Here is a 115343-nt window from a genome sequence, read left to right as displayed (position 1 = left end):
CGCATTCGCCATCGTGTAAATGAAAGTATAGACCCGGCAGCCGACGTCTTGCAGATCAAAGACCAGAACATCCGTATTACGCAACATCTCTTCGGTCGGTTCCCGCGTTTCGCTGTAGAGCGAATAAACCGGAAGTCCGGTGTATTTGTCGACCCCGTGCGCCGTTTCGATCATATTGTCCTGAACGTCGCCGCGGATTCCGTGCTGCGGGCCGAAGAGCGTCGTCAGATCGATACTCTTATCTTCGAAAAAGAGATCGGCAGCGTGTCTGTAAAGGCGGTCGACGCTTGCCTGATTGCAGATCAAACCGACGCGTCCTTCGAGAAGATCGCGATGCTCCGCTAAACCTCTTTCCAATCCGATTTTAACTCTGTTTAGTTCACGTATTTTCACAGGTTATTTTTCACTCCGTCCGCAGGCGCCGATAAACTCCTCGAAGATTCGTCGAGAGAGTCTGTCGGACTTCCAGGAAAGTTCCGGATGCCACTGAACACCAAAGGCAAAACGTTCCGGGCGCGTATCTTCGATGCATTCGATGACGCCGTCCTTTGCCCAGGCCGTCGCCCGCAGATCGCGGCCCACGTTTCGCACCGCCTGATGATGGTGCGAGTTTACCGTCGCCGTCTCGGCGAGCCGTTTCAATCCCGAATCGGGGGCGATCATCAGGCTGTGGGAGTTGCGCTCGAGCGGAACACCCTGCTCGTGCCGCAAACAATCAGCGATCTCCGATTCGATATCCTGGATGAGCGTTCCGCCGCGCGACACGTTCAAGGCCTGCATTCCGTAGCAGATCGCGAGAAGCGGCATTCCGGTGCGTTCAATATGTTCGAGGACCAACAGATCCGTGTCATCCTTGAGCGAGACCGTTTTTTTGAGCCGCGGCTGCGGTTCGGCACCGTATATCAGAGGGTCAATGTCGGTGTCGCTGCCCGGAAGGAGAACCCCGTCGACCAGTTTCAGCACTTCGCCGATATAGGCCGGGTCCGGGATCAGACTCATATGAAAAGGAACCGCGCCCAAACCGGCGAGCGCTTCGCTGTAATCCCTCCCCAGATAAAAGCGGTTCGTATCGATCTCGAGCCGCATCGTGATGCCGATTATCGGTCGCTTTCCCATAAACTCTTCAATGTTCAAATAACTGGTTATCTTCTGTCAATTTGAGCATTTGGATTTTAGGATTTATCATCGAACAATGTCCCGGAACACTTCACAGAAACGAATCCGCTCGACGACCGTTCTGCTCGTCAGACGCGACGGCCGGATCGCGATGGCCGGCGACGGCCAGGTGACGCTTGGTGAGACCGTTATCAAAGGCAACGCGCGCAAGGTCCGCCGGATCTTCAACGAACGGGTGCTTGCGGGATTCGCCGGATCGACGGCCGACGCATTCACCCTCCTGAGCCGTTTCGAAACCAAACTCGAGCAGTTTCAGGGACAGCTGGAACGTGCCGCGGTCGAACTCAGCAAGGACTGGCGCACGGACAAGTATCTGCGGAGCCTCGAGTCATTGCTCATTGTCGCCGACAAGACCGGCGCTTTCCTGATTTCAGGAAAGGGCGACGTGATCTCTTCGGATGATGGCCTGCTGGCGGTCGGTTCCGGCAGCATGTATGCGATCGCCGCCGCCCGCGCGATGCTCAAGCATACGGAACTGCCGGCGCGAGCGATCGCGCTCGAAGCGCTTTCGATCGCCGCCGACATTTGCATCTACACCAACAACGAATTCGTGATCGAAGAGATTGAGCAGTAATATGGCGATTCTTCTCGGCGGAGAAACAAACCCGCAGCAAATCAAGCTTGACGATCTGACGCCGCGTGAGATCGTTGCCGAACTCGACCGCTACGTCGTCGGCCAAACGGCGGCCAAACGTGCCGTGGCCGTCGCCCTGCGCAACCGCATACGGCGCCAGAAACTGCCGGCGGACATCGCCCGCGACGTACTGCCGAAGAACATCCTGATGATCGGTTCGACCGGTGTCGGCAAGACCGAGATCGCCCGCCGGCTTTCGCGCCTCGCGAATTCGCCGTTCATCAAGATCGAGGCCTCAAAATTCACCGAGGTCGGATACATCGGCCGCGACGTCGAGAGCATGATCCGTGAACTGACGGAGGTTGCCGTCGATATGGCGCGTCAGGTCGCCATCGTCGAAGTCCGGGAACAGGCGGATCTCAACGTCGAGGAGAGAATTCTTGATATTCTCCTGCCGGCCTCGTCTTACGGCTATTCGGATTCTTTCGAATCCGAACTGTCGGAGCCGGCGCCGCCTTCGCAAGCGCGGACGCGGGAAAAACTGCGCGAACAGTACCGCCGCGGGGAACTCGACGACCGCCAGATCGAGATCGAGACCCAGGATCGTTCGAACACGATGATCGACTTCGTGGGCGGTCAGGGAATGGAAGAGATGGGAGTCAACATCAAGGATATGTTCGGCTCGATCTTTCCGGCGAAGACCGTTCGGCGCAAGATACGCATCGCCGAGGCCCGGAGCGTTCTGCTTCGCGACGAGACGGAGAACCTCGTCGATATGGAACAGATCACGCGCCAGGCGATCGAAAAGACGCAGTCTTCGGGGATCGTCTTTCTTGACGAGATCGACAAGATAGCCGGACGTGAATCGGGAAGCGGCCCTGACGTCTCGCGCGAAGGCGTTCAGCGCGATCTTCTGCCGATCATCGAGGGAACGAACGTCACGACGCGTTACGGCCTGGTGAACACCGAACACATCCTGTTTATCGCCGCGGGAGCTTTTCACGTTTCGAAACCATCGGATCTCATCCCTGAACTTCAGGGTCGCTTTCCGATCCGCGTCGAACTCGAGTCCTTAACCCTTGACGACCTTAAGCGCATACTCACGCAACCTAAGAATTCGCTTATTAAGCAATACCAAGCACTGCTTAACACCGAGGGCATAACGCTTGAGTTTAGGGAGGACGCGATCGCGCGAATCGCCGAGATGGCCGTCGAGATCAACGGCGCCACCGAAAACATCGGCGCCCGGAGACTTCACACTCTGCTCGAGAAACTGCTGGAAGAGATCAGTTTCGCCGGCGGCGAACTCGAGCTTAAGCATCAGGTCATCGGCGCCGCGTTCGTTTCGGAACGACTCGGTGAACTCGTTCGTGACCAGGATCTGAGCCGTTATATACTTTAATGCTGTTGCATAAACTAATGCTTAACCAATCTAAAGCGATTAAAAAGCAAACACTGCTAGCGTTTACACTTTGTGCTTTGCTTATTTCCTGCGGTAAGCGGACGCCGCCCGTGCCACCGGTTGAGCGTGTTTCGCAGAAGGCGGAGATCTCGGCGGTCCAGCGCGGGAATCGCATTATTCTCACCTGGACGACGCCGGCGCGGAACGCAGGCGAATCGAGCGTGCTCAACATCGACCGGATCGATATCTACAGGCTGGCAGAACCGCTCGACGCGCCGTTGATGCTGACCGAGGAGGATTTCGCCGCCAGAAGCACGCTGATCGCGACCGTCGACATAGGTATTTCGGACTTTGGCCGGAAGGAAATGACGTTTGAAGATAGTTTGAGTTTCGCAGGTCAAAAGGCGCGGCTTAGATATGCCGCGCGTTACGCCAACAAGTCGGGGCAAAAGGCAGCCTATTCGAACTTCTTCGTGATCGAACCTGCGGCCCGCGTCGCCGGTTCACCCGCAGCCGCCGAGCTTACGCTGTCTCAAGACCAGGTAAACGTTACGTGGCGCGCACCGGCGTCCAACATCGACGGTTCCGAGCCGGCCAACATTCTTGGCTACAACGTTTACCGGGTCGAGTCCGGCGCGTTGCGGAGGCTGAACAAGACTCCCGTCGGCGACGTTTCCTTTTCCGACCGATTCTTCGAGTTCGGGAAATCCTATGCTTATATTGTGAGAACCGTATCGCTCGGCGTGAACGCCCAACCGGTCGAGAGCCTGGACTCGGCGACGCTTTCGATAACGCCGAAGGACACGTTCGCGCCGGCGGCTCCGTCCGCGATCACGATTGCCGCGGCGCCGGGCCAGATCTCCATCTTTTTCGCCGCGAACGCCGAAACGGACGTCGTCGGATACAGCGTTTACCGCTCGACAGATCGCGAATTGGCGCTTAAGGACTGGACACTCCTGACGCAAACGCCGATCGCGACGAACACCTACCAGGACGCAGCGGTCGAGACGGGCAAGGCTTACTTCTACTATCTGACGGCGATCGACCGCTTCGGAAACGTCAGTTCCCCGTCGGAGATCGTCGGCGACAACGTCCCTTGAACTATGAAGATCTGTCACTTTTTGTACAACGAACGCGAATACTGGGGCGCCTTTGAAAATGGCCGGATATTCCCTTTTCCTGAGAACGACGACCTTTCAGAAACGGGCGACGGCCTCAAACTTACGCGCAGCGTCGACGCCGAGCTGGTTGACTTTCTGCCTCCGATGTCGCCTTCGAAGATCGTTTGCGTCGGCCGGAACTACGCCGAACACGCCGCCGAACTCGGAAATCCGATGCCGGCCGAACCGCTCCTGTTTTTGAAGGCGCCCTCGTCGCTGATCACGGAACGCGGGCAGATCGTCATTCCCGTTCAATCGCAGCAGGTTGAACACGAGGCCGAACTGGCGGTCGTGATCTCGAAGGAGTGCTCGAAATTGACGTCCGACGACGATCCGTTCGAATACGTCTTCGGCTACACGTGCCTGAACGACGTCACGGCGCGTGATGTTCAGAGGAGCGACGTACAGTTTACGCGCGGAAAGTCTTTTGACACGTTCTGCGCGGTCGGAGCAACGATCGAGACCGAAGCCGACCCGTCCGACCTGCGGGTCGTCTGCCGGGTCAACGGCGAAATCCGGCAGGACGGAAGGACATCCCAGATGGCATTTCCCGTCGGGTTTTTGGTACGATACATTTCGAACCAGATGACTTTGAGATCCGGCGACATCATCGCCACGGGAACACCTTCAGGGGTTTCGAAACTCAATCCCGGGGACGTCTGCGAGATCGAGATCGAAGGCGTCGGTACGCTTTCAAATTCAGTAACTTGATTCCGAGGAGATTATGAAATTTTTTATTGATACGGCGAATTTGGATGAGATCCGCGAGGCCAACGAACTTGGACTGATCGATGGCGTGACGACCAATCCGTCGCTCGTTGCGAGAGAAGGAAATGTTGACTTCAAAGAACATATCGCGAAGATCTGTGCGATCGTCGAGGGCGACGTTTCGGCCGAGGTCACGGCGCTCGACACCGATGGGATGTTGCGTGAAGGACGCGAGCTCGCCAAGATCGCGCCGAACGTCGTGATCAAATGCCCTTTGACGCTCGACGGCCTCAAGGCGACCCGCGTTTTCCGTTCGGAAGGGACGAAAGTCAACGTCACGCTCTGCTTCTCCGCGGCTCAGGCGCTTCTCGCGGCGAAGGCCGGGGCAACTTATATCTCTCCGTTCATCGGCCGGCTCGACGATATCGGACAGGACGGAATGCAGTTGATCCGCGATATCGTTCAGATCTATGACAATTACGGATTCGCGACGGAAGTCCTTGCGGCCTCGATACGGCATCCGATGCACATCGTCGATTCGGCGCTCGCCGGGGCCGACGTGGCGACGATTCCTTTCAACGTGATTCGTCAGCTCGTCAAACATCCGCTCACCGACAAAGGCCTCGAATCGTTCTTAAACGACTGGAAAAAGAGCGGCCGCGATTAATGTAAGTGCTTTAAGCGGTTGACTTAAGACGTCAACCGCTTTCTTTTGCCTCAACAATTAGCCGGCTAATTGTTATTTCGCGCTTTTTCGTTAGGGCGCTAACTAATTCAATGGATTCAACGGACCCGCAGATCGAACTTCCCGTGCTTTTCGCCCAGGCGGCGTCGGCATTTCGGGTCGGCATAGACAGGCTCTTCGCGCCGCTCGATCTGAACGCCGGGCAGGTCGCGTTGCTGATGATACTTTGGAAAACGGACGGCGGGACGCAGGCGGACCTCGCGCGCGAGTTGGGCGTTTCCGCGCCGACGGTCAACAAGATGGTCCAAACGATGGTCGAACGAGGCTTTGTAACCTCTTCCCGAAGCGCCTCGGATGGCCGTTCGGTATCGGTCCTCCTCACGGAAATGGGCCGGAATGTCGAGGCTGAGGTCGTCGACCGCTGGAAGGAAGCGGATCGGCTTTTCTTCGGCGGGTTCACCGAAACCGAACGACTGATCTTGAAGCAACTGCTCAGTAAATCCAGGCCCGCCTGACCGACTGCCGCGGCGCCGGGATCAGCAAATCGACATGCAATGCGCAATTGCCGAATCTGTCGGTTACGTAATAGACTTAAGACAGAAAGGCATTAAATTCTGGAGACGGCAATTATGAAAGTGATTCTTGCAACCGACGGAACCGGCCACAGTGACGCGGCCGTGAATATCGTCCGCTCCCTGAGTCTCGCCGACGGCGACGAAATCATGGTTATTTCGGTCGTCGATATGGCTGTTCCCCTGGCAATGGACATTTACGCCGGGTATCTGCCTTCGTCGACCGACATCGAGGCGGCGGTCAAGGAAAATACATTGAAGGTTCTGGAGGATACAAAAGACAAAATCGCCGGATACTTCGCCGGCAAAAACGTCACAGTGACGACCGAGGTCCTGCACGGTTCGCCCGAGAGCCGGATCGTTGAAACGGCCGAGGAATTCGGCGCTGACCTGATCATTGTCGGTTCGCACGGTTACAACAGTTGGGAACGGCTGTTGCTGGGTTCGGTTTCGGACTCGGTCGTGCATCACGCTCCGTGTTCGGTCCTCGTGGTCCGCAGCGGCGAATGAACGATGTCTTCGAAGGTCACGATCAACGCGCGAAAATTTGACAATTCAGTACACCGGAGTTGGTCCGCGGAGTTGATCGAGAAGGTAGGTTCGCTTTTGCTCTTCCGCGGTGTCTTCGATTCCGAAGTCGTTCACCCGGAATTGGGCGTTATCGGAGGCGGAACGGTTTCCTACGAGTATTACTGGCTCGACCAATGGTACAACGTGTTCCGCTTTCATCAGCCTGACGGCTCGCTTCGAAACTACTACTGCAACGTTAATCTCCCGCCCAGATATGATGACGGTGTGCTTGATTACGTGGATCTCGACCTTGATGTACTTGTCTGGAGGGATTTCCGCGTCGAACTGCTCGACCGCGAGGATTTTGAGAACAATGCCGGCCTTTACGGATATTCGAACGAGATAAGGGCCGGCGCCGAGAATGCGTTGGTACGGTTGACCGAACTCATCGAACGACGCGAATTCCCTTTTGATTTTAAGGATTCGATTTAATTTTTCAAACAAATATGGACGCGAAAACAAAGCCTATAAACAAACTCGACCGGCTGCACGAGCTATCACTGCAGGCGGAGCAAGGCGGCGGCGCCGCACGCCTTGAAAAACAGCGCAAGGGCGGAAAGATGACCGCGCGCGAACGTGTCGAGTTCTTTCTTGACGAAGGAACTTTCGAGGAATTCGACAAGTTCGTCGCTCACCGTTCGCACGATTTCGGACTCGACGAACAGAAGTATCCGGGCGACGGCGTGATCACCGGCCACGGACTTCTCGACGGCCGGCCAGTATTCGTTTTTGCCCAGGATTTTACCGTTTTCGGCGGAAGCTTGAGCGAAACCCATGCGGAAAAGATCTGCAAAGTGATGGATCTCGCGATGAAGATCGGCGCACCGGTCGTCGGACTCAACGACTCCGGCGGCGCGCGGATCCAGGAAGGCGTCGTCAGCCTCGGCGGTTATGCCGATATCTTCCTGCGCAACACGCTGGCGAGCGGCGTTGTGCCGCAGATCAGCTGCATTCTCGGGCCGTGCGCCGGCGGTGCCGTCTATTCGCCCGCAATTACCGACTTTAACGTGATGGTCAAGAATACTTCGTATATGTTCATCACCGGTCCCGACGTCATCAAGACCGTAACGCACGAGGAGGTTACAAAGGACGAACTCGGCGGCGCGATGACACACAATTCCAAATCCGGAGTCGCGCATTTCGCGGCCGACTCCGATGAGCACGCGCTGCGCCTGACGCGCGAACTTCTTTCGTTTGTCCCGTCGAACAACCGCGAAAATCCGCCGTTCGTTCCGACCAAAGATCCGGCGAACCGTACCGACGTAAAACTCAATTCGGTCGTCCCGGAATCCTCGAATCAACCCTACGACATCCGCGATATCATCAAAAACGTCGTCGATGACAACTACTTTTTCGAGATCCAGGAGCATTTCGCAGCCAATATCGTCATCGGATTCGCGCGTCTGGGAGGTTTCTCGGTGGGAATCGTCGCCAATCAACCGGCGTTTCTGGCTGGCGTCCTCGACATTGACGCGTCGGTCAAAGCCGCGCGGTTCGTGCGTTTTTGCGACTGCTTCAACATTCCGTTGATAACGTTCGAAGACGTTCCGGGGTTCCTTCCCGGCGTCAATCAGGAGCATTTCGGGATCATCCGCCACGGAGCGAAGCTGCTTTACGCTTTTGCCGAGGCGACGGTGCCCAAGATCACGGTCATCACGCGTAAAGCTTACGGCGGGGCGTACTGCGTTATGGCGTCGAAGCATATCCGAACCGACATCAATTTCGCCTATCCCTCGGCCGAGATCGCGGTGATGGGAGCGGAAGGAGCGGTCGGACTTCTATACCGCAAGGATTTGATGGAAACGACGAATCCCGAACAGACGCGCACGGAACTGGTCAATGAATTCAACGACAAATTCGCGAATCCGTATGTCGCCGCCGAGCGTGGTTTTGTCGACGAGGTCATCGAACCGAAAGACACCCGTCCGAAGCTGATCCGGGCGCTGACGCTGCTTCAAAACAAGAGCGAGTCGAACCCGCCGCGGAAACATGGCAATATCCCGCTCTAGAAATCACTTTAAGTGTCGCCACGCAGACACTTAAAGTGATTTCCGAGGCAATTCTCCGCGACCTTAAGTTTTACTTTAAGTCCCGAAATGTCCGACCTTGCTCTTCAACGACCGACCTGGGCCGAGATTTCCCTCGAGAACCTCGGCTTCAATTTCCGTTCGGTCAGGAACTTCATTGGTGATTCCGTAAAATATATGGCCGTCGTCAAGGCCGACGCGTACGGACACGGCGCGGTCGAATGCGCGCGCCGACTGGAGCGTGAAGGCATAGACTGGTTTGGCGTCGCCCTCCCGCAAGAAGGCGTGGAACTTCGACAGGCAGGGATCCGAAAGCTGATTCTGTGCCTGGGGAGTTTCTGGCCGGGGCAGGAAGACCTTCTTCTCGACAATCACATCACTCCGGTCATTTTTGATATCAGGAAGGCCTCGCTCTTCGATCGCGCCGCGTTCATCCGAGGCGTCGTCGCCGATGTCCACATTAAGATCGACACCGGTATGGGGCGCGTCGGCGTGAGGCCGGACGAACTCGACGAGTTCCTCGAAAAGCTTGCCGTGATGCGAAACATACGCGTGGTCGGAGTGATGACCCATTTTTCGGCCGCTGACAACCCGAGCGACGACGAGTTCACCGGGCAGCAGATCGAGCGATTCGAATCCTCCGTTGCGAAATTCCGGGCTCGCGGATTCAATCCCGTCTATCTGGATCTCGCAAACTCTCCTGGAGCGATCGTTCATCCCGCGTCGCGCGGGAATCTGGTTCGGCTCGGCGGGATTCTCTACGGGCTCGGCGACGACGTTTTGCCGCCCGAGGCCGAAAAGCCGCCGCTCAAGCCGGTTATGAGCCTTCATACACGGATTGCCCATCTGAAAACAGTTCCGGCCGGCGAGAGTCTGGGTTACGGGCGAACCTTCGTAACACGGCGCGAGTCGTTGATCGCAACGCTTCCGATCGGCTATCAGGACGGGCTTCCCCGCTCGCTCTCGAACATCGGCGAAGTCATCGTCAAAGGCCGGAACGCCGCCATCGTCGGACGTGTGTCGATGGACTGGACGATCGTAGATGTCACTGACGTCCCGGATGTGGCGGTCGACGACGAAGTCATTATTTTCGGCGGAACGGAACCGGGCTCGATTAAGGCCGAAACGGTCGCCCGTCAGGCCGGCACGATCTCCTACGAGATCACCTGCGGCATCAGCAAACGTGTCCCGCGCATCTATGTTGACGGCAAAGAAAAGCGCCTGGTTTGAAACGGTGTTCCGGCTCTATAACCGCAACCTGCTCCGGCGGCGGTTCTCTTCGCTTCGTGTTCGAAACCTGCAAAGCCTTGCGGACAATGAACTTCCGACCATCGTTTACGCGAATCATTCGAGTTGGTGGGACGGACTCGTCTGCTATGAGCTATTCAAACGTGCCGACTCGGATATGTTCGTCATGATGGAGCAGGAAAACCTGCGAAGGTATCCGCTCTTCCGCAAACTCGGCGCGTTTTCGGTCGACCGGAACAACGCGCGTTCAGCGCTTGCCAGCATCGAATATGCCGCGAAGGTCGCGAAACAGAAGCCGCGTCGCGCCATTCTTATCTTTCCGCAGGGCAAAATTCTGCACTCGCGCTCGCGTCCCTTCGAATTCGAATCCGGCATTGTGAGGCTTGTCGAACGCCTGGTTCCCTGCCGCGTCGTCCCGTTGGCACTATCATACGAATTCGGGCGCGAATTCAAACCCGAGATTTTCGCGACCGTCGGAGAAGGCCTAGTCGCGGGTCCCGGCGAAATCCCCATTTCCCTTGCCGGACTCGCGACGCAACTCACAAACGAGTTGGATGGTATTGAAATGGCACTGAACAACGATCAGTTTGACAATTTCACCGATTTGCTCCGCTAGACCTGTTATCGGACGCGTATGCGGACTGGTTCTGATTTACGATCACGCCCCGCGCCTGCGCGGCTCCGGCAGCCGGGACAATCAGGCGTTCGGCGAAGCCATCGGAATCTCCGCATCCGTCACCGTTCTCCCGTAAGGTTTTTGAATCAAGAATCCGAAGTCGCGGCAGCGACAGTAGATTCGAGCCGTGGGCGTGAGCCCGTCCACGGGAAATCCCCGAATCCTGCATTTTCTTGGTTTGTTCGAAACTGCGAGTTTCGATTCGGACCGGCGCTGGACCGTCCATCATCACAAATCCAAAACAAATCCAAAATCGAAAGCCGAAAATCCAAGATCCCCGGCCGCCGCGTCCTCCGATGGTCCAAGGCGGCATCGGACCTAAACAGGTTGATCGGCACTTTCGCCATCCTCAAAGACCACTATCGACACGATCCGAAATTGCGTTACAATAAAGCCGCTTTTCAATTTTCACTATACGGAGCAATCAAGATGAATTACCCCATATCGCTTAGCTTTAAGATCCTGGCCATCGCCAACCAGATCTATGTCCGGGACGCATCCGGAACCCTGATCGGCTATGTCAAACAAAAGCTGTTCAAACTGAAGGAAGACATCAATATCTTCGCCGACGAGGGACAGACGCAGCATCTTTTCAATATCAAGGCCGACCGAGTGATCGACTGGTCAGCCAATTACGGCTTTACGGATTCGCGTGGAAATAGGCTCGGATCCATCAAACGCAAGGGAATGCGTTCGATCTGGAAGGCCAGCTACGAGATCTTCGACGCCTCGGGAAACCAGGTAATGAAGATCAATGAAGAGAATGGCTGGATCAAGGTGGGGGATGCGCTTTTCGGCCAAATTCCGCTGGTCGGCATTCTCTCTGGTTACCTTTTTAATCCGACGTATCTTGTTTCGCGTATGGACGGAGCGCCGGTTGCGCGGCTCAAAAAGACGCCGGCTTTCCTTGAAGGCAAGTTCGAGCTTGAACCGGTCGGACAGATGTCCCCGGAAGAAGAGACACGCGTTCTGCTGAGCGTGCTGATGATGACCCTTCTCGAACGTATCCGCGGCTAGGAGAGCGCCGACGACGCATGATCGACGCCATCTTTTATTTTGTCGACTTCGTGAAACTCCTTTACAAGAAGGCGTTTCACGACGACATTTTCAGTCGGGCGGCGCAAGTCGCCTTTTACTTTTCATTCTCACTTTTCCCACTGCTGTTCTTTCTTGTTTCTTTGTTCGGCCTTGTGCTCGATTCAACCGTCGACCTCAAGTCCGAACTCTACGCCTATATGAGGCAGTTGATGCCCTTGACGGCGTTTGACCTCGTTCAGAAGACCGTCGAAGAGATCATTGCGAACAGTTCCGGCGGCAAACTCACGCTCGGGATCTTGATCGCCGTCTGGTCGGCGTCGGCGGGTATGGACAGTCTGCGGGTCGCACTCAACTCCGTTTACGAAGTCCGTGAAAAACGCTCCTGGCTCAAGACCAAAGGACTTTCGATCGGGATGACGCTTGCGCTCACGATCCTCGCAGCCGTCGTGCTCGGCTTGGTCTTCTACGGCTGGCAATTGGTGCAGATCGCTCTTGGCTGGATTGGGTTCCAGATCACTTCCCCACTCGTCCTCGTGTCCGTCGAATGGCTCGCGATGCTTGCGATAATGCTCTTCGCGTGCGAACTGATCTACAACCTGATGCCGTCGTTCCCGGAACTTGACTGGAAATGGATCACGCCTGGTTCGTTCGTCGCGATCGCGCTTTGGTTGTTGCTGACAACGGCCTTTCGCCTTTATCTCGAGTACTTTAATACATACAATAAAACCTACGGTTCGCTCGGCGCGGTGATTATTCTGATGCTTTGGCTCTATCTGACGGCGCTCGTCATTCTCATAGGCGGGGCCATAAACTCAGTGTTAATAGAGCTTAAGCGAAATGAACCGACCGCAGAACCGACAACTTGATTATGTCGATAATGCTGCAGGAAATCGCCGAACAACCGGTCGCGCTCGAACGGATGATTCAGGCGGAACACAACAAATACATCAAACTCGCGAGCCATCTTGCGTCGAGGGAGATCGATCTGATCGTCCTTGTGGCGCGCGGAAGTTCCGACAACGCATCGCTTTTCGGCAGATACCTGCTCGAGATCACGACCGGCATTCCGGTCTCGCTTTCGGCGCCGTCGGTGTTCACGCTTTACAACGCGAAACTGAATTTGAAGCGCGCCTTGGTGATCGGCGTGTCGCAGTCGGGCGAGGGAACCGACATCAACGAGGTTCTCGAAAGCGCGAAGCGTTCGGGAGCGTTCACGCTCGGGATCACCAACGAATCCGAATCGTCGATGGCGAAAATCGCCGACGAGACTCTTCTGACGCATGCCGGGAGAGAAATGTCGGTTGCGGCCACCAAGACCTACACCGGCCAAATGCTTCATTTCTATATGCTTGCCGCGGCGCTTTCGGATGCGAAGATCGCCTACGACAAGATTCCGCATTTTTCCGCGCTCGCCCTGCAACTGACCTCTGATGTCGAAGAGATCGTCAAGCGTTACGCTTTTATGGAAAACTGCGTCGTCGTCGGCCGCGGCTTGAACTACGGCAACTCATACGAACTCGCTTTGAAACTGATGGAAACCTGCTACGTCATCGCCGAACGATTTTCGTCCGCGGACTTTTTTCACGGCCCTCTGGCGATCGTCGAACGCCGTTTTCCGGTGATCATGTTCGGCCCGGCCGGCGTCACCAGGGCGAGCAGCGTCGATCTGCTCAGACGGTTGCGGGACCTTCACGCCGACAGTCTCTCGATCACGAATGATCCGGACATCGCCAATCTTAGTTCGCGCTCCTTGTTGATGCCGGCCGAGATCGACGAATTCCTGTCGCCGATCCCGTTTATCATTCCGGCGCAGCTTTTTGCCGCGATGCTTGCCAAAGAAAAAGGGCTCGACGCCGACGCGCCGAGATCACTCTCGAAGGTGACCAAAACGCTCTGATTTGCGATTTGCGATTTGCGATTTGCGATTTGCGATTTGCGATTTGCGATTTGCGATTTGCGATTTGCGATTTGCGATTTGCGATTTGCGATTTGCGATTTGCGATTTGGGATTTGGGATTTGCGATTTGCGATTTGCGATTTGGGATTTGCGATTTGGGTACGAGTCAGTACCGCCTGCGTGAGCGGGCGGGCAACCGTTGATTTCGGATTTGGGATTTTCGATTTGGAATTTGGAATTTGGAATTTTGAGTCCAGGATTTGGAATCTGGAATCATTGGAATTTTGAATCTTGATTTTCGCGCATGATGAATCTCAACCAACTTATGCATTTCCGCGCAACCGCCTATCTGCGATTCAATTCTTGTTTTCTGATCACAGCCTTAGTCTATTTGGTTGCAACAACTGCGATGGCCCAAAACACTTCGTGCCGGTTCGATCCGCGAACATTGCAATTCAACGGTGACCCGCTCGCGCAGGCGAAGTGCCTCCTACGCCCGAACGGCAAGGGCGGAACGCTCGGCGTCGAACCGGCGAAACTCCCGGACCCGCTCCAGAAACTCATCGGCGGGACCGTAAAAATAAAGGCCGCCAAGCTTCGTGCGTACTTGAACGACAAGAAGATAACCGAAGATACGATCGGCGGCAGTATCGATCTTCCGCTCGCAAAGGCAATTCTGCCGGACGGTTCGGCGATCGAGGCTCTTTATTTCATCATCCACGACACCTCAACGCCAAATCTCGTCGACGCCGAGTTCCCTGCCGACCTCGATTCGAATCCAAAGGCGCGCGGCAACAACCTGAACGTCTGGATCAATCAGCCGGTGGCGCATGTTTTCGTCAATCGCCTTGGCGAATCTCTGACCGCGACGCCGTTCGGCGAGACGGTCCGCAAGGGTTGGGGCACGAAATTCGCGCGCGATATGCTGAAAGCCGAAGGAAAAGGACTGCAGATCCATATCGAACTCGTCCAACCACGCAGGCGTGATCCGGCGAGTTCGAACCCGAACAACGACCTGATCGCTCCGTTTCCCGGATTTTCAGACGCCCAATACGAACGGCTCGCGCTGCTCTATGTGGCCGCCAGCGTGCGGCGCGGAACGTGGCTGATCCCGGCGTACCATTCGGCGATCGACGCCGGCATCAAGGACGCCCACGACGATCCCCAGAATTTCGATCTGGCGAAATTCGCTTCGGCCCTGAAATCTCTTCTTAAAGATGTTCGCTAAGATCACATCCGCGGTTCTATTGCTGTTCCTCTTTTCGCTCGGGTTCATGCAGCCCTTTATGTATCTTGGCTCGGCTAAGATCCAGGTCTCGGACGGCATTTTTCCGGTCTTGTTTCTTTTGACCGCATTCGGCGTCGCTTTCAGCGCCTACGAGTTCCCGAAATCGCGTTTTGTCTACGTATTGCTTTTCTTTCTCGCCGCGATGGCGTTTTCGGCGCTGGCCGCCGACGATTGGCAATCCGCGTCCCTGAAACTCGCCGGAAAAACATACCTTGCGCTGATCCCTCTGGTGACCGTGACGATCGTCCGGTCCGCCGACGATCTTCGGCGCGCGGTTCAGATATCGATCGGAGCGGCCGCGGTTTGCATCGGCGTCGGCCTGGTTTCGGCGTTTCTCTTTTACGCCGACCGCGATAACTGGCTGCTTGGTTACACTTTGTTCCACTATGGAACCTTGCCGCCCGGAAACTACCCGCGCATCTCGTCCACCTTCCTCAACGCAAATATGCTCGCGAATTATCTCAGCGTCGCGGCGTTGATCATCATCGCGGGCCGGCGTGAAGGTATTATCGGACGCGTTTGTGCCGCGGTTCTTCTCGGTGGATGCGCAATTTGCGCGATGCTGACTTTTTCGCCAGGGATCGGCGGATTTTTCTTCGCGGCCGGAATCTGGCTCTTCACGGAAAAGAAACGACGCTCCGCGGTCCTGCTGATCTCGTTCGCGACCCTTTTCCTGCTCGTCGCCGCAGTTTCGCCGAAGCCGCAATCGACGCCATTGTTCTCGGTCGCCGTCCCGTTCACCGAACTTAAACTCGAACCGAGCGCACGCGCGCTGACCTGGATCGACGCCGCGAAGACCTTCGCCCGGAATCCGGTTTTCGGTCGCGGACTAGGTGAAAACACGTGTCTCGTGCGTTACGACGATCTCTCGGGCGTCGACCAGACGCTGACCGATGCGCATAACACGTTCCTGAACGTCTCCGCTGAATCGGGTATCGTCGGACTCGCCGCCGTTTTGCTTATCTGCGGTTTTTTGGTCAGGTTCGTGCGCACCGAAGACGAGCCGCTGAAGCTGCTCGTAATCGCGTTCCTTTCGGCATTCGTCTATCAGGGGCTGACCGGTTCGTTCGAAGACGCAAGGCATCTTTGGGCGCTGATGGGATTGATCCTGGCGCGAGAGCGGATTTTGAGTTCGTGAATTCTTGTGTTTCGGCTCCGTGAGATCAACCGTTGCCGACCTTTCGGTCGAATCTGATGCCACAGCAAAAAAGAAGCATTTTTCGTTCAATTGATCGCGCGCAAGAGGGCGTCGCGCATCTCGCCGGCTGATCGCCAGCGGAGTTCGACCTGTTTGGCGATCGCGGTTTCGATCACGCTCGCAACCCGCAAAGGCACGTCGAGAGTTCTCTGGCTGATCGGGATGATGGGCTTTTCGAAGATCGCCTTGACCGTTTCGGCGATTCCGGCGCGCGGGCCGATGTCGAGAGCGTGCGCTCCGGTAAGCAACGAATATGCCGTCATTCCAGTCGCGTAGATGTCCGACGGCGGCCGCACTTCCTTGAAATCGCGGACCTGCTCGGGCGGCATATAGGCGATCGTCCCGGCCACGTCGCCGACCATCGTGACGCCGCTCATTCCGGTCTGTTTGTAACTCTTTGCAAGTCCGAAATCGGTCAGTTTCGCGATATAGCCCGGGAAATTGCCGTTCACGAGGATGTTCTGTTCCTTGATGTCACGATGCACGAAACCCTGCGCGTGCGCAAAGTCGAGCGCCGAAAGGGTTTGCTCGATGATCTTCACCACTTCCGGATAAGGCAAACGCCCGCCGCGTTCCTTCGCAAGTTTCGACGCATCCATTCCGGCGACGAATTCGGTGACGAGATAGATGATTCCGTTGTGCGTGCCGTGCTCGATGTAACTGACGATATGCGGATGCTGAAGGCTCGCCGCGACCTCGATCTCGCGAATGAAACGCTTCATTGACTGCTCCGAGACGGCGACTTCGGGCAGAAGGGTCTTGATCGCCACCGGCCGGCCGTCGGTTATGTGCCGCGCGAGCATCACGCTTCCCATTCCGCCCTGTCCGAGCATCCGGATCATCTGATAATTCGGGATCGGCTGCGGGTTCTGTTTGAGTTTCTCGCGGCAGTCGTCACAAAGGAACGTCATACGCGCGTCGGGTCTCGACACTTCAGCCTCGGACGGCAGGCCGCAGTTGAGGCAAGCGACCGTGATCATCGACGGAATCGTTCTGTTTCCGATGTCGTCAGCCGTCGGCCGGGACAGATCCGGATCGCCCGTGACCTCGACCTCAAGCACCGTTTCCCCGCCCTGAATCCGGTCGCCGCTCTTCAAATACACCGATTCGACGCGGATACCGTTGACGAAGGTTCCGTTCGTCGAGCCGAGATCGCGAAGAAAACACTGCGGCGGCGCCATCTCCAAAATGCAATGGTGGCGCGAAAAATAACGGTCCTGGGGGAGGCAAAAATGCGAGTCCTCGCCGCGCCCGATCATAAACGTCTCGTGTTGGTCAAACGTAAAGACGCGTCCTGTTTGCGGACCCGCGATTACGCGAAGTGTTACTCGCATTTGGTCAGTTAAAGCTAGATTCTATATCATCAGCCCGCCATAAATAAAATGAGGAAAATGAAACCGATCGCGAGCCCGACCGCGCCGGTCACTATTCCGCCGATCGCCAATCCGCGGCCGCCGAATCGATTCGGTTCGTTGATCTCGTTCTTGATTCCGAGGCCGCCGGTGACGATCGCTCCGAGTCCGAGCGGAATTCCGATCAGAAAACAACCGAGGAACATCGCGAAAACGCCCAAAAGGAGCGAGATGATCGGCAAGGATCGGTCGGTATTGCCGTTTTGTCGCGTGACCGCGCCGTACTGCGCGGGCTGGATGTTCTGCTGGTTCTGCCAAACCGCCGGCGGCTGAAACTGCGGCTCGGGACGGTATTCGTTGGTTACCCTCGGCGTTTCGAAAAAGACCGTCTTTGCCTCCGGAGCAGGTGCGGCATCCAAAATGCTTCCGTCGCTCAAACAGAAATTCAATCCGTCATCCGTATAAGTTTGCCGGCATTGTGGACAGATCTTCATAACGCTAAAAGAGTAGCACGATTTTCACTTTTCGATTTTCGATTTTGAATCCTTCGGATTTCCGATGCGGAACAATCAGTTTCCCGCGATCTCCGGCCTCGGCTCAAATCAAGCCGCCGCCGCACTTGCCGCAAAAACGAGCGCCGGGTGCGATCACGGCGCCGCATTTGCCGCAGATCCGCTGCACGCTCTGAGGCTGGATCCCGGGAACCGAAAAGCCAGGTGTCTGGGGCAAAGACTGGCCGAACTGCATCCCGCACCTTCCGCAGAATTTCGCGTTCTGCGGCAGGACCGACTGGCACCGCGGGCAATTCGTGTAACCGCGGGATGTGGCGCCGAGACTGACGACATTGAACGTCCGGTTTCCGCATCGCCCGCAGAACTTCACGCCTTCGGCAAACCGCGCGCTGCAGTTCGAACAAGCGACGATCCCGGGCATTATGCTCGACTCGGTCGCCCCGCCGTGGCTGGACGGCGACGGCTGGCTCGCGGTTCCCTTCATCGGCCGCAGCTGCGCCTGAATCACCTGTTCTTCGCCGCCCTCTCGAAGTTCAATGACGCGTTCGTCGTCCTTCTCGCCGGTGTTGGAAACACGCAGAATATGCTGGCCTGCGGGAACGCCGGACAAAACCAGTCGGCCCGATCGCCCGACACTGCCGCGCCGTTCGTCATCGACGTAGACCTCGGCGCCGATCGGCGCCATGATCACGAGCCGCGCGGCGCCGCTGCCCTGCGGCACGTCGGCATCGCCGGCAGCCGCCTCAAGTTCGGTGATCCAATCACGAACCGACGCCGGACGCCTGTCCTTTTCGGTGTCGAGCGCCCGCATAATCACCCGTTCGACGTCGGCCGGAACGTCCGAACGCAATGTCGACAATGCCGGCGCCGCGTGCATCACCTTCTGCATCACGAGCTGCATCAGATCGCCCGTAAACGGCGTTCGTCCGCCGAGCATCAGATAAGCGATCGTCCCGAGAGCATAAATGTCGGCGCGGACGTCGACTCCGAGTTCCGGCTGCATCTGTTCCGGAGCCATAAACTCGGGAGTTCCGATGATGCCGCGCGATGACGGAGACGCTTTCGAATTGATATCGGTAACGGTCTGATGGACGATCTTCGCAAGCCCGAAATCGCCGACCTTGATGAATCCGTCATCGCCGGCGCGGCCCTTCGACATCAGGAAGATGTTCGCCGGCTTGAGGTCGCGATGCAGAATTCCGCGATCGTGCGCGGCTTCGACGCCGTCGGCTATCTGCCTCAGGAGCTTTACGGCCCGCTTGATCGACAGAGTTCCCTCGCGGCGCAGCAGACGATGGAGCGTTTCGCCTTCGACATATTCCATCACGAGATAGAAGACGCCTTCGGGCGTTTCGCCGAAGTCGGTGACGCTGACCGTATTCGGATGCTGGATCGATGCCGCCGACTGCGCTTCGCGTTCGAATCGCGCGATCGCCTCGCCTTCCTGCAGATCGTCGCTCGAAAGAAGATCCTGGCGAACGGTCTTGACCGCGACCCAGCGCGCGTCAAACTTTTTGTCGCGCGCCAGGTAGACCTGTCCCATCGCGCCTTTTCCGAGTTGTCGTTCGAGAAAGTACCGCCCGGCAAGCAACTGGTCGCCCGGCAGCGCGAACCGCGTCTCCTTGCGGTCGGCCGGACACATCGCGACGTTGTCGTTATAACAGATCTTGCATTCGGGACATTCTTTCATTCAGTTTCTATTTTCGCCGTAACTCTTGTTTTTGCCAAATTAAGAACGAAAGAGATGCCTTTTTTTGCAGGCCAGTTTTTGCGGAGGTTCGAAACCTTCGACGGCGCCGGACTCGGGAGCCGTCCGAACCAGGTCGGTTCGCGGGCGCGAATGTCTTTGAACATTCCCTCAACGACGACCCGCTCAAGCACTCTCGTCCTTCGAGAGGGCGCCGCGAATCCCCCGTCTCTTTTTCCAGTCCGCGTTTGTCCCACGGCTACAATCAGCCGCCGCTAGGCGACGCAGGATTCAGCCTATGCCGCCGTTTGCGTTGCCTCACGGGTTTAGTTAGCGCGGCACCGTTCTTTCGCAGCGGCAAAGCAGGGAGAATGTCGTCCACAATCGTCGGGACTCTGGGATAAAAAACCTCACCATTGATCTTCTTCAAACACAAAATCCGGGGTGTCGTATCGGCTTGAAAATGGGAGGTGGTATACGGGCGAGGTTTCGACGTTTAGGTTGTACCTGCAGCGGGCGGGGTATTTGTTAATAGTGGTGGGACAAGCGGCGATGATCTGGCCCGGGATCGTCAGCCATAGCGACGATGTTCCGCAGATGGAGGCTTCCAACGCCCTTTACTACCTCAGAGCAAGATTCAACCTCTCCCAAGGTTCGATCGTGCGGGTCTTTGTTTCGTCGATCGGATCTTTATTCTCTTTCGTGCTCAGGATCTAGAGGATCTCTAGTATTTGTTCGGTGAGGAGCCGGGGCCATCGCGGTCGGGCCAGAACTGTTTTCCCCTCTCGTTTCCAAAGATGCCCATTACCGAACCTTTGTTAAGCTTCGTTTTGTCAAAGCGGATGCCGAGGGTCCAGCCCAGCCACGGGTTGTGTGGATATTGGCTCGGGCGGTAGTTCTTCTCGAGCGAGTATAGATAAGCTCCCTCGATCACCCATTCGCGCCAAGCGGAGGACCTTGCTTCCATAATGATCATTCGCGGATACTTGTATATGCCCTCCTCGCTTTTCATCTTGGACATCAGACGCTGGCCAAGGTTATCGTCATTATCAATCTGCATGTGGATCACAAAGTATTGCCGATCATTCCAATGATCCCAATCGAGCTCGATCGCCCATATGTTCAGCGGCGCTCCAAATTCGAATATGCCCTCAAGTACTCTCTGAGCTTCCCAACCCATACCGTCGCCTCCTGACCGCGTATTCTACCACGAAAAAGGCCAGCCGAAACAAATTGCCACTAACTTGAAAATCGGAGGCCTGACACTGCACTTTCCAAAATCGGCACGCTTCTTGTGCCAAAATCGCACTTTCGCAAGACTGATACCGTTCTCTCACCGTTCTTCTGACACCGTTCGTCATATGCTGGTAAGCTCCGGGATCATCAACTGTCCCATTTTTTCGCCGAAATGGGACAGGCTAAATGTTTGAATCCAGATCACTTAACCCCGATTTTGTCCCATTTGCGCGCGCGAGAACGGCGAAAAAAGTCGCCCCCGGCGTAAATTCTGCAAATACGGCGGTTACATACATATTTTGTCCCGTTAAGGATTTCAGTTTGCGGAATACCGCATAGACTGCACACGAAAATCAACAATCAAATTGCGATGCCGATGCGTCCCGGGACTGACAGGGCACTTGAAGTGTGATCCCGCGTGGCGGGTGACGAGCATAAAGCCACGGGTGCAAACCCGTGGAATAGAAACAAGACAGCCGCGTCAGACACCGCGATTGTTTCACCGTTCGTTCCCCCCCGAGGCCTTGAGAATCTCATATCGCAAGCCTGACACCGTCTTCTGCGGCGGAAAGAAGGTTGATCAAGTCGCTCTTGGTGTCAAGAACATTCGCGGGGTTGGTGTAGGATTGGGAAATGATGAATTCTCTCAAAAGCAATAAGGTCGCCGGGATACTAACGGGACTCTTTGGAATCGCTGTCGCAGGGTTTGGAGCATTTGGGTTAGCGATGGTCGCGTTTCAGCGGATGATGATGGCATCTGCGCCGCCGGCTCCTCCGCATTTCGCAGCGATGATGCGAGCTATCCAAGATACCTGGATCACCTATCTCCCATTTATGATCGCGGGGGGCGTGATCTTCGGCATTGCCGGGCTTTTCATTTATCGCGGTTCGTCGGTTGCTCGCCGGATCGCTCAAATAACCGCAGTCTTAGGCATTATCTGGATCTTCGCGTATTCGATCGCGGCACATCGGGTTATTCAAACGATTACGGAGCTGCCTTTCGCTCAAAGGCCCCGGCGTGTGCCGAGGCCTTTTGTACTGTGAGAATGCCCTTACTGCGTGCGGGGTTCTGCAACTACATTCCCATACCCATGCCGCCCTTGTCGTCGGGAGCGTCGGCGATCATTGCTTCGGTCGTCAGCAAGAGGCCGGCGATCATTTATTTATCACTACCTCAACGGTTTCGACTCTAGCTTGACGAGTGACAGGTTCGAGGCGATCGGCGTATTTTTTTTCCAGTTCGCGTAGATGGTCGCCGAACCTTTTAGTATCGTGACCGCATTCGGCGGAAATTTGGTGCCGAATTTTTCTTATCCATGCGATGCCGGGGTCTACTTCACGCTTCATATAAATCTCCTAACAGTTCCATAGGAGTCACCAAAGAGGGATTGTACAATCCAAGAATATCATTAACCTTTCGGATATGCCCGAATTTATTCGCATTTGCGAGGTGTTTGCAATTCCATGTCAGAAGAAAATCGCATTTATGAAAAGAAGCAAGTGCTAGGTGTCGGGCATCTCCGCCCGGATCAGCGGGCATTATCATGCGTTGGATATACACATCGACGATAAGATCAATCTCCTCGATATTCGGAAGGAGCGTCAGTCCGCTAACAAGGTCGAGTGCTGCTTCCTTGTTCGGAAATTCGCCTCTCTCAAGTTCTTCCAACACCGCGACGCTCGTAAGCAGCGTATATTCTTCGCCAGCGACATCCCAAAATTTACGAGTCCATTCGCGACGAGCGATCATATCGGGCTCGGTACGAGTTTCGTGATAAAAACTTACTACGGACGTCTCGATATAAACTCGCGATTTCATGATGCTGATTATACATCAAAAAAAAGCCCCGGCGGATTGCCGAGGCCTTTGTGTTTTGAGAATGCCCTTACTTACGTGCGGGCTACTGACACTACATTCCCATGCCCATGCCCATGCCGCCCACGATAGCAATGGAAAATGGAAAACCGAGAATGAAAACTGAGAATACTAAGCATCGATAAGTACTTTTGGATTTTTTCGAGCTATTGACAAGAGTTTGAGGCTGGCGCCGTTGGGTTTGCCGTGGCCTTGTTCCCAGGACTGTACGGTTTTCGGGGAGATATTCAGATATCGGGCGAAAACTGCCTGGGAAACGTTGAGCTGAGCTCTAAAATTGGCGATCTCTGTTGCCGAAAACTGATCTGGCGGACGCGGCAGCGTCGTGGTGCGAAGATCTTGGCGCTTGCCCTCGGCGTGTTCGATCGCGGCATTCAACCCTGCCTTGATACTCTCGAAAAATTCATTGTTCAATTCAGCTTTTTTCGCCATATAACCTCTTTAGTTCTTTGACCAGCTTCGCGAGTTCGTTACGCTCGGCCTTTGATAGGTCGGCCTTTTCGTTCTTGCCGTAAAAAAATGAACCAGATACATCGTTCCGGCGATAACGATGTAGACGTAGATGTACCGAAAACCACCGCTTTTGCCCTTGCCTGCTGCCTTGTCTCCGATTCGACCCTTTCTTGCCCCGGCACATCAGGTCATCAGGTCGCCGCGTTAAGGGTTTTTGGCCAGATCGTTTTGCAATGAAAACAAAACGTCAAGCGAGGCCAGCTTGTCTATTCGATCCGTAAATCCCGGTGATTCGACAAAAATGAGTAAGCTCGGCTCTCATCATCTGTGACTATACTATTCAATGGTATAGCGGTCAGTCAAAAAGAAAATTTTACTGGAGATGACCTTGCCGCCCGTCAGGACCGCGATGTCTTCGAGCATTGCCTTGCGGCGACCGCCAATGCCCGGTGCCTTAACAGCAGCGACATTCAACGTGCCGCGGTGTCGGGGTCGGCGAGGAACGAAAGGATTGACGCGGCTTATCAAGGATTGTTGGTAAATCCGGTCGAGGCGGGCCGGCGCCTCGTCTTCAGCGCTCTGTTCGAGAATTTTATTTTGGTGCCGAACAATCCGAGGGCGACGGCGGGGTTGATGAGAATGACGCGCCAATTTCCATTTCAATTTCGGATTTTGGACATTTTGGACCAGGGATTTGAATTTCCTTGACATGTTTCTTCCTTTCGGGACCGGTCGGTTGAACCGCTGAGCCGTGGGCAAATCACGGTGATCTGATAGCTGCCGTCGCTTCCCCGCTTCCTGGCTACGGAATCAAAACAGCGAAACCAACCATTGAACGCTTCCCGGCAGAAATCTCGTCTTTCCCACACGGGCAAAATCCTTCAAATGGTTTTTGAGTTTTCACGGCCGCTCTTGCTATAATCTTCCTCGTTCCGACATATGGGTCGTTAGCTCAGTTGGTAGAGCAGAAGACTCTTAATCTTCGGGTCGCAGGTTCGAGTCCTGCACGACTCACCATTTTCGAAGAACAAAGAAGGCCGTCCGGCGAGGACGGCCTTCTTGTTCACACGGGGTTCCGGGATTGCGCAGATCCCAGCTGGTCTCAACTGGCGAACCCACGGCAACTCCAAGGTGCGAGCGTCCGTTTCAACCCAACGTCAAGTTGTTGCCTCCATCCCGCAAAGGTTGTCTGTTTTGCGATTCTTCATCGGATCGTTAGAGTTACGACGATAGGTCGTAACTCGCGACGCGGCTGACGAACGATTGCGCTTCCATCTGAGCCGAGACCGATCGATACGAAAATCCGCAATCACAAATCAGAAATCCCAAATTGTCAGACCCTCAGATGGTCGCCACGCCATTTTTTGATTGCCATTTTGATCTCTTTCGGCGTCGCGAACTCCCGGTTGACGGCGCGTTGAGCAAGGTCCTGCAGTTCATCATCCGACGCAAATCGAAGCGCGATGATCTCGCCAGTCTTCAATGATGATGCCTTTGCCGCGAGATCCGCCGAAAGAAGGCTCGAATAGCGGAGCCGTTCTTCGAGCCGTATGACGCGGTCCTGCGCCCGGAGCGCCATCAGGCGCGCGGCGAGCGTCATCAGGATAAAGACGAACGCCATCAACAACCATTCCGCACGGTCCCAACTCCGGTCGTAGTACAACTGGTAGGCTTGCCATCCGAGATTAAAAAGCAAGAGCGGCATGATGACGAAATGAAAAAGCGGGAACCAACGCGTGTGGTTCTTGAAGTTTTGTTGATCTGCCATATGTTTATAGTTTGCTGACTGCCTGTTTCTCCTCGTTTAAGATCTCCTCGCCGGGATTGACGAAGAGGTTTTGTTCGAACTTGTACTGCTTGTCGTAAAGCTGTTTGTAGCGGCCGTTCATCGCGATCAGCTCATCGTGGGTTCCCCGTTCGAGGATCTCGCCCGATTCGACTACGAGAATCTGGTCGGCCGAGCGTATGGTTGACAGACGATGCGCGATGACGAACGTCGTCCGACCCTCGCGAAGACGCCGCAGTCCCTCCTGGATCAGCGCCTCGCTTTCCGAATCGAGCGAACTCGTAGCTTCATCGAGGATCAAGACCCTGGGATTCGCCAACAACGCGCGTGCGATCGCGATCCGCTGGCGTTGACCTCCCGAAAGCTTGACGCCGCGCTCGCCGACGACGGTGTCGTATTTGTCGGGAAACTTCTCGATGAACTCGTCGGCGTTTGCGATGCGGCAAACCTCTTTGATCTCGTCGAAGTTGGCGTGCGGGTTCGCGAACCGGATATTCGACAGAATCGTGCCGTCGAACAGGAAATTGTCCTGCAGCACGACGCCCAGATGCCGCCGATAGTCGCGGAGTTTGATCGAATTGAGGTCACGCCCGTCGATCTTTACAAATCCGCGGTTGGGTTGTATGAAGTTGAGCACGAGACTCAGGATCGTAGATTTGCCCGATCCCGATGATCCGACAAGCGCCGTCGTCGTACCGGCCGCCGCGGCGAACGAGACCCCTTTCAGCACCGGAACGTTTACTTCATATTCGAAATGAACGTCCTCGAATTCCACCGCGCCCTCGAGCTTCGGCATCGCGTTCTTGCTTTCGTCCTCGTCCGTTTCGGTGCGCATCGCGAAAACTTCCGATATGCGGTCGAGCCCGGCAAAGGCTTCGGTGATCTGCGTCCCGATGTTCGCAAGATCGACGATCGGGATGACCATAAAGATCGTAAACGCGATGTACATCGTGAAATCGCCCGAGGTCATACCTTTCGTCGCGTCCTGCATATTCGCGATCACGGCGTTGCCGCCGAACCAGATCATAATGACGGCGATCGCGCCGATGATGACGGAAGCGAACGCGCCCGTCGCTGAAACTCCGGTCATCGATTTCGCTATATTCCGGAAAAGCTTGTGCGCGCCGCGGGCGAAGGACAGTTCCTCCCGCTTCTCGGCGGTGTATGCCTTGACGATTCGAATGCCGCCGAGGCCTTCGTTCAGGCGGCCGGTGACTTCCGCTTCGATCTCGCCCCGATCGCGGAACAGCGGACGCAATTGCTTGAATGCGTAGCTGAGTACATAACCGAAGACCGCGAGCACGGCAAGGGTGATGAGCGTGATCTGCCAGTTCAGATAGAACAGGACGGCCATCGATACGAGCGCCGAGAGTATCCCGCCGGTCATCTGGCCGAGTCCCGTGCCGACGAGATTTCGAATCCCCTCGGCGTCGCGCATAATGCGGGAGATCAGCTGACCTGTTTGCGTCGAGTCGAAATAAGACGTCGGCAAACGCTCTATGTGCGCCTGGACGCGTTTCCTCATCTCGGTGATCGCCCGTTGCGCCGCGACGCCCAGAACCTGCGAAAGCGCAAACGATGTGATCGCCTGGAAAACGGTCGAAAGCCCGACGGCGAGCGCGATCAGCCAGAGCATATCGTACTGTTTCTGGCCGAAAACGTTATCGACGAGGAATTTGGTCGAGTATGGCAGCACCAATCCCGCGGCGCGGCTGGCGAGCATCAGCCCGAGCCCGATCAGAAGCCGCCAGCGATAGCTCCAGATGAGTTTGCGGGCTTCGTGCCAGGCGCGGGAATAATCAATTTTCTGTTTCTTCTTGGCGCTTTTTTCCATTTTGTTTTTGGATACAGTCTTTATTCAGCGACGACCGCTTGACGGCAGCTATCCGTCATTTTCAGGCGGACGAGTTCGATCACCTCGGCGAGCGTGCGTTCACTCAAGCTGTGTCGCAGATCGAACTCCGCCTCCCCGAGAATATCCGAGAGGACCGGACGAACCACCTTTCCGAGTTCGCATTCGTGCGATGCATCAAACTGTGGAACGTCGAACAGCGCGCCTTCGTCGAGCGCATCATATATGTCGCCGAGCGTGATCCGTTCCGGCTCCCGTGTCAGACGCGCGCCGCCGCCGGTTCCCTTCTTGACCGCGACCAATCCGTGTTTCGTCAGCAGTCCGATGACCCGGCGGATGACGACCGCGTTCGTGCCGCAACTCTGCGCGATCGCCTCGGACGTGATCGGCATCCGGTCGGCGAATGACAACATCCCGGCGACGTGTATTGCGGTAGCAAGTCTGGAGTTCCCGGCCATATATGTAACAAGATTAGTTACATACTTCTGGATTTGCAAACTCTGATCTGCGATTTCCGGAAAGCAACGGTGCAGCGGAGCATGTGCCCGCAGGTGCGCTCCGACCGCTGCGCGGCCGTACCCCCTTTGCCTGCTTTGCGCTTGGTCCTCTGTTTCCCAGTGCCGTGTTTTGTGCGATAATCTTTCAAAAAAATGAACCAAACATACATCAACGAACTTAAAGAACATATCGGCGAAGAAGTTACGCTGAAGGGCTGGCTTTATAACTCGCGTTCGAGCGGCAAGCTCGTTTTTCTGCAACTGCGCGACGGCACCGGAATCGTCCAGTGCGTCTGTTTCAGGCCGAATGACGAGGAACTTTTCGAAGTCGCAAAAGGTCTCGGGCAGGAATCTTCGATCATCGTTCGCGGCACCGTCAAGGAAGACACGCGGTCGGCGATCGGCGTCGAACTCGATGTGACGGGGCTTGAAGTTATCCAGAACGCACACGATTATCCGATCACGCCGAAGGAACACGGCACCGAGTTTCTGATGGATCATCGCCATCTTTGGATTCGATCGAAACGGCAGCATGCCGCGCTGCGCGTCCGTCACACGGTGATCAAGGCGGTGCGCGATTTTTTTGATTCCAACGGATTCATCCTCGCCGACACGCCGATCTTCACGCCGGCCGCGTGCGAGGGCACGACGACGCTCTTCGAAGTCGATTATTTCGGCGACGACAAAGCCTATCTGACGCAGAGCGGACAGCTTTACAACGAAGCGACGGCCGCCGCGTTCGGCCGCAGTTACGCATTCGGCCCGACATTTCGGGCCGAGAAATCGAAAACGCGGCGGCATTTGACCGAATTCTGGATGGTCGAACCTGAAATGGCCTACGCCCAGCTTGACGACGTGATGAATCTCGGCGAGCAGATGATCGGATTCATCGTCGAGCGAGTTCTGAGCGACCGCCAGGAAGACCTAAAAGTTCTCGAACGGGATGTCTCGAAGCTCGAGTCGATCGCCGCGCCTTTTCCGCGCATCCACTACGACGATGCGGTCAAGATGCTGCAGGAAGGGTTCACGAAGGGCGAACTCGAGCACAACTTCGAATGGGGCGGAGATTTCGGCGCGCCCGACGAGACTTATTTGTCCAACCAGTTCGGCACGCCGGTCTTCGTCCATCACTTCCCCGCCGCGATCAAGGCGTTCTATTTCGAACGCGACAAGGAACGACCGGAGCTCGCGCTCGGCGTCGACCTGCTCGCTCCGGAAGGTTACGGCGAGATCATCGGCGGCGGCGAACGCGCGTTCGATCTGGATTTTGTTGAAAAGCAGATCGAGGCGCACGGTTTGCCGAAGGAATCGTTTGAGTGGTATCTCGACCTTAGACGTTTCGGCGCCGTGCCGCACGCCGGATTCGGAATGGGAATCGAACGCTGCACCGCCTGGATGTGCGGTATCGAGCACGTTCGCGAAACGATCCCGTTTCCACGGATGCTGTACCGGCTCAGACCTTAGCCATTTTCGATTTGCGATTTGCGATTTGCGATTGGGGATTTGGGATTTGGGATTTGGGATTTGGGATTTGGGATTTGGGATTTGGGATTTGGGATTTGCGATTGGGGATTTGGGATTTGGGATTTGGGATTTGCGATTTGGGTACGAGTCAGTACCGCCTGCGTGAGCGGGCGGGCAACCGCGGCCGCTCGACGCCTAAATCCCAATTCGGGAGCTTTGAAAAACCGATATCAAGGAAACAGATCGCGATTTCTCCGGAACACAGATTGGCTGGATGGAGCGGATTGGTTTCAATCGATAGAGAAACGCTGGTTTCTGTCCTCTTGAATCCGATCTATCTGTGTCCTGTCGGAAACGGCGCCGGGATCGCCGTTAAGTCGGTTTTTCAAAGCTCGCATGTCTTAATCTTGAATCTGGAATGAAATCGCCCCGGAAATCGACGATATAAAGATGTATAGACGATCCAAATTCGCGACGCTCGTGATGATCTCGGCATCGATCGTACTACTCGCCGGCTGCGCGATCAAACCGGTCGAGGTTTCTAATAATCCAAACGCCAATCGTGCAACAAACGTCGCCAAGGAAGAACCGCAAAAAGGATGGAGAGACTCGAAACTTCAGAAAGAGTCGGATGCATTGTTGCCGTTGTTCGGGAAATTCCCGGTTGTGAACGTTCGTGTCGTCGACGAACCGTTGCAGAAATCGGGGTCTGAAACGGAACGCGGAGTCGCCTACACAAATTGCTCGACCGATAAGATTCCGACGATCTACGTCAAAAACGCGTTCTATTTGAGAGCGCCGCGGCCTCAGTTGGTCAACATCCTGAAACACGAACTGACGCACGCCTGGTTTTGCACGCAAGGAATCCAGACCGGGCACGACCCGAGATTTCAAAAAAAATTCAAGGAGATCGGCGGATTTGGAAACTGATCAGGCCGCGGTCATAAACTGCGGATCGGCATCGGTCATTCCATCGACGGCCTTTTTGATCTGTGCCCAAGTCAGCCAAATCGCGCTGCCTTGTTTCATCGGTTCCGGATCGTGGATGAAAACTCCCGTATCCGCGACCCCGCAGATCACAACGACGTGTCCGTGATCGTGACCGCCCCAATTCTTTTTGAGTCCAACCCAAATCGGACCGTGGGATTGAAGAAATGAAAGTACCGATCCGTAATCGAGCGACAGACTCGAATGAAGCTTCATATTGAGCGCACGCCCAAGATGGTTGTTTTGAAACGCCGCGACGTCGCCGTTGTTTTGAAAACGCGTGTGATAACCGGAATCATCTGCCGGATTTGTCATCACGCCACGGCCGGTCGCCTTCGACCAACGATAGAGCATTCGCGCACAGGCATACCAGCAAACGCCGTCGGTCGGTTGGGGAATCAAGGGCACGTTCGCAAGTTTGGTGATCGCCATAGTAATTCTCCTGAAAATAATGTGCTCTCGATGAAGCAACGACAGGCACGATTTTACTGGCTTGTCTTCCGTGTTGCAATCAAACCGTCACGGAATGCACCGAGCGAACACCCGAACGCGCTCCGCCCATTGCAACGCGTAACGACTTCAAGTAAGTTTTTCCTATGAATGTGCGATTCCGAATTCTAATTGCTTTGTTCGTCGTGGCGGCGGCGGCCACCTTCGGCCAAAAGCCGATCAATGACCTTCAACCGACCGTCATCCTGATCTCGCTCGACGGATTCCGATACGATTATCTCGACAAGTTCAAGCCTCCGACGCTGAACCGCATCGCCAACGACGGGGTTCGCGCCAAATGGATGATCCCGTCTTTTCCAACCAAGACCTTCCCGAACCATTACACCGTCGCGACCGGGCTTTATCCCGCCAATCACGGAATCGTCGAGAACAACGTCTTCGATTTCGGGGAGGTCTTCACGATGTCAAAACGGAAAGAGGTCGAGAATCCGCGTTGGTGGGGCGGCGAGCCGATCTGGGTAACCGCCGAAAAACAGGGCCAGATCGCTGCCTCTTACTTCTTCGTCGGTTCGGAAACGAAGATAAAAGACGAACAGCCGACCTTTTGGCGTAAATATGATGGCGGAGTCCCGGCGCAGATGCGCGTCGACAAGGTCCTCGGATGGCTCGACCTGCCGCGCGAAAAGCGTCCGACGATGATCACGCTTTATTTCTCTGACGTCGACGATGCCGGACACGCCTATTCTCCCGAAGCCGAGGAGACCAAATACGCTGTCTGGAACGTCGACAGTTACGTCGAACGGCTGGTCAATGGTCTGAAACTGCGCAAGATCGACAAGAAAGTCAATTTGATAATCGTCTCGGACCACGGAATGGCTCCGGTCTATTTGAAGCAGACTACATTTCTTGACGACCACTTTGATTTCAGTCTCACGGAACGCATCTTATGGACGAACGAGATCGTTCAGATCTTTCCAAAACCCGGAAAGACCGACGATATTTATTCAAAGATCGGCGATCTCAAGCACGTGACCTGCTGGAAGAAGGCCGATATCCCCGAACGACTCAACTACAAACAGGGCAAACGCGTTGCACCGATAGTCTGCTCGAGCGAAGAAGGCTGGGTGACGACATCCCGCAAGCGTTTCGAGGATTGGACAAAAGACCTCGACGATCTCGACCGTCCGCGCGGCGCGCACGGCTACGACAACAAGTACCAGTCTATGCAAGCGCTTTTCATCGCGCGGGGCTCCGCGTTCAAACAACGCTTTTCCGCCGAACCGTTTGAAAATGTTCAGGTTTACAACCTGATGTGCAAGATTCTCGGGCTCAATCCGGCGCCGAACGACGGCAGGATCGAGAATGTCCGCTCGATGTTGAAGTAATGCAACCGTTTCCGGTTTGAGATTTCCTGGAAACGGCGAACCTTTCACACATTGCATTTGGGAATTCGGATTGGCCGTTTTGGGTTTTGGAATATCGGAATTTCAACTCAAGGCTGGCGATCCCGCTCCATACGGAAACAAGTCCGTTTCATTAAATCTTTCGCGAATAGCAGTCGTTCTGTTATTAGTTTTACTTAAGATACTGTATGGTATTGATTAGACTTTATCTTGTGTAGTGAGGACCTGCGCAGCCGGAATCGTAGCTGTGAGGCGTTTCCGGTTGCGATGCGTTCGATCGAACAGGATGGTGCAGAAACAGCGCACTACTTCGGTTAGGAAGCAAAATAGAGGTTTTTCCACCATCTTCAAGAGGAACGCGGAGGGAAAACGTCATGTGTGGAAACAAAAAACTTGCGCGCCGCCGCTTAGGCAGCGTTCTTCTATTCGTAACTTTCTTTACGACGATCCTATCAACAACCGCCGCGGGCTCCGATGCCGCGGCCTTTTCATTTTGGGACTCCGTAAAAGAGTTTCTCGGTATCGGAACGGCGCAGGTCAAATCGCTGCAAAAAGAGCCGAGCGATCCGCTCGGCGGCTGGTTCGATCCAGCTTGGGCATCTCGCCGTCCGATTACGGTTTCAAACACGGGTTCCGCCCTGACGGATTATCAGGTCCTGATCACCCTCGATGGCGCGTTCGACTTCAGCCGCGCAAACATCGATGGGTCCGACGTTCGAGCCGTGTCCGATAGCGGCGCTGCTCTGCCTTTTTGGATCGAAAGCTGGAACGCGGCCGGAAACCTCGCCCGGATCTGGGTGAAGATTCCATCCATTCCGAACGGCAGCAGCACCATCTATCTGTACTACGGAAATCCGGCCGCGAGTTCCGCGAGCAATGGCGGAAACACCTTCGATTTCTTTGACGATGACTGGGCCAGTCTTTCGGCTCGCTGGACGATCAACGGCGGAGCGCCCGTGGTGAACAGCGGCGTTGTCGCCTTTGCCTCGGGCGCGACGATGCAGTCGAGAACGTTCTTCTCGCCGGGGCGTGCACTTGGATTCCGCGGCTGGTTCAAGCACGGCGGCGGAAGTTACAAGTGGGGAGGATTCCTTAATGGAGTCAATACTCCCTACACCTACATCGGCACGGTGGGCGATTCCGGCTACCCCAACGTTATCCTGACAAACAACACGACCGGCACCCGTCGGGCCAGTGATCTTGGCGTTTTGACCGGCGCGTTTCATATCTACGAAGTGACCTGGACCTCAACGGCCACCAGGGCGTTTCTCGATCGCGCCTCTTCGTCGGCGGGCTCGTTGACTCAGGATATTCCAACGTCGTCGCTTCCGATCCAACTTGGCAATTACAACGACAACCGCTCAACCTTCGACGTGGATTGGGTTTACCTGAGGAATTTCCGGGAGTCCGAACCGACCTTGGCAGTCGGCGTTGAAGAAGGAAATCAATCGGCCGATCTCGAACTGGCGGTCAGCGATTCGCCCGATCCGGTAATGGTCGGCGATCCGCTTACCTATTCGTTCACAGTAACCAATCACGGTCCACTCGTCGCTACGGCGGTTGTCCTTTCGGATAACTTGCCGGCCAGCGTGATCTTCGGCTCGGCCACGGCCAGCCAAGGAAGCTGTAGCGGGACGGCCTCGGTTACCTGCGACTTGGGCGATATCGCCAACAACGGCATGGCGACTGTCTCCGTCGTCGTCAATCCGAATGCGGCGGGAACCATTGTCAATTCGGCCGGCGTGTCGAGCGCGACGACCGATCACAACACCGCGAACAACAACGCTTCAGCGAGCACCGTCGCCAACGCTCCGAACACCGCCGACCTCGGCATCACTCAAACGGATTCGCCGGATCCCGTTAGGGTTGGCAATACGCTCACCTATACGCTGGTGGTCACCAACGATGGCCCGGCAACCGCGACGGGGGTGAACGTCAACGACATTTTGCCTTCCGGTGTGACCTATGTGTCGGCAACATCCGACCACGGCACGTGCAGCCGCCCCGGCGCGGTTTCCTGTGACTTGGGAACATTGAACAACGGAGCTTCTGCCAATATCACGATCACGGTCACTCCGAACTCGGCAGGGTTGTTCACCAATCAGGCTTCTGTTTCGGGAATCGAGCCGGACCCGTTCACAACCAACAATTCGACGAACGAGACGACGCGGGTCAGTGCACCCTCGCTGGGAGCGATCGTTCTCGTCAACTCGAACAGTCCAGCGTATCCTGATTTTCAGCATTTCATCCAACCCTATTTGGATAACTTCGGCGTTCCGTACACGGTTCTTGACGTTGCCACGACAGCGGTTGAAACGGATGTTAACGATTACGCCCTGATCATCATCGGTCACCGCCAGATAGATGCAGGCAACACCTGCTCCGGCGCTCCCTGCCTCAATTCGACGGAACAGACCAACATCACCAACGCGGTCAATGCCGGTGCGGGCTTGATCAACTTCGACAATGATCTGTCAGCCGACGGCTCGACGGCCCGCTACCAGTTCATACAGGATATCTTCAATTTCGGTTATGCCGCTCCGGCGAGCGGATCGGGTGTGCTGTTCACGACCGCAGCCGGGTCCCATTACATCACCGAACGCCACCAGACGGGCGAATCGATCGGCACCGGCAGCATGACTCTCGCAGATGTCACATTGCCGGGTGATGCGACGACGCTGGCCACCACCGGCGGCGCTCCGTTCCTGGCCGTGCGCAACAGCGGTCCGGGCCGGGCCGTTCAGTGGGGAACCTATGACTGGATGTCCGTCTCCGTCAAGGGGCCGGTCTACGGGCTCGACGACCTGGTATGGCGAAGCATGGCATGGGCGGCCCGGAAACCTTTCATTATGCAAGGCATGCCGCCGTTTCTTACGATGCGGGTGGATGACGAATCGGGCCCGTTCGATTGGATCCACGTTGCCAACGAAGTCGGGATCAAACCGTGGGCCGGAGTCTTCCTGAGCAACATCGACGAATCGGAAGCTGCCGACCTATCGAGTCTTGTCAACGCGGGACACGCGACGACATCGATCCACGCCTTCAACGGCAGTTGGTTCTATTGGAACCAGACGGATGCCCAGATCGCGGCCAATTTTGTTACCGGAACGCAATGGCATCAGACACATAATATCCCGATATCAAAATATGTCTTGCCTCACTACTACCAATTCGGCAGCAACTCGTTCGCCGGAATGGCCGATTGGGGAGTGCAATGCGTCGGCACCCAGATGGACCCCGACCAGGGATACGGTGCACCGTGGATCATGAGCGGTCCCTACCGCAAGTATGAAACGGGCAGCAGCAGCGGCGGAACTCCACAATACTCTGCCGACTATATGACGATACCCGGTCATCCGGAATTCAACGGCCGGTTTTTCAACCTCGTCACTGAGATCCGTGACGACCTGGGCTACGAATGGTATCCCAACAACGACGTTCCGGGAACGATCGGCCACGGAACCTTACAGACCAAGCGCGCTCTGGACAGCATGGTATTGGCGACACTTTTTACTCATGATCAATCCGTATCAGGGATCACGATGGAAAATTGGCGCAGCATCCTGCAAGGGATAACTGCGAATATCGCGCCGTATCATCCCATCAACGTGACGATGGATGAAGCCTGCCAGTACATCAAGTCGAAGCACGATTCGACGATCGTCGGGAGTTCGTACGATGCGGCAACGCGGCGTGTGACAGTCAACTACAGCGGTGTGACACAGGTGCCGACCAAGTACTATCTCTTTATGGACGATCACGGGGCGATCCGGGATATGTGGGTCGATGTGCCGCAATTCTCGGGAAGTACGCAGGTACTCTTTACCTTGCCCGGTGAGCTTGACCATATTGTTGTAACGCCTGCCACTCCTTCGGTTGTCACTGGAGCGACTCAGCAATTCGCGGCACAGGGATTCGATGCCAGCAACAATCCGATTCCAAACCTAACGGTTTCGTGGAGCATCGGAAACGGCGGCGGAACGATTAACAGCAGCGGGCTCTTCACCGCCGGACCGACGCCGGGCACCTATAACAATACGATCGTCGCCTCCGTCGGTTCGATCACCGGCACGGCATCTGTGACCGTCGTCGCCCCGACGCTGGATCATTTCAACTTCCAGACCATTGCCAGCCCGCAATACATCGGGGCTCCGTTCCAGATCAACATCACCGCGCGGGACGCCTCCAACAATCTTTTCACCGGGTACACCGGTCAAGCGAACCTCAGTTCGAGTGTCGGCGCTGTAACGCCGGCCGTTACCGGAAACTTCAGCAACGGCAGCTGGACCGGTACGGTGTCTCTCGATCAAGCGGCCGGCAACGTCATCCTTACGGCGAGTGCCGCCGGCAGCAACGGCATCAGTAACAGCTTTGCCGTCCTGGCTGCCCCAACGTTGGACCACTTTGCCATCCAGACAATTGCAAGTCCTCAGATCGTCAATGTGCCGTTTCAGGTCACAATTACGGCATTGGATGCTTCGAACAATCCGCTTCCGGTTTATGCAGACCATCCGAATTTGAGTGCCAGCGCAGGAGCGATCACGCCTGTCGCGACCGGCGATTTTATCGGCGGCAGTTGGACCGGTACGGTGTCTTTGAGCCAGATCGCGGCCAACGTCACGATCACGGTCAGTGACGGCACGGCAACTGCCACCAGCAATGCCTTTGCGGTCGAGGCGCCGCCACCTTACTATCAATTGACTTCGCCGTCCTACGTTCAGACGACCGGCGTGCCTTTCAATGTGAATGTTGAGGCTTACCAAGCAACCATTAACGCCTGGGAGGACAATCATCAGGATCCGGTTCTTACGACCACAACGGACGTGAACACATTGACTTACAACGCCGCGAACGGCCAGTGGACGGAGTTCCTTTATGAACCTAGCCGTCCATACCCGACGATTCTGGCCAGCGTACTTCACACCACAAATCTGCCGACGATGCGCTTCTATCTTAACGGCATTCCAAACGGGCGTTACCAAGTCGTCGCCAACCTGTACGACAACGCGCGAATGCGCTACTTCTTCGGCTATACAAGTGCGAATCCTTCGGCTTTCTATGTCGACACGCTTGGAAACGCGACGGGAACACAGCATCGCGAGTACATTCTTGGAACGATCGAGGTTACCGCCAATTCGTTCAACCTTTATGTCAACAATGCCCAATTGCTCAGCGGCGATTATGAGATGTTCGGTTGGGCTTGGATTCGACTCGCGCCCGCGGAGCCTGCTCCGCCCTCGGATATCACGCTCAACCTCTGGGAGGACACCCATCAGGACCCGGTTCTGGTGACGACGACCGATGTGCCGACGCTGATATCCAACAGCAACAATCATCTCTGGACCGAATTTCTATATACAACCAGTCGGCCTTTCCCATCGGTAATGGGTAGCGCGCTCCATACTCCCGTGACGCCAACGATGCATTTTTACGGCGGCGGGATCCCGAACGGGCAGTATCAGGCATACGCCAACTTATACGACACCAACCCGTTGCGCTACTTCTACGGGTACACGAGCACAGATCCGAACGCTCTGTACGTGGATACAACCGGCGCGGCCACGGGCGGCACACAGCACCGTGAATACAGCCTCGGAACGGTCAACATCTCGAACGGATCGTTCGATCTCTACGTCAACCGGGCGGACCAACTCCCGGGCGCGACATATGACATTTTCGGCTGGGCCTGGATCCGGCTTTCACCGCAGTTCGTCCCTCCTAGCAATCTGACGCTCAGTTCAAGCTCGGCCACGATGCAGTTCGACGCCAACGGGAACGGTGTCTTTGGTGAAGCGGGTGACAATGTCAAAGCGTTGACAAACGGCAGCCTGAGCATCCCGGCCCGCGACACCGCGCCCGGCACGGGTATCATCATCACGGGAACGGATTTTCTGGGCCAGACCGGCAGCAACACCTATATGGTCCGATCCCCTACTGCGACCCTGACGGTCACCAAGGATGGCAGCGGCTCGGGAACTGTAACCAGCAATCCGGCCGGCATCGATTGCGGAGCTACTTGCGCGGCCGACTTCGCGACCTCAACCGTCGTCACTCTGGCCGCGGCTGCGGATATCTCCTCAGTGTTTACAGGCTGGAGCGGTTCGGACTGCTCGGGCACCGGGACATGCGTCGTCACAGTCGACGGTGCAAAGAGCGTTACTGCAACCTTTGCAATCAACACCTACACGATCACCGCCTCGGTGGGTTCGGGCGGCTCGATCAGCCCCAATGGGGCGGTTCAGGTTGACCACGGTTCGAACCGGACGTTTACGATCGTTCCGGACCCGAATTATCACGTCCTTGATGTATTGGTCGACGGTCTGTCGGTCGGACCGGTGACGAGCTACACATTCAACAATGTGACGGGCAACGGCCACACTATTGCGGCAACGTTTGCTGTTGATCTTCGAACGATTTCGGGAAGTATCCACAATTCGTCGAATGCTCCGGTCTCGAATGTGAGCGTTTCCATTACCGGCGGTTCGCCGTCCACAACGACGGATGCAAGCGGCAACTACAGCTTTGCCGATCTCCCGGCCGGAGCCGGCTATACGATCACGCCGACTCTCGCGGGCTACGTATTCGATCCGATAAGCAGGAGCTATTCGAACCTGTCGGGCAACGTTACGACGGGCAATTTTATCGGCTATACCGGCACTGCGCCGAGAGTTATCAAGGCGATCAGCCAGAACGTCGCACCGGCTGCTCAGGTTATCGTTCCGGTGACGATGGTCAGCCAGGGCACCGAGCACGGAGTCGCGTTCAGCGTCGCATACGATCAGAACGTTCTGTCATACCTGAGCGTCGTCGCCGGTGACGATTGTGCCGGGTGCGCCGTGAACGCAGCAAGCGGCACGCCGGGACAGCTGGGGATAACCGCCGTGATGCCCGCCGACCAGGTGATAACGGCCGGGACAAGACAGGTAATCAGAATCACCTTCAACACCACTCCGACGACGCCGATGTTCACGGGTTCGGCGATCGCATTCGGCGATGCCCCGACGGCCCGGCAGGTGACAAGCGCGGATAACGATCCACTGGCGGCGACCTACGCGAACGGCTTCGTGACGTTTACCGTCGGATACGAGGCGAGCGTCAGCAACCGCCCGCATGGCAACGATGACGGCACCATCACGGTTTCGGACTACGCCGAGACCGGACTGTTCGTCGTCGGGCTTGACCAACCGCATCCACTGTACAACGAACTGCAGCGGGCAGATTCAGCGCCGAGAGGGACCAGGGGCGACGGACGGCTCACGACCGCTGACTACGTCCAGTCCGGGCGGTATTCTGCCGGACTCGATCCGGTGCAACCGGCGGGCGGCGCGGCCTTCGCGGGTCTGTTCTCACCTGAGGAGATGACAAAGAGACAGGATGATCTGCTTTCCCTGCTGCCGCGGGTCCTCTATGCCGATGATGCGCAAACGAGTCCCGGTCAGCAGGTGACCGTGTCGGTCAGAATCGACGCCAACGGCGACGAGAACGGGTTCGGCTTCACCGTCAGCTACGACGGGACGAAGCTCGGCAACCCGTTGGTCCTGACGGGGGCGGATCTGCCGGTCGCGTCGCCGATGTCGAACACACTGACGCCGGGCAAGGTCGGAGTCGTCACGGCGGCCGGAATCGGCGAAACGATACCGGCGGGCACACGCGAGATCGCGAGGATTCGCTTCGACGTCTTGCCGACGGCAGATCTGGGCACGACCCCGATTGCGTTCACCGGACAACCAGTGGTGAACGAGGTCAGCGATGCGAGTGCGGGATCCATTCCGACGACCTTCACTGCCGGGACCGTCACGATCCTCGGACCGACGGCGGCAAATGCCTCTGTCGGCGGCATCGTGATGGGTTCGGACGGTATGGCCGTCAGCGGAGCCCGGGTGATAATGACCGACTCGGCGGGCATCAGCCGGACGGTGATCTCGAACTCGTTCGGGTTCTTCAGGTTCGACGACATCGCGGTCGGCGAGACCTACATTGTAACGGTTCGGGCGAAAGACCTCGGCTTCGCCCCGCAGGCGATAACGATCGCCGACGAGGTGACGAACCTGAATCTGGTCGCCGAGCGGTGAAAGCGGCCGGCGATCTGACAGATGCCGAAACGTGGAACAATTCGCTGAAAGCGAATCAGATAAAAGCCTGGGGTGAGCGAAGCGTAACCCGAGGTTTTTTGGGTCAGACGGGATGCCGGCCCTGAAGGAGTCGAAAGAAGGCCGTATATTGTTCAACCCTCGCAGGTGTCAATCAGCGTTAATTTTTGACCCCTTTACAGGCGTCAACTTTTGACCCCCTTTAGTCATTGTTGTCCTTTAGCCGGTAGCTTTCGCCCCGGATATTGATTGCCGTCGAGCGGTGCAGCAGGATTGCGGTTGAAGACCTTGCAACAGCCCGACAGTCCTTGGTGCTCGTGTTGGGCGATCGCGCTTGGCGACTTTCCGAAACTGCCTGGATCAGCAGGCTCGCCTCGGGAGACTCGAGCGCGAGGTGGCCGACCTGGGCGAAGATCTGCAGTTTCGGACGCGTGAGATTTCGGATTACGGGTGCCAGTGGGTTCTCGTTGATCACCTTGGCTGCGGCAACAAATACCAACCGATGCCGACCTTCAAACAGGGTTTTTCTGCCGAACCGTTTGAGAATGTTCAGGTCTACAACCTGATGTGCGAGAGTCCCGGGCTCAAGCCCGCCGAAACGATGGCAATCTGAACATCGTTCGTGGTATGTTGAAATGAATTTTCCAGTCAGGCGGTTTCTTTATGAGGATTTTGTTGTTATTTGCACTTTTTTGCGCGATTGCGCCGGCGACGATCGCGCAGGTTAAGGTCAGCGCGACCGGAAAGGTTGCGGCTAGTCCGACTCCGACTCCAATCGCGTTGATCGAAGACGCCGAAACGCTGTCGGTCGATTTTCAGAACTTCAAGTATCAGGACTTGGGTGCAAAGACCGTTTCGACATTCGATCTCGTCAACGGATTGTTTACATCGTTTGACAAGAAAACCAAGATAACGCGCTCATATCAGTTTCGGAAGAAGTTCTATTTCGACGTCACGGGTGACGGCAAGAGCGAGGCGGTCATTCATCTTCTCGCCGACGCCTGCGAGTTTTGCCAGGATCGAAGTGTGTTCTACGCATTTTCGGCGGTTGAAAAGCAGCCGAACGCCGTCTTTGGCATTGCGACAGGATCCGGAGCGCGGTGCGGCCTGAAGGAAATCCAGTTTCTGTCAAAACAGGTCGTGATCGATGTCTTCGGCGATTGCAAACTCGTTAACGGAAGGCTTGTTTCCGAGGCCGCTTCAAAGAAAGTCGACATTTTTTCCCGTTTCACGCTCGGCTGGAACGAATCCGATCCCAAGATGAAAGGCTTTGCCGAAGCGACAAAGGAGACGCTCCCGTTCCCGGCAAAAGACATTCCTGCCCACCGCCCGCAGATAAAGTTCGGAAAGCAAGAATGATGAAGGATTTGGGATTTCGGATTTGGGATTTGGGAATTCGGATTTCGGATTTGAGATTTCGGATATCGCAAGTTCGCCTGTTCCGCACCACGTGAAGAGAAGTGAAACGCGGTGACTGATTACGCCAGCTCCCGAAGCGTGTAAAACACCCGTACCTCTTGTGTTTGCATTAGTTCCGCGTATTGTACACGCTCGCTGGAATTGTTCGCGGCTGTCTTTCGCTCCACATTGTTCTGTCGAACGCGCGAATCCTCCGTACGCTGAATCGATTTCTACGATAGGCTCCTTTTGAAATCCGGAATCTGAAATCTGAAATCTGGAATCTGGAATCTGGAATCTGGAATCCGGAATATGGAATCTGGAATCTGAAATCCGGAATCTGAAATCTGGAATCTGGAATATCTGGAATCTGAAATCTGAAATATCGGAAATCTGAAATCTGAAATATCTGAAATATCTGAAATCTGAAATCTGGAATCTGGAATCTGGAATATCTGGAATATCGAATACCTGGAATCTGGAATTCCAAATACTCCAAGATCTAAAATCGACTGATATTGAGGACCGCGATCTCCGGCGGCATCATAAACCGGATCGGAAGGATGCTTGTGCCGATGCCCGTCGTGACGAACATATCCACATCGTTTTCCCTGACACTCCCGTACGAGTATTTCTGCCCATAGCTCGACGGAACGATCGGCGTGCCGAGTATCGGAAACCAAACCTGACCGCCGTGCGTGTGGCCCGCGAGGATCAGCCGCAGGTCTTTTGAGATCAGCAAGTCACCGGTGATCATCGGTAGGACGTCGGGACTGTGTTCAAGGACGATCAGATCACTGTCGGCGGGACTGGCGGCGATCAGTTCCTTCAGCTCATTCGAGAGTTTCTGCCAGTTTGGCGTCAGCTTCATATGATCCTTCAGTCCGAGCAGGCGAAGCTTGCTGCCGTTTTTATCGACCACCGCGATCTCGTTCTCGAGCACACGGATTCCCGCCATTCGAAGCGCGGCGGCAACTTCGGCGTCGTTGTAGAATCCGTCGTGGTTGCCAAGTACGGCATAGGTGCCGAGCGGAGCCTGAAAACCCTTGAGATTTTCGGCGATGCGTTCCATTGGCATTTTGAGTTTAGTCCGATCGCCGCGCTCTTCGGAAACAAAATCCCCGAGGAGCACGATCAGATCCGGATTCTGTGCGTTCGCAACGGCCACGACCTCGCGGATTCTCTCCTCGGTCGCCCCACGCGAACCGCCGTGGATGTCGCTGATCGCGACGATCTTCAGACCCTCAAAGGCAGGATTCCAATTCGTGAGCGGAAGCCTCCGTTCGTTGATCACAAGTCGAAACGGCTCAACGAAATAAGCGTATCCGAGACACACTGCACCGGCGAACGCGAACGCGAACGCCAAAACCGTCGCAAAAAACCATTTCTTCATTGTTTAGGAAAATACTCCCGCCAACGGTCGTCGACAAGTTTCTTGATGTCGTCGCGCACCTCGACCTCTTTCGGATACCAGGGTTTCATCCGGGAGTCGATGACGATCGGCGCTTCGTACGTCAGATGATTGTTCTTGACCTCGACTCCGCGCGCGTAAACGTCCGTCGAAGGATTGAAACGCGTCCACGTCGCCCACAAAAACTTCTCGGTCGTTTTCGCAAGTTCGATATCGTCGAGAAGAACGATCATTTGAAATTCCCGAAACGCGTCATCGACCGCGATTCGTTTGGCCAAATCGTTTTCCGACGCGTACTCGCCGGTCTCGAGCGCGAGGCATCCGCCGCAAAAAACGTGTGCGGCGCTCACGCCCCGCGGCAACGAACCGCGAAACTCACGGATGAGTTCGCGCCGCGGCTCGCCAACCCCGACGAGTATTGCCTTCGAACCCTGATTGATCTTGCCCGAAGCGTAATCGAGGGTGTCGAATGATGTGCGGTCAAAGATGAAAAAGTCACTCGCCCAATCGACGCGCTCGAGGATCGATTCCAACACCTTCGGAAAATCACGCAGATCCTGCGGTTTATCGGTGAGCAAAAGGAATTTGGTCAACGCCAGCTGGCCTTCGCCGAGGATCCTGAAGCCGGCGGACAAAGCCTCACGCGCGTAACGCTCGCGGACGACCGCCGCGGCGAGCGAATGGAATCCGGTCTCGCCGTAGCTCCAGAGGTCCCTGACCGCCGGCATTACCAGCGGGAACAGGGGCGAAAGCAGTTCCTGCAAATAATCGCCGATGAAGAAATCTTCCTGCCGCGGCTTTCCGACGACGGTCGCCGGATAGATCGCGTCTTTGCGATGATAAACGGCTTCGGCTCTGAATACCGGATAATCGTGAACGAGCGAATAATAACCGTAATGGTCCCCGAACGGCCCTTCAGGGCGACGTTCGAACGGCGCGACCTGTCCGCAGATCGCGAATTCCGCTTCGGCGATCAAGCGATGATGTCCGCTCAACGGGTTTTTGACAGTTTCGATCTTGCCGTCCGCAAGGACCGAAGCAAGCACGAGTTCCGGCACGTCTTCCGGCAAAGGCGCGATCGCCGCGAGGATCATTGCCGGCGAACCGCCAAGGAAGATCGAGACCGGCAAAGCCTTACCGAGCGTTTCCGCCTCGTGATAGTGAAATCCGCCGCCTTTCCCGATCTGCCAATGGATCCCCGTCGAAGTCTTGTCATAGCGCTGGATCCGGTACATTCCAAGATTGTGTTTTCCGGAAACCGGGCTCTCTGTGTAAACGAGCGGCAGCGTCACGAAATGTCCGCCGTCTTCGTGCCAGAGTTGGAGCAGAGGGATGGCTTCAAGGTCGACCGGCGACTGGACCGCCTCGAGTACCGGGGCGCGACCAACCTTTTTTGTTCCAAGCTTTAGCGCCGAAAACGCGAGTTCGCGATACTTCCACAGTTCTTTCGGTTTCGGAGGGAGCAACACATCTATCGCTTCGACCGCTTTCCTGACCAATTCCTGAGGTTTTTTGCCGAAGGCGAGATCGATCCGCTTTGCCGTTCCAAACATATTCGTCAGAACCGGAAACGTCGATCCCTTGACGTTTTTGAAAAGAAGCGCCTTGCCGCCTTCGTCGATCACGCGCCGGTGGACCTCGGCGAGTTCGAGATACGGGTCGATCTTCGCCGTGACCTCGACGAGTTCGTTTTCGTCCCGCAGCTGTTTGATGAACGAACGCAGATTCTTGTGCATAAAGCGTTGACACTATTCAAACAAACGGAGCGTCGAGACTCAAGCGGCTTCCACGTATTTCGGAATAACTTGTGGTTTCGGGCTTCAAAAGAATTAGCGCTGAAGGCTTTCTTTCGAAAGATCAAGTCTGGCGGCCTCGATCACCTGCACGGTTGCGCCGGGAAACCGCTTTGCCAGATCGTCCCTGAATTTGCGGTAATCGCCGGCGATGACGATGTCGCCGTTTTGAAGGTAAACGCGCGCAAACTCCCGGACCTGAGTTCCCGTAACCGCATTGACGCCAATATTGAACGTCGTCATTTCAAAGGGTGAGAGTTGGTAGCCATAGACTGCACCGACCGTTTCGGCAAGTTCGGCCGTGGTTTCGAACTCACGGCTGTAATCGCCGGTAATGACGAGTTTGCGCGGGTTGATCTCGATCTTCGCTGCCTCTGTCTCGGCGAGCCGCTTTATCTCGTTGACGACGATCTCCGCAACCTCAGCGGCGGATTCATCTTTGGTTTGCGTCCGGGTCGCAAAATTCGCCGTGCCGTTGCGCCACGAGAATCCGCTGCCCGCACCGTAACTGAGTCCGCGCTTGATCCGGATCTCCTGGTTCAAGCGGGAAGAATAGCCGCCTCCAAGGATCGAATTCGTCACCGTCGCCGGAAAGAAAACAGAGTTCGATATGCACTCGCCGACGGTACAATTGACCCGTCCCCGTCTCAACAGGCGCTGCGTGTAGGTCACCGCGGACTGCCCGGAATCAGGTAGGTCGATGACGAGAATCCTGCCGGTTCCGTTCGTTTCGCCTGTCGCCGGAGTCATTAAGTCAAACACGGTCGGTCCCGAAGCCTTTCGCCAGGCGCCCAAGGTCCTCGTCGCCAGCGCATTTGCACGAGCCGGCTTGATGTCGCCGGTAAATATCAGGACCGAGTTCTCGGGCCGATGGTTCCGGTTTCTGTACTCGGCAATGTCCTTCCGCGAAATCGCCTTCAAGCTCTCCGGCGTACCGCCGACGGGATGCTCGCCGTAGCTGTAGACGCTCGCAACATACGAGGCGAGAAACGCCGGCTCTTTCAGATCCGCGGCAAGATTGTCGAGCGCCTGTGCGCGCAAGAGTTCAAGTTCGTTGGCATCAAGCGTCGTATTCAAGATCACATCGCCAAAAATGCGCATCGCCGCATCGAGCTTGTCGACCGCGACCGTAAAACTGAATACCGACTTTTCCCAGTCTGCGCCCGACACTAATCCGGACCCCAAGAATTCCATTTCTTCGGCGATCTTGTCGGCGCCGCGCGTTTTCGTATGCTTCGTCGCTAGCGCGGCTGTCAGATCAGCAAGCCCGGCTCGGCTGAGGCCTTCACTCCGGGCACCGCCGCGAATAACCAGACGAACCGTCACGAGCGGAACGTTGCTGCGCTCGACGACCGCGACCGTCAATCCGTTCGGCAATTTCGCTTCGGCCAGTTTCGGGACAACAAAGGGACGCGTCGCGCCAGGCTCTGGTATTGTTTCCTGAGCGACGGCGACAGTCGCCGTCGCGAGCGCCGCAAGGACGAAAAAGAGCGTTTTGAACTTACTGACCATCGGTGATTCCTCCCTGGTTCCGGTAATTGATGACGTAACGTTGGTCTGCTTGAAAGTACTTGTTCATCACGCGCTGCACATCGGCGACCGTCACCGCCTGCAGTTTCGCAATATCGAAATTGACGGCCGTCGGATCCCCAAGATATGCGACCGCACGCTCGATGGCGATCGCCTTTCCGTCGTGTGTTTCACGACTCTGGAGCGCTTGCGCGACGAGTTGGTTCTTCGCCTTCTGAAGCTCCTTGGCGCTCACTCTAGTCTTCTGGATTCGCGCGATCTCGGCGAGCAACGCCTCTTCCATTTCCTCGGTCGTCCTGCCTTGTGCCGCCGTCGCGCTAACGACCAGCAAACTGCGGTCAAGACGAAGGTCGATGTAGAAGTAGGCGTCCTGCGCAATTCCCGGGCGGACAAGCCCAAGATACAAACGTGTGCTTTCTCCGCCGGACATTATCGCCTCCGCGACTCTGATGGCCGGGAGATCGACGCTTTTCGCCGGCGGGCCGAGATAGGTCATCGCGACTGCCGGGAACTCCACATTCGGACCAAATCGGTCGAAACGTTTTTCGCCCGACCGTTCGGGCTCGACCGCGGTCACCCGCGAGATCTCGCCGGCGGGCTTCTGCAAACGACCGAAATACTTGTCGACCCACCCATCGAACTGGGCCTGCTCAAAATCGCCGACGACGATCAAATAGGCGTTGTCCGGTCGGTAGAAAGTGCGGTAAAACCGGTCGGCATCGTCGCGGGACGCAGCGCTGAGTTCGTCGAGATTCCCGATAACGCCGCGTTTGTACGGATGGACTTCGTATGACAGACTCGTGATGTACTCATAGAATCGCCCGTACGTTTGTGCAAGCACCGACTGTCGGTATTCTTCTTTCACGACTTCCCTTTCCGACGAGAAATTTGCGTCATCGACGTTTAGATTCACCATCCGGTCGCTTTCGGCCCAAAGAAGGCGTTCGAGGTGGTTCGAAGGAACGACCTCATAGTAATTGGTGAAATCGTCCCAGGTCGAAGCGTTGTTGAATCCGCCGACGTCCTCGGTCAAACGGTCGAGCATTTCGCTTTTCATATTCTTCGTCGACTTGAACATCATATGCTCGAACATATGCGCAAATCCGGAGCGGCCGTCTGGATCGTTCTTGCCGCCGACATCGTACCAGACGTGAATCGAAACGGTCGGACTCGACGTGTCGCGCACGGATACGACCCGCAAACCGTTGGAGATCGTCCGTTGCTTGATGTCGAGCGGCGCCACCCGGACCTGCGCGGGAACGTAAGTGCCGAAGGCAGCCAGAAGAAACAAGCCTAAAGGGAACAGAAATCGTTTTGTCATAAGATTCTCGAGGGTAAACTACTCTCAGGAACACATTTAACCACGAAACCCGCGAATTTTCACAAATCGTTTTCGGCAGCCCAAAAAGATCAGTGAAATTCGCGTGATTCGTGGCCAAATCAAAACACAGGGAGCCTGTCGCAAAGAAACCGATCGATTCTTCGGACAAATCCAAGACTACTGGTAATCGTAGAAGCCCTTTCCGGTCTTTCGCCCGAGCCAGCCCGCGTCGACCATCTTGATGAGCAGCGGGCAGGGGCGATACTTCGGATCGCCGAGCCCTTCGTGCATCACGCGCAGGATCGCGAGACAAACATCGAGGCCGATAAAGTCGGCGAGCGTGAGCGGCCCCATCGGATGGTTCATTCCGAGTTTCATTATGCCGTCGATGCTCTCGCGCGTTGCGACCCCTTCGTGAAGCGCGAAGATCGCTTCGTTGATCATCGGCAGCAAAATTCGGTTCGCGACAAAACCCGGGAAATCCTGACAATCGAGCGGCGTTTTGCCCATTTCCTCGGACAATTCGCGGACTTTTTCATAGGTTTCATCCGAAGTCGCGATGCCGCGGATGACTTCGACGAGTTTCATCAGCGGGACCGGATTCATAAAATGCATCCCTATGACCTTGTCGGGCCGCTTGGTAACGGCCGCGATCTTGGTGATCGAGATTGAAGAAGTATTCGACGCGAGAATACACTCTTCACCGGTGATCGAATCGAGCTTTTCGAAGATTTGCTTCTTGACATCGAAATTCTCGGTCGCGGCTTCGACGACCAGGAAGCAATCCTTGAGATCGTCGAGGCTGGTCGTTGTCCTGATGCGGCCGAGAATTTCGCTTTTTGTTTCTTCGCTGATCGTTTCCTTTTTCACAAAACGGTCAAGACTCTTGACTACGTTCTCGTATCCGCGCTTTACAAATTCGTCCTTTATGTCGCACATCACGACCTCGAAACCGGTCGCAGCGGCGGTCTGAGCAATGCCGTTCCCCATCGTTCCGGCACCGATAATTCCGATAAGCTTACTCATATGAAAAGTACCTCTTGAGTTCTAAGAAATTAGGCCATACGTAGAAGATAAACCACTTGTGCGGTCGGTTACAAACGCGCCGATCGCACCCGCCGCTCAAACGTTGCCAGATGGGAACTAAACGCATTTACGACGGATCCGGTGGAAGACCCGGGCCGTGTCGATAAGGTAACCATAATCGCGAAGTCCCGTGCGGTGAATAAGATACGCGATCTTAAGTTTCCGGCGGCTGAGAACTTCGGACGGAAAATCGGATGAGCGCAGAAGTTCCCGCGCCTCTCGTTTGAGTTCCGCATCGAGCGCCTTTTGCTGTTCGCTCTGGTGTGCCGCGTCCCATTGGTACGCAAGTTCACTTTCGATCGGCAGCGGGCAGGGCACGTGGCCCGGATATGATTGCCACGCCACTTCGGTCACGGCCGCTGAGAACATATTCAACCAGTTCACATAGAGTCTGTGTTCAAGACAAAGATCGACCGGAACTTCGAGGATCGTCCGGAAAAACCCGGCGTCAAAGAACGGTAGCTGAAACTCGATCCCGTGTTGGTCAAGATTCTCGAAATGGTTATGGAGTTTGCGACGCTGATCGTTCAGCATCAGGAAAAGATAGAAACTCCGCGCCGGATCAGCACATCTGAAATGCCCGATCTCCTCACGAATTCCCTTTTTGACCAGCGCGAGCGGATGCTCGAAAAGTCCCGAACGGAACATTTTCGGCGACAGGTGAATGTCCTCGCGCTGAAGAAACACGTCGATCGCGTCATCTATTCGTCCGGCGCGCATCAGTTCGGCAATCGGACGGCCCAGATGTACGTGGCCGAGCGCAACGCTTCCTCCCTCGCCGCTCCAGACGACGTTCCCGCGCTCGACCGGTTGCCGCGAACGGTGCGGCGACCGCTTCCAGGCATCGGCGATCTTTGCAGAATAGTCGGGAATTTGATCTCCCGCGTCTTTCGGGACCTCGGTATGTATGACATCGACCTTTTCCGCAAACCGCGCTCCGAGGATCAGATCCTGGGTATTCGGGAGCGCGAAATTGAAGGTATGCGTCCGTGCGCCGTTTTCGCAGAGCGCGGCCACGACGCAGCGCGAATCGAGTCCGCCGCTGAGAAAGGCGACCGTCGCGCGGTCGTTCTGAAGCCGAAAACCGACGGCGTCGCTGAAACTGCGATAGAGCGCGGCGAGCATTTCATCTTCCGATTCGACGGAGATGTTCACGTCATCCCATCTCCAGTATTTGAATCGGATCGTGCCCTCTTCGCGAAATTGCAGAACTTCTCCGGCGCGCATCGCGAAAACGTTCTCATATGGAGTTCGATCCGCCAGCGGATATCCGAGAGCCGCTTGTTCGGTCGCCCCGCGGATATTCATCTTCCGTCGAATGAACGGCAGTTCCTCAATGATCCGGAGCGCCGTCGAGAAGACGATGAAATCGCTGCCGATGCAGTAGAACAGTTGTCTGATTCCGAGTTTGTCGGCAACGAGACTGAGCGACCCGTTCTGCGCGCTGACGGCGCAGAACGTTCCGCGGCAGTTTTTCAGGGCGTCGGTCTTCCCGGCGGCGAGATCGTCGTGGATTTGGCGGAGATCACGATCGCGGTCGGCATCCGCTCCGAAAACACCGCACAGAGTCTCGCCGGAAAGCAGCGAGAACCCGCCGTTCCCGTCGGTGAAGACACCGGCGCCGTTGAACGCGTTCAGGCTGACCTTGAAAACGTGCGTTCGGCCGTCGCTGAATTCGTCGATCGCGTGATCCGGGTTTCGGGTCATATTGGCGCGTATGCAGTCGGCAAAACGCGCCAGGGCCCCGGAATCGCCCTTCAAACTGTAAATCCCCGCAATTATCGACATACCAAATTCAAATCTCTTGGGAGTATAGTCCTAATCGAAGCGTTGTCGCAGATTTGCGAGCAAACAAACGCCCGCGACCGTGTCGGCCGATTTTCAAAGGCCGGCGCGGTCGAGGGCAGATCGTGACGCAAACAGCAAAAACAACTAACGCGTGACCGCCATCGCAACCGAATTCCCGCCGCCGAGGCAAAGTCCCGCAACGCCGCGCGACGCGCCGCGACGCTTCATTTCATACAGCAGCGTCGTCAGGATCCGGCTGCCCGAATTTCCGATGGCGTGTCCCATCGCAACCGCGCCGCCGTTCACGTTGACGCGTTCGGGATCGATCCCGAGTTCCTTCATCACGCCGAGCGCCTGCACCGAGAACGCTTCGTTGAGTTCGAAAAGCTCAACTTCGGAAAGTTGCCAACCGGCCTTCGAGACGGCGCGCCGGACGCCTTCGACCGGAGCCAGCATGATCAGTTTCGGCTCGATTCCCGATGTCGCATACGAGACGATCCGTCCAAGCGGCTCGATCCCGAGTTCGGCCGCTTTTTCCGCCGAGGTGATGACCAGCGCCGATGCCCCGTCGTTGACTCCCGGCGCGTTGCCGGCCGTGACCGTTCCGCCGTCGCGTTTAAACGCCGGTTTGAGCCGCGCGAGCCCTTCGGCCGTCGTATCGGCCCGAACCGGTTCGTCGTAATTCAAAACAATCGGGTCGCCTTTCTTCTGCGGAATCTCGATCGGGACGATCTCGTCCGAGAAACGGCCATCCGACTGCGCCGCCGCCGCTTTTTGATGCGAACCCGCCGCAAACTCGTCCTGTGATTCGCGCGAGATCTGATGTTTCTCAGCGACGACTTCGCCGGTGTTGCCCATATGCCAGTTCTCGAACGGGCACCACAATCCGTCGCCGATCATCAAGTCGGTGACAGTCTGATTTCCCATTCGGTAACCGTCGCGCGCGCCCGGCATCGCGTAGGGTATGTTCGACATCGACTCCATTCCGCCGGCGACGACGAAATCGGCGTCGCCGAGCTTTATCGCCTGCGCGGCGAGGCTCACGGCGCGAAGACCTGAACCGCAGACCATATTGATCGTCAACGCCGAAACTTCCGGCGGAAGTCCGGCCTTTAGCGCCGCCTGACGCGCCGGCGCCTGTCCGAGACCGGCCTGAACGACGCAGCCCATAATCACTTCATCGACATCGGCGACATCGATCCCGGCCCGCCTGACCGCTTCTTTTACCGCGATCGCGCCGAGATCGGTGGCGCTGAATCCTTTCAGCAATCCCTGAAACTTCCCCGTCGGCGTCCGTACCGCGCTGATGATAACTGCTTCTCTCATAGTCATATTATTTATGTTCCTTATGTTAAAACCGTCGATCGAATAGATGGATATAGTTTATGACGTTTGAAGGGGACGTTCAAACCCGGATCAGGTTCGATTCGCGGGATCGGTCTCCGGTCGCCGATGCAGTTCGGCGCGAAGCCGCGTCCGGCTGAGACGGATCGAACGCCAGATCGCACGGCGATAAATCAATCGTTCAGTTTGCGATGGCCGCGTTCCGGGACGCAATCGCGATCGAAGTGCGTCCGCGAGATTTCCGACGAGATCGGCGGACTGGATCAAACGTGTCCGAAGATATCCGAAGTTCTTGAAGCAAAAGGCATATTTGCTCATCACCGTTCGACCGATCCGCCATTCGGAAGGCATTTGGCCCGCGCTCCGATTTCCTTTGTGGACTATCGACGCGCCGGCCAGATAACGCACCCTGTAGCCCGCTTTCGAAACCGCGAAACAGAGATCGGTATCTTCCGCGAACAAGAAATAGTCTTCGGGGACGCCGCCGGATTTCTCGAGCGCTTCTCGGCGGACGAGCATAAACGCACCGTAAACCCAATCGACGTCACGCGATTCCCGATGATCGAAGAAGTCTCCCAAAAGCCGGTCGGCCCGTGATTCAGGATTCAGAAAACGGTACAAGCCGAGCGCATCCAACAACGTGTAGCCGAGAGTCGGGAAACGGTAACAGATCTTTTGCCGTTCGCCCTGATCGTCGACGACCGATACGGAGAGCAAACCTATATCCCGGTTCGATCGCATTTCGCCGAGCGCCGCTTCCAGCGCATTTGAGTTGACCAGCGTGTCGGGATTCAGAAACAGGATGAACTCGCCGGCCGTGTTCGCGGCGATGCGATTGCACGCGGTCGCGAAACCCAGGTTCGACTCATTCTCGATGACCGACACCTCCGGAAACTCACGCCGGACTACGTCCACGGTTCCATCGATCGAGCAATTGTCCGCAATCCACGTTCGGCGTTCGAGCCCGCAATCTCGCAAAGATCCAAGGCATTCACGGATCTCACCGGCGCTGTTCCAGGTGACGATCGCAACGACCAACGCTGAGGTGTTCTCGATGGGTTTCATACTCGTAAGCAAGGGACGTTGCTATTCTCACTTGTTTTCGCACGACGTTCAATCGGCCGATAACGGGAAATCTCCTTTATACAATGCCTTATGCCTTGAATTTTTGTCGAAAATAGGTCAGAATTCAGCGTTCTGCAATCAACAGAATCACCTTCCGTATTGGAGCAAAAATGAAAAAGTTTTCGATCTTGAAATTTCTAATTGTCGGCATCGTTGTGTCGGGCGCGTTTTCGTTCGACGCCGAGGCGCAGAAAGTCAGACTTCGTTCGCAGATCACGCCGAACTGTACGGCCGTTACCGGCACGACGCGCTGGAAGTTCTCCGACATCTACGCCGACGGCAATATTGCGGTTCAGGGCAGCTACAATTGTCGCGGCGCATTCATTTACAATATCTCAAATCCGGACGCGCCGACCTTGGCCGCGTGGTACAATCCCGGCGCCAATCAGCAGTTTCTCGAAGCGATCGTCGTCGGCAACCGTGGGTATTTCGGCAGCGGCAACGGCGGCGGCGTTCATATCGTCGATCTGACCAATCCCGCGAGTCCCGTTCTCCTTGGACAAGTGACTTCGACCAATGGGAACGGCCACAACTCGATCCACGAGATGATGGTTCTCAGTCAGGGCGGCCAAACCTATTTGATCGAAAACTCCAACAGCATTTCGAACAAGATCATCAAGTTCATCAACGTCACGAATCCGGCCGCTCCTGTCTTCGTCCGCGATCTCAATCCGACGGAACCGCAATGGGTTCACGCGATGCATATCCGCGGCAATCGTATGATCACCTCCGGTTGGGGGAATTCGACCAATCGCGGCCGAACCGAGATCTACGACATTTCGAACATCGCGACGCAAGCTCCGGTACTTCAGGGATTCATCGAAGACACGACGACGACGACCGCCGGCAACAGCATGCACAGCAGTTGGACGAGCGAGGACGGCGGCACACTTTACAGTGCGCGCGAAACGACCAACGGAACGGGCGATATCCGTGTTTACGATATCACACAACCTTCGTCGCCGGTCTTGATGGATCGCCAGACGATGGACGGACTCGCGTTGAACGCGGTGACCCCGCACAATCCGGTCGTGATGGGCGGCAAACTCTACGTTTCGTGGTATCAGGCCGGCCTTCAGGTCTTTGACGTGACGGTCGCGCAACAACCGAGGCGTGTTGCTCAGTACGATTCGTATCAGCAGACATTCGCTCCGACAGATCTCATCGGATTAAGTGAGGAGCCGTGGGACATCGTTTGCGGCAGCGAGAATTTGCAGAATGTTCTTCCGACGAGTTACGACGGCGCCTGGGCGGTCTTCCCGTTTCTCGGCGAAGACAAGGTCCTGATCGGCGACCTGACCTACGGGCTTCTGGTCGTCGATGTTACCCGGGCGACCGCGGCGCCGAGGAACGTCGTTTCGGATTTCGATGGCGACGGCAAGACTGATTATTCGACCTTCAGTCCTTCAAGCGGAGTTTGGAGCGTTGAGCGTAGTTCGAATTCGGCGTTCAGCCAGTCGACTTTCGGGATCGCGGAAGACCGTTTGACGACCGGCGATTTTGACGGCGACGGCAAGTCCGACATCTCTTTGTGGCGGCCGTCGAACGGAACCTGGTATCGTATCAACAGTTCCAGCAACACTTTCGTTCAGGCGCAATTCGGGTTGAGCGGCGATGCTCCGGTCGAAGCTGATTACGATTCGGACGGAAAAACTGACATCGCGGTTTGGCGCCCGTCCACCGGCACCTGGTTCATTTCGCAGAGCACTCTCGGCATTAGAATCCAGAATTGGGGAATCAGCACCGACATTGCCTTCGCCGGCGACTACGAAGGCGACGGAAAGGCGGATATGGCCGTCTTTCGTCCGAGTACCGGTGTTTGGTACGTGATGCAGAGTTCATCAAGTCTTCCGATCATCGTCAATTGGGGAATCTCGACCGACAAACCGCTTGCGGCCGATTTCGATGGTGACGGACGTTCGGATTTCGCGGTTTACCGCCCGTCCGAAGGCAACTGGTATGTGCTGAAATCAGCGACGAACCAGGTTGCCATCAATCGGTTTGGCCTCGCGGGCGATGTTCCGATCCCGGCTGACTACGATGGTGACGGACAGGCGGACATCGCGGTATTCAGGCCCGATAACAGTGTCTGGTATCGGCTCAACAGCTCCAACGGCGCCTTCTCGTCAAGGCAATTCGGCCAAAGCGGCGACGTCGTTTCGCCCTCATCGGTACAACCGTAGAAGCTGTTCGGATAGATCGACCTTTGAAAGTCCAAAGTTTAGGCGTTGACGTTTAGCTTTGGACTTTCGTCTTTTCGGGATCATATGAAACTTTCACTGACAATCGAGACCGGAACCTTCGCCGGGCGTACATTCGAACTCTCCGAGGGCACGATCACGCTCGGACGCGGCGAAAAATGTTCGATCCGCTTCGACCCTTTGATCGAGCGTGTGATGTCGAAAGAGCATTGTGCGATCGAGGCGCGCGCCGACGGATTCTACATTACCGATCGCAACAGCACGAACGGCACCTATCTGAACGGCGAACGGATCGGGACGAGCCGCCTTTCGGGCGGCGACGTCCTGCAGTTCGGCAAGAACGGCGTGAAAGGAACGATTGCCATCGAAGCCGATGAAAACGCCAGCGCCGCGACCGTTTTTGCAGCCGCGCCGTACATTCCGCGGCCGGCCGAACAGGCGACGGTCGCGTATCCGGCGTCATCTCCCGCGTTTGAAACGGTTCCGGCCTCTCCCGGACCGTCACAAGCAACCGTGGTCGCAGGAGGCGTGCGAAATTCGATCTCGAATTTCAGCCTCGGCAGCATGCCGCAGGAGTATCAGCCCGAGCCCGAAAAAAGCAACCCGCTGATGATAATCGGGATCGTCGCGGCGATCATCGGAAGTCTCATCTGCCTGCTTCTGGTCGTGTTGATCACAGTGCTCTCGGTCGGGCCGCTGACGGCGATCGTCGCGACATTCGTCGCCTTTGCGCCGGTCATCTTCTACCTGATTCCCTATTTACTGATCGACAGATACGATCCGGAACCGCTCTGGCTGCTCGCGCTCGCGTTCGCCTGGGGCGGGCTCGTCTCGATCGCGTTCTCGTTTTTTGCGAACACGATCGCCGGAATTGGCGCGGCGGTTGCCGTTAATCCGGAATTCGGCGACGGTTTTATGGCGGTCGCGGCGGCTCCGATCTTTGAAGAGGGTTCGAAGGGGCTCGGTGTCTTGCTCCTGCTTGTGGTTTTTCGGAAGTATTTCGACGACATCCTCGACGGGATCGTTTTTGCAGGTGTCGTCGGGCTCGGATTCGCGACGGTTGAGAATATCCTCTACTACGGTCGCGCTCTCAATGGCGGCGGATTGATCGCGTTGGCGATCCTTTTCGGCCTCCGCGGGTTGCTCTCGCCGTTCGCGCACGCGACGTTCACAGCGATGACGGGCATCGGTTGCGGGATCTCGCGGGAGTCGCACAGCAAACCGGTCAAGATCCTTTTTCCGCTGGTTGGCTACGTGCTCGCGGTTTGCCTGCACTCGCTTTGGAACGGACTTGCGGTCTTTGCGAGCCGAATTCTTGAAACGTTAAGTATCGGCTGGCTGTGTGACTGGCTGCAGCAAAGCGGCCTCGAATCGTTGTGCGCCTTCCTGATCGCCTATGCGGCGCTCCAGATCCCTCTGTTCGTTATCTTTATCGCCTTCACGGTCTATGTTCTTGTGCGCCAGAACCGGATTCTGAAAGAGATGCTCGCGATCGACGTCGCGCGAGGGCTCTTTCCCGAGGAACACGCGAAGACGGCGACTTCGATTTTCGGTTCGATCTTTTGGCGGCTGGGCGGGATCGGTTCCGGCAAATTCGGAGCCCGGACGAAGTATCTTCGAACGCTTGGAAAACTCGGACTTTCTTACTGGCACATACAGCGCGCGACCGAAGCTCACGGTCAGACGGCGAGTTTTCAGCAGAACCCGATCCTCCGCAACGAGGTTCTGCGCTGGCGCGAGAAGGTTTGAGTCCGCAATTCGCCTCGGGGACCGCCTCGCGCGCGAACACCGAGTCGATGATGAACGACGATCTTGAGTCGCTCGAAGGCGATCTCGTCCGGATCATCGAAGCCGAGAACGCGGCGTTTCTCGATCGCTATTCGTATCTCGGCGACGTCAATATGGAATTTTCCTACCCTATCATGCAAAGGACGAAAAGCAGCAGGCGCTGATCGGCAAGCAGCAGACCGGAAACCAACCCTGGGCGTCGATCAATGAAGCCCGTACCCGCACGGGAAAGAAACCGCTCGATACAAACAAATTCCCGTTCGCCGACGCGCCCGTCATCAACACGAAGGACGGTCCGCTTCCGATGAGCATCTGGCAATCCCGCGTTTCAGCCGAAGACAATCAGCCGGACCAAACATCCGTCACATCCGACTGAGTATGGCGGCGAAATTACAATGACGCAAGAAAGTTGTTGACACGCGGAATCGGCTTATCTACGACGGTCTCGGACGAACGATCGAAACCCGCGATTACGAGAACTCGACCGATTACGTCAAGGCGCTTCAGGAGTACGACTCTTTGGGCCGCGCTTACCGTTCGTCGAATCCGTTCCGCGCCGATCTCGGTGAGACCGCGCTTTGGACGACAACGCAGTTTGACGATCTCGGCCGCGTCACTGAGGTCACGACGCCCGACAACGCAAAGGTCACGCGTCGGTACTACGGCAGCAGCGTCCGCGTCTTCGATCAGGCGGACCATAGCCGCGCCGGAGTTTCGGACGCGCTCGGGCGTCTCGTCAAAGTCGTCGAATATGACAACGGTACCGATCTTGAAACGCTCTTCACTTACGATGTTGTCGGACGCCTCCGCAAAACAATTCAGGGATCACAGACACGGTTTTTCCTGTATGATGATCTCGGGCGGCTTATCCGCGCCAAGCAGACGGAGCAGCAGGTGAACACGAGCCTTAACATCACCGACCCCGTAACCGGCAACAACGGCTGGGCCGTCCGGTTTGACTACGACAACAACGGGAACATCGTCTCGACGACCGACTCCCGCGGCGTGACGACGGCCGGAACGTACGACAACATAAATCGCCTGACGTTCCGCGATTATTCGGATTCGACGCCCGACGTGACATTCACCTACGACGATCCGAACATTCCCAATTCAAAAAGCAAACTAACCAAGGTGTCTTCTTCCGTTTCCGAAACACGCTTCACGGCGTTCGACGATCTCGGCCGCATCAAGAGCTCGAACCAGATCATCGACGGGGCAACGTATTCGTTTCCCGACTATTCCTATGATTTGTCCGGCGCGCTCGTCTCGCAGACATATCCGTCGGGCCGGGTCGTGCGGGCCGAAACCGACAACATCGGAAGGCTTTCAAAAGTGACGAGCCAGATGCCGAATCAGATGGAACGAACGATGCTCAGCCATGTCTCTTACACGTCATTCGGCGCGGTCAGCAGCAGCAAACTCGGCAACGGACGTTGGGAAACGATGGAGTATGACGCCAAACGCCTGCAGATGAAGCGGATCTCGCTCGGCGGTTCGATCGCGGATTCAAGTCTGTTAAGGCTCGATTTCAACTACGGGACGACGACAAGCAATTCAAGCGACAACAACGGATCGCTGCGCAAACAGACGATCACGCTCCCGGGCATCGCTCCGATCGAACAGGATTACAGCTACGACGCGCTTAACCGGATCGACGTTGCGACCGAAACCGTCGATTCGACCGTCAAGTGGCGGCAGGATTTCGACTACGACCGCTTCGGAAACCGGACGTTCAACGCCGCGAATACGACCACCTTGCCGGCAAACAACGCGATCCATAATCCGCAGGTCAATCCGGCGGACAACAAGTTTTACATCGCGGACGGCTACCTATATGATTCCGAAGGGAACCTTACTTCGAATCCGGAGGGCAAGACTTTCACCTACAATGCCGAAAACAAGCAGACGCAAGTTTACGATTCGGTCACCCAGACGACAGCCAATTATGTTTACGACGGTGGCGGAAAACGCGTGAAGAAGACCGTCGGAAATCAGGACACTTACTTTGTTTACGACGCGTTCGGAAAACTCGCAGCGGAATACACGACAAACCAGACGATCACGACCGAAGGCGCGAAGTTTCTGACCGCCGACCTTGTCGGAAGCCCGCGCGCGACGACGAACAATCTAGGGCAGATCGCGTCACGCCACGACTACATGCCATTCGGCGAGGAGATCGCCGCAACCGTCGCGAACCGCAATCAGGTCACTGGATTCACCGTCAACGACCGCATCCGCCAGCAGTTCACGGGCTACGAACGCGATGGCGAATCGGGATTGGACTTCGCCCAGAACCGCTATTTCGCCGCCAAACACGGAAGATTCACATCGGTCGACCCGCTCGCGGCATCGGCGAGCGCGAAGAACCCACAGACATTTAACCGGTACACCTACGCGCTTAATTCACCGTACAAGTTCACTGATCCTTTAGGATTGTTTACGTGGTCTGCAGCTCTCGGTGGGCTCAAAACCGACGCCGAATTGGAAGACGAGTTAGAAAGGCTGAAGCGTGATGCCGACACTAATTGTGACGAGATTGCGAGATTGGATCGCATTGTTCAGGAACGTAGGAGAGTTGTTGCTTCAATGGATCTAGCCTTGGAACGTGCGAAGATATTCGAAGACAATGGGCTAACTGACGAAGCGAATCGGATCCGGTCGGCAGTTAATGCGTTCGGCAAACCTGGGCAAGATAACGGTGTTGTCGTGGCGCGTGACCTGGATACCGCAGACGAGGGCGGTTACACTCATGTAAAAGACGGTACCATAATAGTAGCTTTCAACATGGAACAGCTGAATGAACAAAACGTAGCTCATGAGGGCGTTCACGTGCAGCAGGCGAGTCGATATTTGAACGGAACGAACATAAGTCTTCATGATGCTGAGATGGAAGCTTACACTGTGTCCGCACTTGTCTCAGAAACAAACGTTGGCATTTCGAAGCACATTGTTGAGAGCGGAGGATCTGACTTCGTGATTTACGATCGTAATTGGCTCGTAACGGGCGGGCACGGTGTTGTTCGCAGGGAAATAACGACACATGTCGAGTCTCTGTTGGAAGCTCAGGGAAAGAGTCCGTCGAGTTTTGTTGGCCAAAGGAATGCTTTTCCCGGTGGTCGGGGGCGTTGGGAGTAATGAGGAATCAGAAATTAACAGTTGCGGAGCTGATCGAGGATCAAAAATGAGACGATTTAATTCGATTTTTGTTTTGTTATGTCTTGTTCTTTCAGCGATTCTCATAAGCGAATCGCAAGAATCACGACGGCCATCGTTTGAGAGAATCGACAACCGCCGACCGAGTGTGTTCTTATCGTTCGAGCGGCTAGATAGTAGCGAAGGAACCGTTATTTGCGAGCGTTCGGAAAAGGACTTTGCGATTTTGAAATTTCACAACAATATGCGTCAACTGATCAATTTAGATGCAAATTTTGACATTCGGGAAGTCAGTGAAATTCCGCTGAAGCTCTCCGATGGAGCATCTGGCATTGGCGTCAAAGATGGATCCAAGGTTAGCCTTTGCTATGACGTCGAGCCAGTCGTGATGACGCAGACCGTCACCAGACGAGACGAGGATAACCGGATGGTGATAACCCAAGGTGTCCGTATTCCAGTGGAAGTTCCTGATCAGAATATCGCGTGCAGTTGCAAATCGAGTGAGGGAAGGCGTCGATCCTATCCCGGAATATGGGTCGGGCCAGGAGAATCTGTTAGCTTTCGTGTTCCCAAACGTTTTTTGTCCGACAAACTTCAAATTTCAACCGCATTCAATTTTGAGTTTGAGAGCACCGAAGGATGGATACGAAACGATGAGCCACGTCACTATGTGTATTTCAAGACTGACAGTGCAATACGCCTTGATGGCCGGTAATTTGCTAGCGGGAAGGTGATGAATGCGGGATCAAAGTGTCAGATGCCGTTAACCGCCTCGCGCCACGACTATATGCCCTTCGGCGAGGAGATCGCCGCAACCGTCGCGAACCGCAATCAGGTCTCGGGATTCACCGCCAACGACCGCATCCGGCAACAATTCACGGGCTACGAACGGGACGGCGAATCAGGATTGGACTTTGCCCAGAACCGCTACTTCGCCGCCAAACACGGAAGATTCACATCGGTCGACCCTCTCGCCGCATCCGCGAGCGTGAAAAATCCGCAGACGCTTAATCGGTACAGCTATGCGCTCAATTCGCCGTACAAATTCACGGATCCTTTGGGACTTAGGCCTTGTGGACGGGCTGGCGATGAAAAGCCAAACGGCGACGCCTGTACACAGGCCGATGACGGTGAACCTCACGGACCCCAGGAAAAGGTTATGGAGGATCGAGCAATTGCCGCGCAAGAGCGTCGCGAAGCTCCTCTTCTCCAAATCAAGATCTCGTTTGAAGAAATGGATGTTTATTTCAACGCGCCTCTTCGTGATCGATTTTTCACAGGCACTTCCACAATTGCAACGATACAAATCTTGGACAAAAAGGGGAATCCGTTAGCCGGTGCCACGGTTACCGAAACAAACAAGCGGGTTGAGGGGACCGGAACCATAGACGAACGTGTCGACTCGCTAGAGCTTGATTCGAATGGTGTAATGAACGATGTCGTTGGGGTTGGGGAGGTTAGTCGGTCTCGAAAGAGCATCGCGGGAATTAATCCCTCGAATGATGAGGACAAGAGGGCAATTCGGATTGGGTTAACCGACGAAAGCAATGAGGCCTCTATCAATGAAACTACAAGACAGACGCTTAGTATTAGTACGAACAACGGCGAGAAGTATGAAGTAACTTGGGAGCGTCAAATAACGAATCGGGAAGACGGAAAACCGCGAACTCAAATGAACAGCAATGGATTGAATATGGTCGTGAGGTACACCGAACCAAGAATCAAACGGGTGGACTGATCCGGCATGGGTAGGTGAACTTTTGCCTGTGGAGATTGCATATGTGTAAATTTATCGTTTTGGGATTTATATTATTGGGCTCGTTACAAGCGTTGTCCCAGGGCACATCGAAGGACGTCTTAGAGAAGAGAATCAGTCTCACGGTCTCAAACATGTCGCTGATCTATGTCTTGGATGAGCTTTCTGAAGACCATGAGATTCCAATTGGTTTGGAACTCACGGAAAATGAGAAGTTTCCAAGAGTTGTTAGTTTCGAGATATCCGATGGCACATTGAAAGATGTTTTGGGGATTCTGAAAACTCAGGTTCCGGAATATTCGTGGGAAGTTCAAGATGGCGTGATCAACTTCTTCCCGGCAAAAGGTCGAAACCCAATCTTGGCGGACTTGTTGGCTACGCAAGTTGCTGTTCTCGACTTTCGTCGCGGTAGTTCGATTTATGAGATTCGCGACGCGTTGCTCGAAACAAAAGAGTTAAAGGGGCTGATGATTTCGAAAGAAATTCGACGCTCACCCTTCGTTGATTCGCCGTCCTCATTTGAACCCGCTTCAGTTGAAAGAGACTATTGTTTTCGCGATAAAACTATGAGGCTGATTCTCAATGGGATTGTTAAAGAAACCAAATTTAAGATTTGGACTCTTTCGTTGGAAAAGCGGGATTTGAAGTTCACTTTGCGATAGCAATATGATTGGGCTGATTAACGCCGGGCTTCGCCAATTTGAGTCGCGATCGAGATCGCTTTTTTCCGAACCCGACTTGGCACATGGGCTTCGACCATTTCGGGCAGCTCGTCACGAGCGAGCAGCGGACGCGGTTCGAGAACGAGTCGGCGGAGAGTGCCGACCCCAAGGTCTCGACCTACGAGTATTGTCGGCAACGGCAAAAGGGTGAAAAAGACGGTCGGAAATCAGGAGACTTACTTTGTTTACGACGCTTTCGGCAAACTCGCCGCCGAATATACGACGAACCAGACGATCACGACCGAAGGCACGAAATATCTGACATCGGATGTCGTCGTCGCCCGCGGGCGACGACGAACAATCTCGGTCAGGTCGCTTCGCGCCACGATTATATGCCGTTCGGCGAGGAGATCGCGCCAACGGTCGCGAACCGGAATCAGGTCGTTGGCTACACCGCCAACGACCGAATCCGCCAGCAGTTCACCGGCTACGAACGCGACGGAGAATCAGGATTGGACTTCGCCCAGAACCGCTACTTCGCCGCCAAACACGGTCGATTTACATCGGTTGAGCCCCTCGCCGCATCGGCCAGCGCGAAGAACCCGCAGACGTTCAATCGATACAGCTATGCATTGAACTCGCCGGGGTGGTTTACGGACCAAATAGCTATTTCGACCGAGCGTCGAAGATAATTATTCTCAGTCTCTCGGCCGAAAAACGGCCTCGAGATTGATTATTTGATGAAGAGGTGGACGCGATGTTATTGAGAATTGTATTCGTTTTTTCTGCCCTTGCTTTGTTGTCAGCTTTCTCGTGCAATAATGGCCGAGACAACCGCGCGATGACCGATCCGCGCGAATTCGATGAACCTGTAGCGATGAATCCTAACCAGACGCCTTGTGATTTTGATTGTGTTGAAGGTTTGAAGTACGGTTCATACGCCACGTTGCTCAAGTACTACCTTTCGATCGATTCACTCGTTTTTGTCGGACAGAACACCATCCAGTTCGCAGATGTTGACCAACTTCGGCAGTTAACCGGTGTGTCCCAAGAAACGCTGGACGACTTCGTCGAGAAAAACAAGAATTCGGAGAAACTGCGGAAGCGCTTCGACGTCTACGCGAAGATCAGGATGATCGAAGTTGACGAGTCCATAGAGAAAACCGTTGATCTGATTGAGAAAGACAATCCCGACTCGGAAGGATTGATCCTGATGTCGCGGATTGGAAGTAGCCCTGATAATTCCGAGACGCTGATCTATATGGAGCACTATGATTTGTCGAACAATGTTACCAAGCAGTTCTGTCTCATTCGGAAGATGAACGGGAGGGTCGTGACGGACGTCAAGTGGATTTCGGCGAGATTTGACAGCTTTTAATAATTGACCGAGGCGATCCGAGGGCTTACCGTTTGACTAGGATAAGTGTTGACCCGTCAATCGGAATTGCCGAGGACCTCTTTGTTTCTCGTGCGAAGAAAGCGGGTTTGACAAGCGAAAGCCAGTTCTTGCCATTCAAAAGGGTTGAGCGAATCATTAAGAAAACGTACGCAGAGATCAAAACTGGTGACAAAATGAACGGCAAGTCACCTCTTTCTATCACCGCGCGGTTACTTGATGACGCCGTTTCAGTCGAAATCCGAATTTCAAGATTCCTCGATGATGAATAGCCGCTATTTGTTTCAAACGGCCAAGGACCGGGCGATATCCGAAACTGGATGCGGGCTCTGTAAGTGTTGAACGCTGGTATGTGTCAGTGGAGTTGATAGATTCGCGATGGAATGGATTCGGTTCAGGAAGGTAATTGAATCCGGCGTACCCATCCGGACGCGACAAGCACCCTGCAGTGTAGGCAGGTTGACCTGAATCAACATCGGCTCGTAGACCAAAAAGAGGTAGAACCGCACGATCCGGGCCTTTCAGAGATGAGTGATCAGCGTTTTTTTCGGGCTGGATTCGAAGCCCTTATGATCGCCGACCTTGAGGTTCGATGAGGCAATCGCCAGACGCAAACCCCGCAGCACAATAATCGGAATCCAACATATAAGATGCTCATCGGAGTCGAAACCCGATAAGCATTTTGCATAAAGAGCACAAAATCGACGAAGCCGAGATCAGGTTCAAGTTCCTTTCGGACTCTGTATTGAAGGCCTTCGAAAAGGACGGGCGTAAGTTCTGCCGGCTGACCGCGTCTTCGAATGCCGAGGATCTCGTCGGCGACGTGATGTCGCAGAAGGCTCTTGAACAGATGAAGTCATCGGCGGCCACCCGATTTTGGATTTGGGATTTTGGATTTTGGATTGGTCGAACGCGGAATGATCGTTCTTTAAATCGAGAAATCCGAAATCGAAAATCGGCAATCCCAAATGCGTGGGCCGTCCTTGTCCGTGACAAGTCCCCGAATCCGAAACGAAGCAAAGGCATCATCATCGAAGAGGTCGAGTATATCGAGACTTCGATCGTCGGCGTTCCCTGCATGACGGACCCGACATACATTTTGTTGTGTCTTCCTTTGTCTTGGTTGATTGGCTGGATCATTCGAAGCCGCGTTCTTAATAAGCAGCTCACTTCGCCATGAAACGAGGAATATCAGGTTCTGTTTGAAGCGGTCATACTCTGTCCTTCGCGCACCCGGCTTCGGTTCGGCAGTGTGCACCCAATTCGGGAGCTGTTCTGGACAAATCGCAAATGAGGTGGCCGAGGAAGAAACCGGATGTCGAGGTCGAATATGAGTGAGTTTCGTCTGAGCGATCTGTTGCTGTTGCCATTTGTTTTCGGGGTGGCGGTCTTTCTTTCCTCGATGTTTGCGGATGAGAGGTGCCGTGAACCGGGAGTCGTTTGGTTGGCTGTTGCAATGTTTCTGGCATATCCGCTGTTTGGAAAAGGCAAACGAAACAACATTGTCGGGGATGTGACATTTGGCAAATGGTTCTGCGCGGTCGCGATTTGTGGAATACTTTTGTGGATTCTCGGTTGGCCCAAAATGCGTTGAAGACACTCCGGATCAATACGCCCGAGCGAAGATCACGCGTTTTGCCGACGGTTTGCCGGAAAAGACGCAGGTTCCCGACTCCTCAACCGAATTGAACGGAATGCAGCGGATCGTCGCTTTTGTTTCGGCCTTGATCGCATCTTCGGTTTCGCTCGTTCCGTCCCAGTGCGCGCAGAGAAACCCACCCTTTTCTATTTGGATCTTGAAATCGTCCCAGGTATCGATGACGAAGGTGTTCGATTCGCGGAATTCGAGGGCCTTGCGATAAATGTTTGACTGAATTTCGTCAAGAAGACCGGCAATGTATATGCCGACGCCGTCGATCGGCCTCGACTCTTTCGACAGATTATCGCGGCGCGCGACCTCGATCGTGCCGTTCTCAAGATCGCGAAGGCCGATCGCGAGGCGAACCGGGACGCCCTTCAACTCATATTCGGCGAATTTCCAGCCGGAACGCTGTTGATCATCGGTATCGAACTTCACCGTGATTCCCTTCGATTTCAATTCCGCGACGATCGGATCGACCTTTTCGGAGATCTTTGCAAGATCTTCCTCGGTCTTGAAGATCGGTATGATCACAACTTGGATCGGCGCCAGTTTCGGAGGCAGAACGAGTCCGTTGTCGTCGGAATGCGCCATCACGAGCGCGCCCATCATCCGCGTTGAAAGCCCCCAACTCGTCGCCCACGCATATTCGAGTTTCCCTTCCTTGCTCGTGAACTGGACGTCAAAGCTCTTTGCAAAATTCTGGCCGAGAAAATGCGACGTTCCGGCCTGCAAAGCCTTTCCGTCCTGCATCAACGCCTCGATGCACAAAGTGTCTTCGGCGCCGGCGAAGCGTTCGTTGGGTGTTTTCGAACCTTGCACAACGGGCATCGCCATCCATTCTTCAGCAAATGTCGCATAAACGCCGAGCATCTGCTCGGTCTCGGCGATCGCCTCTTCGCGCGTCGCGTGCGCCGTGTGGCCTTCCTGCCAAAGAAACTCGGCGGTCCGTAAGAAAAGCCGCGTGCGCATCTCCCAGCGGACGACGTTGCACCATTGATTGATCAGGATCGGAAGATCACGGTAAGACTGGATCCAGTTGCGGTAAGTATTCCAGATGACAGTTTCGCTTGTCGGCCGGACGATGAGTTCCTCCTCAAGCCGCGCCGTCTCGTCGACGACGAGACCTTTGCCGTTCGGATTGGCCTTCAGACGGTAATGCGTGACAACGGCGCATTCCTTCGCGAATCCTTCGGCGTGCTCTTCTTCCTTTTCAAGAAACGATTTCGGCACGAACAGCGGAAAGTATGCGTTCTGATGACCGGTCGCCTTAAACATATCGTCGAGCGCCCGCTGCATCTTTTCCCAAATCGCGTAGCCGTAAGGTTTGATGACCATACATCCGCGAACCGCGGAGTTTTCGGCGAGATCCGCGCGTTTGACGAGTTCGTTGTACCACTCGGAGTAGTTTTCTGTGCGTTTCGGTAGTCCTTTGCTCATAGGTCGTTTTTCGGTTTGCCCGGTAAAATAAAGAATCATACGTGAAAAGCCGAAAAGAAACAATTTTGAGCAGGCCCGATTTCGGCGCTCAGCGAACGCGATTTCGCGCCGATTTTGTGATAATTTAGAATATATGAGCGCACTTGAGATCGACTTCCAAGACACTGCAACCGCGTTTTCCGACAAATCAAACTCAGCTTTGAAAGAACGTTACCGTCTCTTCAAAATGATGAATTCCCCGTTCCTCGTCAGTCTCGGCACACGGGCGACGAGTTTTGCGCTTTCGATCGGGTTGCCGATCGGGGGTTTGATCAAGGGGACCGTCTTTGAAGTCTTCTGCGGCGGCGAAACAATCGAGGAATGCGACCGGACGATCAAGAAACTCGCCGAATCGAACATCGGTACGATTCTCGATTACTCGGTCGAGGGAAAATGCGAGGAAGAAGATTTTGAGCGCACCAAGGATGAGATTCTCTCAACGATCCGCCGTGCGAAGGACGACCCGAGCATTCCGTTTTCCGTTTTCAAGGTTACAGGCATCGCCCCGCTCGGGACTCTGGAGAAGGTCAGCGCCGGCGTCGATCTGCCCGAAAAGAGTCAGCTGAAATGGAATCGGATCCAGGGGCGGGTTCAGGAGATCTGCGATTATGCGGCCTCGCTCGATCAGCCGATCTTTATCGACGCCGAGGAAACGTGGATCCAAAATGCGATCGACCGGCTCACGGTCGCGATGATGGAAAAACATAACAAGGAAAAGCCGCTCGTCTACACGACGATTCAATTCTATCGCACCGACGCGCTCGAACTTCTCAGGTCGCAACATCAGGAGGCGCGCGACAAAGGCTATTTTTACGGCATCAAGCTCGTCCGCGGCGCATATATGGAGAAAGAGCGCGACCGCGCCGAAGAAAAGGGGTATCCGTCGCCGATTCAGCCGGACAAGGCTTCGACCGATCGCGACTACGACCTTGGATTGAAATACTGCCTTGAGAATGTCGACACGCTCGCTTTCGTCGCCGCGACGCACAACGAAGAAAGCACTCGCTTTCTCGCGAATTCTATGGAGACTTCCAAAGTCCCCAAGAACCACCCGAACGTTTACTTCTCGCAACTGCTCGGGATGAGCGACAATCTTTCCTACGTTCTTTCAAACGAGGGTTACAACGTTTCGAAATATGTCCCGTACGGGCCGGTGCGCGATTCGGTTCCATATCTCATCAGACGCGCGCAGGAGAATACCGCCGTGATGGGTCAGGTGAGCCGCGAACTCGTCCTTATAAAACGGGAACTTGAACGCCGAAAGATTTCGTAAGGTTAAATATGTTTTGTCCCAACTGCGGAGGCGCGGAACAAAATCCCGACACCTTCTGCCGGAAATGCGGGAATTTTCTGCCTGATTTCGAAAGTCTTCAGAAAAAGAAAGTGACGCCCGGACAGCATCTCGTCGCGAATGGCGTTTTGACGGGAATGACCGCCGTGGTGAGCGCCGCATTGGCGATAATGCTTTATGCGACGTTTCTCGGACGAGACGACACGCCGATGCTGATCTATGTCACGGCGGGCTTTCTGACGGCGATGTTCTTCTGGCAGGTTCAGGTGATCTGGCGAACCATTTTGCTAAAGAAATCGCTTCCGGCGCGAGGCAATGATACGGCTCGTCCGGACGTCGCCAAACAACCGCAGTTTCGACCTGCCGAAGCAAGCAACTTCCTGCCCGAGGCTGATCCCGAAGCATTCATACCGGCAAGCGTTACCGAAGGGACTACGCGCAGCCTGGCCGAAAAACTGCCGCGCCGATCAGCGAAGTCCGAGCATTAGACGGATCGACCGGTCACTGGCGACGCTTCCGCGGCTCTTCCAATCCTTCAGTGCTTCAAGTTCGGAATCTGCGAGTGCCTCGTTTTTCAGACGCGCCGTTTGAGTCGCTTCGAACGCGCGGTTCGTCAGCGCGGCGTGCGCCAGCGAGATCGTGAAGCGTTCCGGGTTTTCGAGCGCCGCCTCGGCCGATTCGATGTCCGGGAACAGCTCGGCATATCCGCGCAAATGCCATATTCGTTCGGCACCGGATGAATCGATCGCCAGCAGGCGAAGCAGACCGTATCCGCTTTCGATCTGAAAAATCAAGAAATCACCACCCTTAAAATCTTGTGACATATCTCAAAGCTTAACAAAGAACTGCGGGAGTTGGAAAAGTCGCGGCGATTCAAATCGCAACCGGCCGACCGTTCCCGCGATCCAGTTCCCGCGCTCGTCGGGCCGGCTCCGCCTCGTGAAGCGTGAAGCTCCGGTTACGGATACTCTGCTATAATCGTCGACTATGGACTATTCTCAACTCTTGCGGATCGCGATCGAAGAAGCCAGGACCGGGCTCGCCGAAGGCGGAATACCGGTCGGCGCGGCCTTATTTGACAGCGCGGGCCGACTCCTCGGCCGCGGACGTAACCGCCGGATACAGGAGAGCGATCCGTCGGTTCACGGCGAGACGGACGCGTTTCGCAAAGCAGGGCGGCAAAGGACATATGCGGACAAGATAATGGTCACGACACTCGCCCCTTGCTGGTATTGCTCGGGACTTATCAGGCAGTTCCGAATCGGAACGGTGGTTGTCGGGGAATCGGTCAATTTTCAGGGCGGGATCGACTGGCTTCGCGAAAACGGCATCAATGTCATCGACCTTGAATCGGATGAGTGCATCCGGATGCTCGCGGATTTTACCGCCGCAAATCCGGAAGTCTGGAACGAAGATATCGGCGTCTCGGAAGATCCTCAATAGCGTTCGACGCTTGCCTTGTAGGATTCATAGTTTCGCCTCATTTCATCGATCGAATCGCCGCCGAACTTTTCGCGCATCGCGTTCGCGATGACCATTGCGAGCATCGCTTCACCGATCACTCCGGCGGCCGGAACGGCCGTAATGTCGGAGCGTTCAAACGCCGCAACGTCCGAACTCTTGGTGTCGATGTCCACCGATCTCAGCGATTTTCGAAGTGTCGCGATCGGCTTCAGATACCCGCGTACGCGCAGTTCCTCGCCGTTCGTTATACCGCCTTCAAGCCCGCCGGCGCGGTTCGTCTCGCGTAAAAACCCTTTCTCTTCGTAGAAGATCTCGTCGTGCACCTCTGATCCGAATCGGCCGGCATTGGCAACGCCCTCCCCGATTTCAACCGCCTTTACCGCTTGGATCGACATCAGCGCCTGTGCGATCCGGCCATCGAGTTTCTCGGACCACGAAGTATGCGAGCCGAGTCCGACGGGTACGTTGTGCGCCACCACTTCGAAGATTCCGCCGAGCGTGTCGCCTTCCTCTTTCGCCCGATCGATCTCCGCGATCATTTCGCCCTCGACTTGCGGATCAACGCAATTCAGCTGCGAATCTGCAGAGATCGCCAGAATCTCGTCCCACTTTTTCGAAAGCGGCAGATCGGGCACGGAACCGAGTTTGATGACGTGGCTTCGTATCCCGACCCCGAAAACTTCCAGCAACTGTTTCGCGAACGCCCCGCAAGCGACGCGTGACGCGGTTTCGCGGGCCGATGCTCGCTCGAGAACGTCGCGCAGATCGCGGGTTCCGAACTTCTGCCCGCCTGCAAGGTCCGCGTGGCCGGGACGCGGGCGCTTGACGATCCGCGGGTTCTTCGGCTCGGATTCGGGTGTTTCGGCGGACATCACATCGGTCCAGTGAACGAAATCGCGGTTTTCGATCAAAAGTGCTATCGGTGATCCGAGCGTTTTCCCGTGGCGTACGCCCGAGAGTATTTCGACACGGTCGGTTTCGATCTTCATTCGTCCACCGCGGCCGTACCCTTGCTGGCGCCGCCGGAGTTCGTGATCGATCTTCTCGAGGTCGATCACGAGTCCGGCCGGCAGTCCTTCGACGATCGATACCAGAGCCTTGCCGTGGGATTCGCCGGAAGTTGTGAATTTGAAGTTCATATCAGCCTTTCGCCCTTCTGATCAGCGGCCTGATGACGATCAGGAAAACGCTGACCAAAATCATCGCGCCTCCAAGCAGCGTCTGCAATTCAAGCTTCTCGCCGAAAAAACTTCCGACGATCACCGCGATCAGCGGCGTCACGAAAGCGATCATCATCGCGCGCGTGACATCGATTTTAGACAACAGCCAATAATAAAGCCAGAACGCGACGATCGATCCGACTATCGCCAGGTAAACGACACACAGGATCGCCAACGGCGACCAGCGGAACGACGCGGGGTTTCCCTCGCGATACAATCCGACGATCCACAAAGGGATGTGGCCGATCAGCATCTGCAGAAACACAAGCCCGGCCGGGTGAAACGAAAGCCCGCGTGCCTTCGTAAGCACGCTCGCGTAGGAAGCGCCGAACGCGCCGAGCACGACCGCCAGGCTTCCGAAAAACGCCATTTCGCCGTTGAGCGACAGTTGTTCGCGGAAGATCACGCCGACGCCGGCGATCCCGAGCAGGATCGACGCGATCTTGAGCCCCGTGATCTCTTCGCCGACATAGATCCGGGCGAGGATCAGCCCGAAGGCCGGGATCGTCGCCTGCAGAACCGCGGCGAGCCCTGAACTGATGAACTGTTCTCCCCAAAAGAGCAGTCCGTAGTTCAGAAAGAACTGCAGCGTCCCTGTCAGAACAATGAATCTCCAGTGTTCACGGATCGACGGAATACTGATCCTCTGGAATCTCAAAATCGGATAGAGCAATGCGCAGGCGACCGTGAAACGCAGTGCCGCGAACGTCACCGGGGGGAGAAAGTCGAGACCGAGTTTGATAAAGATCCAGGTGGAGCCCCAGACTATGCAGAGAAACAGCCAAACAATCAACGGTTTCATCGTCGTTCACCAAGATCCAATTCCATTTCTATGTTCGTCCGTATGTATGGAGTCGCCGGGTCAAGCGGGACCTCTTTGAATCCGAATTTCCGGTAAAGCCGTATCGCCGGGATCAATTTCGTGTTCGAGAGCAAATAGATGCGCTTCTTTCCGGCTGACTTCGAATGGTCGATGCAGGCGGTCATCAGTCTATCGCCGATCTGAAGTCCGCGATAATCGCTCGCGACCGCCATTTTCGCCAACTCGAACGAGTCCGCGTCCGTTGCGATCAATGCGACCGTGCCGACGATACGTCCGCCGACGGATGCGAAAAAGATCGCTCCACCCGAGTCAATGATCGCCGTTTGCGGATCGTCGAGGATCTGCCGGTCCTTTTCTTCGATCTCAAAGTACTCGGAAATCCATTCGTAGTTGAGCCGCGCGAAATCCGACGCGAACTCGGGGCGAAAGCAACTGATCTCAACCTCGGCGTCAAGGCGCATTTCATCGACGGCCCGTTCACGAAAATCCCGCTCCGCGACCCGCGTTTCCAGCAAATTCAGGAATTCGAGCGCGTCGATATCAGCGAGCATTCGCTTTATGCCGGCCGAACCCGCTTTCCAGACCTTCTCGAATGCAGGCATACCATCAACGGCTTTCGGCGTCAGTTTCAAATGCCGCTTTCGACTGTCTGTTGTAACTCGCGTTTCCTCGAGGTAGCCCGCAACGATCATCTTGTTGACGATCGAAATAACGGAAGGATGCGCGAATCCGAGCCGGTCGGCGATCTCGGTTACCGTAAAGGGGCCCTGGTGTTCCAGCAGCTTGAAGATCACGTACCAGTTTGGCTCGATGTCCATTCCCAGTTGCTTATAAAGGCGCCGGCCATCGTGCAGCATCCGGTCGCTCACGCGTTTCAAACGCGTAACGAACGCAAGCAGTCCCAAATCAGTCAGAAAATCAACTTCCTTTTTCATATCTGTAGCGAACTACCAATATAAAAAGGAAATGAGCCGCGGTCAACGGCGACTTGACGATTCAAGTCATCCCAGATTCCGGATTGGGATTTCGATCGCGGATTTTTGACGGAGCCTCGAACGCACAATGCGCTCTCTGTTGTCTCCGCGCGGGAAGATGAAGTCTAATAACGGCCCCCTCACCCCGGGGCCGGCACCGGGTGAAACGGGGCGCAAGCCGAGCTAATCGCGCTCGTAAAAACTGAGACAAGATTCGCCCTGTTTAACGATTCGCCATCTTCTGATGTCACCGGAGATGTCGGGCAAAGCGTTCTTTACGTGATGTTCAACGATCAGGATGCCATCGTCCGCAAGTAGTTCGTCGGCACCGTGACCGACGGCGTGAAGCACGGCCGCGTAATCGTGAGAGTACGGCGGATCAAAGTAGATCATTCGCCAAGGTGGCCCGGGTTTTCTGCCAAGATAACTCTCGGCTCCCGAACAGATGACCTCAGTTTGTTCTTCCGGAATCTGAAGCAGATCCAGGTTCACTTCGATAAGTCCGCAGGCGCGCCTGGACTTGTCGACAAATGCGGCGAAATTGGCGCCTCGCGACAACGCCTCGATTCCGATGGCGCCCGTTCCGGCGCATAGATCGAGGAATCGTGTTTCAGAATCCAAACGCGGAGCAATGATATTGAATAGGGTTTCTCTTAAGCGGTCTGAGGTCGGACGCGTTCTTTCTCCGGACGGGCTTTTGAGCACCCTTCCGCGATACTCGCCGGAAATTATTCTCATTGGTTAAATCCGGATTCCGACGCCCTCGCCGGAATCCGATCGGGCAACGTTACTTTCTCTCAAAGAAACTGATCGCCTTCTCTCCCTGGACTACCACGCGCCAGCGTTTTAGAACACCCGCCCGCTCCGGAAGAAAGACCTCGGCAGGATGTTCGACTACGAGTGTTCCGCCCGGTGAAATCGCCGTTCCGCGGCTCAAATACTTCATTGCTTCGTCGAACTCCTTCTCGACCGGCGCGTCGAGATAAACGACGTCCCAAAATCGTCGGCGCTTGCCCATCTGCTTGAGGAACGGCATAACTTCGAGTTCCACAACCTCGCCGTGTCCGGCCTTGATCTCGCAGGTTTCCATATTCTTGCGTATGAAACTGCACATCTTCGGCGAACGCTCAACGAACGTCGCAACGATGGCGCCACGCGAGATCGCTTCGATCCCGATCATTCCGGATCCGGCGCAAAGATCGAGAAAGCGCTTTGCACGAATCCGCCGGAACAGGATCTTGAACATCGCTTCCCTGAGTTTCTGCGGCGTCATCGCCGCTTTCGGCGAAGCCGAACCCTTTAGGAACTTCCCCCTGAGTTTCCCGTCGGTCACCTGAAATTCCGAAACGATCTTCACTTTCGGCTCTTCTTTCCACGGTTGAGCGCCCTTTCCTTTGGGTGCAAAACGGTCTCGGCCCGGCGGGCGGTCATTTCGCGGCCCGAAACCACCTCCAGGCCGCTTTCCGAACCGGTCTTCCCGTGGCTGGAATCCTCCCGGTTTTTGAAATCGGTCTCCGCGCGGCTGAAAACCGCGATTGTCTCGGTTGTCCCGATTATCGCGGGCGTCTCGACTTTGGTATCTGGTCGGCCCAACTGGCCGGTCACCGCTTCTCCGAAAATCCTTGTTTCTATCGAATGTTGATGGGGTATTTGGTGTGCGTCGTTGGTTTTCCATTTCTAAAATATCCTTAGCTCGTGCTGCATTGATGAGAGGGAGTGACCCTTATCGACAGTTACACGACCACTATCACGGAAGAGTCGCCTTCGTGACAAGCGCTCTACCAGCGATCGGGACCATCGAACTACTTTTTACGCCCTTTGGAAAATTGTAAATCTACTAAAATTACAGTCGGAAGTTTTACTTTAGCTACCCTAGATTGTACCGAAAAAAAATTGTTTTTCAACCAATTTTTTGCAAACGCAGGATTTATCCGATTCCGCCAAGGAGAAAACGGGGATCATCGGCGACAATACGCATCAGAACTTGCGCCTCGATGGCGTGGGCCGACTCAACCGAATACTTCTCCGCCTCATTCCGGGCCTCGCTCAGTATCTCGAGATCCCTCACAATGCTGGCGATCCGAAACATCGGCAGTCCCGCCTGCCGCGTGCCGAGAATTTCACCTTCGCCCCTGATTACGAGGTCCTTTTCGGCAATCAGGAAACCGTCCGTCGTCTCTTCCATTATGCCGAGCCGCTGCTTCGCGTCCGTGGTCTGTTTATCGCCGGTCAGCAAGACGCAAAACGACTCTTTCGCGCCGCGCCCGACGCGGCCGCGGAGTTGGTGAAGTTGCGAAAGGCCGAAGCGTTCGGCGTGCTCGATGATCATCAGGCTCGCGTTCGGAACGTCGACCCCGACCTCGATCACCGTCGTCGATACAAGAATCTTGATCCGGCCCGACACGAACTCGGCCATAGTTTCCTCTTTTTCCGCGGATTTCATCTTTCCGTGGAGCAATCCGACCGGAGTGGTCGGAAAGTCGTTGTCGCGCAACTCCTCGAACATCTTCGTCGCCGCCTTGAGGTCAGATCTTTCGGATTCTTCGATCAACGGATAGACGATATAGACCTGATGCCCCGCCGAGAGTTCCCTTTCGATCCCTCGATAGACACCCTTTCGCCGATCCTCACCGACGACGACCGTCTTCACAGGCGTCCTTCCCGGCGGAAGTTCGTCGATCACGGACACATCCAGGTCGCCGTAAGCCGTCATCGCCAGCGAGCGCGGGATCGGCGTCGCGGTCATTACGAGGACGTCGGGATTGAGTCCGCGCGCCCGGATCTCGGCACGCTGCATCACACCGAAACGATGCTGTTCATCGATCACCGCCAGTCCAAGTCGTTCGAACGCGACCCCGTCCTGAATCACGGCGTGCGTTCCGACGACGGCGTTGACGTCCCCGCGCGCGATAGCTTCGCGAACATCCCGTTTCTGCGCGGCTTTCATTCGGCCGGTCAGCAACGCGACGCGATACGGGGTGTTTGCGAACAGACGGGTGGCGTTTCGGGCGTGCTGCTCTGCGAGTATCTCGGTCGGTGCCATCAGCACGGTTTGGTAACCGTTCTCCATCGCCGCATACATCGCCATCAACGCGACGATCGTCTTTCCGCTCCCGACATCGCCCTGAACGAGCCGATTCATCGGTTTATCCGACCGCAGATCGTCAAGTATTTCACCGATGACGCGTTTCTGGGCAGTCGTCAGTTCGAACGGCGCGAGCGCGTTCATTCGTTCCCGCAGCCGATCGGAAATCGAGATCTTCGTTCCCTTTTCTTCCTTGAGTCGCTGACCGCGTCGAACTTGAAGAGCAAATGTCAGCCAGAAGAACTCCTCAAAGATCAATCGCCGCTGGGATTCACTGCGAAACCTCAAGTAATCGGAAATCCGCGCGCCGTCCGGCGGAAAATGGATGCCTCTCAAAGCGTCCTCTCGGGAAACGAGGCCGCGGCGTTCGCGCATCTCTCCCGGAAGATTATCGGCGACCGATCCGAAGTCGAGGTTTGCTATCGCGCAAAAGACGATCTCGCGCAAACGTTTCGTTTGGAACTGGCCGAGTTTCCGGTAGACCGGAACGCAACGCGCCGTATGGACCATCGCGAGACGCGGGTTTTCAAGATCTTCCTCGAGTTCCCGGTCGGTTCCGCCGAAGGCTCCCTCATCGGCGAGCGGTTCGGCGTTTTCTCGATCTTCCGATAGTGATGGCAGGAGTTCGAGTTCGTCCGGTTTGTTTAATCGAAGCGCAAAGGTCCCGCGGCGATTGTCCCATTCCCATTTCCCGAATGCCGCGAAACGGACGCCGCGGGCAAACCGCTCCTGATAATACTGGATTATCCGCGGCGCGGACTTTCCGGAAACGAACCACCAAACGACGACCGGTTTCTGGCGCCGTTCGGCGTCCGCCGCGTTGACCTCGAAAATGAATAGGGGCGGCGCCTTCGGCGAACGGTTTCTCCCGACACGATAGCCGCCGGACACGCGCACATAAAGTTCGACCGAGGCTTCCAGATTCGGGGAAAGCTGATCGATCGAAATGAAGTTCGACCGGTCTTCATAGCGCGTCGGAAAATAGTTCAGAAGATCTTCGATGGTTGCGGTTTCGATATCCGTTTTATAGGCCTGACCTGCGACCGCAATCGCCAATTTCCTTGAATGCGCCGGCGAGATCTGCATAAAGTCGAATTTGTGAAGTGATGTGATCGGAGTGGTAATTTGAAGTTGCATAACGAAATTGAGACGCACGGCGGCTGCCTTGCGCGATTCTGGGTTAGATCCGGATCGTCGTTACGTTTCGAGACTGAACGGATTGAAATCCGTGTCCTTATCGTAAAAGTCTTCGTGCTCGGCACGTTTGAGGAATCCGACGATCAAATAGGTAAACGGGGTAGCCAGGACTTCCCACAACACCTTGATGAAGTAGTTTCCGATCATCACGCTTATGAGCTGTTCGTTAGACCAGATTCCATAAAACGCGATCGGATAGAAAATCAGAGAATCCGCGACCTCGCCGGCGATGGTCGACGAGATAGTCCGGATAAAAAGGAGTTTCCCCGACATCAGAAGCTTGATTTTGGCGAGGACGAATGAATTGACGAATTCACCGAGCCAAAACGCTGTCAGCGACGCAAGGACGATGCGCGGCGTCTGACCGAATATCAACTCGATCGCCTTCGCCTTCTCGGCGTCCATCGTCGGCGCGGACGGGAGCGCCGTCACCACCAACGACATCAGCGAGGCAAAGATCAGCGCGCCGAAACCGGCCCAGATAACTTTTCGCGAACGCGCGTATCCGTAAACCTCTGTCAGAATATCGCCGAACAGATAGCTGATCGGAAAGAACAAGACGCCGGCACCATATACATAATCACCGTAAAACGGGAGGTTCACCGTCGAAACCTGATGGACGCCTATCAGATTCGAACACAAGAGCACCGCGACGAAGGCTGCCATTATGAGGTCATAGTATTTGTATTGCCTTGCTTGATTCATCTCCCGATGTCGTGCCGGAACTGCATACCGTTCCACGAAATATCGTTTACCGCAAGGTAAGCCCGATCGAGCGCTTCGGAAAGACCGGCACCGGTTGACGTGACCCCGAGAACCCGACCGCCGCTGGTCACGAAATGACCGGTGTCGTCGCTTGCGGTGCCCGCGTGAAAGACCTTCGTCCCGGAATGACGGGCCGCCAGGTCCAGCCCGTAGATAATATCGCCGCGTTGCGGTTCGCCCGGATAGCCGCGCGCGGCGAGCACGATGCAGGCCGCGCAGCCATCGGACCAATCAATATCGACCTTGGACAATCCGCCGCGGGTCATTGCGTCGCAGATTGTTGCCAGATCGGTTCGCAGGAGGGGCAGGATGACCTGCGTCTCGGGGTCGCCGAAGCGGACGTTGTATTCGAGAACCTTTGCCCCGTCGGACGTCATCATCAATCCGATGAACAGGATTCCCTTGAACGGAAACCCCTCCTTGCGGCAGCCTTCCAGCGTCGGGATAACGATGTCCCGCTCGATAACCGAAAGGTCTTCGGGGGAAATCAGGGAACGATCCGCAACCGTTCCCATTCCGCCTGTGTTCGGACCGCGGTCGCCGTCGCCGATGCGCTTGTGATCGCGGACCGGCGGCATAAGTTTATAGCTCGACCCGTCACAAAAAGCGAGCAGCGAAACCTCCCGGCCGAAGAGGCATTCCTCAAGCACGATCGTTTCCGAAGCGGCTTGGCCAACGGTCGTTACCAACTCGTCGAGAGCGTCGATCGCCGATTGCCGGTCGGGCGCCACGATGACACCCTTTCCGGCGGCCAGCCCGTCTGCCTTTATGACGACCGGAGTTTCAGCCGACCCGAAGAACCCGGCCTGCAATATCTCGCGCGCTTCGGACACCGACTTGACGACCTCGTAGCTGGCCGTCGGAATCCGCCACCGTGCCATAAAATCCTTGGCGAACGACTTTGACGCCTCGAGTCTGGCCGCGGCCTTCGATGCTCCCACGATCTTAAGCCCAAGCCGTTCGAATTCGTCGACGATCCCGAGAGCCAAGGCCGTCTCGCCACCAACAAAGGTCAGATCGATCGATTTCTCAAGCGCAAACGCGGCCAAACGCTCGGTTTCGACCGGCTTGATCGGAACACAATCTGCGACCTCGGCAATTCCCGCATTTCCGTCCGCGCAAAACACGGCGTCAACATTCGCCCCTTCGGCGAAACTCGCGCAGATCGCGTGCTCGCGTCCGCCGGAACCGACCACAAGAATTTTCATACCGACTTATTTTTGAAGACACTTGACACTGATTTGTATTAGTTATAATTTCAACAAAGAATCGTTAGGTCTTTCAATTTGAATCAGTTTGACTCATTCACTTTGTTTTTTCAAACGATGTCCGTTTTTTCGCGGCGGGCGATTCCTCAGCTTAAATCGCTCAATTAAATGCGGAATTCGGACGCTGTTTCTACAAGGGAGGGAAAATGTCACCGCAAATCAATCCGGATACGCTTGCGCACGAGCAGTCGTCTGATGAATCGTCCGAGTTTCAGGATACCGAGATTCGCTGTATCGACTGCGGGGAAAACTTCGTATGGTCGGCGGGTGAGCAACTTTTCTTCCGGGACAAGAATCTCAGAAACCCGCCGAAACGCTGCAAGGATTGCAAAAAGGCAAAGAATGAACGACTGGCCGCGATCACTGCGGCGCAGAACGCCGGCGTGAAACAACGAATCGAAGTGGCGGTCCATTGCGCGCGCTGCAACGCGTTTACAACCGTACCGTTTTATCCGTCGCAAGGAAGACCGGTGTTGTGCCGAAGTTGTTTTCTTGAACAGAATCCGGGACTGCTTGGATCCGAATCCAATTAGTCCCGATTGGCGTCATCCGCCGACATGCACGCTCGGGCGAAGTTCCGGATCCGTTTCGGCCTGTCTCAGTATCTCGCGTGTGACCGGCGCCGTGTCCCCCTCGCCGAAAATGATGTAGCGGATCAGATACAAGATCGGATTTCCCTCGCTCCAGCCAAAATATACGTGGGGTATCTTGCCGGTTTCGTCTCTCAGAAAGAGTAGAAATCCCGCGATCGCGTTGGGCACCGCCGGCGCCTCGGTTCTCAGAACTTTGTAGCCGTCGATATCGACGCCTCGGATATTGAGCGTCCCCGAGAACTCCGACGCGTCGCCGAGATCGATCTCGTAGAAAATGATCGGATCCGTCGACGGAATATGGTTGTCGATACGTTTCTCGTGTTCCTTGAAACGATACTCACTGACATCTCCCTTTTCGCGCCGATTGGTCACGATGCGAAGTTCGCCCAGCATCATCTCATCGACGATCGCCTTGGCCGTATCGTCGAGAACGATCTTGTCGATGCGAATCTCCGTCGAACGAAGTGCCCTCGAAACAAACGAAGCGATGACGATTCCCAAGATGAACAGCGTCGCGATCTTGATCCCTTCCGGCTGTTCGATCATATTGACGGCGGTCGTAAATACGAAAACGATCGTAATGATGAGAAACGCGATCCATTTCCGCTCGTTTTTTCTCCACGCCGAGATGGTCACGGCGACCGCTGCGGATGTCATCAACATCAAAACACCGGTCGCGTAGGCGCCGCCTTGTGCATCGACCTCGGCCTGAAAAAAGATCGTCACGAGAAAGCAGATCAGCGTGAAGACTATTACCAGCGGGCGCGTCGCCCGCGCCCAGTCCGGAGCCATCCCGTATCGGGGCAGGTAGCGCGGGACAATGTTGAGAAGTCCGGCCATCGCGGACGCGCCGGCGAACCACAGTATCAAAATCGTGCTGATGTCGTACGCGGTTCCGAAAACCTCGCCCAGACTGGTGTGCGCGAGATAGGAAATCGCGCGGCCGTTCGCTTCGCCGCCGACCTGGAATTTCTCCGCCGGAATCAGCATGCTTGTTACAATACTGCTGCCGACCAACATAAAGCTCATTATCACGGCCGCGCCGGTGAGCAGTTTCTTTCCGTTGCGGATGCGTCCGGCCATCAATCGCTGATCGTCGTCGGACGCGTTCTCGGTCGAATGCTGCATCAATCGCAGATCCTCTGCCTTTGAATCATCGCCCCCCTTGATAAGCGGCATCACGACGACGCCGGTTTCAAATCCCGACAGTCCCAGCGCCAGTTTCGGGAAGACGACCAAGGCCGCGAGAACCATCGCAACCGTGCTGCCCCGAACGTCCGGATGCCGAAACAGCGCATCGCGCCAGTTTCCAAGCACCTCCGGATGTGTCGCCACTTCGTAGAGTCCCGTGCCGATCACAACAACGTTGAGCGCAAGATACGCCGCAACAATGAAAACGGCGATGCCGATCGCCTCGTTGAACCCTTTTAGAAAAACGGCTCCGAGGAATCCGATCAGGATCAGCGTGACAATGACCTTATGATTCAGGAACTGTAGATTGTGCTCGACGAATGGGTTCTCGATGATATGTGCCGTCGCGTCCGCCGCCGAAAGCGTGATCGTGATAATGAAACTCGTCGCGACGAATCCAAGCAATGCCAGAACGAACATCTTGCCCTTCCAGCGCGATAGAAGACGTTCGAGCATCGAGATCGAACCGTCCCCGTGAGGACTCTCTTCAGCCACGCGCTTGTACATCGGAAGCGCTCCGAACAAGGTCAGAAGGACCAATACGAGCGTCGCGATCGGAGAAAGCGCCCCGGCTGCGAGGAATGCTATTCCCGGTTGATAGCCGAGCGTCGAAAAATAGTCGACGCCCGTCAGACACATGACTTTCCACCACGAATGCTGCGGATGTCGGCCTTCGTGTTCGTGCGGGCCCTCGATCTCCCTCACTCCCTGGAAGAGCCATCGCCGGAACCACTTTCGTTTCCCGATTTCCATATCGTCAAGCGCAAAAAAACCGTCGAACGTCGGACGTTCGCGGTTTCGGATCCAATCACAAACCTATCTTTGCCGACACATTTCTCCTATTCGGCCGCTCGATTGCTTACAATCTTCGCAAGAACAAGATTCTACGTATTTTCGCACTCAGGTACAAACACCCGAAAGAACCCGATTTTAAAATAAAACAGGGCGATGTCTCCCACACCATCGCCCCTAGGTCACAAGTCCTCACCCCTCGTGACCAGTGCTCACCGGGGAGGCGAGCATTTCAAATATTACACGACTTTTTTATTTTTGCAACCGTCCGAAAAACAAATTCAGGCTATTTCAAATCGTAGAGCGACCAAGGGTTAGAATAGCGATCGATGGACAGCGCACCAATGAAAAATCGTTGATTCCCGGAAGCGTTTGCAACACTCACGGTATAATCCCCTTCACGCGCCGCCTCATCGACGAAAACCCGTGCGGATGAGATAGCGAACTCCGGGCCGAGGTCGTGGTTCTGCTGATCCGCACCAAAAACAAAGAATCTCGACGACCCTCGCATCTCCGTTCGACCACCGTTTCCGCGCGCGGCAGTTACGAAGATCGCAAACGACTTGTCCGGGTTCACCAAAATTGGCAGATCCGCGAACTGACCGTTGAATCCAATGCTGTCCGCAGTCGGGCGCTCAAAGCTTCGGCCCAATCGGCGGTCGAACCGATAGTCCCTATTCACCGATACGCTGAGCGTTCCGAGTTCGCCGGCGACCCAGTCTTCGCCCACGGTCGTTTCGCTCTGAAAGAACAACCGGTATTCGCCTTTTTCCAGTCCGGCCAAGCGAAAATCACCGGTGCCATTTGTTGTGCGTCCCGCCGCAACTCGCCCCGTGCCGATTTCCTCAGCCCAGACAACGATCTCGGATCCGGGGCGTCCGCCGTACCTCAGAAGCCGGCCCGCGATCGTCGCGTAAGCGTCCGGTTCATACAATGCCCGGTAGGCCGCAACATCATCGAGCGAAAGCGTCTGACCTAAGACTGCAGGCAAATTGAAGGTTCCGTTCCGGGCCTGAAACTGATACATCGTAGCCGCCATCACCGGACTATGATCGATCCCAAGCATATGCCCGATCTCGTGAGTCAGTGTCGATTGGAGATCGAAAGTTCCGAAAGAACCGTCCGTGGAAAACTGTTGAACCGGACTCAACACAACGTCGGCCTCACTGATCTCTCCGCGGCGCCCGAAAAAAACCCTGGTTCTCGCGGAAACTTCACCTGAATCGCCGCCGATGGCGAGCAAATTTTCGGAAGTCGGGGCAATGGTGATCAAATTGACGCCGTCCCCGGTCTTTCCCGCGGCGCTGACCGATTGCCGGTCGGACCACTCAAAATAGAACTCGATTCCCGTCACATCAGACCAGGTCGCAAAGCTTCTCGTTATCGCGCCGATCACGTCGCTTTCGGGTTTGATCGCAGTCGGCGATTTCAGCAGCGACGACGAGAGTTCGATTCTTATCCGCTTCCGGTTCCAATGCAGTCCGTCGCCGGGAGCGTTTTCGGTCAACAACGGAACGTTCGCCGAAACACTCCCGGCGAACATTGCGACCGCGAAAAGAACTCCAAATGTTATAGAGCGGACTTTCATCGAGACAACCCGATTACGTGGCCGAATCGTCCCGGCCGATATTCTCGAGATCGGCGAATCCGACCACGATCAGAAGCGCAACGATCGCCAAGGTTGCCAGAACGTACAAGATCGCGATCTGTTCGAGATAGATCAGCGTTCCGATAACGACGGCGACAAGCAACAACCAAAGAAGCGCGACCGACCGTCGGCTCAATCCTTTTGTTTTTCCCATAATTTTCAGGCTCTCTGCGAGAAAGCTCTCCTAAACTGATATCAGATTATTTCGTCATCTACAACAAAAATGTTGATTCTTCCATACTATCGCCGGTCAATCAATCAACCGAAGCGGCATTTTGGAAGAATCCGGTGAGCCGTTTTCGAAAGCGGAGTCGCTCAGCGGCGACAACCGGCGTTCCCTGCCTCTTCGTCCGACATCGATAACATCCAGTTTTTCAAGCACAACATCGGTCGATTCCTTCGCGCGGATCTTTTCTAGATTCGCCTCGATCGACTGCGATCCTTCCCTGGTTCTGCGGAATATCACGACATCCTCGGGCCTCGCGTCGCGCGCGAGCCCGCCGGCCGACGCGATCGCCCGTGTGAGCGTCAACCCATCGCGAAACAATACCGGCCGAGGGTAATTGACCCCGCCGACCACAAAAACCGGAAACGCCTCGTTGACGGTTATGATATCGCCGCTGTAAATCGCGACGTTGGAATCAGTCGAGCCCTGCAACAGTTCAACAATACTGATGTTGAAAAAACCGGATCCGCTGTCCCCGTCCGCATTGGCCTTCCTTGCATCGGCGGTCGGATCTTCCAAACAGGCCCTCTTTTCCGGCCTGAAGATCTGGATAACGCCGCTCAACTGGTCGGTCAGTCCGCCGGCCAGAACGAGCAATTCATTCAACCGAACCGGTCGCTTGATCTGAAAGCGGTGCGGGATCTTCACCGCCCCGTAAAGCATCGTCAGCGGCCGCCCCGACGTATCCAGAATGCGGACGATGACCTTCGGGTCGCGAAGGATTCGCGAAAGGGATTTTTCGATCTCGCGCGCCAGTTGATCCGTTGACAAACACAGCGCGAAAAGCCGGGTTTCCGTTGCCTGGTAATCCTGCAAGTAGCCTTCGGGATTCAGTCCTCCACGCCAATCAAACTCAAGACTGCCGACAACGTCGATCTCTATCAAATCCCCCTGATGTATCAAATCGACAGCTCGCGGTTGGCTCTCCGGCGGGTTCACCGTCTGACCGGCTTCCTGCGCGATACCTAAACACGCGCACAATAACACGAGGATAAGCGCGAAGTGCGGACGCTTGAACTGCTTGATTGCTCGCATATCGATCCGGATCCCCAAATTCTCAATCCTTGTCGGCGATCGATCCCCGAGCATTTTTCGCACGGCGTTTGGGTTTCGCGGAAACCGTTCCCGGGACCGCGAATCCGACGAACTCCCAGTTGCAGTTATCGCAAAGCAAGTTATATCTGAATATGATCTTTGACCAGATCGGAGTCGGTCGATATCCTCGCCGGATCCGATCACTTGAGCATTTTGGACATCGTTGACTAATCATTGTCGTTCGTGGGTCTCTCCGATCGTGTCGCCTTCGGAGCATTCGTTATGCGTTCGATCTCCCCGTTGATCCTTTCGGCGAGCGCCTCCGCATCCGGAACCTCGGAGCCGTCCCGCGCCATAAAGAACAAAGCGTCCTTATAATGACTTATGGCTCGCCGTGTATTTCCTTTGAATTGAGCGCGTTCCGCAAGTTCAATCCAGTGGCTGACCCGCATCGAACTAATGACGCCTTCGACGGCAACCCGGGAACTGACCAGCGTCTCCTCTTTCGGATAATACTCGAGGGCGGTTACGAGCACGTCTACTGCACGCTGTGCCGTCTCGATCCTTTCGGCAATTGTAACACGCGATTGAGCCTCTTTTGTAAGCCGCTTGGCCTCGATCTCGGCCCAAATCAGGAGATGGTCCTTACGGATTTCTTCGGCCACGTCGCGCCCGCGCCAAAAGGCCGCCAATCGCGGCGATCCGGTCGCTACGGTCTGAAGTTCGCGATCGGTCAGGCGCAGGTACTCAGTGCAAAACTCGAATACTTCCATATGCCCCGCGGGGAGACGCATCAAAGTCTTTGCAGCCGCCGATTTCTTCTTGATACGCTTGACCAGCTCCGCGTTTTGCTCGATCGAGAGTCTTGACTGCGGCTTTGGCCCGGCGGTTGATATCTTCGCTCGGTCGAGATTTTGATCAAGCCGCTTCTCCGCGATCAAATAACGGACCCGGTATTTTCGCAAAATGATCTCTCGCAAAATCACGGCGCCGAAGAGAATAAATCCGGCCGCGATCGCCGCGGGAATCCACGGCATCGCCTCTTCACCGTCGTGGAGAATTCCCCAAAACAGAAAGAACGAAGCAAGTGTTATTCCGATCGACAAGATATAGAATCTCGACGCCGGCAGCCAGAACGGGACCCGCCGACCGATGACAGAATACCTGTCGTTCAATCGGCCAACGCCGTGGTTCCGGGTTGAGATCATCGATTTCTTGATCATTCGGGAAAGGTTGACGGCAGTTCAGATGTCCGCCGAAATTGCTTTAATACTGAAATTTTCCGCTATACTTGTCAACAGTTCATAGTGTATCGTTTTATTCATGCCCGGCCGGAAACGCAAAAAACCGGAGACCCCGATATTCGATTCCATTCGAAAGCCGACGGCGCCGCCGACGGTGAAGATCGGTGAAAGGCGTCCAAAAGAGAAGGCTCGTCCGTCGTTGCGGGGCGTGAAGCATAAGAAACAAGAGGAACCGGTCGATTGATATGGGACTTTTGAGGAAGTTTTATCGAAAAATCGTACGAGAAGACGTCTGGGCGCGCCCTGAGATGAAAGTGACATTTCGGGCCGAACTAATGCCCGGAAAGAACCGCGACGAGCGCTCTTTCAAGATTCGGGAAGTCCTGCCGAACGGGCGCGTGGTGCTCTACGATTTTGTCGGCGAACACCGCCAGAGTTCGTTCGAAGCGGTGAATTTCAAGCGCGAATCATTTTAGCGATTCCGAACTGATGGTCATTCCCGATTTGAAAAGCGTCAAACTCTCAATCCCCAATCCACCAAGTTCTTCGACCACCGAATCGTAGTAAGCGGGCTTGATGCTCATTACGTAGATCGGACAGTCATGCTTCAATTTCGACAGCTCGCGTCCAAGTTTCGCCGGAGTTAGGTGATGCGATATTCTCGCCAGACCTTCAAGCCGATTCGGAAACGCGGACTCGACAATCACCGCCGAAACCTTCGGAAGCGCGTTGATCTCATCCCAAAATCCGTTGAGTTCCGCAGTATCGCCTGTCATTGCCACGACCGAGTCGCCATCCGACAGAATGAATCCGACCGACGGCACCTTGTGATTGACGCCGATCGCGCGTACGCTGAGATGCTGAACCGTGAATTCAACCCCAATTTCAAATGCGCGATACTCCATCACGCTTCCGAAATCATTTCTCAACTCCGAAAATCGAGGATAAACCGACCAGTTGAAGATGTTCTTTTCCAAAACTTCGATAACCTCCGCGACGGCGTGTATCACGATCGGCGACCGAACCGTCGCGAACAGATCATCGACGAACAGCGGCAGGCCGGCAATATGATCAAGGTGGGCGTGGGTCAAAACAACGTCGCGCACCTGCTCCTTTTGCTGCGGGTTGGATGATTGCGCCAAGCTGCCGGCGTCGATCGCGACCAGATCATCGATCACGAGACACGACAAATGCTGCCGCACTGAAGCGGTGCCGTCCGGATCGATCGTACTTGGCAGCAATTGTATCTTCATCTTTACCCGATCAAGTCATCGCGCACAGGTTTGAGCCCGCCCGCCATCGATCGCGTGGGTCGCGCCGGTGATCCACGACGCCTTGTCCGAGGCGAGGAAATAGATCAGTTCCGCGACTTCCTTCGCTTCTCCGACACGGCCGAGCGGATGGGTATTCTTAGAATTCTTGAGGAAGTTCGCATAATCTTCGTCATTCATTCCCCCTCGTTTATGCAGGTTCGTGACGACCACTCCCGGATTTACGGCATTGACGCGAACTCCCTTCGGTGCGAGTTCGAGGGCCGAACAATGCGTTAATTGGTCAACCGCGGCCTTTGAAACACAGTACGCGAGAACGTTCGGGAACGAACGCGTCCCGGCAACGCTCGAGACGTTTACGATATTTCCGCTGACCGCCTCGAGGTGCGGGACGCATTTCTGCATCAAATAAAAGACACACCGCAAATTGATGTTTATCATCTTGTCCCAGTCGTCGAGCGTCGTGTTTTCGATCGTCCCGTTGGCGATCACGCCGGCGGCGTTAACAAGTACGTCGAGCCGTCCGAAACTGGCAACGGAATCGTTGACAAGCCGTTCGACCTGAGTCGTCTCACGGATATCGGCAAGATGGATCTTAATGCTTCCCTTCTTGCCCTGCGCTTCGTCCCGCAGCGTGCTCAGTTCCTTTTCATTTCGGCCAACCGCGACGACATTCGACCCGTTCTTCGCAAAAAGCAGTGCGGCGGCTCGTCCGATGCCGCTGCTCGCTCCGGTGACTATGACAACCTTTTCCTTCATATGAGCCTTTGAGCCGCCATCTTGCAACGGCTCTGTTGTGAGTCTAAAAGATTTGACTATGAATGACAAAACGTGCCCTTAAAGAAAAAAATGAGACAGCCGGCAATGGCTGTCTCAAAACACAAATGGAGATAAACTTCTCTGATCTAAAAGCTACGCGCCTGAGGTCTGCGGCTGCTTGGCCGCGAAAAGATGTTCAAATGCGACCTTTGTTTCCTCGCTCTTTCGATGTTGGAACTCGCTGACCCAATTGGTCACGGTTCCGACCATCTCGCGGACTTGGTTCTTTGCGGTCGCGCGTTCAACAACAACCTTCTTCTCAACGGCCTTCGGCTCTCCCTTCTTGATAACCTTGATCTTTGTTTTTGTATTTGTCGTCATATCTTCACTTTTGCGTTCCGAGATTCTCTCTCATCAACCCTCCGGCAAATGTTGACGTAACGAGTCGTCGAATTTGCCGAATCCCTTGTTGTTTGCAATATGCGAAAGTCGGACTCTTCTTTTGCGCATTGCAAAGTACTGTAACGTGCGCCGAAACGTTTTTGTTCCCGAGTTCACGAAAATTTAACGTATTTTGCTCACCCGACAAAGAACGGACAGGAACGCGCATTCTTGCATCGCGAATGGCATGAACTTTGCTCATAAGAACCGCGAATGAACCTCTTTGACCTGACAATCATCTACCTGGCGTGCGGCGCGCCTTTCGGCGTCTACTTTTTCCTGACGTCGAAAGAACGGCTTCATAAACCATCCTTTTACATCGGACTCTCGCTCAATTTTCTCTTTTGGATTCAATACGCGGTTCGTCTGACTCTTGCCAGTGAGCGCGTTCGGAAGTTGTTTGATTCCGATTCCAAGAGAGGAGTTGGCTTGAATTCTCGGCTCGATCACAAAATTCAGATGATCCGGGCGCGCTGCGAAGAAGACCTTCATCGTATCAGCCCCAATTTTCGGATTTTTGAATTCCGCGACGAGTTCGAACGAATGGTCGGATTGAATCTCGAACTCAATGGCGCGACTCGCCGTCCTGCGGCCCACGTCAACGAGCTTTGCGAGATCAGCGGACGCGGTCGCAGCGCTCCCGCCGAAGCCTGCCTTCATCGGCGCAACCTTGCCAAACTGGTCTTCCATCGGGACGTCTCGCGTCGCGAACTGCTTTCCCGGTTTGAATTGCTGATCAAAGGCGACGCAATGACGCCGGATTTAAGGGCTGACATCGCGGAGCTTTTCCTGATTGTCGGAGACTCTTCTGCGGCGAGTGAATTCGAGCGCCGCTGTGTCTTCGCTGAGGACGCCAGCAAGAAACGCCTTGCGAGCGCACGAAACGACGTCCGCTACGACCGGGCCGCCTGATCAACCTCTTTCTTCCGCGGAAGATATGGCTTGTTTTTTCCAGTCATTTATCTTCAACCTCTTGAACCCTGCCGTTCGCTGCTACAGACTTCAAATCGGCTCGCCGAAAATTAAGCGACGAGACTCGCGGCACAGATCCACAAAGTCCAACGAAGTTCCGGGACTTTCGGGCAATCCTCGCGTTGGGTCGAAATTCCTTGGCAAAAAAGAGGAATCCGCAGTGAGGTTCGAAGCCTGATACAGATCCCATCTGACGCCTGGTGAATGCAACGGCATCGACCCAACCAGCGTGTGTCCTGCTCGCCTGATTGCGAATCCTCGTCTTCACATCTACTATTCTACCAATGCTCGTATTGCTCCACCTGTTCGCGTTGTTTCTCCTTGTCTTATTGGGGTTCTACGTCTTCGTCGCGAACCCGAGGAATCGCGCGCATCAAACGTTCGCCGCATTCATCGCCTTCCTCGCCCTCTGGACGATCAAGGATCTCGTCTTCTGGAACTTCCACGGAAGCAATGAGAGCGCCGGGTGGTGGGCCGCGGCGAGTTTTGCGATCGCGCTCCTGATGCAATGTTCGCTCGTCGTCTTTGCGTGGGTGTTCCCCGAAAACTCCCGGACGCCGCGAAAAAAGGCGGCGATCCTGTTTGCGCCGTCGCTGATTCTGATCCCGGCCGCGTTTGCGGGTCTTCTATGGCGAAAGGTCGGTTTTTCCGATGATCGATTTGAGATCGATCTCGCCCCGCTGGCATATGCCTTCGTCATCTACGTCTATTTCGTTTTCGGCTACGGTGCGAGCGTCCTCTTCCGCAAATACCGAACTCTAAGGAATTCGCAGCACGGTCAGCAGGTCGGCGCGATTCTCTGGGCGCTGATCATCACCGGCGTTCTGAAAACGGCGGCAAACATCGTCTTTCCATTCTTCGGCCTTTATTATCTGCTTCCTTACAGTTCGATCTTCGTGCTTCCGGGAGTCTTGATCTATGCGTACGCGATCTCGAATTTCAGGCTTTTCTCGCTTGAGAACGCGCTCGACCAGTTCCGTTTGTTCCCGATTACTTACAAGATCGCGCTGAGCATCGCGACGGTGGCGATCGTAAGTTTCACGCTCTTTCAGATTCCGATCGTCTGGTGGTCGTTCCAGGACGGGATCAGCTTTGAAGCGTGGCGCAAATATCTGGTCTTCAGCGTCATCTCGGCCCTGGTTCCGAACCTTCTGCTGCTGCTTTTGATCGTCCGGACGATCTCACGCCCCCTCCAGCGGATCACGCTCGCCGCGGTGCGCGTCACCGAAGGCAGCTACGGAACTGAAGTCGACGGCCGGCACAGCAACGACGAGATCGGACTTCTCGCGCAGAGTTTCAACGAGATGAGCCGCAAGATGGCGAATGACATCGAACAGCTCAAGAAACTCAATGACCAGCTGATCCGAACCGAAAAACTTGCCGCGATGGGAACCCTTTCCGCCGGGGTCGCCCACGAGGTCAACAATCCGCTCGCTTCGATCTCGTCGTTGATCCAGATGATCCGGAAGAACGCGAACGACGAACGGCTCGCCGAAAATCTCAAGTTGATCGAAACCCAGATCGACAGAATTTCCAGGGTCACGAAGGATATGATGGAATTCGCGCGCGTGAGGCCGGCGGCGAAATCGGATGTCGACATCAACTCGATCATCGTCACGGCGCTCCGTCTGGCGAGTTTCGACAAATCTTTTCAGAGACTTGAAGTGGAAGAACGCCTCGGAAACGATCTGCCGTCGATCTATGCCGATCCGGATCAACTCTCACAGGTCTTTCTGAATCTCTTTCTGAACGCCCGCGACGCGATGCCGAACGGGGGGACTCTATCGGTTGAAACCGTTGGATTCGAATCGGAGGTGGTTGCGATCGTTTCAGACGACGGCATCGGGATCGGAACGGAGGATATCAAGCAGATCTTCGATCCGTTCTTCACGACCAAGCCCGCCGGCAACGGAACCGGACTCGGACTAGCGGTTTGCTACGGGATCGTCACCGCGCACGGCGGACGGATCGAGGCCGTTCCGGGAACAAACTCCGGAACGGCTTTTCGAGTCGCGCTTCCGGTCGCAAAGGACATTTAACGCCTCACCGAATACACCCGACCATCACGCGACCGATAGTATTTCCGGCCGTTTCGGGTATAAAGATAAGTCGCCCCGGCGCCGGCGAGGCCGCCGATGATCATTCCCTTCTTGCCGCCGACCCAGGCGCCGGTTCCCATTCCAAGCAGCGTTCCTCCGCCGATTTTCGCGGCGCGCCGGAAATTGCTGTCATAGTAACGGCGCTTGGTTCCCTTTCGGCTCGAAGCGTAGAGCAGGCCGGCGCCCGCCCCGATCATCGCGCCGTTGCGTCCGCGTCCGATCAACGCTCCGGCGACGGTGCTTCCGCCGACGATCGCGAGATTTGTCAAAAGGCCCTTCGTGCCTTTCTTGCGGTTGCGTTGCTGTCCGAACGACTGCGTCGCCAAACCTCCGACGACCAGCGTCAGAACTATGACGAACATAATTAGTCTTTTCATTTTGGTTCTCCCTAATTCGATTGAAGTGATAAAAACAGCAGCGTGTGCCTTCTCTGCTTTCAATCCATGTGCCACTTGCGTCGAATCGGAATCGCGAACGCCTTAACTTCCTATAATGGAGATGTTTACGAAGCCGGGCGGCGATCGCTTGTAGATTCGCCGCCGCACCATTTCGTGTCTCGAATCTTGACAGTCCAACCATTTCGTTGCACTTTATCCTTGCAACTCTTTTCAATTTCAACCCAAAAGGAAACACGAATGAAACGATATTTCTGCAGCTTTGTCATTCTGTGCGCGATCGCGGTATCGGCGGTCGGGCAAACGCGTTCGATCGCGTTCACCAATGCCCGGATCATACCGATCGTCGGCGCGCCGATCGAAAACGGGATTCTCCTGATTCAAAACGGCAAGATCGTCGCCGTCGGTGACGCTCGTGCCGTCAGGCTTTCGTCGGACGTGCAAATCGTCGATCTTAAGGGAAAGGTCCTGATGCCGGGGTTGGTCGATACGCACAGCCACATCGGCGAACCCGCCGGAGCCGACGGTTCGAGTCCGATCCAGCCCGACGTCCGCATTCTCGATTCGGTCAACGTCCGAGCCTCGAGCCTGCAACGCGCCCAGAGCGGCGGCATTACGACCGTCAATGTGATGCCCGGTTCGGGACATCTCGACAGCGGCCAGACGCTCTATCTTAAACTCCGTGATGACGCCATCAAGATCGACGATCTGTTGCTCTATGACAAGGACGGAAAGATATTGGGCGGGATCAAGTTCGCCAACGGCACGAATCCGATCCGTCCGGGCGGAGGCAACTTCCCCGGAACGCGCGCCAAGAGCGCGGCGCTCGTTCGTGAACAATTCATCAAAGCGCAGGAATACAAGGCCAAGATCGTCAAAGCCGGCGATGACAAAACGAAACTCCCGCCACGCGACCTCGGAATGGAAGCGCTTGTCGAAGCGCTCGACGGCAAACGGGTCGTCCATTTCCACACCCACCGTCACGACGATATTCTGACGGTCCTCCGGCTGAAACAGGAGTTCGGATTCAAACTCGTGCTGCAGCACGTTTCTGAAGCCTGGAAGGTTGCCGATCAGATCGCCAAAGCGAACGTTCCGTCATCGATCATAATGATCGACTCGCCGGGCGGAAAGCTCGAGACCGTCGACGTTTCGATGACCAACGGCGCGGCGCTCGAAAAGGCCGGCGCCTTGGCCGGATTTCACACTGACGACTCGATCACCGATTCGCGCTGGTTTCTGCGATCGGCGGGATTGGGAGTGCGTTTCGGGATGAGCCGCGAAAAGGCGCTTTACGGGATGACGATGGCGGGCGCGATCATGCTCGATATGCAGGACCGCGTCGGATCGCTCGAAGCCGGCAAGGACGCCGACTTTATAGTTCTTTCGGGCGACCCTTTGAGCGTGTACACGCACGTCGAGCAAACTTGGGTCGAAGGCAAACCGGTCTTCAATCGGAGCAATCCCGCGGACTATCTGCTTGCGGTCGGCGGTTTCGGCGCGTCGAACGACAAAGTTGCGCATATTGACTGTTTTGACGGCGACGTCGAGGGGGAACGGTAATGATTTTGGATTTTAGATTTTGGATTTTGGATTTCAGGCGCGTTTTCGGATTGACCGTCCTTGCGCTCGCATTCGCGGCTTCGGCAAACGCCCAGATCGCGGTTCAGGGAGAAACGGTGTGGACAATGAACGGCGAACCGATCACAAACGGCGTCGTCCTGATCAGGGACGGCAAGATCGAAGCTGTCGGGCCGGCGTCGCAGATCAAGATCCCGGCGGATTATCGTGTCGTGAGCGCAAAGGTTGTCACGCCCGGGCTGATCGACGCGCACACAGTCATCGGACTTAACGGATACCTGAATCAGCCGCACGATCAGATGGCTCTTGACGGAAGTTCTCCGATCCAGCCCGAACTTCGCGCGATCGACGCGTACGACGCGCAGGAACGCCTGATCGAGTGGGTCCGGGGATTTGGAGTGACGACGATCCATACCGGACACCAGCCCTCGGCGCTTGTTTCGGGGCAGACGCTGATCGCCAAGACGGTCGGCCGCGACGTCGATGAAGCGGTCTTCGTTTCGACGGCGATGATCGCCGTCACGCTCGGGACCGACTCCTTGATCCAGGGCGGTCGCGCGCCGGGCAGCCGCGCCAAACAAGCGGCGATGCTGCGCGCGGAACTGATCAGGGCCGGCGCTTACAAGGGCGAGCCGCGCGATCTGAAACAGGAAATGTGGCAGAAGGTCCTGAAACGCGAGATCCCGCTCCTCGTAACCGCCGAAAAAGCGCAGGACATTATGACCGCGCTGCGTATCGCAAAAGAGTTCAACATCAAACTCGTCCTCGACGGCGCATCGGAAGCATTGCAGGTCCTGGGCGAGATCAAGGCCTCCGGTTTTCCGGTCATCGTCCACCCAACGATGGCGCGCAACGGCGGATCGCGCGAGAGCCTTTCGCTTGAGACGGCCGCGAAGCTCAAGGCGGCGGGTGTCACCGTCGCGCTTCAAAGCGGTTATGAAGGCTATGTCCCGAAAACCCGCGTCGTCCTGTTTGAGGCGGCGATGGCGGCGGCCAACGGATTCTCGTTCCGTGACGCGCTCGGGTCGATCACCATCGACGCCGCGAAGATTCTCGGGATAGACAACCGCGTCGGATCGCTTGCGGTCGGAAAAGACGCCGATGTCGCGATGTTCGACGGCGATCCGTTCGAATTCACGTCACATTGCGTCGGAACGATCGTCAACGGACAAATGGCCTTCAAAGGCAGCCGCTAAACTATGATCGCAGCAACGCTCTTTTCCGCGCTTCTTCTTTTCCAGACGCCGCTCGGCACGCCGGTTTCGACTCCGAGTCCGAAACCGGTCGTTCCGGCCGAGGTCAAGGAAGAAGTTCCGGAGATTCGAAAACACAGTCTTCAGATCAACGGCCGCGCGCTCAACTACACGACGACGACCGGCTTTATGCCGATCCGCAACCCGCAGACGGGCGAGACCGAGGCGCGTTTGTTCTTCATTGCCTACACGCTCGACGGCGTCGCGGACGGAGCGCAGCGGCCGCTGATGTTCTCGTTCAACGGTGGACCCGGTTCGGCCAGCGTTTGGCTCCATCTCGGCGCGCTCGGGCCAAAGCGCGTGAAGATGCTCGACGACGGGTTGATGCCGCCCCCTCCGTACGAACTCGCGGCGAACGATCAGACGTGGCTGACGGAAACCGACCTCGTCTTCATCGATCCCGTCGGGACAGGTTACTCTCGCGCCACCAAGCCGGAACTTGGATCGAAATTTTGGGGTCTCAACGGCGATATCGAGTCCGTCGGGGAATTCATCCGGATGTATCTGGGGCGAAACGAACGCTGGAATTCCCCGCTCTTTCTGGTCGGCGAATCATACGGCACGACGCGCGCTTCGGGGCTTTCGAATTACCTTTTCGAAAAAGGCATCGCGCTCAACGGGATCTGTCTGGTTTCGAGCGTCTTGAACTTTCAAACGCTCCTGTTCGCGGACGGAAACGACCTTCCGCTCGTCCTGATCTTGCCGTCGTACACGGCAACGGCGTGGTATCACAAAATGCTCCCGGAGGACCTGCAGCGCAAACCGTTGCCGGACGTTTTGCGGGAAGCCGAAACCTTCGCGGTCAACGAGTATCAGCCCGCGCTGATGCGGATCGGCGGCCTGAAGCCGGCCGAACGCGACGCGCTCGCAAAACGCCTCGGGCGTTTCACCGGACTCAAACCGGAGTTCATCGATCAGAACAACTTTCGGGTCGAACTGGGCGAGTTCAACAAGGAACTTCTGCGCGACAGGCGCCGGACGACCGGAAGGCTCGACAGCCGTTTCACCGGGATCGACCGCGATCAGGGCGCTGCGACATCGTCATTCGATGCCAGTATGACGGCGATCCGTCCGCCTTACACCGCGATGTTCAACGATTACGCGCGACGCGAACTAGGGTTTCGTTCGGATCTCGAATACTACATACTCGGCGGCGGGATCGGCGCTCCCTGGAACTGGGGAACGACGAACGGATTTGCGGATACAAGCCAGACGCTGAAACTGGCGATGTCGAAGAACCCGTATATGAAGGTATTCGTCGCCTCCGGCTATTACGATATGGCGACGCCCTATTTTGCCACGGAATACACCTTGGCCGCGCTGAATCTCGATCCGGCACTGAAAGCCAACGTTTCGACGCATTATTACGAGGCGGGACATATGATGTACATCGAACTGAACTCGCTTCGCAAACTCAAGAGCGACGTGGCCCGGTTCATCAAAGAATCAACAAGAAAATAACAATGGAGTGGTTTACCCGAATGACGAAACTAATAAAAGTCCTGGTTCTCGCAATCGTCTTGGCAGGCGTTGGCGCGATGCCGGCATTCGCGCAGAAAAAAGCGCCCGATTACAAACTATCGAAGATCAAGATCGTGCCCTACAATTCCGCGACCGGCGAGTTTGAAGAGGAATACACCGCCAAAAGCGATCGATCGTTCTTCAACGATCTTTCGATCTCGCTTTTTGTGGTCTTTGAGATCGAAGGGCAGGCCGGGAGCTTCGAGGCCGGCCGCAAACTACAGGTGCGCGTGACCGAAGGAACAAGGGGCAAGGCTAGCCGAAACGTACAGATTGGCCTGATCGGTGAGAACGGCTTTTATTTCGAACCGCTGTGGCTTTATCCGTCAATGTGCAGCGACGTCAAGATCACGGCGTCGATCATCGGCCAAAAACCTTCGAAAGCGATGACCCGCACGGTCCCGTTCCTTTGCGGTGAATAGATTCAAAAATCGACGTCGACCGATCTGACGAAATCGAGTCTCAGGACCGATTCCTGCCGGAATTGCTTTTTGTATGCGACGCGGATCTCATCGATCAACGCGCCGCTTTTCCGTTTTGCGGTTTTCGGCAACAGGAAAACGACCACCCGTGACGGTTCCCGCACGATCGTCCCGTCCGCGCCGCGGTACTGGCCGATTGCGGAGATGACCGTAAAACCGTCCGGAAATCGCGGAGTCACCTCTTCCGCGAGAAACTTTTCCCATTCGTCCTCGCTGACCTGTGTTTGTTCCTTTCGATCGAAACCGAAGTAGAGTTCGACACGGATGAACCTTTCGGCAGTTGATCCGAAACCGGCCTCACGGATTCCGGCGGCCTCGATCGGAATGAAAAACGTGCACGCAATCAGCACGATGGTCAACAAGCTATTTCTCATCTTTCTTTTCCCTGCGATCCGACCCGCACCGCTTTTCATCGATCCTCGAGACGAAGACAAGTCCCGGCCGGTAACCGAGATCGAGGCTTTTCGGATTGACGTCCTCGATCTTGTCCAACGGCGTGGGCAAGAGTTGCGTCCGGTTGTCGCTCGAACCGTGACGGCTGATCGCCGGAATGCCCCGCTTCTTTTAGGCGACAACAAGAAAACGGATAACCCTGACCTAATGCCGTGTTTCTCCTGAGATCAGATTTACTGCGTGTTGCAGTATCGGCCTGATGACCTCGAAGCATTCGCGAACGCCGCGTTCGGAACCCGGCAAGTTGATGATCAGCGTTCCGTTTCGGATGCCGCAGACCCCGCGGGAAAGGACCGCTTTGGGATTGACCTTCGATGTTTCGCGGCGGATCGCTTCGGCGATTCCCGGGGCTTCCTTGAGAATCACGGCGCGCGTCGCTTCGGGTGTGTTGTCGCGTTCGGCAAAGCCGGTTCCGCCCGTCGTGATAATCAGGTTGATCTCTTCCCTTTCGGTCAGCACATACAGAGTCTGCCGGAGTCCGTCGAAGTCGTCGGTGACGATGATCTTCTCAACAACCTCGGCTGCGGCCGAAATCAGCAACTCGGCCAAAACCGTTCCTGAAACGTCTGTTTTTTCATCGCGCGTATCGCTGACCGTGATGACCGCCGCGCGGATCTCAACGTTAGTCATAATCTAGAGTCGCGAGCGCATCGCGTAATGGTCCTTGAGCCAGCATCGATCCATCACGACCAGCAGACCCGCGTCCTCCGCGCGCTTCGCGGCATCGTGATCGATTACTCCTTCCTGCAGCCAAACCGCCTTCGCGCCGATCGCGATCGCTTCGTCAACAACCGCCCCGGCGGCATCGGACCGTCGAAATACATCGACAAGATCGATCTCGCCCGGAACCTCGGCGAGCGTCGCGTACGATCTCTCGCCCAGAACTTCTGATTCGTTCGGGTTCACCGGAATCACACGGTAACCGGCGCGCTGCATATACGCCGCAACGCCGTAAGATGGGCGGAACTGGTCCGAAGACAGTCCAACGACCGCTATCGTCCTGCAAATCCGCAAAATGCTCTCGATTGTCTCCGGTTCATTCATCCCTGACATCAAAACAAAAAAGGGGCCGCGAATCAAACCGCGGCCCCGTTATCATCAAATCCAAAGGATCAACGATTATTGAAGTTGTTGACCGAAACGTCGGCCGAAAGACCCCAGGTAACGATCAGCGGTTGCCCGTTGCTCGACTGCAGAGCCCAGTAGCCCGGGCTCGGCATAACAGCGGCCGACGTGACATACATCCCGGGATCGGACTTTCCGTCACCGTCATAGTCGCCCTGTGCCCGGCGCGCTGATACATCGCCGAACGGAACACGCGTGTTGAGGACGTTTTGGGTCGGATTCAAGCTGCTGACGTAGTACCACGCGCGATTGGAGCCTTCGGTAATAGAACCCGCAACGTCCGTTTTCCCATCGCCATCAAAGTCGCCGGGATTTCCGAAGAACGAGGCGGTTCCGAAATTGACGACGTTGACACTCGCGTCGGCGCTGTTGAGTATCCACCAATTGGCTGATTGCTGAATCTGAAAATCGCCGCGGCCGTCGCCGTCATAATCGCCCGGATTGGGAAAGCTGCTTGTTCCGCCAAAAACGGTGTAGGTGATGTTCTTTGCGGCGTTGTTCGAACTACCAAGATAAAACCAGGTACCCGCCGACGAACGGTAGACGGCCGGATCGCAGCGCCCGTCGCCATCGTAGTCGTAGACGACGCTCGGATTGTCCCCGGTCGTGCCGAACTGCTCGAATCTGACGATGTTGTTGCTGCTTTGATAGATGTAGAATGCCGCCGCGGGACTCGCTCCGGTGCGCCAGATCGCCGGATCGTCCTTTCCGTCGCCGTCAAAATCGCAGGCGACCGTGCGCGGACGAACGTTGTCGGTCGTCAGGCCGAACGGGAAAATCGAAGTCCCGCCGCCGCTCAGCGCGATCCACCATTCGGTGTTCGTCGCGCCCGTCCGCGTATTGATGAAGTCAGTCTTCGAATCGCCGTCGATATCAAGGACGGTACTTCGCCGGCGCTGAATCTGCCCGCGTATCTCACCACCCGGATTCGCCACCGTATGCAGATTCAGATACAACTGCGCCGTTTTCAAAGCGGTCGTTTGGGGCGCCGAAAAGGTGCAAAGAAAATCAGTGACTGCCCCCGAAGCCGCCGCTGTCGGTGACAGGTTGCAAATCACCGGTCCGTTGACACCCGAACGGCCCGAATGAACGTGGCCGGCAGTCGCGTTGCCCGATAATCCGTTCCAACGCATCGTCACCAGAGCCTGCGTCCCGGCCGCGTTGAGGCTGATCGCGCCGCTTCCTTTTGCCGCCGAAACTGTCGCCGGATTCTCCTGATTGTTGTCCATATAAGCGATATACGGAGAATCGACCGTGAGCTGCCCGCGGATCTCACCGCCCGGGTTTGCCGACGTATGAATGTTGAAGTAATGCAACCCTGCCTTCAGATCAGCGACCTGGGTTGGTGTCACCGCAAAGGTCGCGGCAACGACCGATCCGCTCGCGGCCGCTGTCGGATTCAGATTGAAAACGATCGGCCCATTTGCGCCTGTAGCCGCCGGTCCGTGGATGTGACCCGCGGAAGCGGGGCCGGTCAAACCCGACCAATAAACCGAGACCGTGATCTGGGTTTCGGCCGAATTCAGTGTGACGCGTCCGAATCCGGTCGCCGTCGATCCGTTCGGCGGAACTTCCTGCGCCGACGTAAGATTGCCGGTAAAATAGGTGTCGGCGCTGGCAACAACTGCAAATGCCGCGATCGCAACGGTGATCGCGAACGTGTTCACGAGCTTTCTGATCATTTGATTCTCCCTTCGATTATGTGCCTTGCTAATCAATTGTTTAGCTGTTTTTCTGATTGGTCGGTCTAGAATACGGAAAACCTGGCCATTTCGCAACGGGCGGGCGGTTACGCATTCGTCACGTCGAGTTCGTCGACCTCGATCTTGCGCCGGCCATAGAGGACGCTGAGGACGATCCCGACGACAACGAGCAGCATTCCGCCGATCGTTCCGGCTCCGTGGGTTTCGCCGAAGGCCAGCCAACCGATCGATATTCCGTAGATCAAGCCGGTGTAAATAATGATCGCAACCGATGCGGCGCGCTCTTTTTGCAGCGCGTCGGTTAAAAACACCTGCCCGAGCTGCGAGAAGATCCCGATCAAGAGCAAATAGAACCAGTCCCATCCGGCCGGAGATTTCCAGTTGAAGAGTGTGAACACAAGCCCGGCGGCCATTCCGACGAATTGAAATTGAAAGACCACGGTCAAAGGGTGCTCGCGGCCCTTCAGGCTGCGGACGAGGTTGTACGCCATTCCGGACCCGAAAGCCGAAGCAATCCCCATCGCCAGGTACATAGGCGAAACACGCGCATCGACCTGCTCTATGAGCACAACGCCTGAAAAAGCGATCGCATAAAAGATCCATTGCCGCGCCATCACTTTTTCGTTGAGCAAGAAGATCGCGATGATGGTCGTGAAGATCGGTGAGAGATACTGCACCGTCATCGCCGTTGCGAGCGGGATGTTCTGGACGGTCACGAAGAAGAAATAAAGCGCCGCGGTGCCGAACAAGCCGCGCAAAAGCAGGAGCGTGTTGTTGGTGCCGACGAAACTCGCCTTCGCTCTTTTCAACCCGAAGTAACAGAAGACGCAACCCGCAAAACATCGGAAAAAGACGATCTCCATCGCCGGCAGATGCGAAACTTGCTTGACGAAGACGTTCGCCATCGAAAAAGCGAACGTCGAAAGGAACATCGCGCGCACGCCGGCGCTTACAAAACCGTTTTTTTGGAAAATTAACACGAAAGTTGAAATCGTTCTGAAAGACGAAGAAATATACTATCATTCAAACGAAGTTTGTTTCACGTCAACAGTTATGAAGAGAAAGGTCCTGATTCTATCGGCTTCCGTCGGCGCCGGCCATATGCGGGCCGCCGACGCGCTCGAACGCGCGTTCAACCTTCGTGTTCCGGATTGGGAGGTCCGGAACATCGACGTCCTGAAATACACGAACGCACTGTTCCGTCGTCTCTACGGCAAAGCTTATATCGAAATGGTCAACTCGATGCCCGAAGTTCTCGGCTGGATGTACGACTCGCTCGACAAGCCCTGGGAAAACGAGCGCCGGCGGCTTGCGCTCGACCGGCTCAACGCCCAGCCGTTCATCGGTTTGCTGAAGCGCGAGAAACCCGACCTCGCCGTCTGTACGCACTTCTTGCCGTCCGAGATCATCTCGTGGCTCACGGCGAAAGGCAAGATCGATTTCCCGCAATCGATCGTCGTCACGGACTTCGACGCGCACGCGATGTGGCTGTGCCGCAACTACGCGAATTATTTTGTCGCGCTTGACGAAACGCGCGCCCATCTCGAAAAGCTCGGGATCGATGCGCCGAAGATCACCGTTTCGGGAATCCCGATCGATCCTGTGTTCGAAGAGACGAAAGACCGCGGCGCGATGCGCTCGAAGTTCGGCCTCGCGCCCGACCGACTGACGATCCTAGTGTCGGCGGGAGGTTTCGGCGTCGGCAAGATCGAGCCGCTGCTGCGCGCCTTGAGCGAACTTCGGACACCAGCCCAGATCGTCGCCGTTTGCGGACGCAACGAGGAACTCCGGACCGAACTCGTCAAACTGGCCAAATCGGAACTCGATAACGAACGCGTCCGCTTTCATCCGATCGGATTCACTTCCGAGATGGACGAATATATGTCGGCGTCGGACCTGATCGTCGGAAAGCCCGGCGGGCTGACAACGTCCGAAGCTCTCGCGAAGGGACTGGTCTTCTGCGTCGTCAACCCGATTCCGGGCCAGGAAGAACGCAACTCGGATCATTTGCTCGAAACAGGCTGCGCGATCAAATGCAATAACTTAACGGTGCTGGCGTACAAGATCGATTCGCTCGTCGCCGATCCGGACCGGTTCGCGTCGATGAAGAGAAACGTTCGCGAATTCGCCCGTCCGCACTCGGCGGCAGATATCGTCGAAAAGCTCATCGGGAGCTAGCATCTTTTCCGACTTTTGTGCGAAGCCCCGCGTCTAACCAATGTGCGGCGACGGAACAATCGCTGCCCGGGGTTCTTCTTTGATAGAATTCTCGTGCGAAGGCAGGCTTGGTTACACGAGTTAATGTTGAAAAGCTTAACGGATGAGCAGTTGGTCGAATTGGCTGTTTCGGAGGATTCGGATGCATTCGGCGAGATCGTTAAAAGATGGGAGCGAAAGATTTTCGCGCTCTGTTTCGGTATGCTCGGACGCGAAGACGAGGCCCGCGACGCGACGCAGGAATCATTCATTTCGGCTTATCGCAATTTGAAGAACTTTCGAGGCGAAGCCAAGGTTTCGTCGTGGCTTCACCGGATCGCGGTGAACCAATGCTTGACAAAGAAACGCCGTTTCAAGACGCGGTCAGAGACGTATCTCGACGACGAGGAGAACTCCGAAGAGAAGTTTTTCGTCGCTCCCGTCGAGAAGTCGCCGGCAAGAACGGTCGAAAAGAACGAACGTCTGCGCTATGTCAGACACGCCGTCGACACGTTGCCGACGGAATTGAAACAGGTGATCGTAATGAAGGAGTTTCAGGAATTGACGTTTCAGCAAATGTCGGAGATTCTCGAACTTCCTCTGAGCACGGTCAAAAGCCGTCTTTACACGGCGCTGAAACAGCTTCGAATGAAACTCGAAAAAGTTTCGCTCGAGGTCGTCTAGAATGAATATGATGAATCACAACGAATCCAATTGCGGGAAATCAGGTGAGTTGATGTCGTATCTTTACGGCGAGATTCGTCCGGACGATTCGCAGCGGTTCGAACGGCACATCGGATCGTGCGAATCTTGCGCGGCCGAAGCGGCGAGCTTTGCTTCGTTGCGCGCGGCGATCGGCGACTGGAAGAGCGAGTTCGAAGAATTGCGTACGCCGATCATCGACATTCCCTATCCGGTACGCGAGGGCGCCTCCGCCCCGGTTTCGATCTTCGATTCAGTGCGCGCGTTTCTCAGCTTTCCGAAACTTGCGGCGGTCTCGCTTGCTTTGTTGTTCATCAGCGCCGGATTCGTGTTTTACCTTTCCGGCTCCGATTCGGGCAGTTTGATCGCCGGCGGCAACCAGAACCGTTCGAAAGCCGTGACCTCGCCGACAGCGCAGCCGGCATCAACGAACGTCGAAAAATCGGTCGAACCGAAATCTCCCGAGATCGCGATCACGACTCAGGATCCGCAACCGGAGAAAGTCAGCGACAGGAGATCCGCGCCCGAGCGCGCGACAAAGAGCGGACCGCGGAAAGTTGCCGGAAACGATAAGAAATCAATCAAGAAACAACCCCCGACTTTGATCGACGAGGCGGACGACGAAGACAAGAGCCTTCGTTTGGCCGACCTCTTTGACGAGATCGGAACCGAATAGGGTTTCGATTTACAAAAATATGAGAACAATTACACCAAAACTGATTCTCGTGGTATTCGCCATCGTGCTTTGCGGCCTTAACGCGCTTGCTCAGGACGAGAATCCGCAGCCGAACCAGGACGCGAAGAGACCCAACCAACAGGTCAGAATGTTGCAAGCGCTCGGGCTGACTCCCGAGCAGGTCCAGCAGATAAGGCGCATCAACGCGGAGCGGCGGCCAATAACGCAGGAAGCGCAAATAAAACTCCGCGCCGCGAACCGCGCGCTTGACCTGGCCATCTACTCTGAGACCGCGAACGAGGACGAGATCAAGGAAAAGATGAAGGACGTTCAACTCGCGCAAGCCGAATTGATCAAGGTTCGGACCCTGACCGAATATCAGATCCGCCGGGTGTTGACCAACGAGCAGCTTGAGAAGTTCCGAACGCTGCGCGAACGCTTGATGAATCGACAGAATGAACCAAACAACGAAACGAAACGGCCCGTCGAACGGATCCGTGAACGTCGGATGCAACGCCCGCAGAATTAGCCCGTTGTTTCTATGTAGTATTAAGAGCCGATTTGGATCCAAGTCGGCTTTTTTGTTTGTCGATTGGGCAGACTTCGGTGTAATCTTTGCACAGTCCAAGTTGTTCGATATAACGACGAATGAATCCGCTCAAAAAGTTTCTATTCGAATTGCAGGAGATCAGCGTCCTTTGCTTCTGGTCGTTTATCGCGCTTTTTTCGAAGCCGCGATACATTCCCGAGACCATCCGGCAGATGGACTCGATCGGTGTCGGTTCTCTCCCGATCGTGATTTTGACCGGCTTTTTCACAGGCGGCGTTTTGGTTCTTCAGACTTTTCCGACTCTTGCCTATTACAGCGCCCAGAATGAAGCCGGACGCGCCGTCGCGACTTCCCTTGTCCGCGAACTCGGTCCGGTTCTTTGCGCGTTGATGGTTTCGGGGCGGATCGGTTCGGCGATCTCGGCCGAACTCGGCTCGATGGTCGTTTCGCAACAGATCGACGCGATGCGCGCACTCGGGACCGACCCGTACCGAAAACTGGTCGCACCGCGGTTGATCGCGCTGATCCTGATGCTTCCGATGCTCACGGTAGCGGCCGACGTTTTCGGCATCATCGGCGGCGGCGTGGTCGCGTCGTCGATCTACAATCAGGAGTCGAACGTCTTTTTGACTTCGGTCCGCAACGGCATCGACACCAAAGACATCATCGGCGGAATCATCAAGCCCGTTTTTTTCGGACTCATTATCGGCAGCATTTCCTGTTTTCGCGGCTTGAACACGACCGGCGGAACCGTGGGCGTCGGACGCTCGACAACGAGCGCGGTCGTCCAAGCATCGATCGCGGTCATCGTTTTCGACTTTTTCCTTTCCAAGGCGCTGCAGACGATTCTCGACATCGGCGAGATCTAACCCCTATAATATACGAACTTTTTGTATGCAGGCTTCGCCCCAAGACGTGACCGAGACGCTCGAGTCGAACGATTTCGCACAACCGATGGATCGTTCGGACCGAATCATTCCGGCGATAGAGTTTCGCGACGTTCATCTTTCGTTCGATGAGCGAAAGATCCTCGACGGCGTCAGTTTCAAGGTCCGGCGCGGCGAGACAAAGATCATTCTCGGACGCAGCGGCGGCGGGAAATCGACGATCATTCGGCTCATTCTCGGACTTTTGAAACCCGATTCGGGACAGATCTTCGTCAGCGGCGAGGAAATCACCGATTACGACGAACACGAAATGATGCCGGTCAGGCAGCATATCGGGATGGTCTTTCAGGAAGGCGCTCTGTTCGATTCGCTGTCGGTTTATGAAAACGTCGCATACCGGCTCCACGAAAAGCACGTTGACGAGGAATCCGTCGAAAAAGAGGTGCGTCGAATGCTGCGTTTCGTCGATCTGGAGGATGCGATCGACAAGATGCCGAACGAACTTTCAGGCGGTATGCGCCGGCGCGTCGGGATCGCCCGCGCCCTCGTCGGCGACCCGTCGATCGTGATGTTTGACGAGCCTACGGCCGGTCTTGACCCGCCGACGGCGCGGACGATCTGCGAACTCGCGATCAAACTCCGCGATCTCGAAGACGTTTCGTCGATTTTCGTTACGCACGAGATGAACAACCTCGAATACCTATGTTCAGAGTATGCGACGGTTGACGACGACGGCCACGTGATCTTCGAGCAGGAAGGCGAGCGGATTTGTATGATCAACACCGAGGTTATGATGCTCCGCGACGGACAGATCATTTTCAGTGGTTCCGACGAGGAACTTCGCAATAACGAGGACCCTTACATTCGCAAGTTCATTCGCGGCAAATAGTTACGGAGAAATATGGCACGTAATCAAAAGAACTTAACACTGAGCCAGCTTCGCGTCGGCATTTTCGTCCTGTTCGGACTTCTCGTCTTCGCGTTTTTGATTATGAACTCGACGGGCGACTTCAACCCGTTTGAGAAGAAACTGCGCATAAAGGCGCGTTTCGCGGCGGCCGATGGGCTTCGATCCGGTTCCGAAGTTCAGCTTGCGGGCGTGAACATCGGCAAGGTCGAGGAAGTCGTGCTTCTTCCGCCGGAAAGCCCCGAGGACTTCAAGATCGAAGCGATTATGGCGATCAGCCGCGAACTCTACGGGCGGCCGATAACCGAACGGATCCGGACCGATTCGACGGCCCAGTTGGTCGCGACCTCCGTTTTGGCGAACGACAAGATGATCAATATCTCTCCGGGTTCGCAAAAAGGGACGCCGGTTTCCGAGAACGACATTCTCGAATCGAAAGAAGCGATCTCGATCAATCAGCTGACGGCAACCGGAAACGAATTGCTGCAGCAGATCAACCGTCTCGCGACGCCGACCAACGAGATCCTCAACAAGGCGAACCAGGGCGAAGGAACGCTCGGTCAGATAATCAACAACGATCAGCTTTATCAGAGCCTTGACTCGACGATCGGCGAGGCGAAGTTGACGATGCTCAAGCTCCAGAACACCATCGACGACGTCAACAAGGGCGACGGCACCGCGGGTAAGCTGATCCGCGATCCGGCGCTTTATGACAGCTTGAAGGAGACCGTTAGCCAGCTTGAAACGATCTCGAAGGAAATCCGCGAAGGCAAAGGCACAGCCGGCAAGTTCATTACCGACGAGGCGCTCTATAACGACACCCGCGCGGCGATCGCCGATCTCAGGACATCGGTCGGCAAGATCAACTCGATCGCCGACGATTTCAAGGTGATCACGACCGACCTTCGCGAGGGCCGCGGAACGGCCGGCAAATTGCTCAAGGACGACAAACTCTACGACGACGTCCAGAACACGCTCGGCAAGTTCAGTTCGACCGCCGAAAAGCTCGATGCCCTTCTCGGCGACGCCCGCGCCGGAAAAGGCACCATCGGACGTCTCGTTACCGACGAGACGCTCTACAACAATATGAATCAGACGATGTCGAACGTGAATCAATTTTCGAGCGAAAGCACAAAATTGCTCTACGATTTCAGGCAAAATCCGAAGAAGTTTCTGACCATCAAATTCAAGCTGTTCTAGCGGCCCGTGCGGGTTGTTGGCTGTTTACGGATAGATTCGCAGATACTTGCGGATCATTTGGGAATGCGTCTCGTTTTCGGAGCCTTGACCGGCTCCTCGGATCCGATCTGCCACTCGCCAAACGCATTGACGTAAAAGTTCAGAATACGTATCCATCCTTCCTCGACCTCGGTTGCATTTCTGTAGAACGTTCGCACCGTGTAAGTTGCCTTGACGGGATAAACCAGTGTGCCTGGTTTTGAGTTTCCATTGTCCTGGGAGTAACTCCACGGGCGCGCTGCACCGATTTGGACCGAGGCGATCTCGACGCCGACGGCTCCTTCGTCACCTTCATCAACGTCCTTCTCGCCCTTGTGGCAGCGGATTATCTTCTTGAAAAGCTCGACATTTGGTGCACCGCCACGCGCCACTTTTTTCTGTGCAACCGGACAATCGAGAAAATTGCCCTGTCCTTCGGTTTCGGTATTCTCTAACGGTTCGTTGACAGGCGTCTTCACACGACCGGGCTTTGTGGTCACGGCCTCTCCACCGATCCGGCGCAATACATCGGGCTTGCACGGATACTCGACCTTGTTGCTGTCGACTTTAACCCGATACCAACTGCCGTCGGGTTCCATACCCGACCCGAAATCGCCCGGCTTAAACGGCATTATTGTCCCTTTTGACCACCATTTCCCCTGTGGATTTCCGGTGACCTCGCACTCGACTCGATCGCCAACCTTAAATTTGTCCTGCGCGACGGCGTTCAAATTTCCGCCAATCACGAAGGCGACTGCCAACATCGCGGTCACGACAACTTTGCACTGCCAGTTTGCTTGTTTTTTCATATTCTTTTCATTTTTCTCCTAAGAACAGGTTCTGAACACAAATGCGTCAAAACCGGCAAAACCGGCTCAAAAAATAAAACGGACCTCTGACTCCGCGATCGCATCAGAGACAGAACATTCGGTCATTGCATCGTTGGGCTGTCGCGAACTGCTTCGTTTTTGGCTGCTCTTGCAACTGATCGGAGTAATCCGGACCTCCCACGGTTTCAGCCATCGGTCCGCACGCCGGTGGGGACGGTTCTGGCAAGGCGGCAGAACATTTCTGTGTTTTTCGGCATTTCTCTTTATCTCTTGAACTAAATGACATTTATGAGAACTTGCGTTCCCGTCGTGCTTGCAATCGTTGCTGGCGAAAGGCTTGGTTTCGCGAATGGTGGCGCGGGCATTTGGCTTAGAAAGTTGGTGGACATCTTTGGACCATAATCTTTCAAGACGGGGCCTTCCGATGTTTCGTTGAGGTCGCCCGGGCTTATGCGTGAGTGAAGAAGATTGGTCCTCGATCCGGCGAACCGTCGGATCTCCGGTGCAATTCAAGACAAAATGCCGTTCCGAATCAAATCGGAACGGCATTCGCACTAAAAACTTGGTGCTGAGGGCGGGACTCGAACCCGCACGGATCTCTCCACACGCCCCTCAAACGTGCGCGGCTACCAATTACGCCACCTCAGCTTAGGAAGGGAAACTTTTCAAAAACCTGCAAACTACTTGTTCGCATTCGCCGGAGCGGTAGTGTTCGACTCGGATGCCGCCGGAGAAACCGCATTCGTGTTCGTTTCCGGAGCAGGAGCCGTCGTGTTCGTCACCGTGTTCGAATTCGAATCGGTCGCCGGAGCAATCGTGTCAGCAGGCGTGTCAGGATTGCTCGACAGTACCGAGACGTTTCCCTGAAGCGCCGGCATCGCGAGCAGCAGCGCCGAGATCATAAAGACCGTCGCCGTCACGATCGTGACCTTTGAGAGTACCGTCGCCGTTCCGCGCGGGCCGAATGCGTTGCTCGAAACATTGCTCGTGAAAAGCGCGCCGGCATCCGTTTTTCCGGGCTGCAGCAAAATGACAACCATCAGCAGCAGGCACGAAAGAAAGAAAATTGTATATAAAACGTATTGCAAAACCTTAAACCAGCCTGTAATTGACTATCTTCGCGAACCCAGCAGCGTCCAAACTCGCGCCGCCGACCAATGCTCCGTCAATGTCCTCTTGGCTCATCAATTCGGCGATGTTGTCCGGTTTTACCGAACCGCCGTAAAGAATCCTGACATTGTCCGCGACGGCTTGTCCCTGAATTTCCGAGACCTTCCGACGGATGAATCCGTGCATTTCTTGAGCCTGTTCAGGCGTCGCCGTTTTACCGGTTCCGATCGCCCAGACAGGCTCGTAAGCGATAATAATACGTTCCAGGTCGGAAGTTGTCAAACCGCCCAAACCCTCGCGAACCTGTTCCGCGATAACGTTAAACAATTCCCCGCTTTCGCGCTGGCCGAGGGTTTCGCCAACGCAGACGATCGCCGTCATTCCGGCCGCGAGAGCGGATCTTGTTTTGCGGTTCACGCTCTCGTTCGTTTCGCCGTAAAACTGCCGGCGTTCGGAATGGCCGATAATGACGTGCGAACAACCGGCGTCTTTCAGCATTTCCGCCGAGACTTCGCCGGTATTCGCCGACTGTTTGGGTTCGGCGGCACAGTCCTGCGCGGCGACGCGGATGTTCGAGCCCTCCAAACGGTCGGCGACCGTCTTCAGGTGGACGAACACCGGCGCGATCAAGACCTCGCAATGATTCGCATTCGATACCAGCGGCTTGAGCTCGAGCGCCGTATCGACGGCTTCACCGAGCATCTTGAACATTTTCCAGTTCCCTGCAATTACGGGTTTTCTCATACGTCTAAATCGAAAAACGTGGTTCTTTGGCCTCAGATCCTTACGACGACAATGCAATTCGCGATATTCTGGCTACTCGGAGCAATTCCATTCCAAGCAGAACTCGTCGTCCCTTGATTGCCCTCAATCGTGGGAAAGATTCCATTAACGGAAGTTCCCGTGGCGATCCCGATGTGATCGTTCCGGATCGCAAAAATATCCCCCGATTGAACGTTACCGTCCGCAACCCGCGCATCGGTATGGCGAGCCGCCCAAATCCTCAACCGTCTCCCGCCCCACAAATGAGTCCCGGAAAACGGCAACGGCTGATTCAACCGACGCGACGCCTGAAGATAGCACCAATAAATGAAGGCCCCGCACCACATTCTGTCATTCGCGCCGGCCGCCGTCGGTGAGTCCATTACCCCCTGATCGAAGCCAGCGGTTCGAAGATACACATCGACGATCGGCCCTCGATTCTCCATTCCGATTTCGCGGACGCGTCTTCCTTGTTCGTGGCGGGCAATCTCAACCGCAAGCTCCCGCAACCTATCAAACTCTACCGACATACCTATTTGTCTTCGAGCGCGGCGACGCCCGGCAATTCATCGCCGGCCAAGAATTCGAGCGTTGCGCCGCCGCCCGTCGAGATATGCGAGATCCGTCCCGAAAGCCCGGATTGATTGACCGCCGCCACCGAATCGCCGCCGCCGACGATCGAGATCGCCCCGTGGTCGGTCGCTTCCGCAACCGCGTTCGCGATCGCGAGCGTTCCTTCGTCGAAGGGCTTTTCCTCAAACATTCCCATCGGGCCGTTCCAGATGATCGTTTTCGCGTCCTTTATCGCCGCCGAAAAGATCGCGATCGTTTCGGCGCCGATGTCGAGTCCGACAAGTCCGGCATTCGTGAAATCGACCGGGATCGTCTTTCGCGAATTGAGCGGATCATAACTGTCGACGACCTGATGGTCCGTCGGCAGCAGAAGCTGAACGCCGGCGTCGGCCGCCTGTTTCTGGATCTCGAGCGCCGTCGGCATCATTTCGTCCTCGACGAGCGATTTTCCGATCGTGTACCCGTTCGCCTTGAAAAACGTGTATGCCATCGCGCCGCCGATAAGGAGCTTGTCGACGCGCCGTTCGATGAGCGATTTGATCACCGGGATCTTGTCCGAAACCTTCGCGCCGCCGAGGATCGCGACGAACGGCCGATCCGGATCGTGCAGAGCTTTGCCGAGAAACTCGAGTTCCTTTTCCATCAGGAAGCCGGCGACGCTCTCCGAAACGAATTTCGTGATGCCGGCGGTCGAAGCGTGTGCGCGATGCGCCGTTCCGAACGCATCGTTGACGTACACGTCGCAGAGTTCACCAAGTTGCCGCGCGAATTCTTCGTCATTCTTTTCTTCGCCGGCGTGATAACGGACGTTTTCGAGCAAAAGCACCTGGCCGGGCTCGAGCGCGTCGGCCAGCGTCTTTACATCTGCGCCGATGCAATCGTCGGCGAACTTGATATGATCGTCGCCGGAACCGGGAAGCGCTTTGAGATACTCGAAAACCGGCCGCAGACTGTATTTCGCCGGATCATACGGAATCCCCTTTTCTTCGGCCTTCTTCTTGTCCTTGATCGGGCGACCGAGGTGCGAGGCGACGATCACCTTCGCACCGTTTTCAGAAGCGTAACGGATCGTCGGCAACGCGCCGAGAATTCTGGTGTCGTCGGTAATTTTTCCGTCTTTGATCGGAACGTTGAAATCGACGCGTATAAAAACCCGCTTGCCCTTGATGTCGATGTCTTTGATGGTCTTTTTGTTCATTTTCGTCAGATCGCGCAGAAGTGAAAAAGCGTTCGGGACATCAGCGTTGATCGCCTTTGTGCCGAACGCAGTTATCGTCAGATCGTCGTAACCGCTACTTGAGATTCGACTGCGACTTCGACGTGAGCTTATCGTTGTTGAAGGTGCCGAAGATGTACTTGAAATCTCCGCCATCCCATTTGTACGATTTGATGGTGTATTTCCCTACTTCCGAGCTGAATGTCTCTTCGCCTTCGGACCCGATGATGTCGACGATCGCCTTGTAGGTCATCCCCGTCTTTATCTGGTTGTACTTGTCGAGCGTCAGATCCGCTTTTCCCGAAGTGGTCTTGCTTCCGGGCGACGAGGTCGTCGACGGGCTGTCCGACGTCGAAGGCGACGAACTCGGCGTCGAGGAACTCGAATTCGAGAGATCTCTCCACTTCCCGCACTGGCAGCCCATTACCACCAAAACCAAAGCGATCAAAACAATATTCAGCGTATTTTTGTTCAGCAAATTTTTCATCAGGTTTCTCCTCAGGCTTAGCAATGGCAATAATTTAGCACATTATCCGAAATCGCCAAATCCGAATCTCTAAAAGTCGCTTTCCAATCACGAACGAAGGAAGTCTCAGAGCCCTTTCGCCGCAATATATTTGACCAAATCACGAACCCGGCACGAATAACCCCATTCGTTGTCGTACCACGAAAGGATCTTGATGCACGTGCCGTCGATGACCTTCGTGTTCTCGGCATCGACGATCGACGAATTCGCATTGCCCCGGAAATCGATCGAAACAAGCGGTTCTTCGCTGACCGCCAGAATTCCCTTCATCGCTCCGTTCGCCGCCTCTTTCAACGCCGCATTGACCTCGTCCGTCGAGGTCGATTTTTCGACATTCATCACGACATCGACGAGCGAAACGTTCGGCGTCGGAACGCGGACCGAGATGCCGTCGAATTTGCCTTTGAGTTCCGGAATCACGAGCGCGACGGCCTTCGCGGCTCCGGTCGAGGTCGGGATCATCGAAAGCGCGGCGGCGCGGGCCCGACGCAGATCCTTGTGCGGCAGATCGAGCAGCTGCTGGTCATTCGTGTAGCTATGGATCGTATTCATCAACGCGTTCTTGATGCCGAAGGTGTCGTGGATGACCTTTGCGACCGGTGCCAGACAATTGGTCGTGCACGAGGCGTTCGAAATGATGTGATGTTTCGAAGCGTCGTACATTCCTTCGTTGACACCGAGAACGATCGTCACGTCTTCGCCCTTCGCCGGCGCGCTGATGATGACCTTTTTGACGCTGCCGCGAAGATGTTTCGAGGCGTCTTCAGCCTTCGTGAAGCGGCCTGTCGATTCAATGATGATCTCGGCGCCGACCGAATTCCAGTCAATCGCCGCCGGATCTTTTTCCGAGAACACTTTGAAACTGTCACCGTCGACCCTGATCGTGTCCCCGTCAGCGGAGATATCGTTCTCGAGATTTCCCATTATCGAGTCGTATTTGAGAAGATGCGCCAGCGTCCTGGTATCGGTCAGGTCGTTAACTGCAACAAAATCAATATCTTTGTCGCCGAGACATGTTCTTAAAACGTTGCGTCCGATGCGTCCGAACCCGTTAATTCCAACTTTGATTCCCATTCCGTTATCAATTCCTCCGATCAAAAACAATGTTATATTAAAGACTTGAATTTAACTTAATTTCCGCCAAAGTTCAACGCGAATAGAGGGGAAGTTTTTTGAAACATTGGCATTTGGAGCAGCGTAGTAACCCATTGAGTTTGTAGGCTTTTTTGCACACTTCAAGTACCAAAACTCGGAGCTCTATACATAATGAAAACGTTGCGCTATTTCGCAGTTATATTGTTTCTTCTCGTCCTGTTCACGGCGCACGACGCGGGACTGGTCTCGGGCCAGACTCCGTTGACACCGGCGCAAATTGCGAAAAACACGAACAATTCCAATAAGTCCGCCGAACCGACGGCCGAAGAATCGGGCACGACGATCAACGGCCCGACCTTCGTGACGTCACTATCGCGCGTCGGCGTCCAAACGACGCAGACGCTTCCGCTGACACTCAATGAAGCCATCAGGCGCGCGCTCGAAAACAACAACGACATCGAGATCGCAAAAAACGATGTCAAGATCGCGGAGCTAAGTCTGAAGTCTCTGCTCGGAGTTTACGACGGCGTGTTTACAATCAGTCCGAATTACGACCGCAATTCGACGACCGGAAACAGCGCGACGACCGACTTCAGGGTCACGTCCGACTTCACCAAACAGATTCGCCCCGGCGGCGGCAACCTGCGGGCGTTTTTCAATAACAACCGCACGGAAAACCGTTTCGCGCAGCAGCAGGTCAGCAACGGCTCCGGCGTTTCTTCGGGCGGAGCGATCTACTCTTCAAGCGTCGGCGTGACCTATACGCAGCCGCTTTGGAGGAATTTCGGGATCGATTCGACGCGCCGTCAGATCAAGATTCAGCGAAAGCGTGTATCGCAATCGGATGCGGACTTTCGCCGACAGGCGATCACGACGATCTCGCAGGTTCAGGCGGCATATTGGGATCTTGTTTTTGCGCTTCGTGACCAACAGAACCGCGTTGCCAACCTGAATCTCTCGAAGGAAAACCTCCGGCAGGTCGAGGCACGGATCGCCGCCGGAGCCGCCGCGCCCCTTCAAAAGGCAGAGGTCGAAACCGAGCTTGCCAATCGCGAGTCTGATCTGCTCCTCGCGATCCAGCAGGTCTCAACGACCGAGAATCGCCTCAAGCAACTGCTTCTGAAAGATGCGAACGCCGCCGAATGGTCGCAGCAAGTGGTTCCGACGGACAAGCCGGTCTTCAGTATGAGCGCGGTCGAACTTGACGATGCGCTGAAGGACGCGATGGAGTTTCGTCCCGAACTGAGCCGTCTGAAAACGGAAAAGGAGATCAACAAGATCGACATCGACTATTTTCGCAATCAGTTGCGGCCGAGGATCGACCTGACATCGACGTTCTCGCTCGACGGACTCTCGAGCGGCAACGTCAGCACGGCGAGTTCGCTCGTTCCGCTGATCACACAGCAGACGGCGCCGTTCACGAACGCGACGTCTTTCCTGTACAACCTGATATGCACCAGCCCGACGCCGCCGGCCGGATGCTTACCGATCCCGACATTGACCGTTCCCGGCTCGCCGAGTTATCTGCGCGGAGGATTCTCTCGCTCGATCGGCAATTTTTTCCGTACGGATGCACCGAATTTCACGCTCGGCGTGACGATCAGTTTTCCGTTCAAGAATCAGACCGCAAAGGCCGATCTTGCCTCGGCAAGGATCCAGACGCAGCAGATCGACGCGCGGCTTCGGTCCCAGGAGCAGTCGGTTCTGACCGAAGTCAGGAACGCGGTCCAGGCCCTCGACACATCGCGGCAGCGCGTGCTAGCGGCTAGGCGCGCGAGAGAGAGCGCCGAGATTCAGCTCGAGGGCGAACGAAAACTCCTCGAGGTCGGCAGATCGACGACGTTCCTTCTGTTCCAGCGCGAGAACGCCTTGACGAACGCGCGTAATTCCGAGATCCGCGCCGAAACGGACTATAACAAAGCAGTCGCGGAACTCCAGCGGGTCACGTCCACGACATTTCGCGCCAACAACGTCGAGGTCGAATCGCCGATGACCCAAGACAAATAGCACTCGAAACAAACGAACTCCTCGGGCGGACGCGTCGGCGTCCGCCTTTTTCGCGTTCGGCGGCAACGGATCGGTTTTTCGCGTATTTCGCTTGTTTCGAGGGAAGTTTTCTTCCAATGCGTAATCTGGGTTAAACTCAACACGTGAAGATCACGGCCGTCATCATTGCCTACAACGAGGAAGAAAAGATCGGACGCGCGCTCAAGTCGGTCGACTGGGCCGACGAGATTCTCGTGATCGATTCGCACAGTTCCGACCGGACGGCGGCGGTCGCGACGGAGTTCGGCGCGCGGGTCATCGAACGCGATTGGCCGGGATTTGCGCGACAAAAACAGTTTGGCGTCGATTCGGCGGCAAACGATTGGATCTTCAGCCTCGATGCCGACGAAGAGGTATCGTCCGAACTTCGTACGGAGATCGAACGGCTCCGATCGACGAACGGCACGGATCTGGCCGCCGGCTACCGGATTCCCCGGCTAA

Annotated in this window: 108 protein-coding genes and 2 tRNA genes (2 of these 110 only partly in view); 55 read left to right on the top strand and 55 right to left on the bottom strand. The window is 55.5% G+C overall.

Going from position 1 to position 115343, the window contains the following annotated elements; translation table 11 throughout:
• A protein-coding gene (locus IPN69_12175; protein ID MBK8811473.1) for a DUF1343 domain-containing protein crosses the window boundary here: on the bottom strand, positions 1-387 show its 5' portion. The gene continues 792 nt to the left of window position 1, outside the view; 387 of the gene's 1179 nt are visible here — the first part of the coding sequence; it begins with the start codon at positions 385-387; its stop codon lies beyond the left edge, outside the window.
• A gap of 9 nt (positions 388-396) precedes the next feature.
• Positions 397-1134 (bottom strand): gamma-glutamyl-gamma-aminobutyrate hydrolase family protein, encoded by a 738-nt coding sequence (locus tag IPN69_12170; protein ID MBK8811472.1) that lies wholly within the window; start codon positions 1132-1134, stop codon positions 397-399.
• A gap of 58 nt (positions 1135-1192) precedes the next feature.
• On the opposite strand from IPN69_12170, the gene hslV reads away from it, so the two are divergent.
• The 16 genes from hslV to IPN69_12090 all read left to right on the top strand — a co-directional run bounded on the left by hslV (position 1193) and on the right by IPN69_12090 (position 16159).
• The gene (gene hslV, locus IPN69_12165; protein ID MBK8811471.1) at positions 1193-1750 is read left to right on the top strand and encodes an ATP-dependent protease subunit HslV; all 558 of its coding nucleotides are present in this window, start codon (positions 1193-1195) and stop codon (positions 1748-1750) included.
• Between the two features lies 1 nt (position 1751).
• Positions 1752-3152 (top strand): ATP-dependent protease ATPase subunit HslU, encoded by a 1401-nt coding sequence (gene hslU / locus IPN69_12160; protein MBK8811470.1) that lies wholly within the window; start codon positions 1752-1754, stop codon positions 3150-3152.
• A 110-nt stretch (positions 3153-3262) separates the two neighbouring features.
• The gene (locus IPN69_12155; GenBank protein MBK8811469.1) at positions 3263-4252 is read left to right on the top strand and encodes a hypothetical protein; all 990 of its coding nucleotides are present in this window, start codon (positions 3263-3265) and stop codon (positions 4250-4252) included.
• A 3-nt stretch (positions 4253-4255) separates the two neighbouring features.
• Positions 4256-5023: a fumarylacetoacetate hydrolase family protein gene (locus IPN69_12150; protein MBK8811468.1), complete on the top strand. Its 768-nt coding sequence runs from the start codon at positions 4256-4258 to the stop codon at positions 5021-5023.
• A 13-nt stretch (positions 5024-5036) separates the two neighbouring features.
• Positions 5037-5687 (top strand): fructose-6-phosphate aldolase, encoded by a 651-nt coding sequence (fsa, locus tag IPN69_12145; protein MBK8811467.1) that lies wholly within the window; start codon positions 5037-5039, stop codon positions 5685-5687.
• A gap of 110 nt (positions 5688-5797) precedes the next feature.
• Entirely contained in the window at positions 5798-6220 is a 423-nt protein-coding gene (locus IPN69_12140; GenBank protein MBK8811466.1) for a MarR family transcriptional regulator, read from the top strand.
• 114 nt (positions 6221-6334) lie between these two features.
• A complete protein-coding gene (locus IPN69_12135; GenBank protein MBK8811465.1) occupies positions 6335-6787 on the top strand; it encodes a universal stress protein in 453 nt (150 codons plus the stop codon).
• A 3-nt stretch (positions 6788-6790) separates the two neighbouring features.
• On the top strand, positions 6791-7279 hold the full coding sequence (locus IPN69_12130; protein MBK8811464.1) for a DUF402 domain-containing protein: 489 nt from the start codon (positions 6791-6793) through the stop codon (positions 7277-7279).
• Positions 7280-7293: 14 nt separating this feature from the next.
• Complete coding sequence (locus tag IPN69_12125; protein ID MBK8811463.1) at positions 7294-8856, top strand: acyl-CoA carboxylase subunit beta; 1563 nt, start codon at positions 7294-7296, stop codon at positions 8854-8856.
• 87 nt (positions 8857-8943) lie between these two features.
• Positions 8944-10104, top strand: a complete 1161-nt coding sequence (alr, locus tag IPN69_12120) for an alanine racemase (protein ID MBK8811462.1) — start codon at positions 8944-8946, stop codon at positions 10102-10104.
• A complete protein-coding gene (locus IPN69_12115; protein MBK8811461.1) occupies positions 10073-10738 on the top strand; it encodes a lysophospholipid acyltransferase family protein in 666 nt (221 codons plus the stop codon). Before alr ends, IPN69_12115 begins: the two co-directional genes overlap by 32 nt.
• 489 nt (positions 10739-11227) lie before the next feature.
• Complete coding sequence (locus IPN69_12110; GenBank protein ID MBK8811460.1) at positions 11228-11815, top strand: hypothetical protein; 588 nt, start codon at positions 11228-11230, stop codon at positions 11813-11815.
• A gap of 17 nt (positions 11816-11832) precedes the next feature.
• Positions 11833-12702: a YihY/virulence factor BrkB family protein gene (locus IPN69_12105; protein ID MBK8811459.1), complete on the top strand. Its 870-nt coding sequence runs from the start codon at positions 11833-11835 to the stop codon at positions 12700-12702.
• 2 nt (positions 12703-12704) lie between these two features.
• Entirely contained in the window at positions 12705-13733 is a 1029-nt protein-coding gene (locus tag IPN69_12100) for an SIS domain-containing protein (GenBank protein ID MBK8811458.1), read from the top strand.
• Positions 13734-14124: 391 nt separating this feature from the next.
• On the top strand, positions 14125-14961 hold the full coding sequence (locus tag IPN69_12095; protein ID MBK8811457.1) for a hypothetical protein: 837 nt from the start codon (positions 14125-14127) through the stop codon (positions 14959-14961).
• The gene (locus IPN69_12090; GenBank protein MBK8811456.1) at positions 14951-16159 is read left to right on the top strand and encodes an O-antigen ligase family protein; all 1209 of its coding nucleotides are present in this window, start codon (positions 14951-14953) and stop codon (positions 16157-16159) included. Before IPN69_12095 ends, IPN69_12090 begins: the two co-directional genes overlap by 11 nt.
• Before the next feature lie 86 nt (positions 16160-16245).
• Here the strand turns inward: IPN69_12090 and IPN69_12085 are convergent, their stop codons facing one another.
• From IPN69_12085 to IPN69_12070, 4 genes are all read right to left on the bottom strand, one after another.
• Positions 16246-17553, bottom strand: coding sequence for a protein kinase (locus IPN69_12085; protein MBK8811455.1), 1308 nt, complete (start codon positions 17551-17553; stop codon positions 16246-16248).
• A gap of 29 nt (positions 17554-17582) precedes the next feature.
• On the bottom strand, positions 17583-18065 hold the full coding sequence (locus tag IPN69_12080) for a DUF4190 domain-containing protein (GenBank protein MBK8811454.1): 483 nt from the start codon (positions 18063-18065) through the stop codon (positions 17583-17585).
• Positions 18066-18168: 103 nt separating this feature from the next.
• The gene (locus IPN69_12075) at positions 18169-19773 is read right to left on the bottom strand and encodes a protein kinase (protein MBK8811453.1); all 1605 of its coding nucleotides are present in this window, start codon (positions 19771-19773) and stop codon (positions 18169-18171) included.
• 721 nt (positions 19774-20494) lie between these two features.
• The gene (locus IPN69_12070) at positions 20495-20950 is read right to left on the bottom strand and encodes a hypothetical protein (GenBank protein ID MBK8811452.1); all 456 of its coding nucleotides are present in this window, start codon (positions 20948-20950) and stop codon (positions 20495-20497) included.
• 692 nt (positions 20951-21642) lie between these two features.
• On the opposite strand from IPN69_12070, the gene IPN69_12065 reads away from it, so the two are divergent.
• Complete coding sequence (locus IPN69_12065) at positions 21643-22050, top strand: hypothetical protein (GenBank protein MBK8811451.1); 408 nt, start codon at positions 21643-21645, stop codon at positions 22048-22050.
• A gap of 111 nt (positions 22051-22161) precedes the next feature.
• On the opposite strand, the gene IPN69_12060 is transcribed toward IPN69_12065, so the two are convergent.
• The 4 genes from IPN69_12060 to IPN69_12045 all read right to left on the bottom strand — a co-directional run bounded on the left by IPN69_12060 (position 22162) and on the right by IPN69_12045 (position 24046).
• A complete protein-coding gene (locus IPN69_12060) occupies positions 22162-22353 on the bottom strand; it encodes a hypothetical protein (protein MBK8811450.1) in 192 nt (63 codons plus the stop codon).
• Entirely contained in the window at positions 22343-22825 is a 483-nt protein-coding gene (locus IPN69_12055; protein ID MBK8811449.1) for a type II toxin-antitoxin system VapC family toxin, read from the bottom strand. Before IPN69_12055 ends, IPN69_12060 begins: the two co-directional genes overlap by 11 nt.
• Positions 22826-22993: 168 nt before the next feature.
• Positions 22994-23314: a helix-turn-helix domain-containing protein gene (locus tag IPN69_12050; GenBank protein MBK8811448.1), complete on the bottom strand. Its 321-nt coding sequence runs from the start codon at positions 23312-23314 to the stop codon at positions 22994-22996.
• Between the two features lie 357 nt (positions 23315-23671).
• A complete protein-coding gene (locus tag IPN69_12045; protein MBK8811447.1) occupies positions 23672-24046 on the bottom strand; it encodes a hypothetical protein in 375 nt (124 codons plus the stop codon).
• A gap of 230 nt (positions 24047-24276) precedes the next feature.
• On the opposite strand from IPN69_12045, the gene IPN69_12040 reads away from it, so the two are divergent.
• Positions 24277-24352, top strand: a tRNA-Lys gene (locus IPN69_12040).
• 316 nt (positions 24353-24668) lie between these two features.
• Here IPN69_12040 and IPN69_12035 read toward each other — a convergent pair.
• Genes IPN69_12035 through IPN69_12025 form a run of 3 tightly spaced genes read right to left on the bottom strand, consistent with a single transcriptional unit; the run spans position 24669 to position 27470 of the window.
• A complete protein-coding gene (locus IPN69_12035; protein MBK8811446.1) occupies positions 24669-25103 on the bottom strand; it encodes a hypothetical protein in 435 nt (144 codons plus the stop codon).
• Positions 25104-25107: 4 nt separating this feature from the next.
• Positions 25108-26955, bottom strand: coding sequence for an ABC transporter ATP-binding protein (locus IPN69_12030; protein MBK8811445.1), 1848 nt, complete (start codon positions 26953-26955; stop codon positions 25108-25110).
• 20 nt (positions 26956-26975) lie between these two features.
• Entirely contained in the window at positions 26976-27470 is a 495-nt protein-coding gene (locus IPN69_12025; GenBank protein ID MBK8811444.1) for an Rrf2 family transcriptional regulator, read from the bottom strand.
• Between the two features lie 153 nt (positions 27471-27623).
• Between IPN69_12025 and asnS the strand changes: the two genes are divergently transcribed.
• Together asnS and IPN69_12015 are read left to right on the top strand one after the other, a co-directional pair.
• The gene (gene asnS / locus IPN69_12020) at positions 27624-28934 is read left to right on the top strand and encodes an asparagine--tRNA ligase (protein ID MBK8811443.1); all 1311 of its coding nucleotides are present in this window, start codon (positions 27624-27626) and stop codon (positions 28932-28934) included.
• A gap of 450 nt (positions 28935-29384) precedes the next feature.
• Positions 29385-29864, top strand: a complete 480-nt coding sequence (locus IPN69_12015; protein ID MBK8811442.1) for a SprT-like domain-containing protein — start codon at positions 29385-29387, stop codon at positions 29862-29864.
• Here IPN69_12015 and IPN69_12010 read toward each other — a convergent pair whose 3' ends face one another.
• Positions 29865-30353 (bottom strand): hypothetical protein, encoded by a 489-nt coding sequence (locus IPN69_12010; GenBank protein ID MBK8811441.1) that lies wholly within the window; start codon positions 30351-30353, stop codon positions 29865-29867.
• 170 nt (positions 30354-30523) lie between these two features.
• On the opposite strand from IPN69_12010, the gene IPN69_12005 reads away from it, so the two are divergent.
• The 4 genes from IPN69_12005 (at position 30524) to IPN69_11990 (ending at position 41223) form a co-directional block, all read left to right on the top strand.
• Entirely contained in the window at positions 30524-31756 is a 1233-nt protein-coding gene (locus tag IPN69_12005) for an alkaline phosphatase family protein (GenBank protein MBK8811440.1), read from the top strand.
• 392 nt (positions 31757-32148) lie between these two features.
• Positions 32149-39846 (top strand): DUF2341 domain-containing protein, encoded by a 7698-nt coding sequence (locus IPN69_12000; GenBank protein ID MBK8811439.1) that lies wholly within the window; start codon positions 32149-32151, stop codon positions 39844-39846.
• A gap of 352 nt (positions 39847-40198) precedes the next feature.
• Positions 40199-40477: a hypothetical protein gene (locus IPN69_11995; GenBank protein MBK8811438.1), complete on the top strand. Its 279-nt coding sequence runs from the start codon at positions 40199-40201 to the stop codon at positions 40475-40477.
• Positions 40478-40539: 62 nt separating this feature from the next.
• Entirely contained in the window at positions 40540-41223 is a 684-nt protein-coding gene (locus tag IPN69_11990) for a hypothetical protein (GenBank protein MBK8811437.1), read from the top strand.
• A 169-nt stretch (positions 41224-41392) separates the two neighbouring features.
• On the opposite strand, the gene IPN69_11985 is transcribed toward IPN69_11990, so the two are convergent.
• The 9 genes from IPN69_11985 to IPN69_11945 all read right to left on the bottom strand — a co-directional run bounded on the left by IPN69_11985 (position 41393) and on the right by IPN69_11945 (position 52600).
• Positions 41393-41761 (bottom strand): hypothetical protein, encoded by a 369-nt coding sequence (locus tag IPN69_11985; GenBank protein MBK8811436.1) that lies wholly within the window; start codon positions 41759-41761, stop codon positions 41393-41395.
• Positions 41762-41764: 3 nt separating this feature from the next.
• Positions 41765-42655, bottom strand: coding sequence for a metallophosphoesterase (locus IPN69_11980; protein ID MBK8811435.1), 891 nt, complete (start codon positions 42653-42655; stop codon positions 41765-41767).
• Positions 42652-44409, bottom strand: a complete 1758-nt coding sequence (locus IPN69_11975) for a UbiD family decarboxylase (GenBank protein MBK8811434.1) — start codon at positions 44407-44409, stop codon at positions 42652-42654. The genes IPN69_11980 and IPN69_11975 overlap by 4 nt, the downstream gene beginning before the upstream one ends.
• 93 nt (positions 44410-44502) lie before the next feature.
• Positions 44503-45978, bottom strand: a complete 1476-nt coding sequence (locus tag IPN69_11970) for an insulinase family protein (GenBank protein ID MBK8811433.1) — start codon at positions 45976-45978, stop codon at positions 44503-44505.
• Entirely contained in the window at positions 45968-47317 is a 1350-nt protein-coding gene (locus IPN69_11965; GenBank protein ID MBK8811432.1) for an insulinase family protein, read from the bottom strand. Before IPN69_11965 ends, IPN69_11970 begins: the two co-directional genes overlap by 11 nt.
• Positions 47318-47494: 177 nt before the next feature.
• The gene (locus tag IPN69_11960) at positions 47495-48343 is read right to left on the bottom strand and encodes a 3-hydroxybutyryl-CoA dehydrogenase (GenBank protein MBK8811431.1); all 849 of its coding nucleotides are present in this window, start codon (positions 48341-48343) and stop codon (positions 47495-47497) included.
• 117 nt (positions 48344-48460) lie between these two features.
• Complete coding sequence (locus IPN69_11955) at positions 48461-50191, bottom strand: hypothetical protein (protein MBK8811430.1); 1731 nt, start codon at positions 50189-50191, stop codon at positions 48461-48463.
• A gap of 144 nt (positions 50192-50335) precedes the next feature.
• Positions 50336-51517: an acetyl-CoA C-acetyltransferase gene (locus tag IPN69_11950; protein ID MBK8811429.1), complete on the bottom strand. Its 1182-nt coding sequence runs from the start codon at positions 51515-51517 to the stop codon at positions 50336-50338.
• Positions 51518-51607: 90 nt separating this feature from the next.
• Positions 51608-52600 carry a glycosyltransferase family 2 protein gene (locus IPN69_11945; GenBank protein MBK8811428.1) on the bottom strand — a complete coding sequence of 331 codons (993 nt, stop codon included), beginning with the start codon at positions 52598-52600 and terminating at the stop codon, positions 51608-51610.
• A 170-nt stretch (positions 52601-52770) separates the two neighbouring features.
• On the opposite strand from IPN69_11945, the gene IPN69_11940 reads away from it, so the two are divergent.
• The 11 genes from IPN69_11940 (at position 52771) to IPN69_11890 (ending at position 65213) form a co-directional block, all read left to right on the top strand.
• Positions 52771-54843 carry a hypothetical protein gene (locus IPN69_11940; GenBank protein ID MBK8811427.1) on the top strand — a complete coding sequence of 691 codons (2073 nt, stop codon included), beginning with the start codon at positions 52771-52773 and terminating at the stop codon, positions 54841-54843.
• Between the two features lie 84 nt (positions 54844-54927).
• Positions 54928-56610, top strand: coding sequence for a PrsW family intramembrane metalloprotease (locus IPN69_11935; protein MBK8811426.1), 1683 nt, complete (start codon positions 54928-54930; stop codon positions 56608-56610).
• Complete coding sequence (locus tag IPN69_11930; GenBank protein ID MBK8811425.1) at positions 56607-56813, top strand: hypothetical protein; 207 nt, start codon at positions 56607-56609, stop codon at positions 56811-56813. The genes IPN69_11935 and IPN69_11930 overlap by 4 nt, the downstream gene beginning before the upstream one ends.
• A gap of 355 nt (positions 56814-57168) precedes the next feature.
• Positions 57169-59787, top strand: a complete 2619-nt coding sequence (locus IPN69_11925) for an RHS repeat-associated core domain-containing protein (GenBank protein MBK8811424.1) — start codon at positions 57169-57171, stop codon at positions 59785-59787.
• Between the two features lie 46 nt (positions 59788-59833).
• Complete coding sequence (locus tag IPN69_11920) at positions 59834-60520, top strand: hypothetical protein (protein MBK8811423.1); 687 nt, start codon at positions 59834-59836, stop codon at positions 60518-60520.
• 42 nt (positions 60521-60562) lie between these two features.
• The gene (locus IPN69_11915; GenBank protein ID MBK8811422.1) at positions 60563-61543 is read left to right on the top strand and encodes an RHS repeat-associated core domain-containing protein; all 981 of its coding nucleotides are present in this window, start codon (positions 60563-60565) and stop codon (positions 61541-61543) included.
• A 41-nt stretch (positions 61544-61584) separates the two neighbouring features.
• Positions 61585-62223 (top strand): hypothetical protein, encoded by a 639-nt coding sequence (locus tag IPN69_11910; GenBank protein MBK8811421.1) that lies wholly within the window; start codon positions 61585-61587, stop codon positions 62221-62223.
• An 83-nt stretch (positions 62224-62306) separates the two neighbouring features.
• The gene (locus tag IPN69_11905) at positions 62307-62915 is read left to right on the top strand and encodes a hypothetical protein (protein ID MBK8811420.1); all 609 of its coding nucleotides are present in this window, start codon (positions 62307-62309) and stop codon (positions 62913-62915) included.
• A gap of 230 nt (positions 62916-63145) precedes the next feature.
• Positions 63146-63601: a hypothetical protein gene (locus tag IPN69_11900; GenBank protein ID MBK8811419.1), complete on the top strand. Its 456-nt coding sequence runs from the start codon at positions 63146-63148 to the stop codon at positions 63599-63601.
• Positions 63602-64301: 700 nt separating this feature from the next.
• Complete coding sequence (locus tag IPN69_11895) at positions 64302-64799, top strand: hypothetical protein (GenBank protein MBK8811418.1); 498 nt, start codon at positions 64302-64304, stop codon at positions 64797-64799.
• A 150-nt stretch (positions 64800-64949) separates the two neighbouring features.
• Positions 64950-65213, top strand: coding sequence for a hypothetical protein (locus IPN69_11890; protein ID MBK8811417.1), 264 nt, complete (start codon positions 64950-64952; stop codon positions 65211-65213).
• A 12-nt stretch (positions 65214-65225) separates the two neighbouring features.
• Here the strand turns inward: IPN69_11890 and IPN69_11885 are convergent, their stop codons facing one another.
• A complete protein-coding gene (locus IPN69_11885; protein ID MBK8811416.1) occupies positions 65226-66698 on the bottom strand; it encodes a proline--tRNA ligase in 1473 nt (490 codons plus the stop codon).
• Between the two features lie 133 nt (positions 66699-66831).
• On the opposite strand from IPN69_11885, the gene IPN69_11880 reads away from it, so the two are divergent.
• Both IPN69_11880 and IPN69_11875 read left to right on the top strand, forming a co-directional pair.
• On the top strand, positions 66832-68010 hold the full coding sequence (locus IPN69_11880; protein MBK8811415.1) for a proline dehydrogenase family protein: 1179 nt from the start codon (positions 66832-66834) through the stop codon (positions 68008-68010).
• A gap of 8 nt (positions 68011-68018) precedes the next feature.
• On the top strand, positions 68019-68516 hold the full coding sequence (locus tag IPN69_11875) for a zinc ribbon domain-containing protein (GenBank protein ID MBK8811414.1): 498 nt from the start codon (positions 68019-68021) through the stop codon (positions 68514-68516).
• On the opposite strand, the gene IPN69_11870 is transcribed toward IPN69_11875, so the two are convergent.
• Positions 68496-68852 carry a hypothetical protein gene (locus IPN69_11870; protein MBK8811413.1) on the bottom strand — a complete coding sequence of 119 codons (357 nt, stop codon included), beginning with the start codon at positions 68850-68852 and terminating at the stop codon, positions 68496-68498. The two genes, IPN69_11875 and IPN69_11870, sit on opposite strands and share 21 nt — an antisense overlap.
• A gap of 163 nt (positions 68853-69015) precedes the next feature.
• Here IPN69_11870 and IPN69_11865 point away from each other — a divergent pair, with 163 nt between their 5' ends.
• Positions 69016-69471 carry a nucleoside deaminase gene (locus tag IPN69_11865; GenBank protein ID MBK8811412.1) on the top strand — a complete coding sequence of 152 codons (456 nt, stop codon included), beginning with the start codon at positions 69016-69018 and terminating at the stop codon, positions 69469-69471.
• Here IPN69_11865 and aroC read toward each other — a convergent pair.
• The 9 genes from aroC to purD all read right to left on the bottom strand — a co-directional run bounded on the left by aroC (position 69465) and on the right by purD (position 78764).
• Positions 69465-70631 carry a chorismate synthase gene (gene aroC / locus IPN69_11860; GenBank protein MBK8811411.1) on the bottom strand — a complete coding sequence of 389 codons (1167 nt, stop codon included), beginning with the start codon at positions 70629-70631 and terminating at the stop codon, positions 69465-69467. The genes IPN69_11865 and aroC overlap by 7 nt on opposite strands.
• A 1-nt stretch (position 70632) precedes the next feature.
• Complete coding sequence (locus tag IPN69_11855; protein ID MBK8811410.1) at positions 70633-71514, bottom strand: EamA family transporter; 882 nt, start codon at positions 71512-71514, stop codon at positions 70633-70635.
• A complete protein-coding gene (locus IPN69_11850) occupies positions 71511-72470 on the bottom strand; it encodes a MarR family transcriptional regulator/GNAT family N-acetyltransferase (GenBank protein ID MBK8811409.1) in 960 nt (319 codons plus the stop codon). Before IPN69_11850 ends, IPN69_11855 begins: the two co-directional genes overlap by 4 nt.
• Before the next feature lie 222 nt (positions 72471-72692).
• Positions 72693-73247: a 16S rRNA (guanine(966)-N(2))-methyltransferase RsmD gene (gene rsmD / locus IPN69_11845; protein ID MBK8811408.1), complete on the bottom strand. Its 555-nt coding sequence runs from the start codon at positions 73245-73247 to the stop codon at positions 72693-72695.
• Positions 73248-73296: 49 nt separating this feature from the next.
• Positions 73297-73866, bottom strand: a complete 570-nt coding sequence (locus tag IPN69_11840; protein MBK8811407.1) for an RsmD family RNA methyltransferase — start codon at positions 73864-73866, stop codon at positions 73297-73299.
• Positions 73863-74114 (bottom strand): hypothetical protein, encoded by a 252-nt coding sequence (locus tag IPN69_11835; protein ID MBK8811406.1) that lies wholly within the window; start codon positions 74112-74114, stop codon positions 73863-73865. Before IPN69_11835 ends, IPN69_11840 begins: the two co-directional genes overlap by 4 nt.
• Positions 74115-74436: 322 nt before the next feature.
• The gene (recG, locus tag IPN69_11830) at positions 74437-76731 is read right to left on the bottom strand and encodes an ATP-dependent DNA helicase RecG (GenBank protein MBK8811405.1); all 2295 of its coding nucleotides are present in this window, start codon (positions 76729-76731) and stop codon (positions 74437-74439) included.
• 60 nt (positions 76732-76791) lie between these two features.
• Positions 76792-77496, bottom strand: a complete 705-nt coding sequence (locus IPN69_11825) for a queuosine precursor transporter (GenBank protein MBK8811404.1) — start codon at positions 77494-77496, stop codon at positions 76792-76794.
• The gene (gene purD, locus IPN69_11820) at positions 77493-78764 is read right to left on the bottom strand and encodes a phosphoribosylamine--glycine ligase (protein ID MBK8811403.1); all 1272 of its coding nucleotides are present in this window, start codon (positions 78762-78764) and stop codon (positions 77493-77495) included. Before purD ends, IPN69_11825 begins: the two co-directional genes overlap by 4 nt.
• A 206-nt stretch (positions 78765-78970) precedes the next feature.
• Here purD and IPN69_11815 point away from each other — a divergent pair, with 206 nt between their 5' ends.
• Positions 78971-79357, top strand: a complete 387-nt coding sequence (locus tag IPN69_11815; protein MBK8811402.1) for a zinc-ribbon domain containing protein — start codon at positions 78971-78973, stop codon at positions 79355-79357.
• A 12-nt stretch (positions 79358-79369) separates the two neighbouring features.
• Here the strand turns inward: IPN69_11815 and IPN69_11810 are convergent, their stop codons facing one another.
• From IPN69_11810 to IPN69_11790, 5 genes are all read right to left on the bottom strand, one after another.
• Positions 79370-81361, bottom strand: a complete 1992-nt coding sequence (locus tag IPN69_11810; GenBank protein ID MBK8811401.1) for an amino acid transporter — start codon at positions 81359-81361, stop codon at positions 79370-79372.
• A gap of 325 nt (positions 81362-81686) precedes the next feature.
• The gene (locus tag IPN69_11805; protein ID MBK8811400.1) at positions 81687-82988 is read right to left on the bottom strand and encodes a matrixin family metalloprotease; all 1302 of its coding nucleotides are present in this window, start codon (positions 82986-82988) and stop codon (positions 81687-81689) included.
• Between the two features lie 13 nt (positions 82989-83001).
• Entirely contained in the window at positions 83002-83202 is a 201-nt protein-coding gene (locus tag IPN69_11800) for a hypothetical protein (protein ID MBK8811399.1), read from the bottom strand.
• A 96-nt stretch (positions 83203-83298) separates the two neighbouring features.
• Complete coding sequence (locus tag IPN69_11795) at positions 83299-84309, bottom strand: SLBB domain-containing protein (protein ID MBK8811398.1); 1011 nt, start codon at positions 84307-84309, stop codon at positions 83299-83301.
• Positions 84310-84536: 227 nt separating this feature from the next.
• On the bottom strand, positions 84537-85532 hold the full coding sequence (locus IPN69_11790) for a hypothetical protein (protein ID MBK8811397.1): 996 nt from the start codon (positions 85530-85532) through the stop codon (positions 84537-84539).
• A gap of 329 nt (positions 85533-85861) precedes the next feature.
• On the opposite strand from IPN69_11790, the gene IPN69_11785 reads away from it, so the two are divergent.
• Positions 85862-86029 (top strand): hypothetical protein, encoded by a 168-nt coding sequence (locus IPN69_11785; GenBank protein ID MBK8811396.1) that lies wholly within the window; start codon positions 85862-85864, stop codon positions 86027-86029.
• Here IPN69_11785 and IPN69_11780 read toward each other — a convergent pair.
• The 3 genes from IPN69_11780 to IPN69_11770 form a co-directional block, all read right to left on the bottom strand.
• On the bottom strand, positions 86021-86806 hold the full coding sequence (locus IPN69_11780) for a 3',5'-cyclic-nucleotide phosphodiesterase (GenBank protein MBK8811395.1): 786 nt from the start codon (positions 86804-86806) through the stop codon (positions 86021-86023). The two genes, IPN69_11785 and IPN69_11780, sit on opposite strands and share 9 nt — an antisense overlap.
• A gap of 15 nt (positions 86807-86821) precedes the next feature.
• Complete coding sequence (locus IPN69_11775; protein MBK8811394.1) at positions 86822-87583, bottom strand: SDR family oxidoreductase; 762 nt, start codon at positions 87581-87583, stop codon at positions 86822-86824.
• 153 nt (positions 87584-87736) lie between these two features.
• Positions 87737-87964, bottom strand: coding sequence for a hypothetical protein (locus IPN69_11770; GenBank protein MBK8811393.1), 228 nt, complete (start codon positions 87962-87964; stop codon positions 87737-87739).
• Positions 87965-88237: 273 nt separating this feature from the next.
• Between IPN69_11770 and IPN69_11765 the strand changes: the two genes are divergently transcribed.
• Complete coding sequence (locus IPN69_11765; GenBank protein MBK8811392.1) at positions 88238-88936, top strand: hypothetical protein; 699 nt, start codon at positions 88238-88240, stop codon at positions 88934-88936.
• A gap of 344 nt (positions 88937-89280) precedes the next feature.
• Positions 89281-91035 carry a HAMP domain-containing protein gene (locus IPN69_11760; protein MBK8811391.1) on the top strand — a complete coding sequence of 585 codons (1755 nt, stop codon included), beginning with the start codon at positions 89281-89283 and terminating at the stop codon, positions 91033-91035.
• Here the strand turns inward: IPN69_11760 and IPN69_11755 are convergent.
• Entirely contained in the window at positions 91032-91472 is a 441-nt protein-coding gene (locus tag IPN69_11755) for a hypothetical protein (GenBank protein ID MBK8811390.1), read from the bottom strand. The genes IPN69_11760 and IPN69_11755 overlap by 4 nt on opposite strands.
• Before the next feature lie 258 nt (positions 91473-91730).
• Between IPN69_11755 and IPN69_11750 the strand changes: the two genes are divergently transcribed.
• Genes IPN69_11750 through IPN69_11735 form a run of 4 tightly spaced genes read left to right on the top strand, consistent with a single transcriptional unit; the run spans position 91731 to position 96267 of the window.
• Positions 91731-93053 carry an amidohydrolase family protein gene (locus IPN69_11750; GenBank protein MBK8811389.1) on the top strand — a complete coding sequence of 441 codons (1323 nt, stop codon included), beginning with the start codon at positions 91731-91733 and terminating at the stop codon, positions 93051-93053.
• A complete protein-coding gene (locus IPN69_11745; protein MBK8811388.1) occupies positions 93053-94267 on the top strand; it encodes an amidohydrolase family protein in 1215 nt (404 codons plus the stop codon). Before IPN69_11750 ends, IPN69_11745 begins: the two co-directional genes overlap by 1 nt.
• 3 nt (positions 94268-94270) lie before the next feature.
• Positions 94271-95785, top strand: coding sequence for a peptidase S10 (locus IPN69_11740; GenBank protein ID MBK8811387.1), 1515 nt, complete (start codon positions 94271-94273; stop codon positions 95783-95785).
• Positions 95786-95805: 20 nt separating this feature from the next.
• Positions 95806-96267, top strand: a complete 462-nt coding sequence (locus IPN69_11735) for a hypothetical protein (protein MBK8811386.1) — start codon at positions 95806-95808, stop codon at positions 96265-96267.
• Between the two features lie 2 nt (positions 96268-96269).
• Here IPN69_11735 and IPN69_11730 read toward each other — a convergent pair whose 3' ends face one another.
• From IPN69_11730 to IPN69_11710, 5 genes are all read right to left on the bottom strand, one after another.
• A complete protein-coding gene (locus IPN69_11730; protein ID MBK8811385.1) occupies positions 96270-96701 on the bottom strand; it encodes a DUF3574 domain-containing protein in 432 nt (143 codons plus the stop codon).
• 223 nt (positions 96702-96924) lie between these two features.
• Positions 96925-97410, bottom strand: coding sequence for a MogA/MoaB family molybdenum cofactor biosynthesis protein (locus IPN69_11725; GenBank protein ID MBK8811384.1), 486 nt, complete (start codon positions 97408-97410; stop codon positions 96925-96927).
• A 3-nt stretch (positions 97411-97413) separates the two neighbouring features.
• Positions 97414-97824, bottom strand: a complete 411-nt coding sequence (locus IPN69_11720; protein MBK8811383.1) for a CoA-binding protein — start codon at positions 97822-97824, stop codon at positions 97414-97416.
• Between the two features lie 68 nt (positions 97825-97892).
• Positions 97893-99587 (bottom strand): CHRD domain-containing protein, encoded by a 1695-nt coding sequence (locus IPN69_11715; GenBank protein MBK8811382.1) that lies wholly within the window; start codon positions 99585-99587, stop codon positions 97893-97895.
• A gap of 107 nt (positions 99588-99694) precedes the next feature.
• Positions 99695-100588, bottom strand: a complete 894-nt coding sequence (locus tag IPN69_11710; GenBank protein ID MBK8811381.1) for a DMT family transporter — start codon at positions 100586-100588, stop codon at positions 99695-99697.
• Positions 100589-100661: 73 nt separating this feature from the next.
• Between IPN69_11710 and IPN69_11705 the strand changes: the two genes are divergently transcribed.
• The 7 genes from IPN69_11705 to IPN69_11675 all read left to right on the top strand — a co-directional run bounded on the left by IPN69_11705 (position 100662) and on the right by IPN69_11675 (position 106726).
• Positions 100662-101786: a glycosyltransferase gene (locus tag IPN69_11705; protein MBK8811380.1), complete on the top strand. Its 1125-nt coding sequence runs from the start codon at positions 100662-100664 to the stop codon at positions 101784-101786.
• A 123-nt stretch (positions 101787-101909) separates the two neighbouring features.
• The gene (locus tag IPN69_11700) at positions 101910-102488 is read left to right on the top strand and encodes an RNA polymerase sigma factor (protein MBK8811379.1); all 579 of its coding nucleotides are present in this window, start codon (positions 101910-101912) and stop codon (positions 102486-102488) included.
• A 7-nt stretch (positions 102489-102495) separates the two neighbouring features.
• Positions 102496-103182, top strand: a complete 687-nt coding sequence (locus IPN69_11695; GenBank protein ID MBK8811378.1) for a zf-HC2 domain-containing protein — start codon at positions 102496-102498, stop codon at positions 103180-103182.
• Between the two features lie 19 nt (positions 103183-103201).
• The gene (locus tag IPN69_11690; GenBank protein MBK8811377.1) at positions 103202-103711 is read left to right on the top strand and encodes a periplasmic heavy metal sensor; all 510 of its coding nucleotides are present in this window, start codon (positions 103202-103204) and stop codon (positions 103709-103711) included.
• A 119-nt stretch (positions 103712-103830) separates the two neighbouring features.
• Entirely contained in the window at positions 103831-104601 is a 771-nt protein-coding gene (locus IPN69_11685) for an ABC transporter permease (GenBank protein MBK8811376.1), read from the top strand.
• 25 nt (positions 104602-104626) lie between these two features.
• Positions 104627-105508, top strand: a complete 882-nt coding sequence (locus IPN69_11680; protein ID MBK8811375.1) for an ATP-binding cassette domain-containing protein — start codon at positions 104627-104629, stop codon at positions 105506-105508.
• 12 nt (positions 105509-105520) lie between these two features.
• Complete coding sequence (locus tag IPN69_11675; protein MBK8811374.1) at positions 105521-106726, top strand: MCE family protein; 1206 nt, start codon at positions 105521-105523, stop codon at positions 106724-106726.
• A 53-nt stretch (positions 106727-106779) separates the two neighbouring features.
• On the opposite strand, the gene IPN69_11670 is transcribed toward IPN69_11675, so the two are convergent.
• The 7 genes from IPN69_11670 to gap form a co-directional block, all read right to left on the bottom strand.
• Positions 106780-107553, bottom strand: coding sequence for a hypothetical protein (locus IPN69_11670; protein MBK8811373.1), 774 nt, complete (start codon positions 107551-107553; stop codon positions 106780-106782).
• Between the two features lie 584 nt (positions 107554-108137).
• Positions 108138-108222: transfer RNA gene (locus IPN69_11665), tRNA-Leu, on the bottom strand.
• Between the two features lie 32 nt (positions 108223-108254).
• On the bottom strand, positions 108255-108662 hold the full coding sequence (gene secG, locus IPN69_11660; GenBank protein MBK8811372.1) for a preprotein translocase subunit SecG: 408 nt from the start codon (positions 108660-108662) through the stop codon (positions 108255-108257).
• Between the two features lie 4 nt (positions 108663-108666).
• Positions 108667-109428 carry a triose-phosphate isomerase gene (locus IPN69_11655; GenBank protein ID MBK8811371.1) on the bottom strand — a complete coding sequence of 254 codons (762 nt, stop codon included), beginning with the start codon at positions 109426-109428 and terminating at the stop codon, positions 108667-108669.
• A 550-nt stretch (positions 109429-109978) separates the two neighbouring features.
• Entirely contained in the window at positions 109979-111217 is a 1239-nt protein-coding gene (locus IPN69_11650) for a phosphoglycerate kinase (GenBank protein MBK8811370.1), read from the bottom strand.
• Positions 111218-111311: 94 nt separating this feature from the next.
• Positions 111312-111659 carry a hypothetical protein gene (locus tag IPN69_11645; GenBank protein MBK8811369.1) on the bottom strand — a complete coding sequence of 116 codons (348 nt, stop codon included), beginning with the start codon at positions 111657-111659 and terminating at the stop codon, positions 111312-111314.
• 168 nt (positions 111660-111827) lie between these two features.
• Positions 111828-112835 (bottom strand): type I glyceraldehyde-3-phosphate dehydrogenase, encoded by a 1008-nt coding sequence (gene gap, locus IPN69_11640; GenBank protein ID MBK8811368.1) that lies wholly within the window; start codon positions 112833-112835, stop codon positions 111828-111830.
• Between the two features lie 192 nt (positions 112836-113027).
• On the opposite strand from gap, the gene IPN69_11635 reads away from it, so the two are divergent.
• Both IPN69_11635 and IPN69_11630 read left to right on the top strand, forming a co-directional pair.
• On the top strand, positions 113028-114863 hold the full coding sequence (locus tag IPN69_11635) for a TolC family protein (protein MBK8811367.1): 1836 nt from the start codon (positions 113028-113030) through the stop codon (positions 114861-114863).
• A gap of 143 nt (positions 114864-115006) precedes the next feature.
• Positions 115007-115343: the 5' end (the start) of a glycosyltransferase family 2 protein gene (locus IPN69_11630; protein MBK8811366.1), read on the top strand. 422 nt of this gene lie beyond the right edge of the window; only the first 337 of its 759 coding nucleotides appear in the window; it begins with the start codon at positions 115007-115009; the stop codon falls past the right edge of the window.

The sequence above is a fragment of the Acidobacteriota bacterium genome (assembly GCA_016715115.1).
In the GTDB taxonomy this organism is placed as follows: Bacteria; Acidobacteriota; Blastocatellia; order Pyrinomonadales; family Pyrinomonadaceae; genus JAFDVJ01.
This window is presented reverse-complemented; position numbering and strand designations above follow the sequence as displayed.

Bases quoted from the DNA above. Each gene is read 5' to 3' on its own strand.
- hslV (MBK8811471.1), top strand. From the start codon at position 1,193: ATGTCCCGGAACACTTCACAGAAACGAATCCGCTCGACGACCGTTCTG.
- hslU (MBK8811470.1), top strand. From the start codon at position 1,752: ATGGCGATTCTTCTCGGCGGAGAAACAAACCCGCAGCAAATCAAGCTT.
- IPN69_12150 (MBK8811468.1), top strand. From the start codon at position 4,256: ATGAAGATCTGTCACTTTTTGTACAACGAACGCGAATACTGGGGCGCC.
- fsa (MBK8811467.1), top strand. From the start codon at position 5,037: ATGAAATTTTTTATTGATACGGCGAATTTGGATGAGATCCGCGAGGCC.
- IPN69_12140 (MBK8811466.1), top strand. From the start codon at position 5,798: ATGGATTCAACGGACCCGCAGATCGAACTTCCCGTGCTTTTCGCCCAG.
- IPN69_12135 (MBK8811465.1), top strand. From the start codon at position 6,335: ATGAAAGTGATTCTTGCAACCGACGGAACCGGCCACAGTGACGCGGCC.
- IPN69_12130 (MBK8811464.1), top strand. From the start codon at position 6,791: ATGTCTTCGAAGGTCACGATCAACGCGCGAAAATTTGACAATTCAGTA.
- IPN69_12125 (MBK8811463.1), top strand. From the start codon at position 7,294: ATGGACGCGAAAACAAAGCCTATAAACAAACTCGACCGGCTGCACGAG.
- alr (MBK8811462.1), top strand. From the start codon at position 8,944: ATGTCCGACCTTGCTCTTCAACGACCGACCTGGGCCGAGATTTCCCTC.
- IPN69_12115 (MBK8811461.1), top strand. From the start codon at position 10,073: ATGTTGACGGCAAAGAAAAGCGCCTGGTTTGAAACGGTGTTCCGGCTC.
- IPN69_12110 (MBK8811460.1), top strand. From the start codon at position 11,228: ATGAATTACCCCATATCGCTTAGCTTTAAGATCCTGGCCATCGCCAAC.
- IPN69_12105 (MBK8811459.1), top strand. From the start codon at position 11,833: ATGATCGACGCCATCTTTTATTTTGTCGACTTCGTGAAACTCCTTTAC.
- IPN69_12100 (MBK8811458.1), top strand. From the start codon at position 12,705: ATGTCGATAATGCTGCAGGAAATCGCCGAACAACCGGTCGCGCTCGAA.
- IPN69_12090 (MBK8811456.1), top strand. From the start codon at position 14,951: ATGTTCGCTAAGATCACATCCGCGGTTCTATTGCTGTTCCTCTTTTCG.
- IPN69_12085 (MBK8811455.1), bottom strand. From the start codon at position 17,553: ATGCGAGTAACACTTCGCGTAATCGCGGGTCCGCAAACAGGACGCGTC.
- IPN69_12080 (MBK8811454.1), bottom strand. From the start codon at position 18,065: ATGAAGATCTGTCCACAATGCCGGCAAACTTATACGGATGACGGATTG.
- IPN69_12075 (MBK8811453.1), bottom strand. From the start codon at position 19,773: ATGAAAGAATGTCCCGAATGCAAGATCTGTTATAACGACAACGTCGCG.
- IPN69_12070 (MBK8811452.1), bottom strand. From the start codon at position 20,950: ATGGGTTGGGAAGCTCAGAGAGTACTTGAGGGCATATTCGAATTTGGA.
- IPN69_12065 (MBK8811451.1), top strand. From the start codon at position 21,643: ATGAATTCTCTCAAAAGCAATAAGGTCGCCGGGATACTAACGGGACTC.
- IPN69_12060 (MBK8811450.1), bottom strand. From the start codon at position 22,353: ATGAAGCGTGAAGTAGACCCCGGCATCGCATGGATAAGAAAAATTCGG.
- IPN69_12055 (MBK8811449.1), bottom strand. From the start codon at position 22,825: ATGAAATCGCGAGTTTATATCGAGACGTCCGTAGTAAGTTTTTATCAC.
- IPN69_12050 (MBK8811448.1), bottom strand. From the start codon at position 23,314: ATGGCGAAAAAAGCTGAATTGAACAATGAATTTTTCGAGAGTATCAAG.
- IPN69_12045 (MBK8811447.1), bottom strand. From the start codon at position 24,046: ATGTCAAGGAAATTCAAATCCCTGGTCCAAAATGTCCAAAATCCGAAA.
- IPN69_12035 (MBK8811446.1), bottom strand. From the start codon at position 25,103: ATGGCAGATCAACAAAACTTCAAGAACCACACGCGTTGGTTCCCGCTT.
- IPN69_12030 (MBK8811445.1), bottom strand. From the start codon at position 26,955: ATGGAAAAAAGCGCCAAGAAGAAACAGAAAATTGATTATTCCCGCGCC.
- asnS (MBK8811443.1), top strand. From the start codon at position 27,624: ATGAACCAAACATACATCAACGAACTTAAAGAACATATCGGCGAAGAA.
- IPN69_12015 (MBK8811442.1), top strand. From the start codon at position 29,385: ATGTATAGACGATCCAAATTCGCGACGCTCGTGATGATCTCGGCATCG.
- IPN69_12010 (MBK8811441.1), bottom strand. From the start codon at position 30,353: ATGGCGATCACCAAACTTGCGAACGTGCCCTTGATTCCCCAACCGACC.
- IPN69_12000 (MBK8811439.1), top strand. From the start codon at position 32,149: ATGTGTGGAAACAAAAAACTTGCGCGCCGCCGCTTAGGCAGCGTTCTT.
- IPN69_11980 (MBK8811435.1), bottom strand. From the start codon at position 42,655: ATGAAGAAATGGTTTTTTGCGACGGTTTTGGCGTTCGCGTTCGCGTTC.
- IPN69_11975 (MBK8811434.1), bottom strand. From the start codon at position 44,409: ATGCACAAGAATCTGCGTTCGTTCATCAAACAGCTGCGGGACGAAAAC.
- IPN69_11970 (MBK8811433.1), bottom strand. From the start codon at position 45,978: ATGGTCAGTAAGTTCAAAACGCTCTTTTTCGTCCTTGCGGCGCTCGCG.
- IPN69_11965 (MBK8811432.1), bottom strand. From the start codon at position 47,317: ATGACAAAACGATTTCTGTTCCCTTTAGGCTTGTTTCTTCTGGCTGCC.
- IPN69_11960 (MBK8811431.1), bottom strand. From the start codon at position 48,343: ATGAGTAAGCTTATCGGAATTATCGGTGCCGGAACGATGGGGAACGGC.
- IPN69_11955 (MBK8811430.1), bottom strand. From the start codon at position 50,191: ATGTCGATAATTGCGGGGATTTACAGTTTGAAGGGCGATTCCGGGGCC.
- IPN69_11950 (MBK8811429.1), bottom strand. From the start codon at position 51,517: ATGAGAGAAGCAGTTATCATCAGCGCGGTACGGACGCCGACGGGGAAG.
- IPN69_11945 (MBK8811428.1), bottom strand. From the start codon at position 52,600: ATGAAACCCATCGAGAACACCTCAGCGTTGGTCGTTGCGATCGTCACC.
- IPN69_11940 (MBK8811427.1), top strand. From the start codon at position 52,771: ATGAAAAAGTTTTCGATCTTGAAATTTCTAATTGTCGGCATCGTTGTG.
- IPN69_11935 (MBK8811426.1), top strand. From the start codon at position 54,928: ATGAAACTTTCACTGACAATCGAGACCGGAACCTTCGCCGGGCGTACA.
- IPN69_11920 (MBK8811423.1), top strand. From the start codon at position 59,834: ATGAGACGATTTAATTCGATTTTTGTTTTGTTATGTCTTGTTCTTTCA.
- IPN69_11915 (MBK8811422.1), top strand. From the start codon at position 60,563: ATGCCGTTAACCGCCTCGCGCCACGACTATATGCCCTTCGGCGAGGAG.
- IPN69_11910 (MBK8811421.1), top strand. From the start codon at position 61,585: ATGTGTAAATTTATCGTTTTGGGATTTATATTATTGGGCTCGTTACAA.
- IPN69_11905 (MBK8811420.1), top strand. From the start codon at position 62,307: ATGGGCTTCGACCATTTCGGGCAGCTCGTCACGAGCGAGCAGCGGACG.
- IPN69_11890 (MBK8811417.1), top strand. From the start codon at position 64,950: ATGAGTGAGTTTCGTCTGAGCGATCTGTTGCTGTTGCCATTTGTTTTC.
- IPN69_11885 (MBK8811416.1), bottom strand. From the start codon at position 66,698: ATGAGCAAAGGACTACCGAAACGCACAGAAAACTACTCCGAGTGGTAC.
- IPN69_11880 (MBK8811415.1), top strand. From the start codon at position 66,832: ATGAGCGCACTTGAGATCGACTTCCAAGACACTGCAACCGCGTTTTCC.
- IPN69_11875 (MBK8811414.1), top strand. From the start codon at position 68,019: ATGTTTTGTCCCAACTGCGGAGGCGCGGAACAAAATCCCGACACCTTC.
- IPN69_11870 (MBK8811413.1), bottom strand. From the start codon at position 68,852: ATGTCACAAGATTTTAAGGGTGGTGATTTCTTGATTTTTCAGATCGAA.
- IPN69_11865 (MBK8811412.1), top strand. From the start codon at position 69,016: ATGGACTATTCTCAACTCTTGCGGATCGCGATCGAAGAAGCCAGGACC.
- aroC (MBK8811411.1), bottom strand. From the start codon at position 70,631: ATGAACTTCAAATTCACAACTTCCGGCGAATCCCACGGCAAGGCTCTG.
- IPN69_11855 (MBK8811410.1), bottom strand. From the start codon at position 71,514: ATGAAACCGTTGATTGTTTGGCTGTTTCTCTGCATAGTCTGGGGCTCC.
- IPN69_11850 (MBK8811409.1), bottom strand. From the start codon at position 72,470: ATGAAAAAGGAAGTTGATTTTCTGACTGATTTGGGACTGCTTGCGTTC.
- rsmD (MBK8811408.1), bottom strand. From the start codon at position 73,247: ATGAGAATAATTTCCGGCGAGTATCGCGGAAGGGTGCTCAAAAGCCCG.
- recG (MBK8811405.1), bottom strand. From the start codon at position 76,731: ATGCAACTTCAAATTACCACTCCGATCACATCACTTCACAAATTCGAC.
- IPN69_11825 (MBK8811404.1), bottom strand. From the start codon at position 77,496: ATGAATCAAGCAAGGCAATACAAATACTATGACCTCATAATGGCAGCC.
- purD (MBK8811403.1), bottom strand. From the start codon at position 78,764: ATGAAAATTCTTGTGGTCGGTTCCGGCGGACGCGAGCACGCGATCTGC.
- IPN69_11815 (MBK8811402.1), top strand. From the start codon at position 78,971: ATGTCACCGCAAATCAATCCGGATACGCTTGCGCACGAGCAGTCGTCT.
- IPN69_11810 (MBK8811401.1), bottom strand. From the start codon at position 81,361: ATGGAAATCGGGAAACGAAAGTGGTTCCGGCGATGGCTCTTCCAGGGA.
- IPN69_11805 (MBK8811400.1), bottom strand. From the start codon at position 82,988: ATGAAAGTCCGCTCTATAACATTTGGAGTTCTTTTCGCGGTCGCAATG.
- IPN69_11800 (MBK8811399.1), bottom strand. From the start codon at position 83,202: ATGGGAAAAACAAAAGGATTGAGCCGACGGTCGGTCGCGCTTCTTTGG.
- IPN69_11795 (MBK8811398.1), bottom strand. From the start codon at position 84,309: ATGCGAGCAATCAAGCAGTTCAAGCGTCCGCACTTCGCGCTTATCCTC.
- IPN69_11790 (MBK8811397.1), bottom strand. From the start codon at position 85,532: ATGATCAAGAAATCGATGATCTCAACCCGGAACCACGGCGTTGGCCGA.
- IPN69_11785 (MBK8811396.1), top strand. From the start codon at position 85,862: ATGAAAGTGACATTTCGGGCCGAACTAATGCCCGGAAAGAACCGCGAC.
- IPN69_11780 (MBK8811395.1), bottom strand. From the start codon at position 86,806: ATGAAGATACAATTGCTGCCAAGTACGATCGATCCGGACGGCACCGCT.
- IPN69_11775 (MBK8811394.1), bottom strand. From the start codon at position 87,583: ATGAAGGAAAAGGTTGTCATAGTCACCGGAGCGAGCAGCGGCATCGGA.
- IPN69_11770 (MBK8811393.1), bottom strand. From the start codon at position 87,964: ATGACGACAAATACAAAAACAAAGATCAAGGTTATCAAGAAGGGAGAG.
- IPN69_11765 (MBK8811392.1), top strand. From the start codon at position 88,238: ATGAACCTCTTTGACCTGACAATCATCTACCTGGCGTGCGGCGCGCCT.
- IPN69_11760 (MBK8811391.1), top strand. From the start codon at position 89,281: ATGCTCGTATTGCTCCACCTGTTCGCGTTGTTTCTCCTTGTCTTATTG.
- IPN69_11755 (MBK8811390.1), bottom strand. From the start codon at position 91,472: ATGAAAAGACTAATTATGTTCGTCATAGTTCTGACGCTGGTCGTCGGA.
- IPN69_11750 (MBK8811389.1), top strand. From the start codon at position 91,731: ATGAAACGATATTTCTGCAGCTTTGTCATTCTGTGCGCGATCGCGGTA.
- IPN69_11745 (MBK8811388.1), top strand. From the start codon at position 93,053: ATGATTTTGGATTTTAGATTTTGGATTTTGGATTTCAGGCGCGTTTTC.
- IPN69_11740 (MBK8811387.1), top strand. From the start codon at position 94,271: ATGATCGCAGCAACGCTCTTTTCCGCGCTTCTTCTTTTCCAGACGCCG.
- IPN69_11735 (MBK8811386.1), top strand. From the start codon at position 95,806: ATGACGAAACTAATAAAAGTCCTGGTTCTCGCAATCGTCTTGGCAGGC.
- IPN69_11730 (MBK8811385.1), bottom strand. From the start codon at position 96,701: ATGAGAAATAGCTTGTTGACCATCGTGCTGATTGCGTGCACGTTTTTC.
- IPN69_11725 (MBK8811384.1), bottom strand. From the start codon at position 97,410: ATGACTAACGTTGAGATCCGCGCGGCGGTCATCACGGTCAGCGATACG.
- IPN69_11720 (MBK8811383.1), bottom strand. From the start codon at position 97,824: ATGAATGAACCGGAGACAATCGAGAGCATTTTGCGGATTTGCAGGACG.
- IPN69_11715 (MBK8811382.1), bottom strand. From the start codon at position 99,587: ATGATCAGAAAGCTCGTGAACACGTTCGCGATCACCGTTGCGATCGCG.
- IPN69_11705 (MBK8811380.1), top strand. From the start codon at position 100,662: ATGAAGAGAAAGGTCCTGATTCTATCGGCTTCCGTCGGCGCCGGCCAT.
- IPN69_11700 (MBK8811379.1), top strand. From the start codon at position 101,910: ATGTTGAAAAGCTTAACGGATGAGCAGTTGGTCGAATTGGCTGTTTCG.
- IPN69_11695 (MBK8811378.1), top strand. From the start codon at position 102,496: ATGATGAATCACAACGAATCCAATTGCGGGAAATCAGGTGAGTTGATG.
- IPN69_11690 (MBK8811377.1), top strand. From the start codon at position 103,202: ATGAGAACAATTACACCAAAACTGATTCTCGTGGTATTCGCCATCGTG.
- IPN69_11685 (MBK8811376.1), top strand. From the start codon at position 103,831: ATGAATCCGCTCAAAAAGTTTCTATTCGAATTGCAGGAGATCAGCGTC.
- IPN69_11680 (MBK8811375.1), top strand. From the start codon at position 104,627: ATGCAGGCTTCGCCCCAAGACGTGACCGAGACGCTCGAGTCGAACGAT.
- IPN69_11675 (MBK8811374.1), top strand. From the start codon at position 105,521: ATGGCACGTAATCAAAAGAACTTAACACTGAGCCAGCTTCGCGTCGGC.
- IPN69_11670 (MBK8811373.1), bottom strand. From the start codon at position 107,553: ATGAAAAAACAAGCAAACTGGCAGTGCAAAGTTGTCGTGACCGCGATG.
- IPN69_11655 (MBK8811371.1), bottom strand. From the start codon at position 109,428: ATGAGAAAACCCGTAATTGCAGGGAACTGGAAAATGTTCAAGATGCTC.
- IPN69_11650 (MBK8811370.1), bottom strand. From the start codon at position 111,217: ATGAACAAAAAGACCATCAAAGACATCGACATCAAGGGCAAGCGGGTT.
- IPN69_11645 (MBK8811369.1), bottom strand. From the start codon at position 111,659: ATGGGCTGCCAGTGCGGGAAGTGGAGAGATCTCTCGAATTCGAGTTCC.
- gap (MBK8811368.1), bottom strand. From the start codon at position 112,835: ATGGGAATCAAAGTTGGAATTAACGGGTTCGGACGCATCGGACGCAAC.
- IPN69_11635 (MBK8811367.1), top strand. From the start codon at position 113,028: ATGAAAACGTTGCGCTATTTCGCAGTTATATTGTTTCTTCTCGTCCTG.